This window comes from Pseudomonas sp. RIT409 (assembly GCF_003052515.2).
Taxonomy (GTDB): Bacteria; Pseudomonadota; Gammaproteobacteria; order Pseudomonadales; family Pseudomonadaceae; genus Aquipseudomonas.
The window spans coordinates 173,015-288,357 of record NZ_QARE02000003.1; the positions used below are offsets into that span (position 1 = coordinate 173,015).

At 58.2% G+C, this 115,343-nt stretch carries 108 protein-coding genes and 5 pseudogenes (2 of these 113 running past the window's edge); 44 read left to right on the plus strand and 69 right to left on the minus strand.

Annotated features, from left to right (window positions below):
• Positions 1-246: the start of a hypothetical protein gene (locus tag DBP26_RS05315; RefSeq protein WP_146749641.1), read on the minus strand. The gene continues 849 nt to the left of window position 1, outside the view; 246 of the gene's 1,095 nt are visible here — the first part of the coding sequence; it begins with the start codon at positions 244-246; the stop codon falls past the left edge of the window.
• Between the two features lie 619 nt (positions 247-865).
• Here DBP26_RS05315 and DBP26_RS05325 point away from each other — a divergent pair.
• Positions 866-2,353 carry a methyl-accepting chemotaxis protein gene (locus DBP26_RS05325; protein WP_256600665.1) on the plus strand — a complete coding sequence of 496 codons (1,488 nt, stop codon included), beginning with the start codon at positions 866-868 and terminating at the stop codon, positions 2,351-2,353.
• Positions 2,354-2,609: 256 nt separating this feature from the next.
• On the opposite strand, the gene DBP26_RS05330 is transcribed toward DBP26_RS05325, so the two are convergent.
• The 4 genes from DBP26_RS05330 to DBP26_RS05345 form a co-directional block, all read right to left on the minus strand.
• The gene (locus DBP26_RS05330; RefSeq protein ID WP_108236617.1) at positions 2,610-3,299 is read right to left on the minus strand and encodes a GntR family transcriptional regulator; all 690 of its coding nucleotides are present in this window, start codon (positions 3,297-3,299) and stop codon (positions 2,610-2,612) included.
• A gap of 152 nt (positions 3,300-3,451) precedes the next feature.
• Positions 3,452-4,735 carry an aspartate aminotransferase family protein gene (locus tag DBP26_RS05335; protein ID WP_108236616.1) on the minus strand — a complete coding sequence of 428 codons (1,284 nt, stop codon included), beginning with the start codon at positions 4,733-4,735 and terminating at the stop codon, positions 3,452-3,454.
• Positions 4,725-5,735: a transketolase C-terminal domain-containing protein gene (locus tag DBP26_RS05340; protein WP_108236615.1), complete on the minus strand. Its 1,011-nt coding sequence runs from the start codon at positions 5,733-5,735 to the stop codon at positions 4,725-4,727. The genes DBP26_RS05335 and DBP26_RS05340 overlap by 11 nt, the downstream gene beginning before the upstream one ends.
• Entirely contained in the window at positions 5,732-6,616 is an 885-nt protein-coding gene (locus tag DBP26_RS05345; protein WP_108236614.1) for a transketolase, read from the minus strand. Before DBP26_RS05345 ends, DBP26_RS05340 begins: the two co-directional genes overlap by 4 nt.
• 187 nt (positions 6,617-6,803) lie before the next feature.
• Between DBP26_RS05345 and DBP26_RS05350 the strand changes: the two genes are divergently transcribed.
• The 6 genes from DBP26_RS05350 to DBP26_RS05375 all read left to right on the plus strand — a co-directional run bounded on the left by DBP26_RS05350 (position 6,804) and on the right by DBP26_RS05375 (position 13,463).
• A complete protein-coding gene (locus DBP26_RS05350) occupies positions 6,804-8,195 on the plus strand; it encodes an aminotransferase (RefSeq protein ID WP_256600663.1) in 1,392 nt (463 codons plus the stop codon).
• Positions 8,195-9,301, plus strand: coding sequence for an ABC transporter ATP-binding protein (locus DBP26_RS05355; RefSeq protein ID WP_108236613.1), 1,107 nt, complete (start codon positions 8,195-8,197; stop codon positions 9,299-9,301). Before DBP26_RS05350 ends, DBP26_RS05355 begins: the two co-directional genes overlap by 1 nt.
• Positions 9,302-9,451: 150 nt before the next feature.
• Entirely contained in the window at positions 9,452-10,504 is a 1,053-nt protein-coding gene (locus tag DBP26_RS05360; protein WP_108236612.1) for an ABC transporter substrate-binding protein, read from the plus strand.
• Between the two features lie 71 nt (positions 10,505-10,575).
• Positions 10,576-11,829 (plus strand): ABC transporter permease, encoded by a 1,254-nt coding sequence (locus tag DBP26_RS05365; protein ID WP_108236611.1) that lies wholly within the window; start codon positions 10,576-10,578, stop codon positions 11,827-11,829.
• 13 nt (positions 11,830-11,842) lie between these two features.
• On the plus strand, positions 11,843-12,661 hold the full coding sequence (locus tag DBP26_RS05370; RefSeq protein WP_108236610.1) for an ABC transporter permease: 819 nt from the start codon (positions 11,843-11,845) through the stop codon (positions 12,659-12,661).
• 70 nt (positions 12,662-12,731) lie between these two features.
• Entirely contained in the window at positions 12,732-13,463 is a 732-nt protein-coding gene (locus DBP26_RS05375; protein WP_108236609.1) for an SDR family oxidoreductase, read from the plus strand.
• Between the two features lie 29 nt (positions 13,464-13,492).
• Here the strand turns inward: DBP26_RS05375 and DBP26_RS05380 are convergent, their stop codons facing one another.
• The 3 genes from DBP26_RS05380 to DBP26_RS05390 form a co-directional block, all read right to left on the minus strand.
• Positions 13,493-14,698 (minus strand): MFS transporter, encoded by a 1,206-nt coding sequence (locus tag DBP26_RS05380; RefSeq protein WP_108236608.1) that lies wholly within the window; start codon positions 14,696-14,698, stop codon positions 13,493-13,495.
• A 229-nt stretch (positions 14,699-14,927) separates the two neighbouring features.
• Positions 14,928-15,416: a nuclear transport factor 2 family protein gene (locus DBP26_RS05385; RefSeq protein WP_108236607.1), complete on the minus strand. Its 489-nt coding sequence runs from the start codon at positions 15,414-15,416 to the stop codon at positions 14,928-14,930.
• A gap of 59 nt (positions 15,417-15,475) precedes the next feature.
• Positions 15,476-16,234, minus strand: coding sequence for an SDR family oxidoreductase (locus DBP26_RS05390; RefSeq protein ID WP_108236606.1), 759 nt, complete (start codon positions 16,232-16,234; stop codon positions 15,476-15,478).
• Positions 16,235-16,429: 195 nt separating this feature from the next.
• On the opposite strand from DBP26_RS05390, the gene DBP26_RS05395 reads away from it, so the two are divergent.
• Together DBP26_RS05395 and DBP26_RS05400 are read left to right on the plus strand one after the other, a co-directional pair.
• Positions 16,430-17,029: a TetR/AcrR family transcriptional regulator gene (locus DBP26_RS05395; RefSeq protein WP_108236605.1), complete on the plus strand. Its 600-nt coding sequence runs from the start codon at positions 16,430-16,432 to the stop codon at positions 17,027-17,029.
• A 52-nt stretch (positions 17,030-17,081) separates the two neighbouring features.
• Entirely contained in the window at positions 17,082-18,521 is a 1,440-nt protein-coding gene (locus DBP26_RS05400; protein WP_256600657.1) for an MFS transporter, read from the plus strand.
• Positions 18,522-18,565: 44 nt separating this feature from the next.
• Here the strand turns inward: DBP26_RS05400 and DBP26_RS05405 are convergent, their stop codons facing one another.
• From DBP26_RS05405 to DBP26_RS05415, 4 genes and pseudogenes are all read right to left on the minus strand, one after another.
• On the minus strand, positions 18,566-19,417 hold the full coding sequence (locus DBP26_RS05405; RefSeq protein ID WP_108236604.1) for a LysR family transcriptional regulator: 852 nt from the start codon (positions 19,415-19,417) through the stop codon (positions 18,566-18,568).
• Between the two features lie 204 nt (positions 19,418-19,621).
• A pseudogene (locus DBP26_RS05410) lies at positions 19,622-21,248 on the minus strand (methyl-accepting chemotaxis protein).
• A gap of 208 nt (positions 21,249-21,456) precedes the next feature.
• On the minus strand, positions 21,457-21,810 hold the full coding sequence (locus DBP26_RS27235; RefSeq protein WP_256604719.1) for an OprD family outer membrane porin: 354 nt from the start codon (positions 21,808-21,810) through the stop codon (positions 21,457-21,459).
• On the minus strand, positions 21,708-22,823 hold the full coding sequence (locus DBP26_RS05415; RefSeq protein ID WP_256604718.1) for an OprD family outer membrane porin: 1,116 nt from the start codon (positions 22,821-22,823) through the stop codon (positions 21,708-21,710). The genes DBP26_RS27235 and DBP26_RS05415 overlap by 103 nt, the downstream gene beginning before the upstream one ends.
• A gap of 162 nt (positions 22,824-22,985) precedes the next feature.
• Between DBP26_RS05415 and DBP26_RS05420 the strand changes: the two genes are divergently transcribed.
• Entirely contained in the window at positions 22,986-23,804 is an 819-nt protein-coding gene (locus tag DBP26_RS05420) for an AraC family transcriptional regulator (protein ID WP_256604720.1), read from the plus strand.
• 58 nt (positions 23,805-23,862) lie between these two features.
• Here DBP26_RS05420 and DBP26_RS05425 read toward each other — a convergent pair whose 3' ends face one another.
• The 8 genes from DBP26_RS05425 to DBP26_RS05460 form a co-directional block, all read right to left on the minus strand.
• A complete protein-coding gene (locus DBP26_RS05425; RefSeq protein WP_108236603.1) occupies positions 23,863-24,801 on the minus strand; it encodes an AraC family transcriptional regulator in 939 nt (312 codons plus the stop codon).
• A 2-nt stretch (positions 24,802-24,803) separates the two neighbouring features.
• Complete coding sequence (locus DBP26_RS05430; RefSeq protein WP_108236602.1) at positions 24,804-25,658, minus strand: oxidoreductase; 855 nt, start codon at positions 25,656-25,658, stop codon at positions 24,804-24,806.
• Positions 25,659-25,776: 118 nt separating this feature from the next.
• Positions 25,777-26,952, minus strand: coding sequence for an MFS transporter (locus DBP26_RS05435; RefSeq protein WP_108236601.1), 1,176 nt, complete (start codon positions 26,950-26,952; stop codon positions 25,777-25,779).
• A gap of 152 nt (positions 26,953-27,104) precedes the next feature.
• On the minus strand, positions 27,105-28,004 hold the full coding sequence (locus DBP26_RS05440; RefSeq protein WP_256600653.1) for a LysR substrate-binding domain-containing protein: 900 nt from the start codon (positions 28,002-28,004) through the stop codon (positions 27,105-27,107).
• A gap of 36 nt (positions 28,005-28,040) precedes the next feature.
• Positions 28,041-29,366, minus strand: a complete 1,326-nt coding sequence (locus tag DBP26_RS05445; RefSeq protein WP_108236600.1) for an MFS transporter — start codon at positions 29,364-29,366, stop codon at positions 28,041-28,043.
• Positions 29,367-29,423: 57 nt separating this feature from the next.
• Entirely contained in the window at positions 29,424-30,215 is a 792-nt protein-coding gene (locus DBP26_RS05450) for an enoyl-CoA hydratase-related protein (protein WP_108236599.1), read from the minus strand.
• A 29-nt stretch (positions 30,216-30,244) separates the two neighbouring features.
• Entirely contained in the window at positions 30,245-31,021 is a 777-nt protein-coding gene (locus DBP26_RS05455; RefSeq protein ID WP_108236598.1) for an enoyl-CoA hydratase-related protein, read from the minus strand.
• Complete coding sequence (locus DBP26_RS05460; RefSeq protein ID WP_108236764.1) at positions 31,018-32,229, minus strand: CoA transferase; 1,212 nt, start codon at positions 32,227-32,229, stop codon at positions 31,018-31,020. Before DBP26_RS05460 ends, DBP26_RS05455 begins: the two co-directional genes overlap by 4 nt.
• Before the next feature lie 306 nt (positions 32,230-32,535).
• Between DBP26_RS05460 and DBP26_RS05465 the strand changes: the two genes are divergently transcribed.
• Positions 32,536-33,741, plus strand: coding sequence for an MFS transporter (locus DBP26_RS05465; RefSeq protein WP_158541399.1), 1,206 nt, complete (start codon positions 32,536-32,538; stop codon positions 33,739-33,741).
• 160 nt (positions 33,742-33,901) lie between these two features.
• Here DBP26_RS05465 and DBP26_RS05470 read toward each other — a convergent pair whose 3' ends face one another.
• The gene (locus DBP26_RS05470) at positions 33,902-35,158 is read right to left on the minus strand and encodes an OprD family porin (protein WP_108236596.1); all 1,257 of its coding nucleotides are present in this window, start codon (positions 35,156-35,158) and stop codon (positions 33,902-33,904) included.
• Between the two features lie 317 nt (positions 35,159-35,475).
• Here DBP26_RS05470 and DBP26_RS05475 point away from each other — a divergent pair, with 317 nt between their 5' ends.
• Positions 35,476-36,855 carry an NAD-dependent succinate-semialdehyde dehydrogenase gene (locus DBP26_RS05475; protein ID WP_108236595.1) on the plus strand — a complete coding sequence of 460 codons (1,380 nt, stop codon included), beginning with the start codon at positions 35,476-35,478 and terminating at the stop codon, positions 36,853-36,855.
• An 83-nt stretch (positions 36,856-36,938) separates the two neighbouring features.
• On the opposite strand, the gene DBP26_RS26835 is transcribed toward DBP26_RS05475, so the two are convergent.
• The 5 genes from DBP26_RS26835 to DBP26_RS05495 all read right to left on the minus strand — a co-directional run bounded on the left by DBP26_RS26835 (position 36,939) and on the right by DBP26_RS05495 (position 40,067).
• Entirely contained in the window at positions 36,939-37,424 is a 486-nt protein-coding gene (locus DBP26_RS26835; protein ID WP_146749640.1) for a hypothetical protein, read from the minus strand.
• A gap of 40 nt (positions 37,425-37,464) precedes the next feature.
• On the minus strand, positions 37,465-38,001 hold the full coding sequence (locus tag DBP26_RS05480; RefSeq protein ID WP_108236594.1) for a nuclear transport factor 2 family protein: 537 nt from the start codon (positions 37,999-38,001) through the stop codon (positions 37,465-37,467).
• Between the two features lie 98 nt (positions 38,002-38,099).
• On the minus strand, positions 38,100-38,678 hold the full coding sequence (locus DBP26_RS05485; protein ID WP_218565094.1) for a DUF308 domain-containing protein: 579 nt from the start codon (positions 38,676-38,678) through the stop codon (positions 38,100-38,102).
• 31 nt (positions 38,679-38,709) lie between these two features.
• Positions 38,710-39,372, minus strand: coding sequence for a flagellar hook capping FlgD N-terminal domain-containing protein (locus tag DBP26_RS05490; protein WP_108236592.1), 663 nt, complete (start codon positions 39,370-39,372; stop codon positions 38,710-38,712).
• Between the two features lie 110 nt (positions 39,373-39,482).
• Positions 39,483-40,067 (minus strand): TetR/AcrR family transcriptional regulator, encoded by a 585-nt coding sequence (locus tag DBP26_RS05495; protein WP_108236591.1) that lies wholly within the window; start codon positions 40,065-40,067, stop codon positions 39,483-39,485.
• 318 nt (positions 40,068-40,385) lie between these two features.
• Here DBP26_RS05495 and DBP26_RS05500 point away from each other — a divergent pair, with 318 nt between their 5' ends.
• The 6 genes from DBP26_RS05500 (at position 40,386) to DBP26_RS05520 (ending at position 44,277) form a co-directional block, all read left to right on the plus strand.
• The gene (locus tag DBP26_RS05500; RefSeq protein WP_108236590.1) at positions 40,386-40,721 is read left to right on the plus strand and encodes a chorismate mutase; all 336 of its coding nucleotides are present in this window, start codon (positions 40,386-40,388) and stop codon (positions 40,719-40,721) included.
• Positions 40,722-40,809: 88 nt separating this feature from the next.
• Entirely contained in the window at positions 40,810-41,412 is a 603-nt protein-coding gene (locus tag DBP26_RS05505; RefSeq protein ID WP_108236589.1) for a chorismate mutase, read from the plus strand.
• A 31-nt stretch (positions 41,413-41,443) separates the two neighbouring features.
• Positions 41,444-42,106, plus strand: a complete 663-nt coding sequence (locus tag DBP26_RS05510) for a hypothetical protein (protein WP_108236588.1) — start codon at positions 41,444-41,446, stop codon at positions 42,104-42,106.
• A 369-nt stretch (positions 42,107-42,475) separates the two neighbouring features.
• Entirely contained in the window at positions 42,476-42,838 is a 363-nt protein-coding gene (locus tag DBP26_RS27030) for a hypothetical protein (protein WP_177411006.1), read from the plus strand.
• Positions 42,768-43,508: an SDR family oxidoreductase gene (gene bdcA, locus DBP26_RS05515; protein ID WP_108236587.1), complete on the plus strand. Its 741-nt coding sequence runs from the start codon at positions 42,768-42,770 to the stop codon at positions 43,506-43,508. Before DBP26_RS27030 ends, bdcA begins: the two co-directional genes overlap by 71 nt.
• Before the next feature lie 376 nt (positions 43,509-43,884).
• On the plus strand, positions 43,885-44,277 hold the full coding sequence (locus DBP26_RS05520) for a RidA family protein (protein WP_108236586.1): 393 nt from the start codon (positions 43,885-43,887) through the stop codon (positions 44,275-44,277).
• Between the two features lie 635 nt (positions 44,278-44,912).
• Here the strand turns inward: DBP26_RS05520 and DBP26_RS05525 are convergent.
• Genes DBP26_RS05525 through DBP26_RS26845 form a run of 6 tightly spaced genes read right to left on the minus strand, consistent with a single transcriptional unit; the run spans position 44,913 to position 50,535 of the window.
• A complete protein-coding gene (locus tag DBP26_RS05525) occupies positions 44,913-45,383 on the minus strand; it encodes a DNA-binding protein (protein ID WP_108236585.1) in 471 nt (156 codons plus the stop codon).
• 3 nt (positions 45,384-45,386) lie between these two features.
• Positions 45,387-45,581 (minus strand): hypothetical protein, encoded by a 195-nt coding sequence (locus DBP26_RS05530; RefSeq protein WP_146749639.1) that lies wholly within the window; start codon positions 45,579-45,581, stop codon positions 45,387-45,389.
• 17 nt (positions 45,582-45,598) lie between these two features.
• Positions 45,599-46,906 (minus strand): hypothetical protein, encoded by a 1,308-nt coding sequence (locus DBP26_RS26840; RefSeq protein ID WP_146749638.1) that lies wholly within the window; start codon positions 46,904-46,906, stop codon positions 45,599-45,601.
• Positions 46,903-47,865 (minus strand): hypothetical protein, encoded by a 963-nt coding sequence (locus tag DBP26_RS05540; protein WP_108236582.1) that lies wholly within the window; start codon positions 47,863-47,865, stop codon positions 46,903-46,905. The genes DBP26_RS26840 and DBP26_RS05540 overlap by 4 nt, the downstream gene beginning before the upstream one ends.
• A complete protein-coding gene (locus tag DBP26_RS05545; protein WP_108236581.1) occupies positions 47,852-49,888 on the minus strand; it encodes a hypothetical protein in 2,037 nt (678 codons plus the stop codon). Before DBP26_RS05545 ends, DBP26_RS05540 begins: the two co-directional genes overlap by 14 nt.
• A complete protein-coding gene (locus DBP26_RS26845; protein ID WP_146749637.1) occupies positions 49,885-50,535 on the minus strand; it encodes a hypothetical protein in 651 nt (216 codons plus the stop codon). Before DBP26_RS26845 ends, DBP26_RS05545 begins: the two co-directional genes overlap by 4 nt.
• Before the next feature lie 784 nt (positions 50,536-51,319).
• Between DBP26_RS26845 and DBP26_RS05550 the strand changes: the two genes are divergently transcribed.
• Positions 51,320-52,732, plus strand: a complete 1,413-nt coding sequence (locus DBP26_RS05550; protein ID WP_108236580.1) for a sugar porter family MFS transporter — start codon at positions 51,320-51,322, stop codon at positions 52,730-52,732.
• Between the two features lie 119 nt (positions 52,733-52,851).
• Here DBP26_RS05550 and DBP26_RS05555 read toward each other — a convergent pair whose 3' ends face one another.
• The 12 genes from DBP26_RS05555 to DBP26_RS05610 form a co-directional block, all read right to left on the minus strand.
• Positions 52,852-53,592 carry an SDR family oxidoreductase gene (locus DBP26_RS05555; protein WP_158541398.1) on the minus strand — a complete coding sequence of 247 codons (741 nt, stop codon included), beginning with the start codon at positions 53,590-53,592 and terminating at the stop codon, positions 52,852-52,854.
• A gap of 23 nt (positions 53,593-53,615) precedes the next feature.
• Positions 53,616-54,746 (minus strand): FAD-dependent oxidoreductase, encoded by a 1,131-nt coding sequence (locus tag DBP26_RS05560; RefSeq protein ID WP_108236578.1) that lies wholly within the window; start codon positions 54,744-54,746, stop codon positions 53,616-53,618.
• Between the two features lie 22 nt (positions 54,747-54,768).
• Positions 54,769-55,896, minus strand: a complete 1,128-nt coding sequence (locus tag DBP26_RS05565) for an NADH:flavin oxidoreductase/NADH oxidase (protein WP_108236577.1) — start codon at positions 55,894-55,896, stop codon at positions 54,769-54,771.
• Between the two features lie 14 nt (positions 55,897-55,910).
• Positions 55,911-56,843, minus strand: a complete 933-nt coding sequence (locus DBP26_RS05570) for a dihydrodipicolinate synthase family protein (RefSeq protein ID WP_108236576.1) — start codon at positions 56,841-56,843, stop codon at positions 55,911-55,913.
• 168 nt (positions 56,844-57,011) lie between these two features.
• Positions 57,012-58,721 (minus strand): FAD-dependent oxidoreductase, encoded by a 1,710-nt coding sequence (locus DBP26_RS05575; RefSeq protein ID WP_108236575.1) that lies wholly within the window; start codon positions 58,719-58,721, stop codon positions 57,012-57,014.
• Positions 58,722-58,751: 30 nt separating this feature from the next.
• Complete coding sequence (locus DBP26_RS05580; RefSeq protein WP_256600640.1) at positions 58,752-59,426, minus strand: amino acid ABC transporter ATP-binding protein; 675 nt, start codon at positions 59,424-59,426, stop codon at positions 58,752-58,754.
• Positions 59,410-60,156 (minus strand): amino acid ABC transporter permease, encoded by a 747-nt coding sequence (locus tag DBP26_RS05585; RefSeq protein ID WP_108236573.1) that lies wholly within the window; start codon positions 60,154-60,156, stop codon positions 59,410-59,412. The genes DBP26_RS05580 and DBP26_RS05585 overlap by 17 nt, the downstream gene beginning before the upstream one ends.
• The gene (locus tag DBP26_RS05590) at positions 60,156-60,830 is read right to left on the minus strand and encodes an amino acid ABC transporter permease (RefSeq protein WP_108236572.1); all 675 of its coding nucleotides are present in this window, start codon (positions 60,828-60,830) and stop codon (positions 60,156-60,158) included. Before DBP26_RS05590 ends, DBP26_RS05585 begins: the two co-directional genes overlap by 1 nt.
• A 66-nt stretch (positions 60,831-60,896) precedes the next feature.
• The gene (locus DBP26_RS05595) at positions 60,897-61,703 is read right to left on the minus strand and encodes a transporter substrate-binding domain-containing protein (protein WP_158541397.1); all 807 of its coding nucleotides are present in this window, start codon (positions 61,701-61,703) and stop codon (positions 60,897-60,899) included.
• Between the two features lie 139 nt (positions 61,704-61,842).
• Complete coding sequence (locus DBP26_RS05600; RefSeq protein WP_108236570.1) at positions 61,843-62,610, minus strand: SDR family oxidoreductase; 768 nt, start codon at positions 62,608-62,610, stop codon at positions 61,843-61,845.
• A gap of 384 nt (positions 62,611-62,994) precedes the next feature.
• Positions 62,995-63,789 (minus strand): IclR family transcriptional regulator C-terminal domain-containing protein, encoded by a 795-nt coding sequence (locus tag DBP26_RS05605; RefSeq protein WP_108236569.1) that lies wholly within the window; start codon positions 63,787-63,789, stop codon positions 62,995-62,997.
• Between the two features lie 62 nt (positions 63,790-63,851).
• The gene (locus DBP26_RS05610; RefSeq protein ID WP_305888006.1) at positions 63,852-65,306 is read right to left on the minus strand and encodes an NAD-dependent succinate-semialdehyde dehydrogenase; all 1,455 of its coding nucleotides are present in this window, start codon (positions 65,304-65,306) and stop codon (positions 63,852-63,854) included.
• Between the two features lie 116 nt (positions 65,307-65,422).
• On the opposite strand from DBP26_RS05610, the gene DBP26_RS05615 reads away from it, so the two are divergent.
• Entirely contained in the window at positions 65,423-66,826 is a 1,404-nt protein-coding gene (locus DBP26_RS05615; RefSeq protein WP_108236567.1) for an aminotransferase, read from the plus strand.
• 44 nt (positions 66,827-66,870) lie between these two features.
• On the opposite strand, the gene gcvPB is transcribed toward DBP26_RS05615, so the two are convergent.
• The gene (gcvPB, locus tag DBP26_RS05620; protein WP_108236566.1) at positions 66,871-68,409 is read right to left on the minus strand and encodes an aminomethyl-transferring glycine dehydrogenase subunit GcvPB; all 1,539 of its coding nucleotides are present in this window, start codon (positions 68,407-68,409) and stop codon (positions 66,871-66,873) included.
• The gene (gene gcvPA, locus DBP26_RS05625; protein WP_108236565.1) at positions 68,402-69,811 is read right to left on the minus strand and encodes an aminomethyl-transferring glycine dehydrogenase subunit GcvPA; all 1,410 of its coding nucleotides are present in this window, start codon (positions 69,809-69,811) and stop codon (positions 68,402-68,404) included. Before gcvPA ends, gcvPB begins: the two co-directional genes overlap by 8 nt.
• Positions 69,812-69,922: 111 nt before the next feature.
• Between gcvPA and DBP26_RS05630 the strand changes: the two genes are divergently transcribed.
• The 3 genes and pseudogenes from DBP26_RS05630 to DBP26_RS05640 form a co-directional block, all read left to right on the plus strand.
• Positions 69,923-71,029, plus strand: coding sequence for an ATP-NAD kinase family protein (locus DBP26_RS05630; protein ID WP_158541396.1), 1,107 nt, complete (start codon positions 69,923-69,925; stop codon positions 71,027-71,029).
• A 27-nt stretch (positions 71,030-71,056) separates the two neighbouring features.
• Entirely contained in the window at positions 71,057-72,007 is a 951-nt protein-coding gene (locus DBP26_RS05635) for a 3-hydroxyacyl-CoA dehydrogenase (protein ID WP_108236563.1), read from the plus strand.
• A 20-nt stretch (positions 72,008-72,027) separates the two neighbouring features.
• Positions 72,028-72,147, plus strand: a pseudogene (locus DBP26_RS05640) (OprD family outer membrane porin); the annotation flags it as partial.
• A 398-nt stretch (positions 72,148-72,545) separates the two neighbouring features.
• On the opposite strand, the gene DBP26_RS05645 reads toward DBP26_RS05640, so the two are convergent.
• Positions 72,546-73,346 (minus strand): SDR family oxidoreductase, encoded by an 801-nt coding sequence (locus DBP26_RS05645; protein ID WP_108236562.1) that lies wholly within the window; start codon positions 73,344-73,346, stop codon positions 72,546-72,548.
• Positions 73,347-73,349: 3 nt separating this feature from the next.
• Positions 73,350-73,898, minus strand: coding sequence for a carboxymuconolactone decarboxylase family protein (locus DBP26_RS05650; RefSeq protein WP_256600634.1), 549 nt, complete (start codon positions 73,896-73,898; stop codon positions 73,350-73,352).
• Between the two features lie 198 nt (positions 73,899-74,096).
• Between DBP26_RS05650 and DBP26_RS05655 the strand changes: the two genes are divergently transcribed.
• The 6 genes and pseudogenes from DBP26_RS05655 to DBP26_RS05680 all read left to right on the plus strand — a co-directional run.
• A complete protein-coding gene (locus DBP26_RS05655; protein WP_256600632.1) occupies positions 74,097-75,056 on the plus strand; it encodes a LysR family transcriptional regulator in 960 nt (319 codons plus the stop codon).
• Between the two features lie 239 nt (positions 75,057-75,295).
• Positions 75,296-76,186, plus strand: a complete 891-nt coding sequence (locus tag DBP26_RS05660; RefSeq protein ID WP_108236561.1) for an NAD(P)-dependent oxidoreductase — start codon at positions 75,296-75,298, stop codon at positions 76,184-76,186.
• Entirely contained in the window at positions 76,183-77,670 is a 1,488-nt protein-coding gene (locus DBP26_RS05665) for an NAD-dependent succinate-semialdehyde dehydrogenase (RefSeq protein WP_256600631.1), read from the plus strand. The genes DBP26_RS05660 and DBP26_RS05665 overlap by 4 nt, the downstream gene beginning before the upstream one ends.
• Positions 77,671-77,740: 70 nt before the next feature.
• Complete coding sequence (locus DBP26_RS05670) at positions 77,741-79,063, plus strand: MFS transporter (RefSeq protein ID WP_108236559.1); 1,323 nt, start codon at positions 77,741-77,743, stop codon at positions 79,061-79,063.
• 73 nt (positions 79,064-79,136) lie between these two features.
• Positions 79,137-80,198, plus strand: coding sequence for an amidohydrolase family protein (locus DBP26_RS05675; RefSeq protein ID WP_256600628.1), 1,062 nt, complete (start codon positions 79,137-79,139; stop codon positions 80,196-80,198).
• A 142-nt stretch (positions 80,199-80,340) separates the two neighbouring features.
• Positions 80,341-80,571, plus strand: a pseudogene (locus tag DBP26_RS05680) (OprD family outer membrane porin); the annotation flags it as partial.
• 52 nt (positions 80,572-80,623) lie between these two features.
• On the opposite strand, the gene DBP26_RS05685 reads toward DBP26_RS05680, so the two are convergent.
• Positions 80,624-81,118: a nuclear transport factor 2 family protein gene (locus DBP26_RS05685; protein ID WP_108236557.1), complete on the minus strand. Its 495-nt coding sequence runs from the start codon at positions 81,116-81,118 to the stop codon at positions 80,624-80,626.
• A 55-nt stretch (positions 81,119-81,173) separates the two neighbouring features.
• Positions 81,174-81,932, minus strand: a complete 759-nt coding sequence (locus DBP26_RS05690) for an SDR family oxidoreductase (protein WP_108236556.1) — start codon at positions 81,930-81,932, stop codon at positions 81,174-81,176.
• A 195-nt stretch (positions 81,933-82,127) separates the two neighbouring features.
• Here DBP26_RS05690 and DBP26_RS05695 point away from each other — a divergent pair, with 195 nt between their 5' ends.
• Positions 82,128-82,727 carry a TetR/AcrR family transcriptional regulator gene (locus DBP26_RS05695; protein WP_218565093.1) on the plus strand — a complete coding sequence of 200 codons (600 nt, stop codon included), beginning with the start codon at positions 82,128-82,130 and terminating at the stop codon, positions 82,725-82,727.
• A gap of 53 nt (positions 82,728-82,780) precedes the next feature.
• Positions 82,781-84,220 carry an MFS transporter gene (locus DBP26_RS05700; RefSeq protein WP_218565092.1) on the plus strand — a complete coding sequence of 480 codons (1,440 nt, stop codon included), beginning with the start codon at positions 82,781-82,783 and terminating at the stop codon, positions 84,218-84,220.
• A 44-nt stretch (positions 84,221-84,264) separates the two neighbouring features.
• Here the strand turns inward: DBP26_RS05700 and DBP26_RS05705 are convergent, their stop codons facing one another.
• From DBP26_RS05705 to DBP26_RS05725, 5 genes are all read right to left on the minus strand, one after another.
• Complete coding sequence (locus DBP26_RS05705) at positions 84,265-85,116, minus strand: LysR family transcriptional regulator (protein ID WP_108236555.1); 852 nt, start codon at positions 85,114-85,116, stop codon at positions 84,265-84,267.
• Between the two features lie 200 nt (positions 85,117-85,316).
• Complete coding sequence (locus tag DBP26_RS05710; protein WP_108236554.1) at positions 85,317-86,423, minus strand: Gfo/Idh/MocA family oxidoreductase; 1,107 nt, start codon at positions 86,421-86,423, stop codon at positions 85,317-85,319.
• Between the two features lie 156 nt (positions 86,424-86,579).
• Complete coding sequence (gene codB, locus DBP26_RS05715) at positions 86,580-87,845, minus strand: cytosine permease (protein WP_108236553.1); 1,266 nt, start codon at positions 87,843-87,845, stop codon at positions 86,580-86,582.
• 260 nt (positions 87,846-88,105) lie between these two features.
• The gene (locus DBP26_RS05720; RefSeq protein WP_158541395.1) at positions 88,106-89,710 is read right to left on the minus strand and encodes a GGDEF domain-containing protein; all 1,605 of its coding nucleotides are present in this window, start codon (positions 89,708-89,710) and stop codon (positions 88,106-88,108) included.
• 331 nt (positions 89,711-90,041) lie between these two features.
• The gene (locus DBP26_RS05725; protein WP_256600622.1) at positions 90,042-90,482 is read right to left on the minus strand and encodes a TolC family protein; all 441 of its coding nucleotides are present in this window, start codon (positions 90,480-90,482) and stop codon (positions 90,042-90,044) included.
• 73 nt (positions 90,483-90,555) lie between these two features.
• Here DBP26_RS05725 and DBP26_RS05730 point away from each other — a divergent pair, with 73 nt between their 5' ends.
• The 4 genes from DBP26_RS05730 to DBP26_RS05745 all read left to right on the plus strand — a co-directional run bounded on the left by DBP26_RS05730 (position 90,556) and on the right by DBP26_RS05745 (position 93,871).
• Positions 90,556-91,137: a TetR/AcrR family transcriptional regulator gene (locus DBP26_RS05730; RefSeq protein WP_108236551.1), complete on the plus strand. Its 582-nt coding sequence runs from the start codon at positions 90,556-90,558 to the stop codon at positions 91,135-91,137.
• 96 nt (positions 91,138-91,233) lie between these two features.
• Positions 91,234-92,139: a transcriptional regulator GcvA gene (gene gcvA / locus DBP26_RS05735; RefSeq protein WP_108236550.1), complete on the plus strand. Its 906-nt coding sequence runs from the start codon at positions 91,234-91,236 to the stop codon at positions 92,137-92,139.
• A gap of 82 nt (positions 92,140-92,221) precedes the next feature.
• Positions 92,222-93,049: a DMT family transporter gene (locus DBP26_RS05740; protein WP_108236549.1), complete on the plus strand. Its 828-nt coding sequence runs from the start codon at positions 92,222-92,224 to the stop codon at positions 93,047-93,049.
• A 60-nt stretch (positions 93,050-93,109) separates the two neighbouring features.
• Complete coding sequence (locus tag DBP26_RS05745) at positions 93,110-93,871, plus strand: glucose 1-dehydrogenase (protein ID WP_108236548.1); 762 nt, start codon at positions 93,110-93,112, stop codon at positions 93,869-93,871.
• A gap of 127 nt (positions 93,872-93,998) precedes the next feature.
• Here DBP26_RS05745 and DBP26_RS05750 read toward each other — a convergent pair.
• The 3 genes and pseudogenes from DBP26_RS05750 to DBP26_RS27240 form a co-directional block, all read right to left on the minus strand.
• Positions 93,999-94,181, minus strand: a pseudogene (locus tag DBP26_RS05750) (ABC transporter substrate-binding protein); the annotation flags it as partial.
• 64 nt (positions 94,182-94,245) lie between these two features.
• A pseudogene (locus tag DBP26_RS05755) lies at positions 94,246-95,018 on the minus strand (ABC transporter ATP-binding protein); the annotation flags it as partial.
• Complete coding sequence (locus DBP26_RS27240; RefSeq protein WP_256600737.1) at positions 95,015-95,137, minus strand: hypothetical protein; 123 nt, start codon at positions 95,135-95,137, stop codon at positions 95,015-95,017. The pseudogene DBP26_RS05755 and the gene DBP26_RS27240, both read right to left, overlap by 4 nt.
• A gap of 350 nt (positions 95,138-95,487) precedes the next feature.
• Between DBP26_RS27240 and DBP26_RS05760 the strand changes: the two genes are divergently transcribed.
• Positions 95,488-96,243, plus strand: a complete 756-nt coding sequence (locus DBP26_RS05760) for an alpha/beta hydrolase (RefSeq protein ID WP_218565091.1) — start codon at positions 95,488-95,490, stop codon at positions 96,241-96,243.
• A 185-nt stretch (positions 96,244-96,428) separates the two neighbouring features.
• Here the strand turns inward: DBP26_RS05760 and DBP26_RS27045 are convergent, their stop codons facing one another.
• A complete protein-coding gene (locus DBP26_RS27045) occupies positions 96,429-97,085 on the minus strand; it encodes a LysR family transcriptional regulator (protein ID WP_256600620.1) in 657 nt (218 codons plus the stop codon).
• A 138-nt stretch (positions 97,086-97,223) separates the two neighbouring features.
• On the opposite strand from DBP26_RS27045, the gene DBP26_RS05770 reads away from it, so the two are divergent.
• The 3 genes from DBP26_RS05770 to DBP26_RS05780 all read left to right on the plus strand — a co-directional run bounded on the left by DBP26_RS05770 (position 97,224) and on the right by DBP26_RS05780 (position 101,235).
• A complete protein-coding gene (locus DBP26_RS05770; protein WP_108236546.1) occupies positions 97,224-98,528 on the plus strand; it encodes an integrase in 1,305 nt (434 codons plus the stop codon).
• Between the two features lie 155 nt (positions 98,529-98,683).
• Entirely contained in the window at positions 98,684-100,060 is a 1,377-nt protein-coding gene (locus DBP26_RS05775) for a cystathionine beta-synthase (protein WP_108236545.1), read from the plus strand.
• Entirely contained in the window at positions 100,057-101,235 is a 1,179-nt protein-coding gene (locus DBP26_RS05780) for a cystathionine gamma-synthase (RefSeq protein ID WP_108236544.1), read from the plus strand. Before DBP26_RS05775 ends, DBP26_RS05780 begins: the two co-directional genes overlap by 4 nt.
• A 219-nt stretch (positions 101,236-101,454) precedes the next feature.
• Here the strand turns inward: DBP26_RS05780 and DBP26_RS05785 are convergent, their stop codons facing one another.
• From DBP26_RS05785 to DBP26_RS05810, 6 genes are all read right to left on the minus strand, one after another.
• Positions 101,455-102,003, minus strand: coding sequence for a cupin domain-containing protein (locus DBP26_RS05785; RefSeq protein ID WP_108236543.1), 549 nt, complete (start codon positions 102,001-102,003; stop codon positions 101,455-101,457).
• Positions 102,004-102,406: 403 nt separating this feature from the next.
• Entirely contained in the window at positions 102,407-103,147 is a 741-nt protein-coding gene (locus DBP26_RS05790) for an amino acid ABC transporter ATP-binding protein (RefSeq protein WP_108236542.1), read from the minus strand.
• Entirely contained in the window at positions 103,144-104,646 is a 1,503-nt protein-coding gene (gene argH, locus DBP26_RS05795; RefSeq protein WP_108236541.1) for an argininosuccinate lyase, read from the minus strand. The genes DBP26_RS05790 and argH overlap by 4 nt, the downstream gene beginning before the upstream one ends.
• Before the next feature lie 11 nt (positions 104,647-104,657).
• Positions 104,658-105,335, minus strand: a complete 678-nt coding sequence (locus DBP26_RS05800; protein ID WP_108236540.1) for an amino acid ABC transporter permease — start codon at positions 105,333-105,335, stop codon at positions 104,658-104,660.
• A gap of 8 nt (positions 105,336-105,343) precedes the next feature.
• Positions 105,344-106,006 (minus strand): amino acid ABC transporter permease, encoded by a 663-nt coding sequence (locus DBP26_RS05805; protein ID WP_108236539.1) that lies wholly within the window; start codon positions 106,004-106,006, stop codon positions 105,344-105,346.
• A 12-nt stretch (positions 106,007-106,018) separates the two neighbouring features.
• Entirely contained in the window at positions 106,019-106,864 is an 846-nt protein-coding gene (locus tag DBP26_RS05810; protein ID WP_108236538.1) for a transporter substrate-binding domain-containing protein, read from the minus strand.
• Positions 106,865-107,076: 212 nt separating this feature from the next.
• Between DBP26_RS05810 and DBP26_RS05815 the strand changes: the two genes are divergently transcribed.
• Positions 107,077-107,982 (plus strand): LysR substrate-binding domain-containing protein, encoded by a 906-nt coding sequence (locus tag DBP26_RS05815; RefSeq protein WP_108236537.1) that lies wholly within the window; start codon positions 107,077-107,079, stop codon positions 107,980-107,982.
• Between the two features lie 27 nt (positions 107,983-108,009).
• Here DBP26_RS05815 and DBP26_RS05820 read toward each other — a convergent pair whose 3' ends face one another.
• Positions 108,010-109,131, minus strand: a complete 1,122-nt coding sequence (locus DBP26_RS05820; protein WP_256600616.1) for a DUF1615 domain-containing protein — start codon at positions 109,129-109,131, stop codon at positions 108,010-108,012.
• Positions 109,132-109,386: 255 nt separating this feature from the next.
• Between DBP26_RS05820 and DBP26_RS05825 the strand changes: the two genes are divergently transcribed.
• The 3 genes from DBP26_RS05825 (at position 109,387) to DBP26_RS05835 (ending at position 112,238) form a co-directional block, all read left to right on the plus strand.
• Positions 109,387-110,031 (plus strand): HAD-IA family hydrolase, encoded by a 645-nt coding sequence (locus tag DBP26_RS05825; protein ID WP_108236536.1) that lies wholly within the window; start codon positions 109,387-109,389, stop codon positions 110,029-110,031.
• Positions 110,032-110,157: 126 nt separating this feature from the next.
• Positions 110,158-111,378: a putative DNA modification/repair radical SAM protein gene (locus DBP26_RS05830; RefSeq protein ID WP_108236535.1), complete on the plus strand. Its 1,221-nt coding sequence runs from the start codon at positions 110,158-110,160 to the stop codon at positions 111,376-111,378.
• The gene (locus tag DBP26_RS05835; RefSeq protein ID WP_108236534.1) at positions 111,375-112,238 is read left to right on the plus strand and encodes a TIGR03915 family putative DNA repair protein; all 864 of its coding nucleotides are present in this window, start codon (positions 111,375-111,377) and stop codon (positions 112,236-112,238) included. Before DBP26_RS05830 ends, DBP26_RS05835 begins: the two co-directional genes overlap by 4 nt.
• A 13-nt stretch (positions 112,239-112,251) precedes the next feature.
• Here the strand turns inward: DBP26_RS05835 and DBP26_RS05840 are convergent, their stop codons facing one another.
• The 3 genes from DBP26_RS05840 to DBP26_RS05850 all read right to left on the minus strand — a co-directional run bounded on the left by DBP26_RS05840 (position 112,252) and on the right by DBP26_RS05850 (position 114,676).
• Positions 112,252-113,292 (minus strand): dienelactone hydrolase, encoded by a 1,041-nt coding sequence (locus tag DBP26_RS05840; RefSeq protein WP_108236533.1) that lies wholly within the window; start codon positions 113,290-113,292, stop codon positions 112,252-112,254.
• 409 nt (positions 113,293-113,701) lie between these two features.
• Positions 113,702-114,307, minus strand: a complete 606-nt coding sequence (locus DBP26_RS05845; protein WP_108236532.1) for an FMN-dependent NADH-azoreductase — start codon at positions 114,305-114,307, stop codon at positions 113,702-113,704.
• 213 nt (positions 114,308-114,520) lie between these two features.
• Positions 114,521-114,676 carry a DUF2256 domain-containing protein gene (locus tag DBP26_RS05850; protein WP_108236531.1) on the minus strand — a complete coding sequence of 52 codons (156 nt, stop codon included), beginning with the start codon at positions 114,674-114,676 and terminating at the stop codon, positions 114,521-114,523.
• Between the two features lie 87 nt (positions 114,677-114,763).
• Here DBP26_RS05850 and DBP26_RS05855 point away from each other — a divergent pair, with 87 nt between their 5' ends.
• Positions 114,764-115,343, plus strand: the 5' portion of a protein-coding gene (locus DBP26_RS05855) for a LysR substrate-binding domain-containing protein (protein ID WP_108236757.1). Its footprint extends 380 nt past the window's final position; the window shows 580 of its 960 coding nt (coding positions 1-580); its start codon is at positions 114,764-114,766; its stop codon lies beyond the right edge, outside the window.

Here is a 115,343-nt window from a genome sequence, read left to right on the forward strand (position 1 = left end):
CATTCTGGCAAAATATACCATTTCCGGTGTAAGCGTAGGTTTACCCACGGAGAAATCCACAATGCATTTCCAGGCATTAGTGTCGAGATAGATGAGCCTAAACGCCTTGGCACGTGCGGCCCGTTCCTTTCGCTGAGTCCGCACGTGATCATGCAGACTGACATTCGACTGGCCTTCATACAGATCTATAAGCTGCTGTATGCGTTCAACAGCTTTGTTTGCTAGCGAGTCTAGAACTTCCGACATGATCATTCAAATCCATGAAATAATTATCGTGCATTTTATTTCAGCCGTCGCACCCACTTGGCTACCCCATCGCACAACAACGGTAGCCAATGAGATCGGTGATCGAGCTGACAGGTATTGTTGAGGAAGGAACACACGACGTCATCCACCAATTTGGCATGAATGCCCTATCGTCCTACGCTCACGGCAAGCAGCAAAGCATCGAGTTCCTACCGACCCATACCTTTCTACCATAAGCGTGTGATTCCTAATACTCACGCACTTACCAACGTCTACCGGCCTCCACTGCATTCCTTTTATTTCTGAATTGTCCTAGTGACCTCCCTGACAAGATAGGTGCCTTCGAGAGGTACGATTCTGTCGATGACTAGCAAGCTAAGGCCCGGCGTTGAGCCGAGCCTCGCCCTCGGGATGAGCTCAGTTCAGACGTGCATTTTTGGCATGGTTGGGGGTGCGACTTCTCACAAGAACCACTCGCAGCGTTTCACCAACCGCTGCTGGCGAGCGATTACTGGAAACACTGAAGCCTGCCCTAGCTGATATCACTGCCCAGCTTGAGAGCTTGACTGATGTACGTGATAAGCCTGCCGGCTCTATCCGGATTACCACAGCAGATCATGTGGCTGAGACCATCTTGTGGCCTGCCCTTAATCGATGGCTGCCAAAATACCCAGACATTGAAGTAGAGATCACCGTCGATAATGGCTTCGTGGACATCGTCGCCGAGCGCTTCGACGCAGGTATCCGGCTGGGCGAAAACTTGGACAAGGACATGATCGCTGTTCCGATCGGGCCGATGGAGCGCTGCGTCATCGTAGGCTCGCCTTCGTATCAGGCCAAACACCCCGTGCCTACTCACCCGGATCAGCTCGTCAACCACCTGTGTATCAATCGCCGTTTCCCCAGCCTGAACGGTAAATCTGCCTGGCACTTTGAAAAGGACGGCCAACCGACACAGGTTCGGGTGTCGGGGCAGGTAGCGTTTAATCGGCCAGAGATGATCTTGGAGGCCGCCGTGGCGGGATTCGGGTGGCGTGCCTTCTGGACTCTCAAGTCATCCACCAAGTCAAAGCGGGACGCTTGGTCAGGGTGCTCGACGATCCTCTTAAATGTGCTGTTGCGGCCACTGAATCGCATGGGTGAGGCCATGCACGACATGGCTGCGGGGCACGGAGACTTGACCCAGCGTCTGAATATACAAAGTCAGGACGAGTTCGGATATCTCGGTGAGGGCTTCAATCTTTTTGTCAAGCGGATCCACATCTCCATGCAAGAGGTCGCATCTGCTACTACTGCACTGAATGACGTAGCCATGCTGGTTGTCAGCGCTTCAAACTCATCGATGATCAACTGCGACCAACAAGCCGATCGGAGTACCAGTGTCGCAACCTCGACCAATCAGTTAGGGGCCACTGCCAACGATATCGCGCAGAGCGCGGCCCGTACGGCGAGCTATTCAAACAAGGCACGGGAGCTGTCGTTTGAATCCTTGGCCGTGGTAGAGCAGAATCTTGATTCGATGCACCTCCTGTCGGCACGGATTAGCAGCGCCAGTCAAAAAATAGAATCACTCAACAGCAAAACAGAGAATATCGGCCAGATTCTTGAGGTCATCACGGATATCTCTCGGCAAACTAACCTTCTGGCTCTCAATGCGGCCATCGAGGCAGCACGGGCTGGCGATGCGGGACGTGGATTCGCAGTCGTGGCCGACGAGGTACGAAATCTCTCCCTCCGTACACAGGACTCGGCAAGCCAAGTGCAACAAATCATTGAAGCACTTCAAGCCGAAGCACAAGAGGCCGTGGAAATCATGATCCAGGGTCAAAGTAAGAGCGAGGACAGTGTGAAGATAGCCGTGCAAACCGCTAGCGCATTAAAGAATGTCGCAACTCACATCGGAGAAATTGACGCGATGAACCAATCTGTTGCCGCGGCGACAGAAGAACAGAGTTCGGTGGTGCACTCTATAAATGCCGAAATCTCACAGACGAGTATTCTGAACCAACAAGGTCTGCACAATTTACAAACGACATTACAAGCTTGCACCGACCTTGAGCACCAAGCGGTAAAGTTGAAGCAGTTGGTTGCCAATTTCCAGATCTGAGCCCAGTCGGGCGTTAAATTGAACGTGGGACCGCCAGTTGAGACACTACACGCCGGAAGCACATTCAACCGAGCTTATGAAGACAACGAAGCCCTCTGATCACCACTCCCGCCGCTGGCGCGCATACCTTAGCTAGTGCTAAGGCGTGCGCGGTGCTCGCTCTATGTGCTTGAGTTGGGTCGGTCACCTGCAGATGACTCAGCCAATCGCTTCGCCCGATGGTGATCAATGTAAGGTGTAAACAGTTTTCCACTCGTTAACGGCCGTTGGCGATTTCAGCCAGGCCTTCGGCGTCATCAATAAACTTCAGAATGCTGACGCCCCCTCGCACAATGTCATCGGCAACTGCCTTGCGAGCTTTAGATGGCTTTCGGTCGCGCAAGGCGTCCAGCAGCACCAAATGCTCGTCGGCTCCCACATATGAATTATGCCCGTAGGTATAGAACAGGTTCAGAATCGGCCCCATGGAGACCCACAGACTTTCAATCTGCGCAGTGAGCATGTCGAGGCCAGATAGCCGATAGAGCGTGAAGTGAAATTCACGATTGTGATGCATCGCCGCAAGCGCATCGTTATTTCTGTCGGCAGTTTCGAACAATTCATGCAGTTTCTTGAGCTGCTCGATATCTGAATCAGTAACGTGCTGGGTGGCCAGCTCTGCGGCAAGCCCCTCTAGCGCAATGCGGATAGTGCGCACCTCCAAGTAGCGCGCGCGCGTCAGTGCGGGAACGGTCGCAAATCGGCCAGAGCGCAGCTCAAGCCCACGTTCGCTAACCAACCGTAAACAAGCCTCACGCACCGGGGTGACGCTGGTACCCAATCGTTCGGCAAGCTCTTGCATGATGAGGCGCTCGCCGGGCTTGAAGTTACCGGCAATCAACCCCTCGCGAAGGGATGAATAGGCCCGAGCCGAGAGATTGCCCTGTTCCAGGGGTTGAATCTGCACAATTGACTCCTGATAGTTTCAACGAAGCGCGGGAATACGAGATTGGACTCCGCGCTCCATTCGATAAGACCCACTTATAACATGTAAACAGGCAAATTCTGCCACATCTTCAACGAAAGCAACCGACACGGAGATCCTGCGCAAACCATCAATCAAATCAGGGCTTTAAGCACGCCCTCAATGACGTCAAGGGAGTCATCGAGTATCTCCCGAGTGTGCGCGGTCGACATGTACAGACGCTTGAGCTGCATCGGCTGGAAGATGTGACGGTTTTCGATCAGGCGCTGACGAAATATCACGTCGCGCGCATCGTCATTGCGCAACAGATCGGTGTATTGATGGTACGGCCCTTCGAAGAAATACAGCAGCCAGGCCGACCCGTAACCGGCGCTTTGAGCCGGGATGCCCAGGCGCTGAACGATGGCGTTCAGTTGCGCGCGCATGTAGTCGCCCAACTCAAACAGCTTCTCGTACGTGCCGGGGCGCGCCAGTTCTTCGAGGGTGGCCTGCACCGCCGCCAAGGTCGAAGGCGTGCCATTGCAGGTGCCCCCCATGAAAACGCCCTTGGGACCGGTCAAACCGATCAAGTACATCAGCTCACGCTTCCCAGCAATGAAACCCACGGGATAGCCGGACGAGGCAGCCTTCCCGAACGTGGCCAAATCCGGCGTAACGCCGACGATCGACTGATAGCCACCCAGCGCGTGCCTGAAACCGGTGATCACCTCATCGAAGATCAGCACCACGCCATGGTCGCGTGTCAGACTGCGCAGGTCTTTAAGAAAAGCGTCTGTCGCCGCCACCGCACCCATGTTATGCGCGATAGGTTCGACGATAATGGCCGCCACGTCCCCCGGATGCGCTTTGAGGTACTGCTCGACCGCATCGGCATCGTTGTACGGAAGGACGGCGGTGTATTCGGCGGCAGCATGGAGGATGCCGTCGGACATCGGATCGAACTGACCAATCCGGTCTCTGGCGGTCTGGCCGTTCATGGCGACGTAATCGTGCCACCCATGGTACCCACCCTGGAATTTGATGATCCGTTTGCGCCCCGTGGCCGCACGGGCAAGCCGCAGCGCGTGATAGGTCGCCTCCGAGCCGCTGTTGCAGAACGCAATCTGCTCGGCGCAGGGGATGTAACCGACCAGCGCCTCGGCCACTTCGACTTCCAGGTTAGTGATGCCTGCCCCCATCAAGTCGATGCGCTGCGCGACCTCGAAGACTCGATCACGGATTGCCGGGTGCCCGTGGCCCAGAACATGGGCGCCAAATCCACAGTGAAAGTCCGTATGGCGATGACCGTCGGCGTCGTAGAGATACGCCCCTTCTGCGCGCACAAACGCATAGGGTTGTCCAAGCTTTCGGCTAGGACTCAAATGACCACCCGGCAGGACTTTTTCGGCACGGGCATACCACGCTTGATTAGCCGACATGGCGCTGCTCCTTGCCAGAAACGTTGGCCAACGCGTCGCGGGTGACCGCTTCGATCCCCGCCGCGTCCAGCCGGTAATGCCGATAGAGATGCGTAGGCGGCGCGATGAGGCCGTACTCGTCATAAATGCCATGGCGAACCAACCGAACGCCGGCGCCCTCATCGGCCAGCACTTCGGCCACCGCGCCCCCAAGCCCGCCAAGGACGTTGTGTTCTTCAACGGTGATCAGCAGGTTGGTCCCGGCGGCAGCGTTCAGGATCGCCTCGCGATCAATGGGCTTGAGGGTGTGCATGTCGATCACGCCAACGGCAAGACTGCTTTCGGTCAGTGCTTTGGCGGCTTCCAGTGTCGGGTGCAGCATGCTGCCCGTGGCAATCAGCGTCACGTCGCGACCCACAGCATGCACGACGGCCTTGCCATATTCGAAGGTGACGTCATCCTGGTAAACAGCCGGTTCCTGCCCTCGTCCGATGCGGAAATAAATCGGTTGAGGATGGTGAATCGAGGCACGAATGGCTGCGGCCAGTTGTGGACCGTCTGCCGGAGCAACTACCGTGAGATCGGCGATGCTGCGCATTATCGCGATGTCTTCAGTGGCGTGGTGCGAGGTGCCATAAAAGCCGAGGCTGATGCCTGTGTGGTGGCCGATCAGGCGTACCGGCAAGGCCGAATAGGCCACGTCCATACGGATCTGCTCACAGCATAACAACGCGAGAAATGATGCGAAGGTGGCCACGAACGGCATGGTCCCGGTGGTGGCGATGCCGGCCGCAGCACTGACCATATTCTGCTCGGAGATGCCGAACTGAATGAATAGATCGGGGTGTTTCTCAGCGAAGCGGTTCAGTCCGTTGGAGTACTGCAAGTCGGCTGTGCCGACGGCGATAGGATGGCCGTCAGCGACCAGATCCAGCAACCCTTCCGATAGGTAATCCAGCCCAGGGTTGATCGCGTTCAACTGGCGGTACTGCCAGCTTTTCGGGTTGAGTGGCGCGCTCATTGAACACCTCCATTGGCTTTGATTTCTTCGATGACCAGCACTTCGTCTTCCGGCGCAAGCCAGCCCAGATGCCAGCCGGGTTCGGTTTGCATGTACTCCACACCCTTGCCCTTGGCGGTCAGGGCGATCACGCAGACCGGCCGTTCCCGCGCAGGCTCCGCCTTCAACTCCCGGAACAACGTCGCCACAGCGGCCACGTCATGGCCGTCCACTTCCCGAACGTCCCACCCGAAGGCTCGCCACTTGTCCGCCAGCGGTTCGATACCCACCACATCATCGACCTTGCCGTCGAGCTGATAGCCGTTGCGATCAACGATGGCGATCAGGTTGCCGGTCTTCTGATGCGCTGCCGCCAATGCCGCTTCCCAGACCTGCCCTTCTTGCATCTCGCCATCACCCAGCAGCACGTAGACGTCGAATGCATTGCCCCGCAAACGCCCGCCCAGCGCCATGCCCAGACCGCCCGACAGTGCGTGCCCAATGGATCCTGAACTGAAATCCACTCCCGGCACTTTGCGCATGTCCGGGTGATCGCCCAGTGGGCTGCCCAAGCGTGTGTAGTCATCCAGCCAGGCCTTGTCGAAGAAATCCCAGTCGGCCAACAGCGGATAGAGGCCGACGGCCGCGTGGCCCTTGCCCATCAGAAAACGGTCGCGTCCAGGCCACTTCGGCTCGCCGCGTTTGAGGCGCATAGCGTCGTAGTACAGCGCGGAAAAAATCTCCGCACAGGAAAACACCGAGGTGTAGTGGCCGACCTTGGCGATGGAAATCAGCCGCACCGTCTCAAGGCGCACGAACATTGCGCGCTCTTTCAGACGAGCGATTTGCTCGGGCGTCAACGGCGTTACGGGATCACGAACCGGGAGATTTGCAGCGGGCATGAGGGCACTCCTGAGTGGGTTGATCGAGGCCTGATGCGGCCTTCTACTTACAACCTATAAGTTATATTTTGTAGAATCAACCACCGGTGAGCTTTTTTATTTTTTCGCGCCGAGGGCTTGCATGACATAAGCTTCAGTGCCAATCATATAAGTTATAAGTGATCAGTAATGCTCAACGAGGCTTTTCATGATGCAGCAAACGACCCTTCCCCTAACCGAACTGGCCCGCACGGACGTGCGCTTCCATCTGCATTCGCAGACCAATCTGCGGGCGCATCAACAACACGGCCCGCTGGTGATCGAGCGAGGGTCAGGGATTTACGTGACTGACGAACACGGCCGCGACTACATCGAAGGTATGTCGGGGTTGTGGTGCGCAGGGCTTGGATTTTCCAATCCTCGGCTGGTGCAGGCGGCGCAACGCCAGATGGCCGTGCTGCCCTACTACCACACGTTCAACCACCGGGTGCCGAACGTGGTCGCACAATTGGCCGAACGCATCGCCAGTCTCGTGCCGCTCGAACAACCGAAGATTTTCTTTGCCTGCTCAGGATCGGAAGCCAACGATTCCATGATCAAGCTCGCCTGGGCGTACCATCGGACTCGCGGCAATGGCAGCAAGCGCAAGGTCATTGCTCATCAGAAAGGCTTCCACGGTTCGACGGTGATGGGCGCCAACCTGTCGGGGTTGCCGAACATGCACGCGGCTTTCGGCTTGCCGCTGGAAAACAGCGTCCTGCACGTGCAGTGCCCGCACTTCTACCGCTACGGCACTGAGGGCGAAAGTGAGGCGCAGTTCACCGAGCGCCTGTTGCGGGAACTGGAGCGACGCATCGAAACGGAAGGCGCCGACACCATCGCCGCGTTCATCTCGGAACCGGTGATGGGTGCCGGTGGCGTGATTGTCCCTCCTGCGGGCTACTTCGCAGGCGTTCAGGCGCTGCTGAAGAAGCACGACATTCTATTCCTGGCCGACGAAATCATCTGCGGGTTTGGCCGCACCGGTCGCTGGTTCGGTCATCAGACCCTAGGCTTTTCGCCGGACATGATGGCGTGCGCCAAGAGCCTGTCATCGGGTTATCAACCCATCTCGTGCGTGGTGGTCGCGGGGAATGTCTATCAGACCATTGAAGAGCAGAGTCAGCAATTGGGTGGTTTCGGCCACGGCTTTACCTACTCGGGCCATCCAGTGGCCGCCGCAGTGGCACTAGAAACCCTGACCATCTACCAGGAAATGCGTTTGCCTGAACGCACCGAGGAGCTGGGCCGCCTGCTGCATCAGCAACTGGAACCGCTGCTGGCACACCCGCTAATCGGCGAACTGCGCGGCATCGGCCTGGTAGCCGGGCTGGAACTGGTCGCGGACAAAACGACCCGTGCGTCCTTTCCGGCGCACATCGGCATCGGCGCCCAAGTCGAGCGGGCGGCCCGCGAACAAGGCCTGATCGTACGCAACATGGGGGACTCCATCGCCCTAGCGCCGCCCTTCATAATCACCGCCGACGAGATAGCCGAGCTTGTCGCCCGCCTGGCGCGTGCACTGGATGTCGTCGCTGTGGCCAACGGGCTGTCACTGTGATGAACGCCAAAGCCGCTGTCCCTCAAACCACCCTGCCCTTGATCGAATTCAACGGAGTTCAGAAAAGCTATGACGGTAAGACGCTGGTCATCAAGGATCTGAATCTGGGCATCAGCCGGGGCGAATTCCTGACCCTGCTCGGCGCTTCGGGCTCCGGCAAAACCACAACGCTGATGATGCTCGCCGGTTTCGAAACTCCGACCCGGGGCGAGATTCTCATGGGTGGCACACCGATCCAGAAAAAACCGGCTCATCAGCGAGGCATGGGCATGGTGTTCCAGAACTACGCGCTGTTCCCGCACATGAGTGTCGAGGAAAACCTCGCCTACCCCCTGAAAATGCGCGGCCTCAATCGCACAGATCTACAGGCCAAGGTCAAGCGCGCCATCGACATGGTGCAGCTGCATGGCATGCAGCAACGGCGCATCACCGAGCTTTCCGGTGGCCAGCAGCAGCGCGTGGCCCTGGCCAGGGCGATGGTCTTTGAGCCGGAAATCATCTTGATGGACGAGCCCTTGGGCGCACTGGACAAAAACCTGCGCGAGCACATGCAGTACGAGATCAAGCAACTGCACAAATCTCTGGGCGTGACCATCGTCTACGTCACCCACGACCAGAGCGAGGCGCTGACGATGTCGGATCGGGTTGCCGTGTTCCATCAAGGCGACATCGCCCAGATCGGCTCGACCACGGCGCTCTACGAGCACCCGGAAAACGCCTACGTCGCCAACTTCATCGGCGAGAACAACGTGTTAATCGGCGCCGCCCGGCATCGCGACGAACAAACCTGTGAAGTAATCCTAGAAAACGGGCTACAGGTCACAGGCTCCGCCAGAGCCCTCAAGGGCCTGCGACCTGAACGGGTCGAACTGGTCATCCGCCCTGAGAACATTCGCTTGGGTCCGATGGCAAGCATGCCTTGGCAGGCGACGGTGGCCGATACAGTCTACCTGGGCGACCACCTGCGGGTGCATCTGCGCCTGAGCAACCAGCAAGCGCTGATTGTGAAAGTGCCCAACAACGCCCTCTTCAAACAACTGCGACCCGGCCAGATGACCGGCTTTGACTGGAGTACCGACGACGCCCATCTATTCGAATTGAGCTGATCCACCGCTACACCGATAACGATAAGTCTCGACAACAATAACGATCCGAGAGGCAACCATGCACACCATCCCTGACACCGTTTAGTTCGTCACTGCCCGTTTGTGAGCCTTGTCTTCCATTTACATCCTCAAACAGCAGGAGGGACAAACATGTCCTCTATATTCCGTCGCACCGCACTGGTCTGTTCGATTTGCGCCGCCACCTTATTCACCAGCCACGCCGTACAGGCCCGAGACCTGACCGCCGTCGGCTTCGGTGGCGCCACTCAGGAAGCGTTCGATAAGGCCTACTTCAAACCTTATGCAGCACAGAGCGGCAAACCCGTTGTGCAAGACACGTACGACGGCGGCATCGCCAAACAGAAAGCCATGGTCCAGGCCGGCAACCCTACGTGGGACGTGGTGCAGATGGACGAAAACGAAATGGCCCTGGCCTGCGAGCAAGGGCTGTTGGAACCCTTGGACCACAGCAAGCTGAGCAACGCCGCCGACATCCCCACGGACAAATTCGCGCCGTGCGGCGTCGGCGCAATTGTCTGGTCGGAAGTCATGACCTACGACAGTAAAAAGTTCGCCAGCGACGGCCCCAAAACCTGGGCCGATTTCTGGAACGTCAAGAAATGGCCAGGCAAGCGTGGCCTGCGCAAACAAGCGCGCATGACCCTGGAAATCGCCCTCATGGCGGACGGCGTCAAACCTGCCGATGTCTACACGGTACTGTCGACCAAGGCCGGGCAGGATCGCGCCTTCGCAAAGCTCGACGAGATCAAACCCTACATCCAATGGTGGGAAACCGGCGCACAACCCCTTGAATGGCTGTCGTCAGGCAGCGTTGCGGTCACGGCCGCCTATAACGGTCGGATCGCCATCGCCAATCAGCAAGGCGGACACTTCCCCCTGATCTGGAACCAGCAGCTCTACAGCATGGATTACTGGACGATCATCAAGGGCACGCCAAACCTCGCAGACAGCTACGCCCTGCTCGACTACATGGTCAGCCCCAAAGCCCAGATCGCCTTCGCTCAAGCGATCCCCTACGGCATCGTCAACGCCAAAGCCCAGGCTGCACTGGACAAGCAGACGCTGAGCAATCTGCCCACAGCCCCCGCGAACCTGGAAAACGCCCTGTTGCTCGACACGCCGTTCTGGGTCAACTACGAGGAAGACCTGATGGCGCGCTTCACCAATTGGGCGGCGAAGTAAGCCCGTCCTTTGCTTGAATGGCGGCTTCGTTCAACCGAAGCCGCTGCCTTCGAATTCCGAGGTCAGTCGATATGTCCGCCCCTGCGCTGGAATCACTTGCAAGCGCCCACCTGAAATCGAGTCGACAAAAGCGGCTCGTCTCAGTGGCGTTGCTGTTGCCCCTGTTGATCTACACCGCCATCTTCTTCGTTCTCCCCATCGGCATGATGCTGTATCGCGCGGTCAGCAATCCGGAGCTGGTGCAAGCTTTCCCCCGCACCGTTCAGGCACTGGAACAACAAACGCGCAGCGAGAGTTCCAGCCTGCCGAGTGATGCCGTGTTCGAGGCCATCGAACAGGACTTCATGCACGTCGAAAATCTGGGTGTCATAGGTGAAGCCGCACGGCGTATGAACTACGAAAACAGCGGCTACCGCTTCCTCATCACCGCCACCGCTCGCCGCTACAAGTGGCCCGCCAATCAGCAACCGGTCAGCGGTGAATCACCCCGCGCGCGTCTAACTGCCATCGACCCTCGCTGGTCTACGCCTGAGCTATGGGAAGCGTTTGAGCGCGCATCACCGGCCTACACCTCCTATTACCTGCTCACCGCCCTGGACCTAGAGCGTACTACGCAGGGTATCCAGCGCGTCGCCCCAGACAAACGCGTATATCTGGACCTCACCTTTAAAACGTTGAAGATCGCGTTTGTCGTTTCGGTCCTATGTCTGCTGCTGGGTTTTCCTTTCGCCGTCCTGTTGGTTAAGGCGTCCCGACCGTTTCAGATGCTGCTGCTCCTGGCGGTGATGCTGCCCTTCTGGACGTCCCTGCTGGCCCGGACCACCGCCTGGATCGTGGTGCTACAGGAGAAAGGCATCGTCAATACGCTGCTGCTGAAACTGGGACTGATCAACCAACCGCTGCCTATGATCTTCGATGCGCTGGGGGTTTACATCGTGATGGTGCACATCCTGCTGCCCTTCACTGTGCTGCCGCTTTACAGCGTGATGAAAGGTATTCCGGCCCACTACATGCGCGCGTCGGGATCGCTAGGCGCGCATCCGATTCGCGGGTTCTTGCACGTCTACTTGCCAATGACTCTCACTGGCATCGGTTCCGGTACGCTGCTGACCTTCATCGTCGCGGCCGGCTACTACGTCACCCCTACCCTGGTCGGTAGTGCACGGGAACAGATGCTCGGTTATTTCATCGCCTTCTACACCAAAACCACCGTCAACTGGGGCATGGCTTCGGCCCTCGGACTGGTGCTGATTCTCTGCGTCATGGCGATCTATCTGGTCGCTGCACGATTGGTTGGCATCCGCCAGATCGCCGGCCTCAAGTAAACGGGAACCTGCCATGAACCATTTCACCTTGTGTTTCATCAGCCGCAATCTGCTGCGTCTGTTTGGCATCGTCATGATCGTCTTCATGATCATGCCCTTGCTGGCTGTGGTGCCGATCTCGTTCAGCAGCGGCACCTTTCTGTCCTATCCGTTGCCAGGGTTATCCCTGCGTTGGTACGAGAAGGTTTTCAGCGCCGGCCCCTGGCTCCAAGCCTTGCGCAACAGCTTGCTGGTGGGCTGCGCTTCGACACTGCTGGCGACCTTGCTAGGCACCCTGACGGCACTGGCATTCGCCCGGCGCAACTTGCCAGGGGCAACCAGCGTGTTGGCGCTGTTGATTTCACCGATGATCATCCCGCCAGTGATTTCCGGCTTGGGCATGTATTTTCTGTTCGGCCAATTGGGGCTGACAGGCACCCTGACCGGGATGATTCTGGCCCACACCGTATTGGCGACACCGTTCGTCCTGATCAACGTCGCTGCCAGCCTGCAGGGTCTGGACATGAGCCTGCTGAAGGCCGCGGCAATGTCGGGGGCATCGCCACTGCGTGCGTTCATCAATATCGCACTGCCGATCATTGCACCCGGCGTCATCTCCGGGGCGCTGTTTGCCTTCATGACATCGTTCGATGAAATCGTCGTCGTGCTGTTTATCGGCGGCCCCGGCCAGCGCACCCTGCCCCGGCAGATGTTCGACGGCATTCGTGACACCATCGATCCGTCGATAGTCGCAATGTCATCGTTCCTGCTGGTGGTAGGTCTCGCAGGACTCTTGACCACGACGTGGCTCTCATTACGTTCAAGCAAAAACTCGACTCAATCAGGCGCATGAGATTCAGCTTCATACCTTCTTTGCAGTGAAAAGTCCGACATGAGTCGGCCATACCATCAGGAGCAACACCATGTACATCGTCACAGGCGGTACCCAGGGCATTGGCGCCGCAACCGTGGAAAAACTCGCCAGCCTCGGCCACCCGGTACTATTCACCGGACGGGATGAGACAGCAGGCACCCGATTGGCAGCCAGCCTGACCAACTGCACTTTCGTCGCGGGCGACGTATCAAATGAAGACGATTGCCGCCACGTGGTGGCGACAGCTACGCGATTGGGCGATGGTAAACTCGCTGGGCTGGTCAACAATGCTGGGATGTCCGGTCGCAAAGTGTTTACCGAGACGACTCAGCAAGAGTGGGACATGGTGTTCGCCGTCAATACGCGCTCTGTATTTTTCTACACCAAGCACGCATTGCCGGGGCTGATCGCGGGCCGCGGCGCAGTAGTGAACGTATCCTCCATCGCGGGTAAAACAGGAGAGCAAGGACTCGCCACCTACTGCGCCAGTAAAGCCGCGCTCCTCGGCCTGACCCAGGCTCTTGCGTTGGAATACGGTGGGCAGGTTCGTTTCAACGCGGTTTGCCCCGGTCAGATCGCCACACGCATGATGGACAAGATCATCAATGATGAAGCTCGGTTGGCAGCTCTGACCGCGCGAATACCCGAGGGACGCCTGGCTTCGGCTTCGGAAGTCGCGGATGCCATTTGCTGGCTACTGTCGCCGGGAGCCAGCTATATCAACGGCACAACTCTCACCATCGACGGAGGAGAGACCGCCGGATTACTCACTCCCAAGTAAAGACTAGATGGCGCCGTGGTGCTGGTGTGTCAATGACCCACCACGGCCGTTCCGCCGCTGCGCTGGCCGCTAGGAAAACCATGAACCCGGGCCCGCAATGCGATGATCAGACTGAGCAAAAGCAATACCGGCAGCACGCTTGGGAAAACACTGGCACCCCATTGCTCAAGTAATATGCCACCCATCAGTCCTCCACCGGCAATAGCACCGTTCCAGACCACTACGTTCATGGACAGCGCTACATCGGCGCCGTCACCTGCAGTGTCCGCGAGGGCAGTTTGCAGAAGCGTCGCTGCCCCGCCGAAGGTAAGGCCCCATATAAAGACGCCCGTATAGATGGCCAGGGTGGAGTTTGAGAACACACCCAGGAAGATTGACACTGCGGCGAAGGTCGAGAGACTGATCAGGACCATGCCCCGTAGATGACGGTCAACCAGTCGTCCCGTAAGGCAGATCCCCGCCAAAGCTGCCACACCAAAGTCGAACAGCACCAGGTCAACCTGCCCCGTCAAACCAGCTTTGGAAACAAAGGGTGCGATATAGGTGTAAAGAATGTTGTGAGCTAGCATCCAGGTGAAAACCACGCCCAACACCGAACGTACACCCGGAGTCAGGAAAACCTCTCGTAACGCCATGCGCTGCGAGGATGATTGACCCGGATAATCCGGGACCTTGATCAATACCCAGGCGATTAATATCAAGGTCAATCCAGACATCACAGCAAAGGCCATGCGCCAGCCCACAAGCCCACCCAGCCACGTCCCGATTGGCACACCCAGCGATAATGCGATAGGCGTACCGACCATCGCCACCGCCAACGCCCGCCCCTGCATGTGCGGCGCAACCATCCGTCGCGCATAGCCTGCGATCAGGCTCCAGGCCAACCCTGCAGAAACCCCGGCAAAAAAGCGTGCAGCCAGTGTTAGCCAGTAATGGGAAGACAGCGCTGTTATCGAATTGAATAATAAAAAGCCGAGAATCGTCAGCAGCAAAACAGTTCTGCGGCGCCAGCTTTGCGTAGCAATAGTCAATGGAATTGCAGCCACCAATGACCCTAGCGCATAAACTGTCACCATCTGCCCTGCAAGTGATAGAGACACTCCCAACCCTTGACCCATTTGCGGCAGCAGTCCTGCTGGCAGTGTCTCGGTCACGATGCAGATGAAACCGGTCATCGCCAGAGCGAGTAATGCCCCCAGCGGAATCTTTGTACCACTTCTTGCGTTAGAAGCCATGGGCCACCTCACTAATATACTGGTCGGTATATATAGTTATTCGCGGGCATGGGGTCAACGCTTTTTGTATCGACCGGTACTAATATCGCCATAAACAAACGATCGTGCCGGTTTCTCTGAATTGCGTACTGCTACTGCCGCGAGCAATGTGCATGCGCTTAGCGGTTGAAGCCCCCTTCATGGAAGGGAGCGGGAGGCGTGCCGCCGAAGTTAAACCGGCGAATCAATCTTATTCAGCAGATGGCTCTTCTCGTCCAAAGCGCTCATTACCCGCAATGGGCACCCAATCTTTCAACGGCGTCAGATAATGCAGTTCGAAATATCTCGATTTGAACGCCCACTTCCCTGAACGTCGTTCGAACGTGTCGTGATACAGCCCACTGACCTGCACAGGGCCTTTCTCGATGTCGTAGAACACGCAGTCCGCGGCGACGGTTCCGGCGGCGCTGTCGCCGTCGATCTGGATCATCGAATTGGTCATCCAGTGGTGCATATGTGGCATCTGCCGCCAACTGTTTTCAGCCATCAGCAAAATTTCATCACGACTTGAGGCGTTCCCGAAACCCGGCAAATCAAGGGTCGAATCGGCGTGCCAAATGCTCTGCAAAAGCGCTCTGTCCAATCGATCAAAGGCATTTGCATAAGCGGAAATGAGGGTGTCGATCGCCGCACGGCTTTCCAGTGCGTCGAGCCGATCGACCAGATGTTCGATGTTCATGACGTTGTCCTGTTGGGAGCAACCCCACTGCGAGAGGTTGCCCGGAATTGGGTGGGTCTTCAGATTTGCGACAGACCGCCGTCGACCATCAACTCGACACCATTGACATACCGCGCATCGTCGGACGCCAGGAACAGAGCCGACGAGGCAATCTCTTCAGGTTCGGCCATGTAACCCAGCGGCGTGATCTGCTCAACGTATTTGCGCAGATCGGCAATCTGGCTTTCGCTCATCCCCAGGCCGTTATCCTGGATCGGGGTGCGGGTGAAGCCGGGGCTGACCACATTCGCGCGGATCTTGCGACCTTTGAGTTCATTGGCCCAAGTTCGCGCGAATGACCGCACCGCGGCCTTAGAAGCGTTGTAGAGGCTCAACCCTTCCAGACCATTGCTGGAGCAGATCGAGGCGGTCAAAACAATCGCAGAACCGTCTTTCATCAACGGAAGCAGCGTCTGAACAGTGAAGAAGACACCCTTCACGTTAATGTCGAACATTGTGTAGTAAGCCGCCTCGCTGGTCTCGCCCACTGGATTTTTCTCGCAGATGCCAGCGTTCGCGAACACCGCATCCACGTGATCGCCGTTGGCTTTAATTACCGTTTTGAGTTCATCAAGGTCCGCTTGGCGAGATACGTCAGAAACCACCGCCACAGCCTTGTCGCCCAGTTTGGTGACTGCTGCTTCCAATGTGCCCGCAGAACGGCCGGTGATGTAAACACGGCTCGCACCCTCAGCAATCAGTCCCTGCGCAATGGCAAAGCCGATGCCGGTCGACCCGCCTGTGACAACGGCGATCTGATCAGTGAATTTTCCTGGCATGTCTAACTCCTCAAGCGTTGGTTAGGTGGATCAACTGGAACCACAGTGAGCCATTGTGGGAGTCATTCAGCGCGAGCGGCACTGCCACAAATGCACGCAGGGCGTACATTTTTGTGAGGCGTAAAAGCTCAAAAATTACTCTAGATTGGAACCGATTGGTTCACGGTATGAACCGACACTCAGGAGCTCCGACCAATGAATCATGCAGCCGGCCCCGGGCGCCCACGGCAATTTGAATTGGAGGACGCCGCCCGCAATGCCATGAACGTGTTTTGGGATCGTGGGTACGAGGGCGCATCGTTGCCCGACTTGATCGAAGGCACCGGATTGTCCCGAGGCAGTTTGTACAAAGCTTTTGGCGACAAGAAGGGACTGCTATTGGCCGCCATCGATGTTTATTCCGCCCAAGCCTTGAAAGTGACCGCAGACATCCTGTCGCAACCTGGTACTGCCAGGCACGCAATTCAGGAATCCATGCTGCGCCACGCGCGCTCCTCTTCAGGCGAGGAAGGCCGACGAGGCTGCCTGCTGGTCGCAGTGGCGAATGAACTGGTTGCGCAGGACCTCGAGGTTGGGCAACGAATCGCTCGCATGCTCCACCGCACTCGACAGTTGTACGCCAGCGCGATCATTCGCGGACAGGCTGCCGGGGAGTTCGCGGAGGGCGATGAACAGGAAATGGCCCATTTTTTGGTCTGTCAGATAGAGGGCATGCGGGTACTCGGAAAGACCGGTGCTCGAGAGGCGGACATGACCGCACTTGTCGAACGCAGCATGCGTCTGCTCAACAGCTAATCAATCACTCAACCCATTTGGAACCAAACGGTTTCTTAAAGGAACCCTCTTCATGTCTCTTACCATGACTCAAAACGCAGATATCACACATGATCCCAAGCGCTGGTTCATGTTCGTCATCTTGTTGGTTGGCGCATTTCTGCCGCCTCTGGATTTCTTCATCGTTAACGTCGCTCTACCCTCCATCCAGGGTGATTTGGGAACAGGCTCTTCCGCCGAACAGTTGGTGATCTCATCTTATGCAACGCTTTACGCCGTCACCCTGATTACCGGCGGGCGATTGGGCGACCTCTTTGGGCGCGGGCGCATGTTCTTCCTGGGGCTGGTAGGATTCGCAGCGGCTTCGTTGCTTTGTGGACTCGCCACGTCACCTTGGATGCTGATTGCTGGTCGTGCCTTGCAAGGCATCACTGCAGCGGTGATGGCGCCTCAGGCTCTTGCTTCAGTGCAAGCGATTTTCCCCGAAACCGAGAAGCCGCTGGCGTTGAGCATTTATGGCGCGGTGTTTGGACTGGCCTCAGTGATCGGGCAGGCGCTGGGCGGCATTCTCATTTCCCTCAATGTGATGGGAATGGGGTGGCGAGCGATCTTTCTGGTTAACTTGCCCGTTGCATTGCTGGTCGTGGTGTTCGGTATTCCCGTGTTCAAGGAAACTCGTGCGGCACACGCAAGCAAGCTGGACCTCTGCGGCACAGGCTTGTCGATACTGACACTGGGCGCTCTGATCGTACCTTTGATTGAAGGCCGCGAAGCCGGCTGGCCGCTGTGGGCTTGGCTGTCGCTCGCTGCGGTTCCCGTTTTGGGCTGGCTGTTCTGGCAATACGAAATCCGTTTGCATCGCGCGGGAGGGACACCCCTGCTTAACCCCGCCGCGTTGAAGGCGCCAGGCTTGGGTAGAGCGCTGTCGGTTGCGCTGTGCTTTTACGCAATCGGCGTGTTCTTCCTGTTGTTCTCGATTTATCTGCAGGGCGCTCTGCATGCAACCCCGCTCCATGCGGGCCTGATCTTTTTGCCTTTTGGCGCCGGCTTTCTATTGGGTCCGCTGTCGACTGGGCAGTTCAAACGCCTCTTCGGCGCTTACGTCAATCCTGTAGGCATGACGCTGGAGGTTATCGGCTTCCTGGCGCTCGCATTGCTGGTCTCGGCGACGTCCGCTGACGTCGCTCCGTCCGCCTCACTGCTGGCCGTCATTCTGTTTGTGATCGGATTTGGACAAGGCTTGGCCCTGCCGACGTTGATGCGGATGGTCACGGGGAGAGTTGCTCCGGCTTACTCGGGCATGATCGCGGGTATCACCAGCGCGTCCTTGCAGATCAGCACATCGCTAAGCGTTGCGGTGATTGGTGGGGTCTTCTACACCTTGCTAGGGACAAATACGGACCCCGAAACGATAACGCACGCTTTCCGGGTTTCCGTCCTCTGCATCGCCGCGTTCCTGGCTCTGGGCGCCGGATTGAGCTTTAGCCTCCTGCGCCAGCCATCCGCCACGTAATCCTGCTAGACGATGCGTGCGCTCCCGCAGGCATCCACGCATCGTCAGTCGGACCCGATCATGCTCGATGCCAAATCAGCGAGCGCCCGCAACCTGTCCATTTGGCGCATGTCTTGGTGATATCCCATCCAGATATCTCGACCCGGTGGCGGCTCGTCCGGGTCAAGCAGTTGGAGACCCGGCGTTCGATCCCCCAGCGGACGCGGCATGACCGCCACACCGAGACCGCTTGCACACATCTGGGCCTGCACCGTGCGGCTACTGCTGGTGAATACTGTGCGAGCCAGCGGATATCGCTGCTGCAGCCAGTGCACATCTGGATAGTGTGCTTGGGCAATGTTCATCAATATCAGCCCAAGGCCTTCGCCGTCGGGTTTTGGTGCGGCACTTCCAGCGCTTGTGTAAAGGCCATAGGGCATGGTGGTCAGCTTGCGGTGCACAATATCGGGCTCTGTGAACGGCACGATACGAAAGGCAATATCTGCATCTCGCCGCGCCAAATCGAACAACCGATGGCCGGGTATAACCTCGGGCGCTATCAGCGGATAGCGTCGAGCCAGCTCACAAAATACTGGCGTCAGCACATAACCGGCGAACCACTCTGCGCAGGAAATACGTAACAGCCCCTCAGGCTGATCGCTGTCACCCGCCAGACGACGTTCGATCGACATCGCACTCTGTTCCATCTCCTCCGCCAGACCGAGAATACGTTCACCCGTGTCAGTGAGCACCAACCCTGCAGCAGTGCGCAAAAACAGGGGCTGACCACTTGTCTGTTCAAGCACCTGCAAGCGACGTCCTACGGTCGGATGGCTGACACCCAAGTGCTTTGCAGCCGCGCCTAATGAGCCGCTGCGGGCAATCGCCAGAAACACCCGCATATCACCCCAGTCCATTGCCCTTCCCCGTACAAATATGATCAGTGAGGTTGCAGCATTGACGCTTACCAGGCAATCCCCAGTTCACGCACTGAGGTGTTCATGGCTGGATGTAATGTGCGGGGTGACGCAGGATGGGAAGAGCTCCAAGGTGGTCTCGTCTTCATCGGCCATTCGCAAAGGGCCGTCTGATTGGAAAGGCTCGATCACGCGTCAGCGGGGTTAGACTTCGAAGCGGTCTACAAGCTTGCTAAGGCCGACCGCAAGGTTCGCCATTTCGCGTGTGGCGATCGCGGTCTGGCCGGCGCCCGTAGAGCTTTGCGCCGACAAGTCACGAATGCTTCCGAGGTTTCTATCCACTTCTCGAGCCACCAAAGTCTGCTCTTCGGTGGCTGCAGCGATCACAGCATTCCGCTCATCAATCTCCCGAGCCACTTGCGCAATTTGCCGCAAGGACGCCTCTGCACTCTGCGCCACTGCGATAGATTCACCCGCCATCTGAGTGCTTATGTGCATAGCGGCTGCCGCCTGCACCGAATCATTTTGGATCGCGACAATCATCTGCTCGATTTCTTCAGTCGACTGCTGGGTACGATGAGCGAGCGCTCGCACTTCGTCGGCCACTACAGCGAAGCCTCGCCCCTGGTCACCGGCTCGGGCCGCCTCGATTGCGGCATTCAATGCGAGCAGATTGGTCTGCTCTGCGACCGCACGAATAACGTCCACGACGCGACTAATATCCTGGGCCCGGCTTGAGAGGAGTTGCACCTGCTGCCCGCTTTCCGTTACGTGACTCGCCAGCCCCTTGATAGCATTCAGGGTAGAGGCAACGTTTTCTATCCCTGCGTTGCTCAGGTTTTGGGAGAGCCTGGAGGCATTGGAGGCTGCTTCCGCGCTTCGAGCAACCTCCTCCACCGCAGCACTCATCTGTGCGACAGCGGCTGCCGCCTGGTTCACTTCGTCATTCTGACGCACCAGATCCTTGCTGGTGTCACTGGTCACCGCGCTCATTTCCTCTGATACCGAAGCAAGTTGGGCAGACGCCCCAGAAATGTGAATTATCGTTGCCCGAAGATTGTCTTGCATCGTCTTCAACGCCTGCAGCAACCTCCCCGCTTCGTCCTGCCCACTGACCTTGATCTCCTCAGCGAGATTGGCATCCGCTATACGCTCCGCTACTTCAAGAGCTTGCGCGATAGGCCAGGTAATACTGCGGGTCAGAAGGGTTGCTAACCCGATCGTCAGTAAAACAATGACCATCAGTAGTGCCGTGATCAGCCCCATGCCATGTTCGAAAACATCAGACGCTACGCTACCGGCCTCTTTGGCGCCGGTATCACTTTCGGCGGCGAGGCGATTGATTTCCCCTTCAAGCTTGTCTGCCAAAGGACGTAAATGCGCGTCGATGAAAGCGATCGCGGCCGCATCATCCCCTGCCTGCACCAACGACTCGAACGTACCTAGTTGTGTTGCATATTTCGCCGCGCTTGCGCTGACCGCTCCATACAAATCCCTTTCTGTCTCAGTGACCACAAGGGGGGCGTAGTTTTTCACTGCATCGAGAAATTCACTCCTATATCCACCAAAGGCGATGACGGTCTTTTTTCTTGAATCAGGATCAAGTGAGGTGACCGATTTCCTGCTTTCAAGGCGCAATCTGAGCGCACCTGATTTCATATGTCCTGTCTGCCGTACGCTGGCCATCCATTTTTTTTCCGACCTGCTGCTCAGCGTCATAGAGCTTGCCCATCTGAATGACGGCGAAAATTCCCAGCCCAAATACCAGTAAAATCACAACCGCAAAAAATAGCGCCGCACGAGCGGCGACATTCACTGATCTCAAGTTCATTTTTGTTCCAGAATCATTGGTCATACAAAGTGAGTGAGGCGGCAGTTGAAAAGGTAAAGAGCAGGCAGGAGTAACCAGACTCAGTTGCCAATGCGCATGCTCGAGCAATGCCCCGTCGCTGCGGGTCGGCTCTATGCCTATGGCAACGCAGCCTGACATTTTTCTTATTGATAACGGCGTCCCTACACCGCCCAGCATCGCGGCAATTTCAGAAGCTGATGCCGTAAGTCAGTATCAAGCGATTCTCATCAACACTATCGGCATACGTGGAGCGGTTGGTGCTGTTGCGCCAGCGCACCCCAAAGTTCTTGAGTGGCCCGCTTTGATCCACGTAACTGATATCTGTGGAGCGTTCCCACTCCTTCCCATCTTGACCTGCTGCACGCAGCAGGCGCCCCTTGCGGGTTGTAAGGTTCTCCGGATCTACCTGATCGCCCGTCACGTATCGGACGTTGAACTTCAATCCCGGAATGCCCAGCGCGGCAAAATCGTAGTCATACCGAAAATGCCAAACACGCTCGTTTTGGGCCGCGAAGATGCTCGCCATCTGCTCGCTGAACAGGTAGGTACCCGTTCCGCCCAAGTAAATATAGGCAGTGTCCCCATGACCTTCTGATAGCCGCCACTGAAGATATGACCGGCAATCTGGTAGCCAAAATTAGTACTGACCACCCGGTTGTCGACCTTACCTATAATCTCTTGCCCCGCCTGCCGCGCCTGGAAATAACGCAAGTCGGTAAATGCCTTGCCCGGCCCTACAGGAACGTCAGAGGTCAGCCCAAGAAAATGCCGGGTATAAAAGTCCTTCAGCTCACTGGCATGCGCACTGACCTTCAGGTTGGGCAGCACCTTGTAGTCCACGCCCCCATAGGTGTAGCTGTCACTGGTTTCGGGGTGGTCGGACGTGGTCAGCGGGTCCATTCCAGATGAGTCACGCAGCTTCGTCTTGTCGATCTTGCCAAAGTGAAAGGTGAAATCTTTGATGTCTTTGGAGGTAATCTGCGCGCCATTGAAGTACTGATCGAACAGCCGAGTGTTGTTAGAAAGAAGCAGCGGTAGCCCCGGATTCAAAGCACCCACTCGTAGCTCCGTTTCGCGAAACTTCGCCTTCGCCGTCACGAGTAAGGTGGAGAAGTCATCGCTAGCATCATGTTCCCCACGGGGCAATATTCCGGTTCCAGCGCGCGCGGGGCTTGAGTCGAGCTTGACGCCTAGCAGTCCTACCGCATCCAGACCGAATCCGACAACGCCTGGTGTATATCCGGACCTAAGGTTGAGCTGGAAGCCCTGCGCCCATTCTGCACGTCTGGATTGAGACGGGAAGCCATCGCGAAAATCCCGACTGAAGTAGAAGTTCTTTAAATCCAGTTGACCTTTGCCGTCGCTAAAAAATCGACATTGGCTACCGGCGTGATCATCACTGCTGTTATCAGCAGAGTCGTACGAACGGGCAGACAAGGTTTTTTTATCATTAGAATCACCCTTCTCGTTGTAGATCTTATTGTTTTGGTGTTGCGGCGTTGCTGAGCGCCGAAATCGGGCGCGTATCGCCTGGTCGACCGGGTTTGACGTCACTCCTTATTTTTAAGGCGGTCCGCGGCGGTGCTGCTGATACAGCCCCTGAACTCGACACTTCCCGATCCATGAGGGCCAGCGCGCAGTGCGGGAACGACAAGCCAGTTCCATCACGGCTGCCGCTTCAGATTTTGTCGGCGCTATGACTGTTGTGAAAAAATACTGGCTAAAATTCGCCTGACCGGAGACCACGTTTATTCCGTTACGATTGAGGGCAACGAAGTCCTGACGATGGATGAGAAAAGCGCTCATGTCTGCATCTTGCGATCAGGCGCGCTCCACATCCGTGACGGCAGCGAACCACAGATCACGATGCAGCAAGGCGACGTTCTGCTACTACCGCATTCGCCCCGCACTCTGAAAGTGGCCGCAGGGCCTGATCGCACGGAGGTGGTGATATGTCGCTTCTGGTTTGATGCCAGCAGCTTCGAAGCGATGGTGTTTGCCCTTCCCTCAACAATACTGATCCCCAGAGAGGAAGCCGCGGCCTGGTCTGAAGGGATTCTTCATTTCATGCTGCTCGAAACAGGCAATACGCACCCAGGTGGCGCACTCATGGTTTCGCGCCTCATTGACTTGGTGGTCATTCGCATCCTGCGAACCTGGGTACATCAAAAAGCGGCCTCCGGCTGGCTCAAAGCACTCTCCGATCCCAGAATCGCGCGCGCTCTCAAAGCCATCCATGAAACACCCGGCCGACAGTGGAGCATCAACACACTGGCCGAGATGGCTGGCATGTCCAGATCCAACTTCTGCGAACGCTTCAACACCCTTGTGAGTCGCCCACCCCTCCGCTATCAGAACGAATGGCGCTTATCACTGGCCAAGAGCATGTTGCTGCAAGGGCACAGCCGCGTCGGAGAAGTCGGGTACGCGGTGGGATATGAATCCGAAGCCGCCTTCAGCCGCGCGTACAAATCTTTCTTCGGTTGCTCGCCACGAGACGACAACGCTCGAGCTCTGGAGGAAGAGCGTCAGTGACATTACACCCGTTCTCACATGCAATATTTATGGCCGACTCGCCTCGCCTGCCCCTGCATCAGTGCGATGACACAAAAACAGAGGGAGTGTTCGAGTCAGGCAGCGCATAGGTCGCCTTCATCCATGCAATCTCGGCATGGGGCGTACGCCCGAAGAAACGCTTGAACTCGCGGCTGAATTGCGACGGGCTTTCATAACCTACATCAAACGCCGCAGCGGCCGCCGAGATGTCATTGCGCAGCATCAGCAGGCGTGCCTGATGCAGCCGCGTCGACTTGAGGTATTGCATGGGCGAGGAGTCTGTGACGTTCCTGAAGTGCAGGTGGAAATTGGGCACACTCATGCTCGCTTCCTGCGCCAGGGCTTCGACGTTCAATTGCTCCTGGTAGCAACTGTGAATCTTGCGGATGGCGCGGGTTACCTTACCGAAATGCCCTTGTCGGCTGAGAGCGGCACGCATGGATCCGCCCTGCTCGCCGGCAATGATGCGGTAGTAGATTTCACGCACCAACGCGGGGCCAAGAATCTTTGCCTCCACCGGGTGGCTCATCGCTTCGAGAAAACGCAACGTAGACTCGCGCAAGCCTTCATCCATGGGCGAGGAATACATCCCTCGGGGTTGCGCGTAAGTCGGGCCGAATGTTTCATCGATCTCCAGCATCAGTTCGCCTGCCAGCTTGAAATCCAGCCGCATGTAAACCGCGAACATCGGCTCCTCTTCGCTGGCATCGGTTTCCATCGTGAACGGCACGGGCACCGACACCACAAGGCAATGCTGAGCGTCGTAGATGTAAACATCATCGCCCAGAAAACCGCGTTTTCGACCTTGGCACAGGATCACGATACCGGGCTCATATAGCACCGGCGTGCGATTCAACGGTCGATTCGAACGCAGAAATCTTATGTCATCCAGCGGGCTCAAATTGTAGCCCTCGAGCGGTGCCAACTGCTCCATCAGCTTCACCATGCGTTGAGTGCGCACCTCACAGGACGTCATGTTCAATCCCCTTGTTCGACACGCTCACTGTCCGTCGAACGAGTGAGCGCTTCCCATTGTTCGATATCCTTGAGTGACTGCTCCAGCTTGCCACGCACCAGATCCAGAGCATCGCTGCCCAGCAGCAGATGCGCGGGCGGCTGGTGGCTGGCGATCAAGTTCAGCATGGCCTGCGCAGCTTTACGCGGGTGTCCGAGCTGCTTGCCGCTTTTTTCTTCACGGGCTTGTCGTACTGGATCGAAGCTGGCGTCGTAATCAGCGATGCTGCGGGGCGTACGCTGCATCGAGCGACCCGCCCAATCGGTACGGAAGGAGCCGGGCGCCACTGCCGTGACAAAAATATTGAAAGGCGCGAGCTCCTTGCTGAGGGTATCCGAAATGCCCTCCAACGCGAACTTGCTCCCACAATAATAAGCAATACCCGGCATGGTGATCGTTCCGCCCATGGACGTGATATTGATGATATGACCACTGCGGCGCTGTCGAAAATACGGAACGAACGCCTTGGTGACAGCGACAGCACCGAACACATTAACGTCAAACTGACGACGCATGTCCTCCAGCGGCGACTCTTCGAAAATACCTTCGTGACCATAGCCCGCGTTGTTAACCAGAACATCCACCGGGCCGTGAACAGTCTGCACCTGGGCAATGACGCTCTCGATGCGCTCGAAATCGGTGACATCCAGGATGACACCATGAGCACGGTCAGATGACAGAGACTCGAAAGCCTGCAGGGCTTCCTGATTCCGGACAGTACCAATCACCCGGTGCCTGGCTGCCAGTGCTTCGGCGGCAAGTGCTTTACCAAAGCCGCTACTGATGCCCGTGATAAACAAGGTTTTAAGGTCACTCATGACAAAATCCTCTTGATTGATAAGTGCCCATGTTAACCAGCCCCTGGCAACTGCCCCATGCTGGTTCATCTGCAACTCTTGCCTATTCCTATCAATACCGATAGAAAACCGCTGTCCGTCAGCGCACTCTGGCGAAGGTCGCACTGCACAGACCTCCTGCGATTGCCAACACGCCGCCAGCCACCGCCATGCCGGGCCATCCGTAGTGCTGCGCAGCGGCTGCGCCAAGGGATGAGCCCAAAGCCCCGCCGACGAAATACACCATCATGAACACGGTATTCAGACGGCTGACTGCGTCTGGCTGCAATGCCAGCACACGCGTCTGATGCGCAAGTTGATTGGCACGATTGCCCAGATCGATGAACGTAGCGGCCACAAGCACCAGCGGCACTATCGCCATCTGCCCGGCAAACTCCAGAGCGACGAATGCAGCCATTACCAGTCCCGCGCCGAGACAGGACAGCGTTAGACTGTACCGTCGGGTCAACCGGCCCAGCGTCGAGGCGCAAGCAATGCCGACCACCGCCGACAAACCCATCAAACCCGATTGCAATGTGCTGAACCCGTAAGGCGGCTGTGCCAGTAGACCAGCCATTGAGCCCCAAAAAACGTTCAAAGCGCCGAACAGCAAGCCACCGCAGAGCGCCGAGCGCCAGAGCGGCGGATAACGTCGCATCAGTTGCCACAACGAACGCAGCAACGCCCCGTAGGGCAATGCACTGGAAACTTCGCTACGAGGCATACGCGTGGCAATCGCCAGCAATACGAGCAGATCGAGTGCTGCCGCGACAGAGAACATGCCACGCCAGCCCAACCAGTGTCCCAACGCTCCACTCACCGTTCGCGCGAGCAGTCCGCCAGCGGACAAACCGCTGACCATCAAACCCAGCACACGTCCACGGTGCTCCGCCTCGACCCACGCCATCGCGCCGGGGATTATGATCTGTGCACTGATCGCCGTTACACCGATCGCCACACTGCAGAACAGAGCCGCGCCGAAACTGCCGGTGCTTGCACACAGCAACAGACTGGCAATATTACCTGCCAGCAACGACATGATCAGATGCCGTCGTTGCACGCGATCACCCAAAGGCACAAACAACAACAAGCCCAGGGCGTACCCCAGTTGTGTGGCCGTCGCCACTTGACCCGTGTGCGCACTGGAGACCGCAAAGCTCTCGCCTATCAGCGGCAGCATGGCCTGGTTGTAATAGGCCGTGGCCACCGAGAGGCCGCAGCAAATGGATAAAATGACAGAATCAAGCGCAGTCAGCGCCGGCCTAGCTGATGCCATGACGAACTCCCCGATGAGATACCCGCCACGGTAGTCAAGAAGGCGATATCTACCTACGCCTAAAAGCATCAGGGTCTTGCTCAATGCTCTCACTGATCACGATGCAGGTGATCAGAATGCTGCTGATCCTCGCACCAGATCTCTGTCATACATCAATCGACGCGCTGAGCCAGCCATTGTCGAAACGTGATGAGCGCGGCCGACTCCGGTTTATGCAGCGGCCACGCGAAGTAATAGGAGAAGCTGTGCCGATCGACTACCAACTCGAAGGGCATGCGCAGCGATCCTGTCTCAAGGTCTCTGCTCACGAGCGATTTCTGTGCAATGGCGACGCCATGACCCTCTATCGCCGCCTGATAAGACAGCAGTGACGTTTCATAGCGCATACCACGATAAGGATTGACCTGAGTTGCGCCGGCTTCACGCAACCACAGCGCCCAATCGTCCAGCCGTGCCAAGGAATGCAGCAGCACCTGGTCAACCAACTGCTCCGGCGAATCAAGATCGGCATTGAAGCCAGCACCGACCACCGGCACCAATTCGTTTCGTGTCAGTATCTGCGTGCCGATACCCGGCCAGTCGCCACCACCCAACTGAATGCCGCCATCGAGGTCTTCATGTTCGAAATCCAGCGCGGCCGGTGAAGTGGTCAACTGCACGTCGATCGCAGGATGTGTAATGTGGAAGCCCGCCAGACGTGGAATCAGCCAACGCACGGCGAAAGTTGCAGGGGCGCGAATCTTGAGTAACTGGCGCCGTGACGAGCCGCCAACAATCGCGTTGGTCGACTCGCGCAAGGCGTTGAACAGCGGCACGATGTCCTTCAGATACCGCTCTCCCGCAGGCGTCAGCTCCAGACCGGTCGGCATACGTCTGAATAGCTGCACCGACAGATAATCCTCCAAAGCTTTGATCTGCCGACTCACTGCAGCCGGGGTGACCGAAAGTTCGTCGGCAGCGCGGGTGACGCTGAGCGACCGACCCGTGGCCTCAAACGCCTTGAGCGGATTGAGCGGCGGCAGTGGCCGGGAGTTCGTGGCGTGGGTGTTCACGGAAAACCTCCAGGCAGCAGCCGCCAATAACGGAACTTATTGATTCTCGGAACTGCGCTTGCGGTCAAGGCTTACACCCCACACCGCCGCCACCAGAATACACGGCAGCAGGGAAGCCATCGAGTACAGGATGCCCGCCAGCGGGTTGCCGCTCCAGTTCACCAGCGCCAGGCTGATCATCGGCAAGAATCCACCGAAGAGGATGTTACCGATCTGTTGCGACAGCCCGAACCCGGTAGTTCGGCTCTGCGGTGGAAAACTGTCGGCGATGAACGCTGGCAGCGGTGCCATGACCATCGCCGTTAATGCCGCAAGCAGCGTGATACAAGCGATGACCACCGGCCATGACTGGGTTTTCACCGCGTCGATGATCTGCGCAAAGCATGGGTACGCCACAATCGCCCACAGCACCATGCCAATCAGCATGACCCAGGCACGGCCGTACCGGTCACTGACAGCACCGAACAAGGGGTAAAGCGGCGCGGCGATAAGAATCGCGACGCCAACGCACATATTGGCCTGGAACACCGGCACGGACAGCACGTTCTGCAGGAAATACAGCATGAAGATAATCGAGGTGTAGAGGGTTACCGAGGTCCCCCCCTGCGCACCGAACACCGCAACCAGAAGGTTTTTCCATGAGCTGCGACTGGTCAATGTGTCAGCCAGCGGTGAGCGAGATACGGTCCCTTTCTCCTTGAGTGTCTGGAACACTGGCGTTTCTTCCATCCCCAGGCGGATGTAGGTGGCCACGAAAACGATCGGTGCCGAGACAAGAAAAGGCACCCGCCAGCCCCAGGCAGAGAAGTCGGCAGGTGTGAGGTAAACGTTCAGCAGTGACACAACCAGAAGTGCCAACAGCAGGCCCAGACTGGCGGTACTCTGCAGGAAGCTCGTAAACAGGCCGCGCCGCTCACGTGGCGCATGCTCCATGACATACACCGCCGCAGACCCGTACTCGCCACCCAGCGCAATGCCTTGGACGATGCGCAACAGTAGCAGACAGATCGGAGCAAACAGTCCGGCTGACGCATAGGTAGGTAAGCATCCCATCAACACGGTAGAAACGCCCATCAGAATCAGTGTCATGACGAACGCCCGCTTACGACCGATACGGTCTGACATAGGGCTGAAAATAAGCGTGCCCAACGGGCGTGCAAGGTAAGCCACGCCAAAGGTGCCTGCTGTGAGAATCGACGAAACGAAAGGATCGAACTCCGGCAGAAACAGCGCTTTCAAGGTGCTGCCCAACGCGACGTACACCAAGAAGTCGTAGTATTCGAGCATGGTGCCAAAGCTGGCGGTGCCTACCACGCGCGACATGCTTGGCCGATGGGATGAGGTGGTTGCGGCGATGTCCATTGTCATGGTCCTCTTATTGTTATAGGTCTACAGCGAGCGATCAGTAGCGCACTGGCGCTACTGAGATGAAGCGAGAAACGCGGAAACGGCGGCTTTGTGTTCAGCTCCGCAAAGAAGAATGGCCTGCACCGCCCCTGCGGATTCCAGCGCCTGCGACAGGTCACTGCTGGCGGCTTGACGCACCAGACGCTTGGCCAGACGCAAAGCCTTGGGAGGCGCAGAGGCGATTTTTCCGGCAAGATCATCAACTGTGCCGTCGAGCGACTGAGCGTCCACAGCGTGATTGATCAAGCCCATTTGCAAAGCTTCTTCGGCGCTGTGGAACTGGCTCGTGAGCGTCATCTCCATCGCTTTTGCCAATCCAACGGCGCGCGTCAGGAACCACGCCCCGCCGATGCCCGAGATCAGTCCCAGGCGCAGAAAGCTCTCGGCCAAACGCGCACCTTTAACCGCGACACGCAGGTCACACATCATCGCCAGATCCAACCCGGCGCCGATGGCAGACCCATTGATCGCCGCGATCACCGGCACTTCGATGGCCTGCATGGCCAAGGTGATGCGATGCAGGTAGCGGCGCAGACTTTCAAGTACATCCTCCGTTGCGCCCTGCATCAGGTCTTCACCCTTTTGCATGTCCTTTACATTGCCACCGGTGCAGAAATGTCGACCGCTGCCCCGCAGGACGACGCAGTGAACATTGGAACGCGCATTGATGCTCTCCAGCGCCTCGGCCAGCGCAACGCACATCGGCGTCGAAAGCGCGTTACCGGTTTCACCGCTGTTGAGGGTCAGGTGCAGGACGGCACCCCGTTGTTCGATCAGAACCAGATCAGGTGTTGCTGAACTCATGGCAGGCACACTCTTATTAAGTAGTCTTGTTATCGATGGCTGAAGAACGGAGCGCGGCGTTCCAGGAATGCCTCACAACCCTCGCGTTGGTCATCCAGCGCAAAGCAGGCGTGGAAAGCACTGCGCTCATACGTCAACCCTTCTTCCAGAGAGGTTTCCCAGGCACGCGCCGTGGCCGCTTTGACGGCCAGCAACACGGGCAATGAATGACGCGCGATGGACTGCGCGATCGACATTGCGACATCCACCACTTCAGCGTCGACCACAACTCTCGAAACCAGGCCGCAAGCCAGCGCTTGGGCAGCCGTGATCGGCTCGCCGGTCAGGTTCATTTCCATCGCCAGGGACTTGCCGACCGCGCGCGGCAGTCGCTGGGTCCCCCCCGCACCAGGCACCAGCCCGAGCTTGATTTCCGGCTGACCGAACAGGGCGTTTTCACCGGCGACGACGATGTCGCAGATCATGGCCAGCTCGCAGCCTCCACCGAACGCATAGCCTCGCACAGCAGCCACGACGGGCTTGCGCAGCCTGCTAACCACTTGCCATTCGACCGCCAGGTAGTTTTCGACGATGGCACGGGTATAGGTCATCTCGGCCATCGCCTGAATATCGGCGCCGGCAGCGAACGCGCGCGAAGAACCGCTCAGGACGATCGCGCGGGTTTCAACATCGTCATCCAATGACTGAAGCACCCTTCCCAACTCCGTCATCAGTTCGCTGGTCAATGGATTGAGGGTATTGGGACTGGTCAACGTGACCAGTGCAACGGCGCCCTGACGTTGCAATGTGACGATTGTGTCGCTCATGCCACCGACTCCTGAGACAAACGAATACCTATGACGCCTGCTGCCCCGAACGCATCTATCTGTTGTTCGCTGTAACCAAGCGCGATGAGAATTTCGGCGGTGTGTTCACCGACCGCCGGGGGTGGTTTGCGGGGCGATTCCGGATGACTGTTGATGGCGAAACCCGGCATGCGCAACAGCCCTGCCTGATCGTGATCCAGTTCGACTTGCACGCCGCTTTGACGGTAGTGGTCCGTGTCGATCAACTCGTGGTAGTTGGCAACGGGGGCGCACAGAATGTCCTGCGCCTCCAGCAGCGGTAGCCAGTCCTCCGACGTTCTCTGAACCAATCGCTGTTCGAGGAATTCGCGCAACTGCGCTCGATGCTCGACCCTAGATGGGTTATCGACAAACCGCGGATCCTGGGCGAGCTCAGGCATCTCCAGGAGTGTGCATAGCGCGAGCCAGCGCGCCGGGTGGTAGGCGGCCACCATGATCCACCCGTTCGCAGTCTTGTAGGCTTCGTTCGGAGCGGCGTAAGGCGCCGCGCTGCCTGTTTTTTCCGGGGCCTGTCCCGTCGCCAGGAAACTGCTCATCGACAGGTGCTGCAACATCAAGGTGCAGTTGTACAAACTCACATCCAGATGTTCACCTTGTCCCTGGTGCTTAAGGCCATTTAACGAAGCAAGAATCGAGATTGCCGCCAGGTATGCGGTCACCATATCGGCGATGGGAATAGGCACTTTCGAGGGGCTGGACTGAGGATCGCCGAGCATGCTCATCAACCCGGTCACGGCCTGAATGATGCCATCGACACCGGGACGCTGGTGCCAGGGTCCTTTTTGCCCGTAGGCAGAAATCGAGCAATACACCACGTCAGGATTGACAGACTTTACCGCGTCGTAATCCAGCCCTAGCTTGGCCATGACGCCGGGTCGAAAGCTTTCGATCACCACATCGGCATCACGCATCAATTCAAGCGCAATCCCGCGCCCCTGCTCCGTTTTCAGATCCAGAGCAATGCCACGCTTATTGCGGTTCACACTCAGCGACGTGACGCTTTGGCGCTGCTGCCAGGGCGGGCCGATAGCGCGACCCAGCTCACCGTCCAGCGGCTCTACCTTGATCACATCTGCGCCCATATCGCCGAGTAGCATGCCGCAGACCGGCCCCGCCACGATGTGCGAAAAGTCTACGACTCTTATGTTCTTCAAGCTGTCGGTCAACATCATCAACACCCTATGCGCACTCAGACGTGCCTTTTTGTAATGGGTTGAGCATAGGGACGGCCGGGGCACGGCCGCTATCGACTTTATAGGCGGGACCAATTGAGTTTTTGTTAACAACGCTGTCTGGCATGGCCCTCTGGGCCAGAGGAAAAGCAGAGCCTGGAGATATTCAGTTCGCCAGACATGTACGGCTCGAGCTCCGCTAGACGGAACGAGAGAATCGGGCAAGCAAAGCCGACGTTTTGGCAATCAAGGATGAGCGACGCCGATGCACAGTGTCTGGATGACAAACATCAGGAGGGGGTCATGCACAGCACGCTTGCCGACCAAGCGACAATTGAGAAATCAGCAATGCTTTCCTCGAGGCTGATGTGGTTTATGTCGACCTGCGCAGGTATCGGCATCGCCAATCTGTATTACAACCAGCCACTGCTGGCACTGATACGAAACACGTTTAAAGTCACCGAGCGCGAAATCGGCTGGGTTCCGACGCTGACGCAGATCGGCTACGCCCTGGGCATGATGTTTCTGATCCCGCTAGGAGACATGTTTGAACGCAAAAGGCTGATCGTCCTGTTCAGCGCCTTGGGGGCGGTGACAGCACTGGGCACAGCACTGGCGCCTTCATTGTACGTGTTGCTGCCAGCAAGCTTCCTGTATGGGCTGACCACCATGACTCCCCAATTACTGGTGCCTCTGGCTATTCATCTTTCAGGGAACGAGCAGAGAGGTCGGGTCGTCGGCGTGATGATCAGCGGCATTCTGATGGGAATTCTGGTGGCACGCGTCATCTCGGGATTTTTGGGTGACTGGTTCGGCTGGCGTGCAATGTTCACCGTCGCAGCCGCCCTGATGACGCTGACCACCCTAGTGATGTATTGGGCCCTGCCCGGCACACAACCGACCTACCACGGCAGCTATGTTGGATTGCTGAAAAGTGTGGTACAGCTCTTTCGCACTCAGCCTGTGTTGCGAGAATCCTGTCTGTTTGGCGCAATGCTGTTCGGCTCATTCATGGCGTTCTGGTCGAGTCTCATTTACTTGTTTCGCAGCCCCACGCTCAACCTGGGTCCTAGAGAGGTTGGGCTGTACGCTTTGATCGGTGCAGTGGCCGCGCTTTTCAGTCCTCCCATCGGCGCCTTGACAGAGCGCATCAGGCCCCGTCGCGTGACTGGTGCAATGATCGGAATCGCCCTAGCGTCCTACGGCATTATCTATCTTGGGCAATACAACCTGCTGCTACTGGCCATCGGCGTATTGATCATGGATCTGGGAGTCCAACTGGGGCATGTTGCCAATCAACGCAGAGTCTTCGGCCTGGTACCCGATGGGCAGAGCCGGGTGCAAACGGTGTACATGTTCTGTTTCTTTATTGGCGCAGGCGCAGGTTCTGCAGCAGGGAGCTGGGCGTGGACCCAGTTCCAATGGGAGGGTGTGTGCTCGGTGGCAGCCTTGATGCTTGGGGTCGCAGCCTTGCGCTGGCTTGCACCCGATCCCGCTCAACGCAGCTGATCGCGATAGTTGCACCACCGTACTGCTCATCAAGGCTCGTCAGAGTTAATCGGCGAGTCTTTAATGAACGGCCAGTGCCTCCCTGTGGAAACGGACCCGAGCGCTAGAGCGCCGCGTATCAAGCTGAACCAGGAGGCACTTGGCGAGAATCGCCTGCGACTTAGAAGAGCGCCAACGTATAGGTCAGAATCAAACGGTTCTCGTCGACGTCACGGGAGAAGTTGTTACGCGCCATCCCGTTGCGCCAACGCACACCCAGGTTTTTCAATAGGCCACTTTGCACGACATACTGCATCTCGAAATCCCGCTCCCACTCATCGCCCTCCCCGCCACTTTTCAGGCTGATGTTATCGCCACTGGCATACAGCGCGCGAAATGTTAGACCGGGAATGCCCAGCCTTGCGAAGTCAAAGTCATAGCGCAGTTGCCACGACCGTTCTTCAGGCTCGTCGAAGTCGTTGATCAACACGAAGTTCGGCAGGTAGATGTCGGTCCCGTTCACGTACGGTACGGAAGTGTCGCCACCGTTGTGCACGTACGCGAATGTGAGCGCGTGACTCAAAAGGCTGTAGGTGAAGGCACCGCTCAGAGAGCGACTGTCCACCTTGCCGCCCTTGCCTGAACCTGCTTCATCGCTGACAAAATAGCGGATATCGCTTTTTAACTTGGCTTCGCCCAATTGCGCGGTGTGGACCAGACCGAAATATTGTTGTCGGTAGATGTCCTCAAGCACAGCGTTTTGGTAGGTCAGCGCGAGATTGGGCGCCACCTTGTATGTCCCCCCTCCCATGGTGAAGTGGTCGGACTCAACGGTGCCGCGGAAGCGACCGTTTTTGTTGAACAGCGCCAAGTCCTCGGCAGCGGCCTGTGCACGATCGGTTTCACGATCAAAGCGCACTCCGGTCAGTGCCAGTGATTTGATCTCATTGGAATCGAGTGTGACCCCCTGAAAGACCTGAGGCAGCATTCGCCCGTTATTGCCCACCAGCGTGGGCTGCACCGGCTGAAATCCGTTGCCGAATTTGAGCTCGGTGTTCGACACTTTAACCTTGCCCATCACCCCGCCTTTGGAGAATTCGCCAGGCGCACGACCGTCGTTGTGAACAGGCAACAAACCCGAGTTGATACGATCCGGGCTGGAGTCTAACTTCAGGCCCAACATGCCGATGGCATCGACACCGAAACCGACCCAACCTTGGGTATAGCCAGAGCGGTAATCGATCAGAAAGCTTTGCCCCCACTCATCCCGCTTGCTTTGTCCCGGCCCGTCACGAAAATCACGGTTGAAATAGAAGTTCTTGGCAATGAATGTCGCTCGGCTGTCCTCGAAAAAACCTTCCGCCAAAACCATCGTCGACATTGTTGACAACACCAGAACAGCACCCGTACTGCGGATCATTTTTTTCTTGTTTTTCATGACGTCTCCAACGCTGCTCACAGGCACGACGACAAGCGTCGGCGCTGAGCCAGCCGGTTTTTATAATTATGAAAGAGAGCTTGGTACTCAGAGATTGGACCTCTGCGCGGCGAGCATGAAAGAACGATCACACAGCTGCCATCGACTTTCTCTCAGGTAGGGGTTGAGTTTTTATCAACGGCGACGGGCTGGTATTGGCGGTTATTGGATTAGGCAAGGAATGAAGATGAAACGGCATTCGCAGCTATACGGGTTAACCGTAACGTGGGCACTCAGCTTTTGCGCTGAATCAATATTCAACGATTGGAGATCAGCCCATGTTAGTCGTTTACAACCCTGCCGATGGCAGCGAAGTTGGCCGTGTTGAAAAAAGCGATGCCGCGGCAGTCAGTGCAGCCATTGATCGCACCTGCGCCGCATTCCCTGAGTGGTCCGGCAAACTGGCCAAGGAACGCAGCGACATCCTGCGCCGTTGGTTTGAAAGCGTCAGAGCGGACAAAGAAGCATTCGCCGAACTTATGTCGAAAGAAAACGGCAAGTGTCTTTCCGAGGCCCGCGGTGAAATCGATTATGGTCTGGGCTTTATCGAGTGGTACGCAGAAGAAGCCAAGCGCGTTTATGGCGACACCATCCCTACCCACGACAAGAACGCTTCGGTGGTCGTGACCAAGGAACCGGTCGGTCCGGTCGCCGCTATCACGCCCTGGAACTTCCCGTTCATGATGATCACCCGTAAGGTCGCCACCGCTCTGGCGGCTGGATGCACCATGATCATCAAGCCGGCCGAAGATACGCCACTGACCGCATTCAAACTGCTGGAGCATGCCCGCAAGGCCGGCATCCCTGAAGGTGTTCTGGAGATGGTGGTGGGTGATCCCAAGCAGATTGGTGAACTCATTACCTCTGACCCGCGCATCCACAAGGTGTCGTTCACTGGCTCCACCAATGTGGGCAAGCTGCTGGCGGCCCAATGCGCACAAACCATCAAAAAAATGACCATGGAGCTGGGCGGTAACGCACCTTTCATCGTCTTTGACGACGCCAATATCGAAGAAGCTGTCAAAGGGCTGGTCGGCGCGAAGCTGCGTAACTCGGGCCAGGTGTGCATCTCGCCGAACCGGATTTTCGTGCAGGACACCATCATCGATGCGTTCCTGGAAAAAGTGAAAGCAGCGGTGACTGCGATCGACGTGGATCAAGGCCTGCGCGAGGACTTTGTGGTAGGTCCTATGATCAACAAGACCGGCTTCGAAAAGGTCGCCTCACTGGTTGAGCAGGCCAAGGCTGCAGGTGCGAAGGTACTGCTGGGTGGCAAGCCTCACGCCAAAGGTGGACTGTTTTACGAACCCACCATTCTGACCGGTCTCACTGACGATTCGCCGCTGGCTGAAAACGAGATCTTTGGTCCTGTGTTTGCCGTCTACTCCTTCTCCACCGAAGAAGAAGTCATCAAGCGCGCCAATCAGACCGAGTTCGGCCTGGTTGCGTATGCCTACACCAGCGCTCTGGGCCGTTCGCTGCGTCTGTCCCGCAAACTTGAGGCCGGGATGGTCATCCTGAACTCGGGCTCTGTGGGCACAGTTTCGATTCCGTTCGGCGGTATCAAGCAGTCTGGCTATGGCCGCGAAGGTAGCTATTATGGCATCGAAGAATACGTGCACGTTAAGTACGTATTGATGGCGGGCGCTCAGCTGTAACTTTCACCCAGAACACGGGGGAGGCCACGACCCTTCCCCGTCTTTCGACTGCTACGCTCCACTCCCCGGTACTCTTTCGGCAATTACTCCATCAGCACGGACAATACGTAGTTCTGTTTGTTAACGACGGTTCGAGTCAAAGTCGCATGGCCATCGCCGACTGGCAGACTGATCGGCGCAGCTTTCAGAATCGCTTCGTCAAAAGCGTGAGGAATGGAAAGGCCAAGCGCGCGCACTGACAGACGTTTCGTGGCTCTGATCAGTTCTCTGCGCGCCGAGTCTTCATCCGAAGGCAGGACTACATTTAGGATCAGTTTTACACGATGGGGTACGCCTTCGTTCCCTTCAGCGGAAAACGAAATAGTATTGCCATCGACTCGATCTGATTTGATCGGTCTCGCACCACTGCTGCAACCTTCTTGACCATCCTGGCGAACAACCCACTCATTAGCGCGGAGTTGCGTGTCGTTCAAGGAAGTACACAGTTGTGCCGCTGACTGCGGTCGTAAATCTGCCAGGCAGTTGAACGAACACCAAAGTCCTGCAACACCCACAACGATGCGTAACATCTTGTTTGTTCTCCGTATGTCGACAGGCTTGCGCCCGCAGTCACATAAAGCCATACAGGTCATTCAGACCCGATTGCAGTAAACGCCGCTGTTCTTCCGATCCATCCACGGGAAGAAGCGTGCGCCGTAAAATCTTCCATTGGCCCTCAAAACACCGCAGATCCCAACGGTTAATCAGCGTGCGATGAATTCGATATCCGTTCGAAGAACCATGGTTTGGTAACGTTCGAAGTGTGCCTTCATGATCCAAATGGACAATCATCAGGTATGACGTCACGACGGCTTCGTCCCCCCTCAGGTCGATCAACGGCAGACCGGCAAAATGCGCAAGACCATCCTGAATGGCAGCCTCATGTTCAGGCCGCAGAATGAAGCTAGCTATTTCTTGAGCACCCATTGCCCCGTCCAGACCTGAGCCTCGATCAAAAACACCCTCTTCGTGATACACGGACCGTGTGTATTGGGCATGTCCCGTGTCGGCGCTAGGTGGGTGCGAAGCGATGAGCTGGTAGATAGCCAACTTGGCTTCGATGATTGCCAGCCGCTTTTCGAGATAATCTGAATCTGTTGATTGCATGCCTCACCTTTGAATACATTAAACGCTGAGCTTCCGGCCCGCACAGCGGGTAGGTAACAACACTGATCGCTCCTACTAAATCCGTTCGTTGTTCAAGATTACTGACGCGCCTGAGAGACGACGAGCCAGATGCCTGATACCAGGAAATAGAAAGCACCAAACGCCGCATAAGGCACGATGTCGCTGACGCCGTAGAAACCTCCCGACATGGCTTGCCTCAGGAAGAAGATTCCTGCCATTGCGGATTGGGCGCCACTCATGATCATCAGCCACTGAGCGCCATATTTCTTGCGACGCCTAACAGCGGTCGCGATTTGAAGAAAACCGGACCCGATAGCCCATATTCCGAAAACAGCCAGCATAGAATTCGTACTAACTGACAGTGCAACGGCGATGCCAATCGTTGCCACCAGACTCAAAATTGCATTCATGGACAGGACAGGATTACAGTTCATCCCACCATGTCGGTAGGCATCCAAAAAACTCGCTGCAGCGTCCCATGCGGGATAGAAAATGATTAATGCTGCAGCAGCAAAAGGGAGTATCGAGCCGGTGGTGACCGCGGCCCCTACCCATATGAAAGAAACTGCAGCACGGATGAAATAGTAAAAAACGAGCCACTCACCCTTTACATCACACATAGGGGCGCTTAGTGCATCGAAGGTTCTAGTCTTCATGTCTATCACCAAATTGGCAAAACAATCGAGATCAACGTGCGGTCTGGTCGGCTCCTGACTTGAGGTCTATTACGTCGTGTTGAGCAAATGTCCCAACTGGCGTCTCTAGCCCTATGTCCGATGTTCCCGGGCCACGGATACCGGTCACGGTTGTCCATACAGCAACCTGTGGTGGTGTTCCTGAGCCGACCGCGGCCGTTAGGGTTAGAGGCCCTTTCACTGCAGTGCCATTTACTTTCCCATCCCACACAAAACTCAGGATGCCCGCTGCAGCGTTTTCATGGTGCTCGGTATGAACAACGACCCCGTTTTCGTCGGTGAAAGTGAGGTCCAGCGTCGCCGGGGTTTCGAGCAGTAGTTCGCCGGCATAGCTACCGTCCGCACGTGGAGTTGCATGAGATGAAGGCACCAACGCAGAACGCCCAAGCCATGACGCAGGATCGTAAGTTGATCCCTTTCCTAACAACTGCCTGAGCAAACCACTGATTTCCTGAAGCGTGGATGCCTGAGTCAGGGCCGCAAGCTGTTGCACGGTATCTCCAGGATCCGTCGGCGATAGCGGGTCTTGATGCTGCAACTGCGTTGTTAGCAGTTTCAAAAATGCCTGACTGTCGAGAGCCGGGATGCGACTGCCAACGTTAGCTGAGCCAGCAGGCTGGCTTGTTGGGTTAATCAACAAATTGGTCTCAAGCATCGCATCACTCTCTTTTATGGTTAGGCTAGTCGGCGAAATATTGAGTATGCGTACCTACTAGAAGGTAGAGATCTAAACCCAAAAAAACGGCCAACACGTGGCCGCCTGGATTAGTTCGTTACAACAATTCTGTTTAGCATTGGCTGAGTGATCGCACCGAACATTTCAGGATCACCGTACGCGCGGGCAGAAAGCATGGCGCCGTGAACGGTAGCCATGAATGTCTCAGCTTCTGCACAAGCATCGTTTGAGAATGAAAGGCAACCTTGCTTGTCCCCTCTCTCGAAGACAGATGTCAGCCACGCCGAAAGCGCCCGAAAATGGGCCCTGACCTCGGTAACAATTTCTTGGGGCAACACGGGTATTTGCGTTGCAAGAAGTGCACACACGCAGTACCCCTTTGTGGCATCGCCGATGCAGCCCTGCCAATACCCTATATAAGCCCCGAGTTGGTCATTCGGACTCGGACACATGCGCTCGAGATGGGCGATGCCGGATTCAGCCTCTTGGCGATATTGGGTCACTAAGGTTCTCACCAAATCCACCTTGGTAGGAAAATGATGGTGGATGCTGGCTTTGCGAATACCCACGAATTCCGAGATGTCCGCGTAGCTAAAGCCACTGTAGCCGCCTGCGATGATAAGCGAGCGAGCACAGTTCAGGATTTCGTAAAAAGTGTTGGAGTGATTGGTCATGAGTGAAACCTACCTTCTAGTAGGCCACGCGTCAAGTCGCAGCACGTTTCCCGCCTAACCTGATTACCTTCAATCGGGTGGGAGCCCAGGGTAAGCAATCAAAGTTAATTGCAATGCGGCCTACCTTCTAGTAGGTTTTTCATGTGCTTACGGTTGAGTGCACCTTTCCATGGCTCGCCTCCCCCACTTGGCGGATACCAGATTGTGCAGACTCAGGAACTTTCTCACGACTCGCTCAACGAGTATCGAGCATGCAATTAAAGACGGCCTTCGAGGCCGTTCATAGGCCTCGAAATCAAGCCGTACGGAGGACTTCTCATGAATGCAGACATCAGTACCCAACTTTCGACGTTCCGGCAGACGATCGACAACATCGATGCAGCCCTGATCCATATGCTCGCGGAACGCTTCCGTTGCACCGACCAGGTTGGCGAACTCAAAGCAGAATATGATTTACCCGCAGTTGATAAAGAGCGTGAACAGCGACAGTTCAAGCGGCTCAAAAACCTTGCCGAGGATGCCAATCTTGATCCTGTCTTCGTAGAAAAATTAATGGAATTCGTTATCAGCGAAGTTGTGCAACGTCACCGCGAGATCGCAATGTCTAGGAAGGGGGAAGCCCCCACACAAGCTGCGATTCCCGGTGTTCCGTGATCAGCAAAAGCAAGGCCCGCCCTTGCCAGAAATACAGAGCGTTCACCGTCAAATATGCGGCCATCATTCGCCCGCCCCTACCTAATCGATGCTCAGAGATATTCACCTTATGTTGAGAATTATGATTAGAACAGCGCTTCTTTCCCTGGCATTTACTGGAATGAGCGCGATGGCAAAGTCACCCGCAGATCAACACAGTACTGCTCCAATCTCATTGAAGCCGCTCTTGAGCTTGATCAACGAGCGGCTCGAAATCGCCGACGCGGTCGCACTTACAAAATGGGACAGCGGACAGCCGGTTCAGGATAGCGACAGAGAGGCCACGGTAATCGTCGATGCGCAGCAGCAAGCTGAGGGCTATGCGATTACCAAAAAGGATGCAGCGCAGTTCATGGCCGCTCAGATCGAGGCGAACAAACTTGTCCAATACGGTTTGCTTGCGATGTGGCACGCGGATGGAAAAGCCCCCGCTACGCAGCGCCCGGACTTGACGAGTCAAATTCGTCCTCGGCTGGACAAACTTCAGATGGCATTGCTCCAGCAGTACGCGAAATTCAGCCCTCAGCGAACGGATCCGGCCTGCCATGCCTGGCTGAGCCAAGCAATACCACTGTTGGCTGCCGACGGCTTGCACGAAATGGCGCTGATCCGAGCGACAGGTGAACTGTGCGCCCCGCTTGTACAGCATTGATGACCACTATCCCTTCAAAAAGGAAAAGTAGATGCACTGGCCGACAATCAACGAAATTCGTATGTTCACGCCACTCCCTGCTGGCTATATCTGGGATTTTCTGAGGCAGGACGAGATCGATATCGCGGTAGATTTTTTCAAATCTTGGTTTCCTTCAATCTCCGTAGGCATGGGTAGCTCGTTTTTAGATCGAGCTTTTTACAACGAAAAAGTCATGGGGGCTGATCGCAGTGCCACGCCCATACTTGCCTTGGTCGTTCGCTATGGTGATGAAGTCGTCGCGATCGCGACATGGGAAAAAGTCGACGGCGCAGATGTCATTTCCGGCCGGGTTGGGGCAGTGGCGAAACCTCATCGTCAATCCAATCTGGCTGTAGCAGCCCAAGACCTTGGCGAGAAAATGGGTATACGCATGGGCGCAGGTTTGATCTACGGCATGGCAACCACCAGAACGCCCTACATGCAGCAAGCCTTAGAGCGGGCGGGTTACACGGCGGTAGGTATTATGCCGGGTTTTGATCGTGAAGAAATCGAACCAGGCACCTTCCTACGTATCTACGAGGTCATTTATACCAAACAGCTCTCCCCCGCAGAGGACTTCCTGATGCCTTCAAAGCAAAACTTTACCCCTGCCGTAGCCAGACTCTACGCAGAAATTTTCAAAGATGGCGCTGTGCATTTAGGCGCGCATTGACAATTCATCTCATTGCGAGACACGGTCCAACTTGCTAGAGCTCACCGACCATATTCGGTAACCGTGGGCTTTTTACTTACCGCTCGGAGAGGCGTCTAAATCCCAAACATCGTCAGGCCCAGGCATCATACGTCGATTCCATGCCTACCCTTCACGGTTACCTCTGCTTCACAAAAAACGTTTTAGAAATAGTCAGTTTGGCTGAGCCTTGACTACACCCCATCGGATACCCAGGAGCAGCAAAAGCCACTATCGATGACGTTGCCTTATTTGCCGCTGGCGCTCGACTATATGACCTGATCGTTGACGGAGGGGCGCCACCCGTGTTTACACCTTGGGTAGCGCACTTTCTGAGCTGGACGTTCGAGTTTGGCCACGCCAAAAAAGCTACTAGGCGGTACTGCTTCCCGGGTTGTGATTGACCAAAACAACTCATTTTTGATTACATACGTATTGATCGGTATCGAAACCAAGAATCTAACCGAAACCCAAAAAGCTGCTGATTGCAACACCTTCATCGCGAGGATCACAGCTTCATATCCTATGAACAGCGAAGCGCTGGCCACGCTGGTGGCTGCTTACGAGATTCGAGACCGGGCTAACCAGTCGGAAAGCGATCTGCGGGGACGGCCAAAATTGGTCTCGACCGAGATGCACACTAATGAAACTAAAATCGGAGTGCGCAGCATTGACAACCAAATCTGTAAAGAAAGCCTTGATCTTAGGTGGTAGCCGAGGCATTGGCGCCGCTATCGTCCGGCGCCTCGCCAGCGAGGGAATGCACGTAACCTTTACTTACGCCGTATCAGAAGATCGCGCCAGGGCACTTGCCAAAGAGATCAGTGGGGAGGCTATCAGGTTGGACAGCAGTGATCGAGATGGGCTGATCACCATGATCGATCAACTCGGCGCAATTGACGTGCTTGTCGTGAATGCCGGTGTCGCAGTAGCCGGCGATCCGCTTGCAATGGATCCCAATGAAGTCGATCGATTGTTCAGTATCAATATCAACGCTCCCTATCATGCCGCCATCACCGCCGCACGACAGATGAACCGTGGCGGTCGAATTGTCTTCATTGGCTCTACCAATGCCGATCGATCGCCAATGGCCGGCCTCGCCGCCTACGGGGCCAGCAAAGCTGCTATCAAAGGAATGGTGAAAGGCCTTGCCCGTGACTTCGGTGATCGCCAAATCACCGTCAACGTCGTTCAGCCTGGCCCCACAGATACTGACATGAACCCCGCTGACGGTGAGATGAAAGACTTGATGCACAGCTTCATGGCAATCAAGCGACATGCTCATGATAGCGAGGTGGCTGGGCTAGTTGCTTGGCTCGTTGGCCAAGAAGCAGCGATGGTGTCCGGAGCAGCGTTAACAATCGATGGAGGGTTTTCGGCCTAAGAACTTTTCAGCCAGGAAGTCATAGCCCATTGATCTCCAACATCTGCCTAGTATTCTGTTTCGAAAACCGGTGTTGCACTCAAAGAGGCACCGGTTCTAGAAAACACATCTGGAAAAGAGCGGCGCCATATCTGGAGATTGGCGTACAACGGTGTAATTGTAAGTTAAGTTCTGGGTGGCTCGTGCTCTACAGCTCTACTTTTCAAAAAGCCTTATCTTCTGGAGCGCGAGGAATAACGGTGCACCACAAGCGTGGTTCGGCAAGAACCCATTACTCAATTCCGGATTCTGATTGATTATGGCGAACGCTCCAACTGAGCGCCGCGATCATACCTAGTTTAGAGTTAAAATATTTTAATATTAAAGGCATTACAATATGACCAATCGTCAAATCATTATTCCAGATGACATGAGACTGCTCTACGAACGTGCTGGTTATGCGCCGGGTGTGAAGGTAGGAAGAACTCTCTACTGCGCAGGCCAAGTGGGCAGGACTCCAGAATTATCTGTTATCGAGGATCCTGAGCAGCAGTTTTTGGCAGCATGGAACAATCTTCGGCTCGTCCTGGAAGCCGGCGGCTGTAAATTTGAAGATGTCGTGGAAATAACGACTTATCACGTTGATATGCATATCCACATGCCAGTGTTTAGACGCGTGAAGGATGAGGTTTTTCCTAGGGGTACGTGTGCTTGGACATGTATAGGAGTGAGTGAGCTTGCTCGGCCCGGACTCCTCGTGGAGATCAAGTGCGTCGCGGTGGAGAGATAAAGATTGTGGCAGTGACCTGAAGATAGGAATCATCAGCTCGATGCCTAACCATACGGCAGTGTTTTCAATACTCCCGCCGCCTCCGCGGCATGGCCCGATCGCGAACATTGTTAAACCAGGCGTCCAGACCATGACTACTTTACCGCAATGGTAAGTCGTTATTGATTACGTATGATAAATGAAGTTTATCCGACTTTATTTGTTGATAACTGCTGATGTACTACATTGAACGTAATGAACAAAGATAGTGAATCAAGAACAAAAATTAACGCCCCACTGAAATTGAATGGGCTCACGAAACGCGCCCAACGGCTGCACACGCGTTCATTTACTAGTATGTCGAGGTCGGTTGCAAATGCGCTTCTGTCTTGCCTTGGCCAACAGTCCAATAACCGCCCTCCAATCCATCTTCGATCACCTGGCGTGACCACTCAACAACGGCGAATGACCCCACCTACTGCCAGCGGAAATCGGCACAGTATTAGTCACGGTCAAGGTAAAAAACAAAACACGTGCCCTCGTCTTCAGCAAGTATGTCTCCGGTTAGAAGTGCTGGGCAAATGGCAGTAAGTGAACTGATGGTCAAGCCTAAGCGTACCTACCGAGCACATTCTCCACCGAAGAACGCGGTACCATTAGGGAGTATTAGTGTAGGCCTCTAGCGCAATCAACCTACTGGCCAGACGATCCCTTTCGTGCTGCAGATCATCTATTTTTAATAAATCAATCTTTATTTGTTCTCGAGCCGCCTCCAATAGCGTAGCAGCCTTCACAAACAGAGCTTGCGAGCTTTCTGAAACTTCACTAAACGCCGCAAGAACTGCTCCAATCTCGTTGAGGACCTCGGCGGTTGCTGCATTACGTTTTGCCTCCATGCCACCGAGTAAAATATCTGTGTGGGGTATAGTTTTATACCCACTCATGCGTTCAGTTGAGTCTTCTAAATTTGGAGAAGAATTAAGCTCTGACATAAATTTATGGATTGTAGTTTGCGAGCCGAACCCAATATATTCGCGCACTGCACGCATAGAAGGGTAGATATCTGCAGCTCGCAGTTGCCGAATGGCAGTAGCAACATCACCGCGACTGACTTTCGAACGAGTCATGACTCAATTCTCGACTGTCGAGGGACTTACGTCGCTTTCGCACATAGCTTCAGAAAGCCCCTGAACACGTCCCAACGTAAACGCGTGTATTAACGCAACCGTCGGAGTGATACCGAACTCCCGCAGCACCTCGATAGCCGCTCTAACATCATCCTTGCTCAGGCTCAGAATTTTAATGTCAACTTCTTCTTTATTCATGGTTTTAGCCTCTAGCACTAGAGATTGATTACCACAGACTTCAGTGTTTCTTCTTTTCGCGAAATTTCGAAAACCCCATCTTGGCCACGTTTCAGCCTAAGAGACTGGTCGTTATTTATTACATTCAACTTCATGCATCGACGGAGCGCGTAGGGCGTATAGCCAACAAAATCAATGCATCGACCAGTACCTGTAATAGATCTCATAGCAAGTCCATAAAACATGCCTTCAAATGCAGACATCCTAAGCTTGACAGCATAGCCTTGGTCAAGATATAGCGCAATGTGAAACATTAGTTTTGCAGCGTAGATTCTGAACAGCCGAGGGGGGATCTTAACAAGCCCAAAAAGCATTGCTTCTAAAGAGGTTACATAACCGAACCCCATCTGATTAACGCACCCTATTGGCTGATACCGAAAGCTCAAAAAACCCAATCGTAGACGTACAAAAAAATATACTAAACTCATTAGACATGCTTCAACTTCCGATACCACACCAGTCCAGTATCCAAGCGTTGTCTCACATGCGAAAAGACAGGATTCATGACCTGTAAGAAATATCTTTGCCCATGAATCGCAGGTGTCAATCCATGCTTGCTCGGGATAGGATAGGTTGGACATATCCCAAGACACAAAACGAACGAAAACATTGGAAACAACTGGCTTGAGCACGGGCCATCCTATAGAGCTAACTAGTGCATATAGTACCGGATCCGCCTCGTAATCGCTGCAGCCGTCAATCATACGATGCAGTGTAGAACCGCCTATTGCATTTGCGACCACATTATCATACCAAACTTGGTATTTTTTCCCAAACTTATATAAACTGATTCGTATTTGAGGGTCATTCCTTACTCGTGCCTGAATTGTGAGAGGTGCTAGACAGAATCCGCATTCTTCGCAAGGTATTGTAAACAGCCACTCTCGCATAAGATTTTTTTTGCAGGTCGTGCAGAGTCGACAAAGCTCCAATGAATGATACAAGCAATATTTGACTGCTGGCAGGCAATTGAAAACCGAATGATAGCCAAGCTTAATACATTCAGGGCAATATTTAATTTCACAATCTAGAGCAAACGCACTACGCTTAAACTCTCCTGGAAAATTTCGCTTTGATGAGCGATTCCTCGAAGCAGGAAAAAAAGCCATACAAAAATTTGACGCGTACATGCAATTGCGCAAGTCCATACCCAAGGATTGGCGCTGGCAATGCTTGTACACTGCATTAGGTGCTACTCTATTGAAGCGTGCAATGTTGATAACCAGTCCAAAGATGGATTCATATGGGTAGGCTCCATTCCTGAAAAATGCTAAAATCTTACTCATTGGGTGTAACCATTTTCTGCACAGAACTCATGCAAATTTGACTTTCTCACCACTTCATCAAAGACATGCGGTGGCAGCGTTATTTTATCAGCATCCAGCGTCACCAAGTACCTTATAAGATAACGCAATGACAAAAAAACGTGCTCGAGAGGCACATTGTTTTTATAACCGCCTGCAGTCGCTGAATTCAAAGATTTCCAAAGATCACGACTGTAGCTCTCAAGTCGAAATCCGTTAGCAAATGCAGCAGGCAAGAATCCGGCTGTATAGCTGATCTGAGAACCTGTAGGATACTCTGAATCACGATCGTAAGCTCGAAGTATGGTCTCTAGATCAGACACATTGGTGCAACCCTTGAAAAGTATCAGCCTACTCATAAACCGTGCTATCAACTGAGCACTGTCTATTTTTCCTGTAGGAACTGTTTTTAGGTCGTCACGTTGTCTTTTAACACTGTTCATACCGAAGGACAACACGGTCATTGTCACACCCTTACGCTCCAGGCGGTTGAACATATCAGAGAGAAGAGACATGTCATACACCCTAAGCTTCTGAAACTCATCGATCAAAAGCACCCAATGGTTACATGAGCGTTCAATGCACCGGAAAAGTATGGTATCGATTAAAGCCGTAAGTTTCGAGACAGCGAGCATTTTTGAAGCAAAAGGCAACCCTTCTTCTGTGGCAATCTGCTCGATGATATTATTCGTATGACTTCCCTCTTTTTTCATTACTTCAATCTGTGTAATATAGGCTCTCGGCATGAAACCGCTAAGTTTTCGTTTAATAGCAATAATGCATCGAGTCTTCCCTACCCTGCTCATTCCGTAAAATATAAGACCTGTTTGGCGCATAAATATTGCATCCAGCGCTTCATTGCTAGCTTCAGCGATAGCGTCGGTCTGAACAGTGAAGCTCTTGCTGAACACCGGATGGCTATCCAAGTCATTCATCTTCATCTATAATCCCCCCTCCCCGCTGCTGCACGCTCGGATCAAGAGTAGCTAAATCCAAAAAGTTCAAATTAAAGTCCTCTATGGGAGTATGCGAATAATCATTGATGTTAGTTCCGGTGAGCTGCTTATGGCTATCAATTTCCTTGAGCTCTTGAATAGTTGGAAGCTCAGCCTTCGCGCCAAGATTATCACTCACACCCTCCCACAATGGCTCGGTTTGCGGTGCACGGCTGCAGTCCAACTCATCCATCAATCTATACAACTCCAACCGATCTTTTTTTCCGCTCTTATCAACCAGAGAATTGAAATACGATAGTACAATATCGTCTTTGCGCACGACCTCAAATGTTCGTGCATAGAACGCCTGATTAATGGCTTTTCGCGTAGCTCGGCTATGTGGCGTATTTCGCCAGTATCCCAAAACGGTCAAAGTCCCAATTCCTTCCCCGCTAGGAAGAAATGCCTCTACGGTTCGCATGTCCTTTGGATTGACTTTGATCATCAGTTTGGTACCAATCAAACCTAACGAGTTCGCAAGAAATGGGGACGTATACCTAGCCTTATCCAGAGTAATATGTGGCGCAATCCCCCCTTCAGCGCTCCCCCTAACAATACAATACTCGACATCATGCAGCAACTTTGCTTGTTCAACCACATTGCTTGATGCTTTCGGCAGTATAAATCGCTGTTTCTTATTTTCAATTAACGCTCGCAAATACTCAGCCGGACTAAGAGAGAAAGTTCCTCCTTGTTTCGGGGTGATATTGTAATTCGCCAGCCAGACGTCTAGTGCATCTTCGGCCCCCTTTACTGATACATTATATTTTTCAGCACTTTGCTCAGGGTTTTCTGCACGGCCATTTCTTGGATTACTTCCAGTTGTCGACGGAATTCGATGCATAAATTGGTGAGCGATTTGCTTGAATGTATTTTCCATAATAGAGCGCCTTTCAGGACGCCCAAGTTGGCCATAATTACTAGAAAACCCTAATAATTTCGCGAGCTTCGTTTTTATTTTTTCTGCATGGTGCGCCATAGCATTATCGAAATACACTGAAGTGAAAATTGCGTACTTCGCCTCAGGAACCACATAAGCTAACATCCCGCTGCCAGGGGGATAACACAAATAACTTTTGGGTTCCCAGTTCCCAAGAAATGCATCAGTTATCAACCTTTCTATGTCTCTGGCGCTAACCTCACTACTAAAAACAAACTGGGAGTTTAGTACTCCTTGGCTTGTAGTATCAATTATACCTAACAACCAGAACCTACTCACAACTCGACTTACGGAGACCCCTGGGACTGGCTCAGTTTCTATCACACACATTTTATCAATCTTATAAGCATCCAATTGGATTATATCGTACGGCATTGATGCTAACACCAAACCCTCGACACCGGTCCCTAAAGTAGCATGTGTCGCGCCTTCTAACCCCAAGCTTTTCGCGGCAACTGAAAATTCGGAGCATATAATTTCATTTGTGTATTTTTCGATTGAACGCAGGCCTAATCCGGCTTTATTAAAAGGCCAAGAAGTACTTGGAGCACCAGCCTCAGCTAATAGAGAGCGGAATTTAGCAGCCATGAACCTGCGATCGAATCGGACACCCTTGAACTTCCTATGAAATTCTGTCACAAATTTCTCATATTTAATTTTTACTTCAGGATAGTTCTCCAGGGTTTTTGTTAGCACCCCGCTCAGTCCGCCTTGTTGCTGGGTATGAGTATCGGCAAATTCTTTTGTTCTCTCATAGGGTTTTATCCTAAATTGGGGCAGCAACGCACGATCCCCGAATAAAATTCCATTCGCATCGAGTGATAGGAATCGTTTTATCATACGACTTTGGTCACTAGGGGGAATTCCGGTGGATAGATAAACCTCCTTCGAAGTTTGGCCCTGGTACACCTGCATAACTGCTTCGAGCCGTAGCATATAGACTTTTCTATCTGTAGCTTCTAAGGCGTGCGGCTCTATGTAGAGATGCTCCTCAACATTGAGCAGTCTAAGCTCCGTTCTTAGATTCATTTATACACCCACTCAGACAGCTCACAGAAGAAATCAGGTGCCAGTTCAACGGTTAACTCTCCAAGTGCAAACAGCTCAGCTACTGCCTTATGGATCAGAGATGTTTCCACATCAGAAAAATGTGTGTAAAAATCGACCAAGTGACCACTGCCTCGTTTCTTTGCATATGCCCTAAAACAACCCAAGTGATAAAATGTGGAGTAATCGTTATCACCAATTGCAAGGCATGACACGACTCTAAGAAGCGGAAAGACTTTATACTTTAGCGGGACAACATCCTCCAAAGTCACAACTCTTACATCAGCCCCATATTCTCGAGCAGCAATGGAAGCATCTCGAAATCTGCTGTCTCCGCCGTAGTCACTATTGTTAAATAATAGATCCCAACCCTGCCCATTGGAGCTCGATGTCTCAGCATTCAGGTATAATTTGTGAGGTTTTGGATGGGCGACGACCCTACCAGGGGGCCGTATTTCGAATCCCTTGATAGCAGGTTCAAATTCTAGGAAAAGCAACCAATAACACAACTCAAAATCGTTAATAATTTGAATCCGCTGCTTCTTTTTATAGCTATAGACTTCCCAAAGGTTTCCAAAATGGAGTCCACGATTTGTAAAATACGAAGTTCTTGATTTTGAGACGCCCATAAACCCACCGATCCGATGTGAGGAAAGATAGGTCCATTTTGGTCTCTTAGCTGGCGCTATGCGCCGTGTGGAATGGCCTATTTGGAGCATAGGCTCGCTCAATCTTAGCGCCAATTGAATATAACTATCAGGATGAACGATCACACTGCGAACTGACTATCAATAGAACTTTTTTCAAGACTCCCGCACGTGGATTTGTTGCGGTAATGTCAGAATAGAATATCAAATGAGTTTCATATGCTTTAGTTCGATTTACCATTTTCACTCTTTGGAAAGAAATTTCCTAGCGTTCATTGCCTAGCGCGCATCACATGTTGCCAAAGATTCAAAATTCCCCCCGCTGCATGCGGCCAATTCCAGTGGTTGCCCTTACATTATCAACGACTTGCTAAGGTTGTTGTTTTTTGAACTGTTGTTCGGTGTCCTGGTCGGTTTTACACAAAACCCCGTTTCTCCGGAAATCAGTTATTCGCAGCCCCATCCTCATGCCTCTCGTCGTTTCACTAACTCCGTTTTCAGTCACCTCCATTCAAAACGTCTTGCGGACTGGCCAGTATCGCCAGCCCTCGGTTGTAGTCGTGATCCATAGTTCCGCCGTCTGCGTTGACGTAAGCGTAACCCCTGGTCACGCATGCTTGGCCCAAACCTCAGCGATTGCGACATTTCACCAAGAATCTAATGAACCGATTCAGCAATGCCTAGGTCAACACCGCAACGGCACCATCACGGCTCAATTACATCAGGAGCGTTTCGCACTTTTGATGGACGACTGGAAGGATCTCGCATGAACACAGCTGAAGTCTCTTCGGGTACTCAACTCAAACCCCAAACTTACATGGCCGTTGTGGCCACTGTCGCAGCGATCGCCGGCGGCCTTTATGGCTACGACACTGGGATCATCTCGGGTGCACTGCCCCAGATCGCCAACGAGTTTCAACTCGACTACCGCGCTCAGGAATGGGTGACCGCCGCCATTCTGCTGGGCGCTGTGATTGGAGCAATCTGCTCTACCCGCCTTTCCGCCAGTCGTGGCCGACGGACGACCATCGTGATTGTCGCCGCCATCTACTGTATTGGCGTGGTAGGTGCAGCGCTTTCACCCAACGCCTGGTGCCTGGCAGTCGCTCGACTGGTGCTGGGATTCGCTGTAGGCGGATCCACGCAAATCGTTCCGACCTACATCGCTGAACTCGCGCCCTCGGACAAACGTGGGCGGCTCGTCACCTACTTCAATGTGTCTATCGGAATCGGCATCCTGCTGGCTGCAATCGTCGGTGTTGCCGGACAGAATCTTTTTGATTGGCGATGGATGGTGGGTATCGCAATCGTCCCCTCCCTTGTATTGCTGCTTGGGATGAGCAAGCTGCCGGGCAGTCCCCGCTGGCTGGTAGAAAATGACCGTCGCCAGGACGCCGCCCAGGCGCTGTCGTTGGTACGCGAAACACGCCGAGAGGTACGAGAGGAGATTGCTGACATTCAGGAGGTAGTCGAGAAACGCGAGAAGCTTCCCACCGTTGGTTGGCCAGCGGTCAAGGAGCGCTGGGTGCGCCCTTCGCTTGTCGCTGGGCTCGGGATTGCCGCGTTTACGCAGTTAAGCGGTATCGAGATGATGATCTATTACACCCCCACCTTTCTCAAGAATGCAGGCTTTGGTGCATCAGCTGCGCTCTGGTCGGCCCTGGGTGTCGCTGTCACCTACCTCATCATGACCTTCATTGGCAAAACGGTGGTCGACCACACCGGCCGCAGAACCCTAAGTTTGGCCATGATTCCTGGTGCGGTTTTGAGCTTGCTGGTGCTGGGTGCAGTGCTGCACTACAACCTCGCTGGTGATAGCCAGGCATGGTGGATTGTCGGGTGCCTGATCGTCTTCATGATTTTTAACTCTGGTGGCATTCAGGTCATTGGTTGGCTGACCGGGTCGGAGATCTACCCGACGGCCATTCGCGACCAAGCAATTGGCCTGCACGCTGCCGTCCTTTGGGGATCGAATCTGCTCCTGACAGGTACTGCGCTGACGATGACCCAATGGCTGGGCGTCGGAGGTGCGATGTGGGTGTATGCGGGGCTAAACGCGCTCGCTTGGGTATTTATCTATTTCTTGGTACCGGAGACCGGGGGACGCACCTTGGAAGACATCGAGCGCAGCTTGCATGCAGGAACGTTTCTGCCTGCTTCATCTGCAAAGCACCTCTGACCACCTATGTGTTGTCGACGATGCGCTTGAACTGTTTAGCCTCCCGTACCCAGCATGCTGCCCCTCGCCTCGCCCGGGAGCAGGAGCAGTTTGTGCAGAAGATGAATTCCGAACTCAGCTCAAATGCACTCAATCCCGGCATCGACTGGCAGGACTGTGCCCGTGATGCCACTTGAGGCCGACGAGCACAGGAAAAACGCAGCATCAGCGACCTCCTCCACCTTGACGAGACGTCGCAAGGCATTGCCTTCGGCCATCGACTGCAACGCGTTTTCTTCTGCCTCTGCGCTATAGCCACTGCGGGCCGACACTCGGGCGCGCAACGCTGATGTGGCGACGGGGCCCGGGGCGATGGCATTGACCCGCACGCCATGGGGGCCAAGGTCTCGTGCGGCGGCGCGCATGATGCCGAGTACCGCGTGTTTGGAGGCGCTGTAGGCCATCTGCTGGCCATGGGCAAATCGACCATTGACCGAGGACATCACTAACGCCACACCTTGACTGGCTTTCAATGCTGCCGCACTCGCCGACAGGGTAAAGGCGACGCCGCGCACATTGATCGCTTGCGCCCTCTCCCACTCGTCTATTTGAAGCTCGGACGTACTGCGCCATGGGGGCACCCAGCCTGCGTTGGCGATGCAAATGTCGAGTCGGCCGCTTTGCGTCACGATCCGTTGCACGGCCCGCTGCAGATCTCCCACCTGGGTGACGTCGCAGCCGATGAAGTCTGGGGACTCGTTTATGCCGTCTCTTGGCAGGTCAACGCAATACACGCGTGCGCCCGCTTGACGGAAACGTTCGACGAACGCCAGTCCCAAGCCGCCAGCGCCGCCGGTAATCAGAACCACTTTGTCGCGCATGGAGACCTCCGAGGCGTCGTTTGTCATTGGCACAGAAACGGCCGGTAATCGATGTCCAGCGGCACGGGTTTGTCCTGCACCAGACTGGCGATGATGCGGGCAATGATCGGTCCGGCAGTGAACCCCATCCACGGAAAGAAATTCATGAAGAAGCCCGGCGAGCCTGGCACCTCACCCAGGATCGGGCGCCAGTCGTCAGTGCCGTTCACCACCGCGGCCCAGGTCCGGATGACTCGCAGGGGGCCAAGGGCCGGTACGGTTTGCAGCGCCAGGGCCATGTTTTGTGCGAGAGAATCCGGGTCGGTGACCGGATGTCCGCGCCCGTGCCAGCGCGCCGGCCACCCGCCGCCAATCAGCACTGAGCCTATGGCGTTCTGTTTGAGGGTCAGTTTTTCCCCGGCCGAGTACACCAGGTGCGGGATCAACGGCCCGGTCTGTTCAGTGACGGCCACCTGAATGGCGAAGCCCTGCACGTCGGTATGGATGCCGAGCATGGCGGCGATGCGTCCGGCGTCAGCGCCCGCGGCATTCACGACGCGCCTGGCGATCAGCACCTCATTTGCCAGGCTGATGCGGTAGTTGTGTTGACCACGTTCGACCCCGACCACTTCGCAATGACGACGGAATGTCGCGCCAAGACGCTTTGCGGCCTCAGCGTAGGCCAGGGTCGCTTTCAATGGACTGGCCTTGCCCTCGATCGGACAAAATGCCCCGCCGAGTACCCGGTCCGACAGGTAAGGCGCCAATTCGCGCACGCCGCGCTGATCGAGCACATTGACCTCCAGCCCCTGACTGCGCTCCAGGCGCGCCTTGGATTCGATTTCGCGCAGTTGCTGATCGGTCGTGCCGACCAGCAAACCGCCCTTGGTCGACACCTCAAGATCGACCCCCAACTCGTCCGGCAACGCGTGCCACAGGTCGATAGAGCGGGCCATCAACGCGATGCTCGGCGCGAAACGCTCAGCCCACGCAGCCCCCTTGTTCACAAAGGGATCGTGGGGGATCTGGGCATGCAGACTGCCCGCATTCGAACCGGATGCCTGGGTGTTCAGCTCGCTGCGTTCGAGCACCAGGACGTCCACGCCGTCCTTGGCCAGGTAATAAGCCGTGGCGCACCCCGCCAGCCCTCCACCGATGACAATCACATCGGCCATGGAAAAGTCCCCGGATCGTCACTCATGCGGTCTTCCCCTGTGCACGCGCCTGACGACGCGCGAGAAAAAAACCGTGGGACTGCGGCAGCAATTCATGGGCATCCGTCACTTCCAGCGCCAAGGCGGCGTGATAGGCAAAGCTCGGATCATCCAGCAATGCGCGCCCCAACGCCACCAGATCCGCAGCACCACTGGCGATGACGTCATTGGCCTGCTGCGCCTCGGTAATGAGTCCGACAGCCATGGTCGGGACCTGGGCTTCTGCGCGGATTCGCGCTGCATAAGGCACCTGATGCCCTGGGGTCGCCAGTGTCGCGGAACGTGCCACCGGCCCCAGAATCCCACCGGCCGAACAGTCCACCAGGTCGACCCCCTGCTCAGCCAACGACTGCGCGAGACGCACCGTATCGTCGAGGGTGATGCCGCCCTCGCCGTCGTCGACGCAGGAAGCGCGATACCACACCGGTGTATGGGCAGGTATCGCCTCGCGCACGGCGCGCACGACCTCCAGGGCCAGCCGCGCGCGGCCGGCGAAATCGCCGCCGTAAGCATCGTTTCGTCGGTTGGCCAGCGGTGAAAAGAACTCGTGGATCAGGTAGCCATGGGCGCCGTGGATCTCAACGAAGTCCAGCCCCGCTTGCACGGCGCGGCGTGCGGCCTCGGCGAACGCCGCAACCACCTGCTCGATGTCCTCGGGACTCGCCGCTTCGGGTGTCGGCCAGCCCGAGGTGTGTGCCAGCGCTGAAGGGGCCAGCGTAGGCCAGGCCGGTGTCGGGTCATCGGCGGTCAAGGGGCCGCTGCCGAGCCAGGGCACCGCCGAGCTGGCCTTGCGCCCGGCATGACCGAGTTGCACGCCTACGGGTATGCCGTGCTGGTGGTACAGCTCAGCGAGCCGCCGCATGCCGGGAATCTGGTCATCGCGCCAGAGGCCCAGACAGCCGGGGCTGATGCGTCCATCGCGCAGCACCGCCGTGGCCTCAAGCATCGCGCCGCCGATCCCGCCCAGTGCAAACCGGGCGTGATGGGCGTAATGCCAGTCATTCACCTGCCCTTCTTCGGCCTGGTATTGGCACATCGGCGACACGATCAGACGATTGCGAAAGCTCACACCTCGGCAGTCGAACGGCGTAAACAACGGGGGTCGGTTCATGCCGGTTCCTCGTCTTATTTCGCTTGAGTGGCAACGTAGCTGTTGAGGTCGTCAAGGATGCTGACAATCCGCGCGCGGCGGTCGATCCCTTCCTGACCCAAGTCGGCGAACTGCGTCAGCGGCGCGCGCACGTCCCCCACCGGGTAGCCTTGCGACGCAGCCAGCGCCTTGGAATAGCACTGGTGGCCATAGGTCGGATGGCCTTCGGCAATGATGTGATCGAAGCTGCTGATCATCGCCTGGATTTTGCTCGCTTCCTGCAGCTTGCCTTCCACCAGCGCCTCCCACATCCGGGTCGAAGCACGGGGAATGTAGTTGGCGTAAGGGTTGACGTAGCCCACGGCACCCAGCAGGAAACTCTCCACAGGGCGCTCGCCTGCGAACACATTCATCACGCCTTGCGTGCCCTCGACGATGTCGTAGATACGACCGACATCCATACTGGCCTCTTTGATATACCGCACGTTGTCAAAGGCTTTGGTCATGCGGGCCACCAGCGCGGCGGACATGTCGACGTTGGTGGTCACCGGGTTGTTGTAGAGCATGATCGGCAGCGAAGTGGCCTCCGACACCGCCCGGTAGTAATTGAAGATTTCGTCTTCGGTCGGGGTGTAGTAATACGGCGGCGCAATCATGAAACCATCGGCGCCCAACGCCTCGGCCTCGCGGGTGTAGCGCACGGCATTGGGGGTGTAGGCGTTCATCGTGCCGACCAGCACGTCGATGCGGCCGTTGACCAGCTTGACCGTGGTTTCGATGTACTGCGTCCGCTCGTCATCGGAGATGGTCAGGAACTCGCCGGTGGTGCCGAGAATGATGATGCCTGGCGAGCCCGACTCGATTTGCCATTCGATGAACGCGGCCAGCGCTTTGTAATCGATCTGGCTGCCATCGGGGGTGAAGGGCGTCACAGTAACGCCGTAGCTGCCGCGAAATTCCTTACTCATGCTTGACTCCAACTGTCGTACGATTGTGCGCGGACGCGGTATGCATCCACTATTTTTGTGTCACGAATGACGCTTTCCAGGTCCAATTCGGCCCGAATCGTCTTATTCGAAGCGGCCGAATCCCGACACCTGCAAAGCGATGTCACTCAGGCGAACACGCGTTCGCGTTTAAGTGATTTCAGTCTTTTCCAATGCGCCAGCGAGCTCCGCGATCGTCACAGGCTTGACCGGCAGTCGAGGGGCGAACCCAGACAGCTCCGAGCGTTGTGCCCCTGTCAGGGCGCAGACCTGCTCGTCCAGCGATGCCGCGCAATAACGGCCCTGGCAGCGCCCCATGCCGATTCGCGTGTGGCGCTTGATCGCACCGACGGTGCTGATCCCGTCGTCCAACGCCTGCTTCAGCGTCGCGAAACTGACTTCCTCGCACCGACAAATCAGGCGCTGCGCATCAGCCGTCGCGTCGATGACAGGGGGCCGAGCGTCTGCCTGGTACAGCGTCCATAACGCCTTCTGAAACGCCCGCTGGCGCTTGAGCTCGGCGTCTGCGGCTTCAGCACTTTCACGCAATTCGTCACAAGGCTGATAGCCGCATTGGCTGGCCGCGTTCAAGCCCACCAAGTGCCCTTCCGCCAAGGCGGCCTTGGCTCCGCCGATCCCTGTGCAATCACCCAAGGCAAACACCCCGGCGATGTCCGTTTCGCCTTGTGCGTTGCGCCGGGTCACCAATTGCCGACGTGCCGCGTCGTAATCGTGGCTGCAGCCCAAGGCGCGCAGCAATTCATTGGCCGGTTCGAACCCATAGCCGAGGCATACGCAATCGACCTCGAAACGTTCCGGGAATGCATTGCCGTCTCCATCACACACGCTCACCTGCAACGTTTCGCCGTGGGCCTCGATGCCCGCCACCCTCGCCCGATGGATCATCCGACCGGCGCTGCGTGCCAACGCCCAACGATAACGCAGACCGTCCAGCACCAAGCCCGGCACTGACGTCGTCATGCGTAGCAGACTGGACAGTGACGACACCCCGGGTGCCTTAGCAGCTTCCACCACCGCCACCACCGTTGCTCCCCCTGCACGCAGCTCGGCCGCCAATTGCAGATTGAGCGGGCCGTTCCCGGCGATGAGCACGCGGCGCCCTGGCAAACGTCGCGCAGTGCGCCAAAGTGTTTGCGCAGCGCCGGTGGTCATCACTCCCGGTAGCGTCCAGCCCGGTACGTGCCAGGCACGCTCGTAAGCACCTGTGGCGATGATGGTCGTCCGCGGTTTCCAGCGCTGAGTGTGGCCGTTGATGGCCACCCCGTACTCGCCGGGCTCGAATGCACCCCAGACCAGCGCGTCGCCGATCATTTCCACGCCCGCCTCCCGCACGCGAGCAATCAACTCAGCGCCCTGCCGATGCTGTCGGTCCGGGGGCTGGATGCCAGGGCCACTGACGCTCAGTTGCTTGTAATACTGGCCGCCGGCCAAGCTGCGCTCGTCCAGCACCACCACCGTTGCACCCGCCTGTCGCGCGCTCAGTGCGGCTGACAAGCCACCCGGCCCGGCACCAATGACCAGCACATCGGGGGCGCGTACCTCCATGGGTTCGATCGAAACGGCCTGCGCGACGTCCAGTGGCAAGGCAGCCTCGCCGACACTCCGTCGAACGCTGATCGGCGCCACGACTTTAGTCATGCAGGCACGCTGGTTCGGGCGCCCGTCGATCTCCACCAGACATTCCTGACACACGCCCATGCCACAGAAGATCCCGCGGCAGGCGCCGTTGCGCGTCTCACGGAAATGCTTCACGCCCCCCGCAATCAACGCAGCGGCCAGCGACTCCCCTGCCCGTGCGGTGTATTCCGTGCCTTCGAAGGTGACTGCAATGTTTGTCATGCCGCTTCTTCTCTGCCTTCGATCAACATCTCAATGCCGCAGGATCTTGCCCACGAACTCCCGGGTGCGCGCTTCGACCGGCGCCTCGAAAATCTGCTGCGGCGTCCCGATTTCCACCACCTGCCCCTTATCCATCATCACGATGCGCGTGGAGACCTCACGCACGAACGACATCTCGTGAGAGACCAGCAACATGGTGATGCCCTCCTTCGCCAGCCCGCGCACCGTGTCGAGCACTTCGTTGACCAGCTCCGGATCCAGAGCCGCCGTGACTTCGTCCAGCAACAGGATCTGCGGACGCAAGGCCAGCGCCCGCGCAATCGCGACACGCTGTTGTTGGCCGCCGGACAACTCGTCCGGATACGCATGGTATTTCTCCCCAAGGCCCACCTTGTTCAGCAAGGCCTTGGCCTCCACCTCGACTTCGGCGCGAGGGCGCTTCTTGATCTTGGTCGGTGCGACGGTCACGTTGCGCAGCACGTCCATGTTCTGGAACAGGTTGTATTGCTGGAAGACAATGGCCATTTTGTCGCGGGCGGCGCGCAGGCTGCTTTTCGAAACATAGTCCAGCGGCTCTTCGTCGATCAGCACTTGCCCGGCCGTGGGCGGCAGCAAGCCCATCAGTACGCGCAGCAACGTGCTTTTACCGGAGCCGGACGGCCCGATCAGGCTGATGACTTCGCCGCGATCAACCGACAAGCTCACGTTTTGCAGGACCGGAATGTGCGCGTACGCGCTCGACAGATTTACGACGTTGAGGTGAGCCAAGACGTTTCTCCAGATAAGCGCCAAATTTACTGAGCGGATAAGACAGAGCGAAATACGCAGCGAGGACGACCCCGTACACCAGGAAGGGCGAGAAGCCACGGTTCATCAGCACCTTGCCGGTGAACGTCAGCTCGACGACACCCATCTGCGACGCCAGCGAGGTGTCCTTGATGAACATCACCATGAAGGCGAAGGCTGGCGGCAGAATGACCTTCCACGACTGCGGCAGCAGCACCATGAACAGCGTGCGGCTGAAACCGAAATTCATCACTTGGGCCGCCTCAAGCTGCTGCCGAGGCACCGACTCGAGCCCCGCCCGGATGATCTCCGAAAGGAACGCGGTGGCCACCAGGCAGATGGAGGCCGTGGCGATGGTCGACAGCGAAATGTTCGAGCCCAGGCCTTGGGAGGCGTACATGACGATGAACAGGATGACCAGAAACGGGATGCGCCGGAACACTTCGACATACACCGTCACGGCCAGTCGCAACAGCATCAGCCACTGACTGGTGGTGCTGCGGATCACGGTGATAACGAAGCCGCAAAGGGCGCCCACGGTGCAGCCGATCACGGTCATCATCAACGTGCGCCCCATGGCTTCAAGGACGAAGACCAGGGTGTACCAGGTGAAGAAGCGTGGGGCTTGGGAAATGATCAGATCGAGCATCAGAACACCTTGATTTTTGCGCGGAACAGGTGACGGCCAACCAGCCCCAGAGCGATCGACGCCACGAAGGTCAATGCCACATAGATCGCCGCCACGACCGAGAAGGTTTCAATGGTGCGCAGGTTGGCGGTCGAGATGTTGATCGCTCGACCGGTCAATTCCTCGACCCCGAAGATCGCGCCGATGGAACTGCCCAGCACCAGCCAGACGAAGAAGTTGCACAGTGGCGCATAGATGGTCTTGGCGATGTGCGGCAGGATGACGTAGCGCACGGTCTGCAATCCGGACATCCCCAGGGTGACGGCGGTTTCGATTTCCGCTTTGCGCACCGACTCGACGCCAGAGCGCAGAATGTCCGTCAGGTAGGCACCCGAATTGAGCGTCAGGCCGATCAATACGGCGGTCATCGGTTCCAGCACGATGCCGACATCGGGCAAGGCATAGAACAGGAAGAAAATCTGCACCAGCGCCGGGGTATTGGTGAACAGCGTGATGTACATGCTGACCAGGCCGCGCAGCAGGCGTCCCCCATGCATTTTTGCCATGGCACCGGCCAGGCCGATGGCCGAGCCGAGCCAGAACGATACGAAGGCGATTTCCAGGGTGAACAGTGCGCCCTTCAATAGGTAGGGCAGGTTCTGGATCACGTTCGAGAATTGAAAGGTGTAGTCCACAAGGCTAATCCGTCTTTTTTGCCGTCCCCGGTGCAGCCTTTCGGGTGCACGGGGGCGCTGCGAGGGTTAGAAGTACGGGGTGACGGGCACTGGCGAGAGCATCGGTGCGCCGTATGCTTTCTGCCAGGTGGCATTGATGAAGCCACTGCTGTGCATTTCGTACAGCACCACGTTCAGGTAATCCTTGAGGCCGGTGCTGTTTTTCGCCACGCCAATGCAGTCATACCCGACGGAAATTGGGTCTTTCAGCACGCGCCATTTCACGTCTGGGTAGTTCTTGGTGAAGCTCATGAAGAAGTCGATGTTCTCGACGATGGCGTCGCCACGGCCCTGGGCTACTGCGCGCACGGTGTCTGCGATGGTCTCGACCAACAAAACGTTGGCCTTGGGCAGCTCTTTCTTCAGGTAATCGACGGACCAATTGCCGCGCATGTTGACCAGTTTCACGTCAGGGCTGTCGAGCTGCTTCCAGTTATCGGCCTTGAGTTTGTCGGTGGTCAGCACTGCCATGGATTCGGTGTGCAGCGGCACGGTGAAATCGATCAGCTTGGCGCGCTCGGAGTTACGCGTCAGCGCGCCGAGGGAAATATCGATCCGGTCCGACTGCAGGAACGGCACACGCTGCGCACTCTCGGTGGGGACGAATTCGACTTTGACGTTGAGATTGCGGGCAATTTCATTGGCCGTGTCGATGTCGAAACCGACCATTTCGTTCTGGTCGTTGTACGAACTCATCGGCGGAAAATTCGGGTTGACCCCGACCCTCAGGGTGCCGCTCTGGATGATCGCATCCAGACTGCGCGCCTGCACGGCGCCGGCGGTCGCTGCCGCCACAACAGCCAGCGAGAGAATGACAGCTTTCAATTTCAGCATGTGAAACTCCTGATTGGTATGACAAGCGACACCAGCACATGCTGGCATCTCAATGTCTGACGTCGCCGCAAGTATGTCAATCAATTTATGCGCTATACGAACAAATTACGTCATAGCGCACACATTTACGCCAGCTCGTTTAACGCACGTAACTTGCACCGTTTACATCCAACGTGGCGCCACTGAGGTGCCTGGATCGCCCGCTGGCCAGGAAGGCAACCAGCGCGGCGATATCGCCCGGTGGTACCCATTCGCCCATGGCCAACTGCGCCGTGACGCCCTCCTCGCCCCCTTGCGTCAGGGCAAACGACTCGGACATCTGTGTGCGCACAACGCCGGGAGCCACGATGTAGGCGAGAATCCCCTCTTTGGCGTAGGCCCGAGCCACTGTTTGGGTCATCGAGCGCACAGCAGCTTTGGAAGCGGCATAGGCGATCGTGTCCGGGTTGGTTACGCCACGCTGCGCCGCCCAACTGGAAATGGTGATGAGGATGCCCCCGCCATTGGCCTGGAAATGCTTCACCGCGCGCCGGATCAGGCGCGCAGGTGCGAGCACATTCACGCCCAGGGTTTCATCCCAAACGCGGTCCCACGTTTCGTCATCACTCGCAAAACCGCCGTTCCAGCGCATGATCGCGGCATTGTTCACGAATCCGTCGATACGGCCTTGCCAGGCTTGGGCTTGATCCCAGAGCTGCTCCACAGCAGCCAGATCATGAAGATCGGCCTGCAAAAAAAGCTTGTCTGCGTCTACCACGCCGGCCAGCGCCTGTTCGGCACCCTCGCGGTCTGCACCGTAATGGGCGATGACTCGCGCGCCCGCTTCGCCCAAGGCGGTGGCAATCGCGGCACCAATCCCTTTGGAAGCACCCGTGACAAGCAACGTCTTACCTTTCAGGTCAAACATTCAAGACTCCATGCAAAGTCCGCTGCATTGATCAAGCCAATGCGCGGGCTAACGTCGTCAGATCGCTTGAGCGATCCTTGAAATGAAAGTGAGGTGACGCGCCGAGCGAACTGGCTGGCGTCGAGACAGTGCCCAAAGGGCAAAAGGGACCGCAGGCCAAATGCGCTGCGTGGGACGTGCGTGAAGTGCTGCGTGCATCAGTGAAACCCCATCGTTTGCTATTTTCGTTGTTTTCGATGTGGAGCCTAAGGTATCGCACAATTGTGCGCATTGCAAACTATTGTGCGCGGTTTTTCGCGCTTTCTCTCTTCGCTTCGGGAAAACGCGGGCGAAAAAAAACGCGCCTAATTCGCTGATTGAGGCGCGTCTTTAATATTTGAAGCGTCAGCCTTGAAGGGCTTGGGTAATGTTCTTCGACGCTTCGAGCAGTTCGCTCAGGATTCGTGTGCTCATGTCTTGGAGGGTCACGCGGTCCGTCGGGCAAGGGACGTTAAGGGCTGCGACCACGCGCCCGTCCCGATCGCGGACAGGCACCGAAATCGAGCGCAGGCTTATTTCCAGTTCCTGATCGACGATCGACCAACCTCTGAGCCGGGTTTCATTGATCAATTCTCGCAGCTTCACCTTGGAGGTCACGGTGTGCTGAGTGAACTTGGTCAACGTGGCCTTATCGAGGTATTCCTGCAACTCTGATTCAGGCAGCGCGGCGAGCAACACCCGCCCTGTGGACACGCTATGAGCGGGCGAACGGCTGCCGATTGAGATGCTGATGTTGACGACGCGCGTGGAGTTGGCACGCGCCACATAAATCACCGAGTCACCATCGAGCACTGCTGCGAAGCAGGACTCCTGGAGACGATCGGACAGGGCGCTCATGATGGGCTGTGCAACGTCCCAGATGTTCATTGAGGACAGCGCGGAAAAGCCGATTTCGAGAATCTTGGGTTTGAGGCTGAAGTATTTGCCATCGCTCTCGGCGTACCCCTCACGCACTAGCGTGAGAAGGAAACGCCGAGCGGTTGCCCGACTCATGCCACTGGCCTCTGCCACCTCGCTCAGCGTTCGCCTCGGCGTGTGACGGGTGAAGGTCTTGATGACTTCGAGGCCGCGCGCGAAAGAACCCACATAATCGCGATCACGGTTTTCAAGGTCGTCGATGGAAGATTCTGAATCGAGCATTTTTTGACACCATGGTTAGAAAATTCTGTGCGACGAGCGCACAGATGTTTGGGCGGAATATATCAGTTCACCTGGGCGACGCATACGTATTTTAGCTCGGTGAATTCTTCGATGGCGTGATGGGAGCCTTCGCGGCCAATGCCCGAAGACTTCACGCCGCCGAATGGCGCACCTTCATATGACGTTGCACCGGTGTTCACGCCGACGATCCCAACTTCCAACGCCTCACTCACTCGCCATACCCGCGCGTTGTCTCGGGTAAAGAAGTACGCGGCCAAGCCAAACTCGGTATCGTTGGCGGCGGCGACGACTTCGGCCTCCGTTTCAAAGCGGAACACGGGCGCCACCGGGCCGAAGGTTTCTTCCACGGCGATGCGCATGTCAGCGGTCACATCAGCCAGCACGGTCGGCTCGTAAAACGTCTGTCCGAGGGCGTGCCGACGGCCACCGGTGACGACGCGCGCACCCAGGGCCAGCGCGTCATCAATGTGCTCCTGAACTTTGAGCACCGCGGCTTCATCGATCAACGGCCCCTGTTGAACGCCCGGTGTCTGACCATCCCCGACCTTGAGGGCAGCGACAGCCGCAGCGAAACGCTCGACGAAACGATCATGAATGGCGCTTTGCACGTAAATGCGGTTCGCGCAAACGCACGTCTGGCCCATGTTGCGAAATTTAGAGGCCATGGCGCCCTCCACAGCGACGTCGATGTCCGCATCATCGAATATGATCAGCGGCGCGTTGCCACCCAGTTCCAACGCTACTTTCTTGATCGTTCCTGCCGCTTTGGCCATCAGTGAACGCCCGACTTCCGTGGACCCCGTAAAGGTCACTTTACGCACCAGCGGATGAGTGGAAAGTTCATCACCCACCTCCCCGGCCGCCCCCGTGACCACGCTGAATACCCCGGCAGGCAACCCGGCGCGCTGGCCGAGTTCGGCCAATGCCAGCGCTGAAAAAGGCGTGGCACTGGCCGGCTTCAGCACCATGCTGCAGCCAGCGGCAATAGCTGGGCCTGCCTTGCGGGGAATCATTGCCATCGGGAAATTCCACGGGGTGATCGCCGCGCAAACGCCGATAGGCTGACGCAGCACCAGCAGGCGCTGGCCGGGTTGAGCGGCGGGCAGCACTTCGCCGTAAACGCGCTTGGCTTCCTCGGCAAACCATTCAAAAAATGCTGCGCCGTAAAGGATCTCGCCTTTCGCTTCGGCCAGCGGCTTGCCCTGCTCGGCGGTGAGGATCAGCGCCAGATCATCAGCATTTTCCACGATCAGGTCGTACCAGCGCTTGACCACTTTCGCCCGATCGCCAGCCGAACGCGCGGCCCACAATTTGTAAGCCTTCTCTGCGCCCTCCACGGCCTCGACAGTTTCTTTGCGGCCAGCCTTGGGCACCCTTCCTACCGGCTCGCCGGTACTGGGATTGACCACGTCGATCCAGCTGCAACCCTCGGGTACAGACCATTCGCCGTTAACGAAGATCGCCTGCTTGAGCAATGAAGGGTCTTTCAGATTCAGCATGTTTTGTTTCCTCGATGCGGATTGATGGTGCTACATTGATGTTCGCGCTTCGCCCATATCAACGCACTGCGCACAAATTATCAACTGGAAACACGCACGATTCAGGAGCCACCATGGATTCACTGACGCCATTGACCGATCTGCACGACTTGGACCGACGCTATGCATTGCACCCTTTCACGGCACTGGCCGAGCACGAGCGCAACGGTCCGCTGGTGATGACCAAGGGTGAGGGGGTTTGGCTGGAGGACACCACCGGACGCCGTTACATCGATTCCATGGCAGGCCTGTGGTGTGTGAATGTGGGCTATGGCCGCAGGGAGATTGCGGACACGCTGCACGCTCAGGCCCTGCGCCTGCCCTACTACCACTCGTTCTCCTCGATGGCCACTGACACCCCGATCCTGCTGGCGGAAAAGCTGATCAAGATGGCCCCGGTGCCGATGTCAAAAGTGTTCTTCGGCAATTCGGGCTCCGATGCCAACGACACTCAGGTCAAACTGGTCTGGTATTACAACAACGCCCGCGGGCTGCCGCAGAAAAAGAAAATCATCGCGCGTCAGCGGGGCTACCACGGCGTGACAGTGGTCGCAGCCGGGCTGACAGGGCTGCCGGGCATGCACGCCGGCTTCGACCTGCCGCTTCCATTCGTTCGCCACACCACCGCGCCGCACCGTCTGTGGCAGGCCGAGCCCGGACAAAGCGACGCTGCATTCGTCGCGCGGCTGGCCGCTGATCTGGAAAACCTCATCCTCGCCGAAGGGCCCGATACCGTCGCCGCCATGATCATGGAGCCGGTGATGGGCGCAGGCGGCGTGATCGTGCCGCCTGCCGGTTACTACGCGGCCATCCAGGCCGTCCTCGATAAATATGACGTGCTGCTCATTGCCGATGAAGTCATCTGCGGTTTTGGTCGGCTGGGCACCCAATTCGGCAGCGAAAAAATGGGCATGCGCCCAGACTTGATGACCGTCGCGAAAGGCATCACCTCCGCCTACGTACCGTTGTCGGCGTGCATCGTGTCCGAGAAGATCTGGCAAGGCCTGCTTCAAGGGGGCGAGCGGTATGGCGCATTCGCTCATGGCTACACCTACAGCGCTCACCCGCTGGCAGCCGCCGTCGCGTTGACCAATCTGCAGATCATCGAAGATGAAAATCTGGTGGCTCAGGCCGGCGCGCGGGGCGACGTCATGCACCGTTTGCTACGCGAAACCTTTGCCGACCATCCCGCCGTGGGCGAGATTCGCGGCGTCGGCTTGATGGGTGCAGTGGAATTCGTGGCCGCACGCGATCCAGCGACTCCCTTTGACCCAGCGCTGAAAGTCGCGCCGCGCATTGCCAAGGCGGCTCTTCAAGAGGGCTTGATCACCCGAGCGCTGCCGCAGGGTGATTCGATCTCCTTCTCCCCGCCGTTCGTTATCAGTGAGGATGAAATCGCCGAGATGGTGGCCCGTGCACGCCGCGCCGTGGACAACGTGTTCACTCAGTTACACGCGGAAGGTCACTGGAAAGGCTGATCCCCTCTAGGACCGCCGACGCACCGTGCGTCGGCGGTTTCGCTTTACTGTGGTTTGAGGTGCTTGCGGGTGTACGCACGCCAAGTCGTGGCCCACTGCGCCGGATCTTCAAGCGGCCCGGTATTCAGCCGTCCGATCACGTGGTTGTGCGGTGCCGTTCGCACAAGCTGCGGATCGTCATAGGCTTCCTGACAAACCTTGGCCAATACCGCAATCCAGTAATCGATGTCTTCCTTCGACCACATCTCTCCGGCTTCCGGGGTGAAGGGCTGCGGAATGATCCAGGGTTCATGGGCGAGCCAGAACGCATCGACGCCGTAGTCGACCATGCGATTCTGCACGTCATACGCGCTGACGCCGGTTTCCCGCTCCAGCACTTCGAGGCTGTACCGTGTCATTTCCAGGCGCCACGTCGTGAGATGCGGATGGGAGCATGTCACCCCGCGAATCTGAGCCAGCTTGCGTCCCATGTAGTTGTTGGCCAGCACTGACAGATCAGAGGCCTCGGCAATCCCGTCGGCCCCCATGGCGCGCACCCAGGCATAGGCTTTGATCATCTGCGGCAAATTGCCGAGAAACTCGCGAACCCGACCGATGCCGCTGTCGCTGCCCGGCTGCAAGCGAAACGCCCCATCCTCTTGCGTCAGCAACGGGCCAGGCAGATAGGGAATCAGCGCCTCGCTGCATCCGTAGGCGCCAACCGCAGGCCCGCCGCCGCCCTTGGGCGCACCGAAGGTCTTGTGCAACATGAACATGCAGGCGTCGAATCCCAGATCCCGCGCCCGAATCTTGCTCATCACCCCGTTGAAGTTGGCGTGGTCGTAGAAGCACAAGCCCCCCGCCGCTTTCACCACTTTCACCCACTCGGCAATGTCCGGGTTGTAGATACCCATGTCGTCAGGGTTGTTGATCATCAGCGCGGCGGTGCGCGGCGACACGGCCGCCTTCAGGGCCTCGAGGGACGGATAACCGTTGGCTTCCAGCGGCAATGTGATGATCTTGAACCCCGCCGTCGCCGCCGTTGCAGGGTTGCAAGGGTGAGACTGGATCGAGGTGATGATCTCGTCCCGCGTGTCGAGCTCGCCGCGTGCCGCGTGGTAGGCCCGGGTCACGCAGACATGAAGAAAGGCAGCATCCGCTCCACCGGCCGCCTGGAATACAAAGCGGTCCATGCCCGACAACGCCCTCAGGTTCAGATCCAGGTCGTGCATGATCTGCAGCGAGCCCTGCAACGTCGTATCCGGTTGACGGGGGTGCAACTGGGCGACCTCATCGCGGGCAGTGATCGCTTCGTTGACCCGTGCGTTGTATTTCATGGTGCACGTACCGAACAGTGAGATCCCCATCATGCCCAGCGTTTGCTGCGACAGATGCAAGTAATGACGCAACACATCCGGCTCGGACATCTCCGGCAACTCCGGTGCCACGGTGCGGCGCATGGCCGTTGGAATCGCACTCAGCTCCCCCGGCACCCGCGCGGCGGGAAACACCACGCCACGGCGCCCTGGTCGAGAGAGCGTCATCACCACCGGCTCATCCCAAACCGCCCCTTGATAACGCCGCAAAGTCACCGATTCAGTCATGTGTGAGTACCTCATGAAGGGCTTTGACCAGACGCTCGATATCGTCGTCCTGATGTAATTCAGTCACGCAATACAACGCGCATTGTCCGAGTCCCGGAAATTCCTGGCTCAAGTCATGCCCGCCAAAAATGCCTCTGGCCAGCAAACCCTGATTGATGGCCCCCACGCTCAGGCCGCTGGCGCTGAAATCGACCACGAACTCTTTGAAGAAGTTGTCTCCATGCCGGACGGAGACGCCCGGCAATTCGCTCAACCGACGGGCCGCGAGGTGTGCCTGAGCGAAGATCAATTCGCCGACATCGACGAACCCCTGAGGCCCCATCAACGACATGTAGACCGCGTTGGCGATGGCCCACAAGTAAACGGAGTTACCGGTCCAGTCTTTGCCATTTTCCCGCAGGCCATAGGAGGACTGTTCTGCGAGCGAAAGGCCAAAACCGATCTCCCCCGGGCGCACTGTGGTGGTCGCGCTGATCAACAGCGTGGGGTATTCGCGGGCGTAACGCTCCTCGTCACGAGTGGCGATGAAGCCGCCAAGGCCACCTCCGCCATACATGGGAATGCCCAGGGTTTGGATGGTGCCGACAACGATGTCCGCACCGTACGCGGGCGGCGGCGCCAGGATGCCCAGCGATAACGGGTCTACACCCACCACGAACTCTGCGCCAGCCGCGTGGGCCAATTCACCGATACGCGTCGCACCGCCATCGATCAATCCGAAATAGTCAGGGGTTTCCAGGTACACCGCGGACACGTGGCTGCCCAGTTTGCGTTCGAGGTCTTGCAGGTCCATGGCGCCGGTGACGGGATCGGCGGCGACGAATTCCATCGTCAGTTCGTTGGCCATGTCGGGCTCGCAATAGTTGCGAATCACCGCCAGCCGCTCGGGATCGATAACCTGAGGCAGCAACACCGTGTTGCGCTGATTCAGACGCGAGGCCATGCGCAACGCATGCCCGGCCGCGCAGCCCCAGCTGTACACCGGCAGGCCTACGTATTCGCACCCCACCAGCTCGCCCAACTGACTGCTGAATTCGAACCAGGCCTGACAACGCCCCTGGTCCGAAGAGGGGGTGCCCCATACTGAAGTCAGAAATTCACTGCGGCCCGCGATCTCACTGCAAATCGCCGGCACATGATGCTGCCAGCAACCGCCGCCCAAAAAGCTCAGGGTGTTGCCGCAGTGTCGATTGCGGCCGAGGGTTTCGCGCAGGTGCCGGCTAAGGGACATTTCCGACCGCAGGGCGCCCATAAGTTCGGGCATTTCCTTCAAACGATGAGCATCGGGGATTTGTTCGAAAAGCGCTTCGATATGGTCGACGCCTAGAAAATCAAGCATCTCCTGCTTGATATCCGGCAGCGCGTTGGCCATGAACGGGTGTGCTGAGCTGGGTTGACTCATTTCGCCTCCAGACGCAATATGGTTTTAACGCGAACTTAAGTTTGCAATGCGCACAATCTACGTCGCATCGCAGATGCCCGCAACTGCTCAATGGTCTCAAGGCTCATATCGATGACGTTCAAGGTTGGCCTGCTCATCAACCCCTACGCCGGGCTCGGCGGGACAGCCGGTCTAAAGGGCAGCGACGGGGCCGCTATCGTCGAAATGGCCTTGGCGCGAGGCGCCCAGCCGCAAGCCCAAGCGCGCTGCATACGCGCGTTGAAGCGCATCGTGGGGAGCAACGTGGAGGTGTATACCGTGGCCGACGCGTTGGGCGAGCGTGCGTGCCGCGCGGCAGGGGTGAATGCACGGGTGGTCGCGACACCGCCGACAGTGAGCACCGCGCGGGATACCGTCGAAGCCTGCCACGCACTGCTGGCAGAGGGCATCGATCTGTTGCTGTTCGGCGGCGGAGACGGTACGGCACGGGACGTGATGGCCGCGTCGGGCTCTGCTCCTGCCCTGCTGCTCGGCATTCCATGCGGCGTGAAGATGTATTCCGGGGTGTTCGCCCGCACCCCCGAACACGCCGGAGACCTCGTCCGACAGTGCGCCGAGGGGCCTGTAGCGATCCATGAAGCCGAAGTGCTCGATATCGATGAGCAGGCCACCCGCAGCGACCGGATCAGCACCCGGCTCTACGGTTATGCCAGGGTACCGGCACACTCGCGGCACATGCAGAGCGCCAAAGCGGGAAGCACCAACCCTGATCGTGCCGTAGCCGACGCGGCCCAACTGTTCGCCAGCCAAATGCTCGCCGACCACCTCTATTTCCTGGGGCCTGGCCGAACGGTTCAGGCATTGGCCGGGCAGCTCGATGGCGACGGCACATTGCTGGGTGTGGATGCTTACTTGGGACATAAGCTGGTCTGCCGTGATGCCAGCGAGCGTGAGCTGTTGGCGCTTGCCGCGCAGCATCCGGTGCATCTCGTCGTCAGCCTGACTGGCGGTCAAGGGTGCCTGTTCGGTCGCGGCAATCAGCAAATCAGCGCGGCCGTCCTTGCACGGGTCGACCCCGCCAACCTCCACGTGCTGGCAAGCGCCGCAAAAATCGCCCAGCTACCTGATGGCCAATTGTTCGTCGACACCGGAGACCCGGAAATCGACGTTCGTTACAGCGGCTTCACCCGCGTGCACACAGCACCGGGTCGTAGCGTCATGTTGCGCGTGACGCATTGAAATAAGTTCTATAAAAACGGAGAGTTCATGCACACATCCCCTCAGATCGTGGCCGTCATCGGCGCTGGCAGCATCGGCGTTGCGTTCGCTATCGTGTTTGCGCGTGCCGGATGGCGCGTGCGCCTGCAAGACCCCGACCCTCAAAGGCTGCAACTGTCCCGGCAAGAGATCGCCAGTAAATGTACGGAGCTGTTCAACTACGGGCTGATCGAGGAGACGCCCGAGGTCCTCAATGGGCGGGTCACGCTGTGCAGCGATGTGGCCAACGCGGTGGCTGACGTCAGCCTCGTCCAGGAATGCGCCCCGGAGCGCCTTGACCTCAAGGTCGAGCTGTTTCAACAACTGGACCGCCTGGCGCCCCCCACTGCGGTGCTCGCCAGCTCGTCGTCGGCGCTGACAGCGTCGAGCTTCGCTGAAGCATTGCCCGGTCGTGGTCGATGCCTGGTGGCGCACCCCGGCAACCCGCCGTACCTGCTGCCGGTGATCGAAATCGTTCCGGCACCGTTCACCGAAACTCACTATTTTGAATGCGCTCTGGCGCTTTACGCCGAAGCGGGGCTCACCCCCGTGCGCTTGCAAAAAGAGATCGAAGGCTTTGTGTTCAACCGCCTTCAGGGTGCATTGCTTCGAGAGGCTTACTGCCTGGTGCGTGATGGCATCAGCAGCGTGGCTGATATCGACAAAGTGGTGAGTCACGGTCTTGGCTTGCGCTGGGCCTTCATGGGGCCATTCGAAACAGTGGACCTCAATACCCGCGGCGGTATTGCTTCACATGCCGTAAAAATGGGGCCCGCCTATGCACGCATGGGCGCTCAACGGGGGCAGCAAGATCCTTGGACGGCGGATCTGGTCGCCACTGTCGAAACCCAACGTCGGGCGTTAGTCCCGCTCGAAGACTGGGAGTCGCGGGTCGCTTGGCGTGATCGAGCGCTCATGGAACGCGCAAGGGATGAGATGAAAAGAAGAACAAGCGAGTGACCGCTTAGGTTGTTCGTCGCGGCCCTCTCAAATCTCTCACCCTCCGCTGGCGTAACTCCACCCTGCGTAGGAATTACGGCAGCAACAGCAGCTTCGACGAGAACCGCCTGGTCATTCAATACCCCATTTCGCTTCTGTAACCCAAGCCTTCGCTGATTCCGGCAGCAGCCCTGCTGGCAACGCCTCAGTCGATCAGGCTTGCTCGGGAGAAGGCTGTTGCCGCCCGAAGCCCTCGTTGCCCGCAATGGGGGCCCAGTTTCTCGAGGCCCTACCCGATCACGCAAATGGATCTGTCCCGCAAAGGAGCGTCCATCAACATCGCGGACAGTCTGCCGGCATCGACTGCCATACGGTTCTGGAAGTCAGCCATCCATGGCAGGATGGCTGGTGAATTCGCAGGTTTGGAAGCCAGTGACACAAATCCTGCTCACGACCAAACTCCAGTCAACAGCCGTGATATCTCCTGCACGGGCGGATACCATGTGGTGTGCGGCTGAGCATGCCCGCCGATCCGCTTTAATCTTTGCTCAGACCTCGACTAATCACATCGCACAGTCATCCCACCATCCACCACAATCTCGGCGCCCGTGACAAACCGGGCTTCATCAGAGGCCAAATACAACGCAGCGTTGGCGGTGTCGCGACCGTCTCCCATGAACCCCAAAGGAATTCGGGCAAGTCGCTGCTCCAAAAGCGCCTCGACGTTGCCATCGGCCCGCTGACCGGCCAGCCGAGCGCCGACCATTGGCGTGTGTAGCTGACCAGGGACAACAGTATTGACCCGTATCCCTTTACTGGCATATTCCGCCGCGACCACTTTGGACAGTTGAATGATGCCTGCCTTGGCTGCCGCGTAGGCGACCTGCGCAGCACCACTCCAGCGAAGCCCGGAGGTCGAAGAAGTGTTGACGATTGCTCCTCCCCCCTGGGCTTCCATGACGGGCAACACATACTTGCACGTAAGGAACACGCTCTTGAGATTCAATGCGAGCTGCGCATCCCAGGTGGCTTCGTCCAGGACGACGGGCCCACCTGCAGACGACCCCCCGACATTGTTCACCAGAATGTCGACACGGCCGTAGCGTTTCACACACTCTGCAACCATGGCTTCGACTGATTTTCCCGACGTCACGTCGCAAGTCATCGAAGTGACTTCACCTTGGTCCTGGCTGATGAGTTCGAGGGTTTCTTGCATCGTGTCCACCGAACGGTCGACAGCAAACACCTTCGCCCCTTCTTGAGCAAAGCGAACCGCCACGGCTCGGCCGTTTCCCCAGCCGCTGGCCACACACCCTGCGCCAGTAACGATCGCTACTTTTCCTGCCAGCCGCTTATTCATAAGTCACTCAAGTTCTCTTTTATGTTCGGACGGTGGATTGATTTCAAAGGTATTGAGGGTCATCGAAATCAACGTGTAATAGCCAACCAACCCGACCAGGTCGATAACAGCCCCCTGTCCGAGTACGTCAACTGTCTCGCGGTACAGAGACTTAGGCACATGCTTGAGCGATTGCAGTGCGCTGACAAACGCATGAACGGCTCGCTCATCTGAATGTTCGAATGCCGGCAATGAATGGCAACGGATGGCTTCCAAGGTCGCCTCAGCGACCCCGGCTTCGAGGGCAATGGGTTTGTGCGCGTACCACTCATATTCAGAGGACCAAAACCGGGCAACGGTCAGGATGGCCAGCTCCGAAAGTTTGGGGGACAGTAGCGTGTCGTAGCGGCAGTAGGCGCCAAGCGCTTGTGCGGTCTGCGCCAGTTCGGGCCGATGGAGCCAGACGGCTAACGGGCCACGGACCCCTCCCCTGGGGCCATTCGAGATGGCGTTATAGACGTTGCGTTGATCAGGCGTCATGAACGACACATCCAAAGGGTTCACTCGAGTCACGCATTCACCTCTTTCTCACCCGGAAGGCGGTGTTGTTTTTGTAGAGGACCAACATCGCCCGAAAGAGCGTCATTGACAAACACCTTATTGAGATAGAAACCTATACTCCTACGTTATACCTCGCGTCAGATGCTCCCACTCGAGGCATGGCGATACTGCCAGTGCGTCACCTAGGTATCGCTCGCACATTCCATCTTTTTGGGGGATACGGTTATCGATATACGAGAACTGCGCTCATTCATTCACATCGCCCGGCTGGGAAGCTTTAGCCGTGCGGCCATCGATCTGCATATCGCCCAGCCTGCACTGAGTCGCCAAGTGGCGAAATTGGAAGAGGAAATAGGCGAGAGCCTGTTCGTACGGCATGGCCGCGGGGTGCGTCTGACCAGCGCCGGCGCGTCACTGCTCGAACGCGCAGAAATGATTGTCAATCTGGTGGCGCAGACAGGCGAGCACGTTCGAGCGTCCAAGGACAACCTGACCGGGCATTTGGCACTGGGATTGCCGCCAGCCGTAGGCATATGGGTAGCCCCTGCCATCGTGGAGGCTTTCAAAAATGCCTGGCCGGCTGTAGGGCTGCATATCCGGGAGGGCTTGAGCAGTTCGCTTCAGGAATGGGTACTTGACCGCAGAGTGGACATCGCGGTGGTCTACAACCAACCACCCTTGGATGCATTGCATATCGCGCCATTGAACAGTGAGCCGATGGTGCTCATTTCAGCCTCAGGTGATGCACACTTTAGTGAGATTGGTCGCGAGAGTTTGACGTTTCGGGAAGTCGCGGACTTACCGCTGATCGCCCCAGCCTTTCCGCACGCAGACCGCCGGGTACTTGAACAGGCTGCTGCGCAGCATGGGGCGCACCTGCACGTCGCGCTGGAAGTCGACAGCGTCAGTCTGACCAAAGAGCTCGTCGCCGCAGGGCATGGCTATGCCGTCATTACGCAAACGGCCGTGCAACGCGAAATCGACGACGGCAAGCTACGAGCAATCGCTATCGAGCGCCCCCCGATACGCTCGGTCGTTTCCATCGTGACGCTGCGCGAGCAGCAACCCTCCCGATTGGTCCAGGCAGCGTCCGAGATCATCACCCACAGCATGCGCAGTCTGGTCACAGAAGGTGCGTGGTATGGCTACACCACTTGGCTAGGTGAGTGAGCGGTCCCACCCTATACACCGCCTGCCCCGTCCAGGTCCTGAAAAGTAGTCCGATATGGCTACCATCCTAGCTATACCGCTAGAGCATGGCTTGGCATAGAAAATCGGTCTTTGCCAAGGTCCCCGTCTTCCCCCACATTTTCCCAAAGCGTTTTGACTTGCCGACCAGGCTCAACGCTTGGCTTGGGCATGACAATTTCAATAAGCAGCCTGTTCAACGTTAATGCGGGGTACACAGTGTGAAAATCGGGTTTATTGGCCTGGGCCGAATGGGTTTTGCCTTGGCTTCCAATCTCTTGAAAAACGGCGTCAACCTGACGGTTTTTGACATCCAGGCCGACCCTGTCGGAAAGCTTGTCGAACGAGGTGCAAAGACCGTAGCGGACCCGGCCATCCTGGCGAGTGAGGCCGATGTGGTGTTTACCATGCTCCCCGGCCCGAAACAGTCGCGGGAAGTGCTGTTGGGCGAGGCCGGTATCCTGGCTGCCATGAACCGGGATGCGACTCTGGTGGAGCTCAGTACCATCGACACCGATACGGTCGATGAAATTCACCGCGCCGCCACCGCACGCGGCATCCGTTTTGCCGACGCCCCCGTCGGTCGATTGGCAACGAGCGCAGACAGGGGAGAGTCACTGTTCATGCTCGGCGCTTCAGCGGTTGATCATGACGCACTCAAGCCCCTGCTGCTCAAGATGGGCTCAACGGTGCAACATTGCGGCGAGGCCGGCGCGGGCACCCGCATGAAGCTGATTAACAACTTGATGGTGCTCTCCTACTGCCAATTGAATTCCGAAGCGCTGGTCCTTTCGAAGGCCCTCGGAATGGATACCCGCAAGGTCTACGACCTGTTGACCGGCACCACAGCGGTGAATGGGCAGTTGAAGGAAAAATGGCCGACTAAAGTGCTCGGCGGCGATCTGTCGCCTGGGTTCGATATCGCGCTGGGCTTCAAGGACCTCACGCTGGCGTGCCAAGCAGCGCAATCCTCGGGCGTATCGCTCCCGATAGGAAATCTGGTGCGCGGAATGTTCCAGTTGGCCCGCAACGCTGGGTACGACGGTAAAGACACGTCGTCGATGACCGAATTCTGGGCCATCGCAAATGGCATTGAGCCTTTACGTATTTGATCCCCTCCCCGTTTTTTCAAGTCGAACAAACACAACAACTGACGAGAAACGCCATGGACTATTCCCAATACATTGCCGGCAAGTTCTGCACCGGTACGGCAAACGCCGCGATTACCGTCATCAACCCAGCCACCGGCAACGTGCTGGGCAGCTACCCGCAAGCTTCAGACACTGATGTGAAACGCGCCATCGCGGCTGCCGCCGCTGCATTCAAAACGTGGCGCGATACCTCCGCGCTTGAGCGCTCGAATATGCTTCGCCGCAGCGCTGCGTTGATGCGCCAGCGTAGTGACGAAATCGCAAAACACATCTCGCTTGAGCTCGGGAAGCCTTTCAGCGAGGCCAAGAAAGAAGTCGTAGTCGCCGCGGAAATGTTCGAATGGTCTGCCGAAGAAGCCCGCAGGCTTTACGGTCGTGTGATTCCGGCCCGCACCCCCGGCGTGACCCAAACCGTAGTGCTCGAGCCCTGTGGTGTCGTGGCCGCCTTTGCCGGATGGAACGCGCCGGCCATCACCCCTTCGCGCAAGATTGCGGGTGCACTCGCCGCCGGCTGTACCGTCGTGTTGAAGCCCTCGGAGGAAACCCCCGGCGTCGCACTGATGATCGCCCAGGCGACCGCGGATGCCGGTATCCCGGCGGGTGTGATCAATATGGTGTTTGGTGATCCGGCCCGGATCGCAGATATTCTTTGCACCGCTCCCGAAATTGCATCGATCAGTTTCACGGGTGCAACCACTGTCGGAAAAGAAATTGGCGGCAAAGCCGGTGCCTTACTCAAGCGCACCACCCTCGAGCTGGGAGGCCACGCGCCGGTGATCATCTGCGATGACGTGAATGTCGCCAACGTCGCAGCGAGCGCCGCCGCTGCCAAATTCCGCAATGCCGGACAGGTCTGTATTTCGCCTACGCGTTTTTTGGTGCAACGGCCCATCTTTGATGAGTTCGTGGATGCGTTCACCCGCGCGGCACGTGCATTCAAAGTGGGCGACCCATTCGATGCGGATACCCAGATGGGACCCTTGAAAAATGAACGTCGTCGCAGTGCGGTCGAGCGTCTGATAGAGGATGCACGCTTACGAGGATTACGCATCGCCGCCGGCGGCGAACGCCTGCCAGGCAATGGCTACTATTTCCAACCCACTGTGATCATTGAGCCACAGATGGACGCGGACGTCGCCAACATAGAGCCGTTCGGCCCTGTGGCGTTGATCAGCCCATTCGACAAATTGGACGAGGCGATTATCGAGGCCAACCGTCTCCCGTTCGGGCTCGCAGCGTATGCGTTCACCAACAACCTCGCTGCAGCAGGGAAGCTGTCGCACATGCTTCAGAGCGGCGCGATCTGCATCAATGAATGGCTGGCGTCACTGCCTGAAACCCCGTTCGGGGGGTACAAAGACAGCGGCTTGGGCTCCGAGGGCGGCATCGAAGGATTACGAGAATTCCTTAGGGTCAAGTCTGTCCGGCAGAGCCAAGCCAGTTGAACACGTAGAACACGCATGGCCTGTTCCCATTCAGGCCACGCCCTCTTACTGCCGTAGCGAGCACAAGAATATGAACAATATCGGTAATGCAGCCATGGCGGACACGCCCCCCACGTCCGCAGTCCACGACACTCGCTCGATCCGCAAGGTCGTCTGGGCCGGAGCAATCGGCACGCTGATCGAGTATTACGACTACACCGCTTACGCCTTCTTGGCCACGACCCTAGCTGCCTTGTTCTTCCCGGCGGACGAGCCGCTCGCCCTGCTTTACACCTTCGCGGTGTTCGGCGTCGCATTCGTGGTCAGACCCATAGGCGGCATCCTGTTAGGCGCATTGGCAGACAAAGTCGGTCGCAAGCCTGCGCTACTGGTGTCTGTGGTGGGCATGGTGGGTGCCACGGCCTGCATCGGGCTTTTACCCACTTATGCTGCAGCAGGTATAGCCGCACCTGTGCTGCTGTGTTTGTTGCGTTGCATTCAAGGCATGGCCGCCGGCGGAGAAATGGGCGGGGCCGTTACTTATGTGGCCGAAGTGGCGCCTGACGCGAAGCGAGCGGCGTTGACAAGCACCACGCAAATCGGCTGCCTGGTGGGGACCATGGGGGGTGCAATCGCGGTTGCGCTTTTGAACATGCTAATGACCCATGAACAACTGTTGGACTGGGGCTGGCGCCTGCCATTTCTGATCTCAGCGCCTATGGGCATCATTGCGCTGATGATCCGGCACAAAATGGAGGAGACTCCAGACTTCGTGAAGCTCGAGCGGCAAAACAAGGTCAAGAAAGCCCCTACCCTGATCCTGCTGCGCCGCTACCCCGGTCCGCTGTTGGCGATTGCCTGCATCGGTTCGTGCGCGATGGCAGGCTACTACCTGCCCTTTACGTACTTGGTCACCTATTTTCAACAGCAGGGCATTATGACGGCGCAGATGGCGGGTTGGTCTGCCACCCTTTCAATGACGGTTGCTGCTCTAGCCATTTATCCGTTCGGATTGCTCAGCGATAAAATAGGTCGACGGCCAATGCTGATCGGCGTAACGCTGTGCTTCATGGTGTTTACCTATCCGCTTTTTTTGGCAATGAAGCTATCTGTGAGCGCGGCCATGGCGTCGCAAGTCGCACTTGGGCTGCTTGAGGCGGCCTACTTGTCCACCAACTACACCCTGTATTGCGAGCTACTGCCAACCAGTGTTCGCACCAGCGGCATCAACCTTGGCATCAGCATCGCGGCGATTGCCGCCGGCGGATCAGCCCCTTACATCGCCACTTGGCTGATGACGTATACCGGTTCGCCGACCTCCCCCGCCTGGATCCTGATCATCGCAGGACTGATCTCTTTCCTGGTGCTGCTGCGCCTCAAGGAAACAGCGGGACGCCCCTTGGCGATCGAATAACCGCCAAGCCTTTTTACCGAGATGAGTGCGACGGTGGATACCGTCATGCCTAAGCAGTTTTTCGAGGACAGACATGAATATGCCAACCACTACCCACACGCAAGACGACCTGCTGCCCATGCTGAAGGCACCGCGCTTGAACCCTGATTGGTATGCTGACAGCCCCGAAACCATTCTGGATCCGGGGCGCCGCATTATCGATGCCCATTTCCATTTCACGGATCACTGGGCGGGGTACGGGCTGAACGAGCAACTCGCCGACGTTGAAGCGGGTCACCGCGTCGAAGCTACCGTCTTCATTCAGTGTGGCTGGAACTACCGGGCTACCGGGCCAGAACCACTGAAGCCTGTCGGCGAAACGGAAGCCGTGACCCGAATCGCCGAACAGGCCCTCGCCCAGGGCGCGCGTGCCGAGATCGCCGCTGCAATTGTGGGTCATGCGGACCTCACGATGGGAGCGGCAGTCGAAGATGTGCTCGTGGCGCATCAAGAAGCGGCCAACGGGCGTTTTCGAGGCATCCGGTGTGCTGCCGCCAGAAGCGAAGCTTTCCGTTTCGGTGTATTGCCACGCCCTGAGCGCCAGCTTTTTGCCGACCCTAATTTCCGTCGCGGATTACAGCAATTGGCGAAGCATGAATTAGCCTTCGATGCATGGATTTACCATACCCAGATCCAAGAAGTGGTAGACCTCGCAAGGGCTGTTCCGGAGGTGCCCATCGTGCTCGATCATTTGGGCGGCATCCTGGGTGTGTTTGAACACGCACAACGCCGCCGCGAGGTATTCGCTGAGTGGCAACGCTCAGTGAGGCAACTCGCTGACTGCCCCAATGTGTTCGTGAAAATCGGTGGCTATGCGATCGCTATTTCTGGTTACCATTTCGAGCAATATCTCACACCACCGTCTTCGCAATTGCTCGCTGAACTGTGGCGACCGACTGCCGAGTTTGTGATTGAGACCTTTGGCGCTGAACGCTGCATGTTCGAAAGTAATTTTCCGGTTGATCGTGCTGCCGGGCACTACGCCACGGTATGGAACGCATTCAAGCTGATTGCTCAGTCAGCGAGCGAGAGCGAAAAAGAGCGATTGTTCTCGGGCACAGCCGCACAGGTCTACCGCATCTCGCTGAAAACCTGAAAAGCTGTCATCAACGTGAGGGTTCACCTGCCTAGCCAGCCCGGGATGCGAAGAACCTGTTGCCGGTGTCAACCCCTGGCCTTGCTCGGTTGCCCCCATGCGGTGGCTCAAGCCTTGGCATTGGAGACGCTTTTAGAAAACGGGGCTCACCATGATGAACCGGTTTATCAAGGGGACAAACGTACACACCACCACGATCAAAGATGGGGAAGACCGAGGTCGGGAATCGGAACTGGCGTATGTTTTTCAAAGCGGCCCTCTCAAATCTCTAACCCTCCGCTGGCGTAACTCCACCCTGCGTAGGAACTACGGCAGCAACAGCAGCTTCGACGAGAACCGCCTGATCATTCAATACCCCATTTCGCTTCTGTAACCCAAGCCTTCGCTCATTCTGGCAGCAGCTCAGCTGGCAACGCCTCAGTCGATCAGCCTTGCTCGGGAGAAGGCTGTTGCCGCCCGAAGCCCTCGTTGCCCGCAATGGGGGCCCAGTCTTTCAAGGGGGTCAGGTAATGGAGTTCGAAATACCTCGACTTGAACGCCCACTGCCCTGACCGTCGTTCGAACGTGTCGTGATACAGCCCACTGACTTGCACGGGGCCTTTCTCGATGTCGTAGAACACACAGTCCGCGGCCACGGTGCCGGCAGCGCTGTCACCGTCGATCTTGATCAGCGGGTTGCTCATCCAGTGGTGCATATGGGGCATCTGTCGCCAGCTGTTTTCAGCCATCAGCAGAATGTCATCGCGGCTGGCGGCGTTTCCGAAACCCGGCAGATCAAGGGTCGAATCGGCGTGCCAGATGCTCTGCAAAAGTGCTCTGTCCAAGCGATCGAAAGCGTTCGCATAGGAGGAAATAAGGGTGTCGATAGCCGCACGGCTTTCCAATGCGTCCAGCCGAGCGATCAATTGTTCGATGTTCATAACGTTGTCCAGTCAGGAGCGCCCCCTACAAAGGGGCAGCGGGGCATGAGGAACTTCAGATTTGCGACAGGCCGCCGTCGACCATCAGCTCGACGCCGTTGACGTAACGCGCATCGTCGGACGCCAGGAACAGCGCAGACGAAGCGATTTCTTCCGGCTCGGCCATGTAGCCTAGCGGCGTGATCTGCTCGACGTATTTGCGCAACTCGGCGATCTCGCTTTCACTCATCCCAAGGCCGTTGTCCTGGATCGGGGTGCGGGTGAAGCCGGGGCTGACCACATTCGCGCGGATCTTGCGGCCTTTGAGTTCGTTGGCCCACGTGCGTGCGAAAGACCGCACGGCGGCTTTGGATGCGTTGTACAGGCTCAACCCTTCCAGACCGTTGCTTGAGCAGATCGAGGCTGTCAGGACAATCGCGGAGCCGTTCTTCATCAGCGGCAGCAGTGTCTGAACGGTAAAGAAGACGCCCTTCACGTTGATGTCGAACAGGGTGTAGTAGGCGGCCTCGGTGGTCTCGCCCACCGGATTTTTTTCGCAGATACCGGCGTTGGCAAACACCGCGTCCACCTGATCGCCATTCGCCTTGATCACCGCCTTGAGTTCATCAAGGTCAGCCTGGCGGGAAACGTCGGAAATCACCGCCACTGCCTTCTCACCCAATTTTTCGACCGCAGCCTCCAGCGTGCCGGCCGAACGTCCAGTGATGTATACGCGTTTAGCACCTTGCTCGATCAGCCCCTGTGCGATGGCAAATCCGATGCCGGTGGATGCGCCTGTGACGACTGCAATCCGATCAGTGAATGTTCCTGCCATGTCTGACTCCTCAAGTGTTGGCTGGGTGGATCGACTGGAACCACTGTGAGCCATTGTGGAAGTCATTCAGCGTGATGGGCACTGCCACAAATGCACGCGGGGCGTACATTTTTGTGAGGCGTAAACGCGGAAAAATTCTTTTAGATTGGAACCGATCGGTTCTCGGCCTGAACCGACACTCAGGAGTTCCGATCGATGACTCATGCACCCGGACCCGGGCGTCCACGACAGTTCGAATTGGAGGATGCCGCCCGCCATGCCATGAACGTGTTCTGGGATCGCGGCTATGAAGGCGCCTCGTTGCCCGACCTGATCGAAGGCACCGGGTTGTCCCGGGGAAGTTTGTACAAAGCCTTCGGCGACAAGAAAGGCATCCTCCTGGCAGCCCTCGATATCTATTGCGCACAAGCCTTGAAAATGACTGCCGACATCCTTTCCCAGCCCGGCACCGCGAGGCAAGCGATCCACGAGTCCATGCTGCGCCATGCCCGCTCTTCTGCCGGTGAGGAAGGACGACGCGGATGCATGCTGGTTGCCGTAGCCAATGAACTGATCGCGCAGGAACCCGAGGTCAGGCAGCGGATCGCCCGCATGCTCGACCGCACTCAGCAGCTCTACGCTAGCGCGATCATTCGTGGCCAGGCGGCTGGGGAATTCGGCGAAGGCGATGAGCAGGAAATCGCGCATTTTCTGGTCTGCCAGATCGAGGGCATGCGGGTACTCGGAAAGACCGGGGCACGTGAGGCGCAAATGACCGCGTTGGTCGAGCGCAGCATGCATCTGCTTGACAGCTAATCGACCCATCCACCCCATCCGGAACCGAATGGTTTCTTAAAGGAACCCTCTTTATGTCTCTTACCCTGACTCAAAACGTAGACATCACACACGATCCCAAGCGTTGGTTCATGTTCGTAATCCTGTTGGTTGGGGCGTTTCTCCCGCCTCTGGATTTCTTCATCGTGAACGTTGCCCTCCCCTCCATTCAGAAAGATTTGGGGACCGGTTCTTCCGCCGAACAACTGGTGATCTCTTCTTACGCGACGCTCTACGCCGTCACCCTGATCACAGGCGGGCGGCTGGGTGATCTTTACGGTCGCGGGCGCATGTTTTTCCTGGGACTGGTGGGGTTCGCGGCGGCATCGCTGCTCTGCGGACTGGCGACATCGCCGTGGATGTTGATTGCCGGTCGCGCGCTGCAAGGCATTACCGCAGCGGTCATGGCGCCTCAAGCACTCGCCTCGGTGCAGGCGATTTTTCCAGAAGCTGAAAAACCGCGGGCGCTGAGCATCTATGGCGCCGTATTCGGGCTGGCATCGGTGATAGGTCAGGCGCTGGGCGGCATTCTGATTTCTCTCAACGTCATGGGAATGGGGTGGCGAGCGATCTTTCTGGTTAACCTGCCCATTGCGTTGTTGGTCGTGGTGTTCGGGATTCCCGTATTCAAGGAAACCCGCGCGGCGCACGCGAGCAAGCTGGACCTCTGCGGCACTGGGCTGTCGATCCTGACGCTGGGTGCTCTGATCGTCCCCTTGATCGAAGGCCGCGAAGCTGGCTGGCCGCTGTGGGCGTGGCTGTCGCTGGCTGCAGCCCCCGTTCTGGCCTGGCTGTTCTGGCAATACGAAATCCGTCTGCACCGCGCCGGTGGTACACCTCTGCTCAATCCTACCGCGCTGAAGGCGCCTGGCCTGGGCCGAGCACTGCTGGTCGCTCTGTGCTTCTATGCGATCGGCGTGTTCTTCCTGTTGTTCTCGATTTATCTGCAGGGCGCTCTGCACGCCACACCGCTTCACGCTGGTCTGATCTTTCTGCCTTTTGGGGCGGGCTTTCTGCTGGGGCCTTTGTCGACCGGCCCGTTCAAGCGTCTTTTTGGCGCTTACGTCAATCCTGTGGGCATGGCACTGGAAGTCATCGGATTCCTGGCGCTGGCCTGGCTTGTCTCCACAGTACCGACTGACGTCGCTCCGTCTGTCTCACTGCTGGCGGTCATTCTTTTCGTCATCGGATTTGGACAAGGCCTGGCCCTGCCGACGTTGATGCGGATGGTCACAGGAAGGGTTGCTCCAGCCTACTCGGGCATGATCGCGGGGATCACCAGCGCGACCTTGCAGATCAGTACGTCGCTGAGCGTGGCAGTGATTGGCGGGGTCTTCTATACGCTGTCAGGGATGAATACGGACCCCGAGACGATCACCCACGCTTTCCGCGTTTCCGTTCTCTGCATCGCCGCGTTCCTGGCGTTGGGCGCCGGCTTGAGCTTCAGCCTGCTGCGCCAGCCGTCGGCCACATAACCCCGCTAGCGGGTGCGTACGATCCCTCAGGCATCGACGCCTCGTCAGTCGGACCCGATCATGCTGGAGGCCAGGTCCGCGAGCGCGCGCAGCCTGTCCATCTGGCGCAGGTCCTGGTGATAGCCCATCCAGATGTCGCGACCCGGCGGCGGCTCGTCCGGGTCCAGCAGTTGCAGGCCTGGCGTTCGGTCGCCGAGCGGGCGCGGCAGGACCGCCAGTCCGAGGCCGTTCGCACACATCTGGGCCTGCACCGTGCGGCTGCTGCTGGTGAATACGGTGCGGGCCAGAGGATAGCGCTGCTGCAGCCAATGCACATCGGGATAGTGGGATTGGGCGATATTCATCAATAACAGCCCTGCGCCCTCGCCATCGGGCTTTGGCGCGGGACTGGCGGCGCTGGCGTAAAGCCCGTAACGCATGGTGGTCAGCTTGCGGTGCACGATGTCGGGTTCGGTAAAAGGCACGATGCGAAAGGCAATGTCTGCGTCACGCCGCGCCAGATCGAAGAGTCGATGGCCAGGTATCACCTCGGGCGCGATCAGCGGATACCGTCGAGCCAATTCACGAAACACCGGCGTCAGCACATACCCGGCGAACCACTCCGCACATGAGATTCGCAACAGCCCTTCAGGCTGATCGCTGTCACCGGCAAGACGACGCTCGATCGACAGTGCACTCTGCTCCATCTCCTCCGCCAGACCGAGAATCCGTTCGCCGGTGTCCGTGAGCACCAGCCCTTGGACCGTGCGTAGAAACAAGGGCTGGCCACTGGTCTGTTCAAGCACCTGCAAGCGACGGCCTACCGTGGGGTGACTGACCCCCAACTGCTTCGCAGCAGCGCCTAACGATCCGCTGCGAGCAATCGCCAGAAAGACCCGCATATCGCTCCAGTCCATTGCCCCACCCCGTGCAGAAAAGAACGACGAGGTTGCAGCATTGACACGCCCGTAGCAATCCCCCAGCGGACGTATGAATCGTACCGGTCAGCTCAGCAGCATGACGGGTGACTGGGGAGTTACTGAAAGACGTGGGGATCTGGACGCCTTGATCGGGCCGTGCCGACGCGCGCCATTCCTCACGCGTCGGCCGTGCTCGATCACTCCGTTGGCGATTCGGTGTTGATGTAAGGCGGCACCTCGGCCAACGCGAACGTTCGCTGTTGTGTCCTGAGCGGCGGGCGTCTTTGCGCCAAGGGCTCGAGCGTTTGCGCCAGTCCAGTCTCGAGCGCACGCTGTATCGCCATGATCACCCGAACGTCCCGCCAGCCCTCCTCGCCGTCTGGCTCGGGCGTCTGGTCATTGAGGATGCAGTCGGAAAAATAGGCGGTCTCGCCAGCAAACTGATCAACGACGGGGTTGACGTGTTCGGTCGTCTCGCCGTTGAGGGTCGCTCGGTAACGGATGGCCACGCCTTCCCCGTACCCGAAGCAGGGCGATGCCTCGATTTCGCCCTGAGTACCGAGCAACTGGAAGCGCTCGGTGTCTGGCAGCGTGTAACTCACGGTGAAGTGAGCCAGCCGCTCTTCCGGGAAGCGCAGCGAGACGGTCACCGTGTCCCAAGACTCCAGAGGTGATCCTGGCGTTTTTGCACCCAACGCCATCACCTCGATCGGCTCGGCGTTGAACAGTTTGCGCACCATGTTCAGTGGGTAAGGCCCCATGTCCGCAACGGGACCCGCAGCGAAACCGTTTTGGTTGCGATGGTTGCTGGCCTTGACGGTTTGGGCGAATGTCGACGTGAACACGCGCGGGTCACCGAACTCCCCTTTCTGCACACGCTCGATCATCTCGAGCGTTCCAGGCTCACAATGCAACCGGTACGCGACCATGAGCTTGGCGCCTGTTCGTTCTGCGACGTCCGCCATCTCACGGCACTCGGCTTGCGTGACAGCCATGGGCTTTTCCAGAAGCACATGGATGCCTGCATGAAGCGCGGGAATCACATACTGGGTGTGCAAAAAATTCGGCGTCGCAACGTACACGGCGTCAATTTCCCCGGAGGCCAACAGCTTGGGGTACTCCTCGTACGAGTAGGACTTCAGACCATAGACCGAGGCCAAATCCTGCGCTTTGACCGGATCCCCCGTGACCAGGGCGGTCATCACCGAGTTGTCCGTCTGGCCTACACCCGGCATGAAGGCCCCTTGAGAAATTGACCCGCCTGCTACCACCGCGTACCGAATCTTTCCATCTGAGCTAGGCATCCTCTTCTCCTGTCGAGTATCAATTGCTCACACAGGAAGTGGGCAAGCCAAGCTCGGCAAGGTTCCATCTTTGTGGCCGTTCCAATGCTCAACCGCCTGGGCGCACGGTCAGCTCGTCAAGGCCTGAAAGCTTCAGGACCTCCTCCACCATCAGGCTCACTGTTCACCCTGAACGCTGGTCACCGCCGTGTCCCGAGCCCCCATGCGCAGCAGCCCGATGTAGCACACCGCGGCAACCGCGATCCCCACCAGCGGCGCGATCCAGGGTGAGCAGTACGCGACGATGGCGCCGACGGCATAGGCAATCAAGCCTTTGGCGTTGTAGCGTGGCAATGTGGCGTTGGCCAGCAGGGGGTAACTGCCGCGATGGCGATACCAGAAGTCAGCCATGATGACGCCGCCCACGGGAGGGATGATCGAACCGAGCAGGACGAGAAAAGGAATGAGCATTTCGTACATGCCGCCGATCGCCAGAATGACGCCCACACCCGCCGCGATCAAGGTCATCGTGCGGCGTCTTTCGCTTCGCACTAGATGGCAGGCAGCGGCCGCCACGTTGTAGATCGTCGGCCCCTGGATCGTCCACAGGTTCAGACACAGCATGACCACGGCCGCGAATGACAAGCCCTGGAGCATCATCACCTCAACGATGTCGGCCTGCTGATAGACGACTGCGCACCAGGCGCCTGCCACGACCATCAAGCCATTGCCCAGCAGAAAACTGACGACGCTGGCAATGATCGCCACGCGCCCAGTGCGGGAAAGCCGCGTCCAGTTGGTGGCCTGCGTCGCGCCACTGGCGAACGTGCCGAACACCATGGTCACCGCAGCGGAAAAGGTCATGGTCTCGTGCGGAATCACCGCCGAGAGGCCTTTGAACCCGCCGATGTCGTGCGTGGCGATGTACATCGAAATGATCAACAAGATGAACATCAGGGGCACCGAGAGGCGCGAAAGGATGTCCAGGCCTTTGTAACCGACGATGGCGGTGATGCTGAAACCAAAGCCGAACAGAATCATCAGCGGGAGCGTCAGGCCCTCGGCCAGCCCGAGCATCTTCACCAGCACGATGGCGACGGTGGCCGTGCCCCAGGCATACCAGCCCAGTTCGGCAAACCCCAGCAGAAAGTCCGAGAGCCGGCTTCCCGCTTCCCCGAAACAGAAGCGCCCCATCAACACCGTGTTCAGCCCACTGCGCGACGCGATGAACGCCAGTGCGGCAGCGTAGATCGCGAGCAGGGTGTTCCCGATCGTGGCAATCCACAGCATGTCCGTAAATGAAAAGGCCATGCCCAACTTGCCACCTGCAAACATGGTCCCGGTAAAGAACGTGAAACTGAACAGCACCATGGAAATGGATAACAGCCCCTTTCGCGCGGACGGTGGGGCTTCACTTAAGGGAAAATCGCCGGATGAGCTCATGTACCTGCTCCTGTTCAAGTGCGTTTGATTGAGTGATCGCGCGCTCAAGGAGAGCAAATAGCAGGCCCGTTTCAGACGGCCTGAAAACGGCGGTATCGGACTCTTTATTCCGTCGAGGATGTGCTGGCCGCACTGGGTTGAGGCGTTGCGCACTGTTTGAGGACAAGCCCTCTGATCGAGACGGCACCGGAAACAAGGAGGAAAAGGCTGAGGCAAGGTTGTAGCGGTCAGGGACGCGAGGCCATGGACGAAAGACCGATTCAGGCCCGTGCCGCGGTACTGGCCTTGGTTTCGAACATGGCGGTGTCGGCCTTGAAAATCAGATCGTCGAGGCCCTCACCCGCTTCCGGATACCACGCCACGCCCAGGCTGGCGCTGACCTTGATCAGGCTGTTGTTCCAGGTCATCGGTTCGGCGACGGCCGTGCAGATGTCCTGGGTGATGCGCTGGATTTCACTGCGCGCATGGGCCCCCTCAAGCAGCACGACGAATTCATCACCCCCTACCCGCGCGGCGATATCGGAGGGACGAATACTGGATTTGATCGCCTCGGCGGCGTGGATGAGAATCGCATCGCCCGCCTGATGGCCGAAACAGTCGTTGACTTGCTTGAAGTGGTTCAAGTCGATGTAACACAGCGCGAGGTGCGCGCCACGCCGCTTTGCAGCGAGCAGCTTCTCAGTGGCGAAGGGAATGAAACTATTGCGATTCGGCAAGCCCGTCAGGCTGTCATAGAAAGCCAGTTTGTGGACTTCCTGTTCGGCGAGTTTGCGTCGCTTGATCTCGTTGCGCAGTTGGCGCTGCACGTTCAGGAGAATCAAGGTGAACGTCAGTGCGATTCCACAGCCGATACTGACCAGGACGATGGTCTTGCGCAGGCGCTCGACGAGTTGAGGCGGACTGGGGTCGTAGATGAAGTTCTCCAGGCCGTCGATCGAGGTGACCATGCCCAGGTCGAGAAAGGTTTCTGCCATTCGCTGCCAGCGGCCTGGGTTCATATGGCCGATCTCAATCAGGTCGGACAGCACCAGCGGCCGCATGGCCTGGGCCTCGTACTGCAAGTGCGCACGGCTTTTCTTGACCGAATACTGGTTGATCAGCAGGTCGATGATTTGCTCGGGGTTGTCCATTGCGTAGCGCCAGCCCCGCAGGGTGGCGCGCCGGAACGCTTCAACCCGTTGTGGATGTTCGTCGATCTCGGCCTGGCTGGTGAACAGGATGTCGCTGTAGAAATCGATCCCGTAGGTGACGGGAGAGATCACGTTGTAGTCCACGCCGCGCTGCTGAAGGTAGAAAGGTTCGTTGGTCAGGTACGAATTGAAGGCCGTCACCTTTCCGTTGGCCAGGTCCTCGATCTGGTAACTGCTGGGTAGCAGGTTGAGTTTGTCGAGGGGTATCCCCTCACTGCGGAACATTGCCAGGAAGTCGGCGTCGGTCTGCTCACCCATCAGCATCACAGGCTTGCCGATGAGATCGTGCACCGTGCGAACCTGCTGGTCCGTGCGCGCCAGCAGAACGGAGGGCGAGTGTTGAAAAATCACCGCCAGCGCGACCAAAGGCTTTCCATGCAGGCGCGCATACAGCAGTTCGCTGTTGGCTTCGCCGTACTGGGCACGCCCGGAAAGCACTTCTTCGACCGGTGTGACGCTGGGGCCGCCTTCGTGCAGGCGCACCTCCAGCCCTTCCTCGCGGTAATACCCCTGCGCAATGGCAGCGTAGTACCCGGCGAACTGGAACTGGTGTTTCCATCGCAGTTGTACATCGATAGTGTGGGCGGAGCTCTCACGCTGTGTGACGGAGCTGGCCCACGCCGCCTGCGCCCAGAGCAGCACGATACTCAATAACAGAGGCAACCGAACCGACATGAACCTCTCCTGCGGGCCTGGCATGTGAAAACAGCCACGGAGGCTGGGCATCGTGACTGTCTATGCGTCACGCTGAACGTTCGGCGAACCAAGCGGGGAGCGGCATTGTGGCATCACCGATGCAGCGCCAGCAATCGCGAACCTGACAACAGCGACGTACGCAAAGGTTTTACCGGCTCATGGACTGCGTCAGCGCGATGCAGGGGGCATGCCAGCGACGAAATGAATCGCTGGGCACGTACAGGAAGGGAGTTTCAGCGCCCGCGAACGGGCGCGACGCTCTTTTGCAGGCCGCACGCGTCGTCGGTCGATGACTCGCGCGGTGATAGGGTCAATTCGCCGCCTGAACGCTCGCCCCGTCCCAGCCGCCGCCGATCGAGCGATACAGCGACACGACAGCGCGGGTCGAATCGCTTTGCGTGCTGCTCAGGCTGTCCCGGGCGACCAGCAGCTCACGATTGGCGTCCAGCACATCGGTGAGGGTGATGGCCCCTGATTTATAGGCCCGCTCGGACAGATCCCGAGCCCGGGTCAGTGCCACGACCTCGTCGGCGAGCTCCTTGCGGCGCTCTTCGGTCTGCGCCACCGTTACCAGGGCATTTTCGACGTCTTCGCAGCCTCTGAGCACCGATTGCCGGTAGCGCGCCAGCGCCTCGGCGTGCTCGCCTTTCGCGTTGGCAACCTCGGCGTCGATCTTGCCGAAGTCGAACAACCGCCAGCGAACCAGACCGCCGATAGAAGGCTGGAAGGCCTGCGAGGTGAACAAACGCATCTGCGCAGCGCTTCCAGGCACCCGGCCCGGCGAGGCGGCTATAATTCGCATCGCCCCGCAGCGCGAGAACATTATGAAAGTCACGAAAGAACGACGAGAGCTGAACAAGGAAAAGATCCTGACGGCAGCGTCCCGTCTCTACCGCGAACATGGAATAGAAGGTATCGGGATCGGCGAACTCTCCAAATCCGTGGGGCTTACCCACGGCGGGTTCTACCGGCAATTTCCCCAAGGCAAGGACCAACTGGTCGCCGAAGCCATCCAACGCACATTCGATGAATACTGTGAATTTTGGAGCACCCTGACATCAGCGAGTGAGGTGGTGCACAGCTACGTCAACCATGAACACTGCCAGAGCAAGCATGACGCCTGCCCTATCCCAACGCTGGCGGCCGATGTCGCCCGGGTAGGCGGCGCGCCCCGTGAGGCCTATACCCGCGGCGTCAAACGCATGGTCGAGCTGCTCATGGCGAAAAAAGGCGACCTGGTTGAAGGCACCTCGGAAAAGCAAGCGATGCAGATGCTGGCTTCGGCGGCGGGTGCCATGATCATCGCGCGGGCTTCCAGTTGTCCCGAGTTGGCTGAAAAGTTCATGGCTGCCGTGCTGGAACAGTGGGACGCGCCGTCACCCGCGCCGGAGGTAATTCGAGACTGACGCGCGCGGATTGATCACGAACGCTGTGGGGAGGGGATCGTCTATGATGAGCAGACATTCATACCGGGCGCCCTTGCCCTCCGTCGGAAACCCGCCATGCGCTATCTGCCACCGACCGCCAGCCTGCGTGCATTCGAGGTCGCTACGCGGCACGCCACCTTCACCTCGGCGTCCGAGGAATTGCATATCACCCAAAGCGCCGTCAGCCATCAACTCAAGCACCTCGAGAGCCTCTGGGGCTTGAAATTGTTCGAGCGTGGCAAGGCGCTGACCCTGACCCCGGCGGGCGCGGCCCTTGCGCCCATCGTGAGGGAGTTTTTCATGAACCTGGAGGCCACCCTCGCCGATCTGCGCGAGCAGAAAGGCAGGGTCAGGCTCAAGGTCAGCACCACCTATTCCTACGCACTGAAGTGGCTGTTGCCACGATTGCCGAGCCTGGCCCAGCAACACCCCGACATCCTGGTGACGCTGGACACCACTGATGAGGCGATCAAGTTTTCGCGCACCGACCCGGACGTCGCAATCCGCCTCGGGCCAGGTCATTACCCGAACCTGTTCTCCGAGTTCCTGTTTCGCGAGCACATCTTTCCGGTGGCCAGCCCCGATCTGCTCAAGCGCTTTGGCCAGCCCCGGCAGCCGGCTGAACTGCTGCGCTACCCGCTGTTGACCCGCGATGGCGCCGACCTGGTGCCCAAATGGGAGGTGTGGTTCCAGCACGTCGGGCTGAGCGTTTCATCCCTTCAGGAAAGTGTCCGGTTCGCCGACACCAACATGACGGTGGAGGCGGCCTTGCTGGGGCAAGGCGTGGCGCTGGTTCGCAGTGGCCATGTGGAGGCGCAGATTGCCGATGGCAGCCTGGTTAGGTTGTTCGACGTGCCATTCCCCTCCCCGGTCGCTTACTACTTCGTCTGCCCGAAAGGTATTGAAGCTCAGCCTCATATCGTCAGCTTCCGTCAATGGTTGAGCGAACAATCGGCCGAGGCCCAACGTGCATACGGGTAACGAATCGAGCATGAGCTTTTGTTCATGATCGGATGAAGAGACTTCGCTGTCATGGCGCTGGATCATCGGCCTAACATGGCCCATGCCTATTCATATTATCTCCCTTGTCCTGTTCGCCGCCGTGCTGCACGCCAGCTGGAATGCCCTGCTCCGTGCAGTCGGTGACCGGCTTTGGTCAATGACCATCATGTGCGTGGCGGTGGCCGGTGCCAGCGTCCTCGGCGCGTTATTCATGGCGGCGCCTGCGGCAGCGAGCTGGCCGTATGCGGTTCTATCGGCCGTGCTGCACGTCGGGTACAACCTGTTTCTGGTGCGCAGCTACCGCTTGGGTGATCTGGGTCAAACCTATCCCGTCGCACGGGGGTGCTCGCCCATTCTGATCACCCTAGGCGCGGCGTTGTTCGCCGGGGAGCATGTCGAGGCGAGCGCCTTGATGGGGATCGGTCTGATTTCGGCAGGCATCATCGCACTGGCCCTGAGCAAGGGCCGTCTCGCCGTTCCCGGCCTGCCTTACGCGGTCGGAACGGGTGTGTTCATCGCGGCTTACAGCGTGACCGACGGCATCGGCGCGCGTCTGTCGGGGGCTCCGATGGCGTACACCTTGTGGATGTGCGCGCTGTGGGGGGTGATGATGCCGGCGGTCTACATTGGCCTGCGAGGCGTCCGCAGCCTGGTGACGCCTCGTCCGGGCTTCCTCATCGCCATCGCCGGCGGCCTGGTGTCGCTTCTGGCGTACAGCACCATCATCTATGCCATGTCCTGGGCGCCCATGGGCGCGGTGTCGGCGCTGCGCGAAACCAGCGTGGTGTTTGCCGCATTGATTGGCTATTTCTTCCTGGGAGAAAGCTTGACCGTCAGGAAACTGCTGGCCTGCGCTGTCATCGCCCTGGGCACCATCGTCATGGGCTGACCGCCTGGCGCAGGCGGTCGCCCGACTTGAAAGCTATTTCATCGCATGAGGGTTCACACCATGGACACTGCTTCACAAGCCCCTTTGATTCTGATCACCGGCGGCAGCCGCGGCGTCGGTGCCGCCACCGCGCGCCTGGCGGCCGCCCAGGGTTACGACGTGGTCATCAGCTTCGTGGCCGATGAGCCCGCCGCCGCAAGCGTCGTGGCTGATGTGCAAGCGATGGGCCGCCGTGCGCTGGCCGTGCGTGCAGACAGCGCCGACCCCGAGCAGGTCGCGCAGTTGTTCGCGACGATCGATCAACAGTTCGGACGCCTGGATGTGTTGGTGAATAACGCGGCGGTGTTGGCGCGCCAGTCGCGCGTGGAAGACCTGAGCCCCGAACGGATGCAGCGCATCTTCGCCGTCAATGCCATCGGCCCCATGCTGTGTGCACAACAGGCGATCAAGCGCATGTCGTATCGGCATCAAGGCCGAGGCGGTTCAGTGGTCAATGTTTCCTCGGCTTCCGCGCGGCTGGGGAGCCCGAACGAATACGTCGACTACGCGGCCTCCAAGGGTGCACTGGAAACCTTCACCATCGGCCTGGCCAAGGAAGTGGCACGCGAGGGGATTCGCGTCAACGGCCTGCGCCCCGGGCACATCTACACCGACATGCATGCCAGCGGTGGCGAGCCCGGACGCGTGGATCGCATCAAGGACACCATTCCCATGGGCCGTGGCGGGCAGCCCGAAGAGGTGGCACGGGCGATCTTGTGGCTGGCCAGCCCTGAGGCGTCGTTCACCACCGGAACCTTCCTGGACGTGACCGGCGGCAAGTGAGCGATGCGCCGGTTGGCGTTCACGCCCCCGGGAACACCGGCTCGCCCAGATTGAGCATCAGACGGTTGGCCCATGCGAAAATGGAAATGGCGTGTATCAGGTCGAGGATCTGCCCATCGTCCAGACCCTTGCGCACGCGCACGTCATGCAGCGGGTTTTCGGCCAGCGGCTTGCCAGCGTTGTCACGGATGAATTCGTTCGGCCCCTCGCGGAAGCTTGGCTGAATGATCAGCGCGCGCAGCCACTGATAGGCAAAGACGTTGACGTTGGGCGTCTTGCGCAGACGCTCGACGTCGGTCGGCGAGACCTTGGCCTGCACCGATTCCAACGTGCGTGTGCCACCGGCGTAGGACGCCACGCTGCCCGGCACATTAAGGGTGCTGGGGGCGGTCGAGCACCGCGTCCACCGGACCTTGCTCGACGATACGTCCGGCGTACATCACTGCCACATCATCTGCCAGGCCCGCGACGACCGACAGGTCGTGGGTAATCCAGATCAGCGAAGTGCCTCGCTCGCGTACCAGTTTCTGCACTTCGCTGAGGATTTGCGCCTGGATGGTCACGTCCAGTGCCGTGGTGGGCTCGTCGGCGATGATCAAATCCGGCGAGTGCAACAAGGCGATGGCGATCGCCACACGCTGGCGCATCCCGCCCGACAGCTGATGAGGATAGGCGCGCAGACGTTCCTCCGGGCTCGGAATGCCCATCGCCGCCAGGGTCCGAGCAGCGAGCTGCCGAGCCTCGCGCTTGTTCAACGCCCGTGCGCACGCACGGCTTCGATCATTTGCGTGTCAACCCTCAGCACCGGGTTGAGGGTCATCATCGGGTCCTGGAAGATCATGGCGATGCGGTTGCCCTGCAGCTCACGCAATTGGGCCGGTGCAAGGCCAATGAGGTCGCGGCCCTTGAACAGCACTTGCCCGTCGCTGATGCGCCCGGGCGCATCCACCAACCCCAGGATCGAAAATCCGGTCACCGACTTGCCCGAACCGGACTCCCCCACCAGCCCCAGCACGCGGCCGGGCTGCACGCGCAGCGATACGTCACGCACGGCCGGCAGCAGGCCAGCGCGGGTATGAAAGGTGGTGCACAGGTTGCGCACCTCGAGGGTCGGCGGCGTCACGTTCGAGGATTCCAACAGGCTCATCGCTGCAACCTCGGGTTCAGAACGTCGCGCAGCCGGTCACCGACCAGGTTGATCGCGACGATGGTGATCAGCAATGCCAGCCTCGGCAAGAGGCTGATCCAGAACTCGCTGTTGAGCATGTCTTACCACCATCCGTTTATCGGGGTTAGATTCGGGATAGTTGCGAATGACCACATGACCATCGGCGTTAACTTTAAGCCCATAAAAAGTCAGGAATTTCTAGTTCCGATTGTCGCTCCCATTTCGTCGAGCGTGGGCTGTCTCGGCGCTGCCGATGGGACATTTCGGGCAGATTCTTTTAGTGGGTGAAGGAATAGTTCGATTTGGCAAGCGTCATAGGTGGGTATGCTGAAATTCAGCAGCCATGCGTATATCGATCGCCATCTGCAGGTGATCGACATGATTATTTCAAGCGGCTGACTTTGTCTCCGCGACCCTTATTCAACCTGCCCAAATGGTGGAGAAATTTATGTTTAAGAAGCTTGCTGTTTCCCTAAGTTGCATCGTTGCTGCGCTGTGCGCGAGTGGTGCGGTCTATGCCAAACCGGTGAACAACATTGTGTTGGTTCATGGTGCGTACGCCGACGGCTCTGGTTGGAAAGCCGTCAGCGATATCCTCACCAAGGACGGGTATCAAGTCAGTATTGTTCAGGAGCCAGAGACTTCGCTCGAGGACGATGCCGCGGCAACTCGACGCATAATCGCTCTTCAAGATGGCCCAGTCATTCTTGTTGGCCATAGTTATGGCGGTATTGTAATTAGCGATGCGGGTAATGATCAGAAGGTGCAGGGTTTGGTTTATGTCGCTGCCCTGATGCCGGATGCAGGCGAATCTATTCCTAGTTTGGTCAAAAGCAAACCATTGGCAACCAACAATGTTATCCCGATTGGTAATGGCTTTCAGATCCTGAATCCTAAGTCTTTTGCTCAGGACTTCGCAGCCGATCTGCCGCCAGAGCAAGCAGCGTTTATGGCAAAGTCTCAGGTTCCGATTGCTGCCAAAGCGCTTAACACATCCATCACACAGGCAGCATGGCATAGCAAGCCCAGCTGGTATGCTGTTGCAACAGAGGACCACAAAATCAATCCCGATTTGGAGCGATATATGGCCGCCCGAGCGGGGAGCAAAACCGTAGAGATAAAGGGTAGCCACGCGGTCTACGTCTCCCAGCCCCAAGCAGTGGCTAAGCTCATCGAAGAAGCGGCGAACGGTAGCAGCAAATAGTTTCGCGTGTAATTCGAAAGCCTGCTGTGCGCTGAGTACTCAGTGCGCAGCATCCAGATCACTGCAGAAAGATGAGCCGATGAAGCAGATGACCGTTGCCGATGCTTTACGCCGGCAAGCGCAAAACCGTTGGCGATCAGCAGGCCCAGTGAAGGCTCGGTGACCGGCACGCTAAGGCCGAGGAACTAGAGCGTCGCCTCGAGTGTGATCGCCCGGGCAATCTCCGATGATTGCCACCTCCAGCACGGGCATCGGCTGATCGACCACGGGAATGTCTGTTCGGCCAGGACTGCCAGCGAGAGCACCTCGTGGCGATCCAAGGCCGAGTCCGCCGGCAGCACTGCCACGCAAGGCGCCTCGCCGATCCAGTGGATATCGAGGCCACGGTGCTCGAGTGGCAGGCTCACGGCACCCAGGTCCATGGTTTTGCAAAGCACGGCCTGCACCACGTTTTCCGGCGACATGCTCTGCAGTTGGATCTGCTGCGGATGCAGGGTCGCCGGCAAGCGTGCCAGGGCGGCGGGCAACAAACCGGCAGCCAGCGCCGAGATGGCCACCAGCTTGATGTGATGATTTTCCTCTTGAGTGATCGATTGCGCCCGCTGGCGGATGTTGCGGATGCCCAGCAAGGCGCTTTCGACCTCGCCGTACATCATGAACGCCTTCTGTGTCGGCGTGACCTTCGGGCCGCTGCGTTCGAACAGGGCAAACTCCAGCTCTTGCTCGAGTTCCTGAATCACCCGCGTCACCGAGGGCTGGGATCGACCCAGCATCTTTCCCGCCGCCGTCACACTGCCGGCCGACATCACGGCCGCAAAGGCTTCCAGTTGACGCAGATCCATACGCTCGCCTGACACATGTCAAATCGAATGACGGAGCGTAAAGCACCCGGCACAGCGGCGAAAGTCTAAACCGCGCCTTGCGTGTCGCGTCCGCGCGCGAGAACATGGGCGCCCTGTTCTCGCTCTGCCTCCGGCCCCATGCCCGCGCCTTCCCATCCGCATCCGCTGTTTGAAACCTATGCCCGCTTCGGCGAACTCAACTTCAGTTCGCTCAAAGCAGAACTGCCCGCCATCACCGATTACCTGGCGGCGTTTCCCCCCGACCAGCAGGCCGTCGAAGGCTATCGCGCCGTGCGCAGCTTCTTGAAGTCATACGCTGGCAACGAATCGACCTTCAACGCCTACCGCACCCACGTCGAGCGCTTGCTGCTGTGGACGATGATCAAGGCGCGCATCCCCTTGCTCGAACTGCGCCGTACCCACGCCGAGGATTTTCTGGAGTTCTGTCTCGCGCCGGATCCGGCGTGGGTCGGCCCGGTGGTCAAATCCCGTTTCAACCGGATCGGTGCGCGCAAGAAGACTGCCACCGACACCTATGTGCTCAACCCTCAATGGCGGCCATTCAGCCAGTCTGCGTCCAAGGAAGAGCGCAAACGGGCCAAAGAAGAGAACCGCGCGCTGATCCAGGAACACTACAAGCCCGCTCAGGGGTCCATCGCGCAGATTTTCGCGGTGTGTGGCAGCTTCTTTCAGCACGCCATCGATGAGGGCTTCTGCGAGCACAACCCTTTCCGCGCGGTCAAGCAGAAAAGCAAGTACAAACAACGCACCACCGGCGATCAGGACACGCGCATCCTGACTTCACTGCAATGGGATTTCGTGCTCGAGACAGCTGAGCAAATGGCCGCTCAAGACCCTGTACACGAACGGACGCTGTTCATCGTGGCGACTATCTTCGCCATGTATCTGCGCGTGTCGGACCTGGTGGGCCGGGACAACTGGACCCCGACCATGGGCGACCTGCGCCAGGATGGCGCGGGGAATTGGTGGTACCACGTGGTCGGCAAAGGCAACAAGGCCGGGAAGATCAGCGTACGGGACGACTACGTCGAGCACTACCTCAAGCGCTGGCGCGTGCACCAGGGGCTGTCGCCGTTGCCGGGGTTCCGGGAGGCCACGCCATTGATCGCCACCCATCGCGGTCGGGCCGGCCTGTCTGACCGGCACATTCGGGTGTTGCTGCAGGCGGTGTTCGACCGCGCACTGGAACGCATGCTCGCCGAAGGCTGGTCGGACGAAGACGTGAGCCGGTTGCGCGCGGCATCGCTGCACTGGCTGCGCCACACGTCGGCCACCTTCGATGCGCCGCACCGCGACATGAAGGACCTTCAGGTCGACCTGCGCCACAACAGCCTCAGCACCACGCAGAACGTGTACTACAACTCGGAAGATGAAAAACGCGCCTACTCGATCAAGCGCCTGCCCATGAAAGAACGCACCTGAGGCCTGTCGGAAAGTCTAGCGGGTCGCGAGGCCATGGTCGGTGTTGCGCCCCCTGCCCCGCTGCGACGTGTTTCGCCGCTTACGTGCACCCTCGCGGTGCACATTCTGATCGCGGTGCTGTCCATCCTGTATCTCTCAGTGCGTGAGGTCTTGTCATGTCAGCCATTTCCCGCCCCGCCGTCCTCGAATTGATCGGCAACACGCCTCTGGTTCGCGTCAGCCGGATCGATACGGGCCTGTGCACCCTGTTTCTCAAGCTCGAATCCCAGAACCCTGGCGGATCGATCAAGGACCGTGTGGGCCTGGCGATGATCGACGCTGCGGAGCGCGACGGTCGTCTCAAATCCGGCGGCACCATCGTTGAAGCGACAGCGGGCAATACCGGCCTCGGCCTGGCACTGGTCGGCCGTGCCAAGGGTTACCGCGTGGTGCTGGTGGTGCCGGACAAGATGTCCACGGAAAAGGTGCTGCACCTCAAGGCCATGGGGGCCGAAGTCCACATCACTCGGTCCGATGTCGGCAAAGGCCATCCTGAGTATTATCAGGACGTCGCTGCCCGGCTGGCGAAGGACATTCCAGACGCATTTTTTGCCGACCAGTTCAACAACCCGGCCAACCCCCTGGCGCACGAAACCAGCACCGCGCCGGAGATCTGGGCACAGACCCAGCATGACCTGGACGCCATTGTCGTTGGGGTCGGCTCCGCAGGCACGCTCACCGGGCTGACGCGTTTCTTCAAACGCGTGCAACCGGACCTGGAAATGGTACTCGCCGATCCCGAGGGCTCGGTGGTGGCGGAATACAGCCGCAGCCGGACGCTGCCCACCCCCGGCTCCTGGGCCGTGGAGGGCATCGGCGAAGACTTCATCCCCTCCTTCACCGACCTGTCCAGGGTGGGGCATGCCTACTCCATCAGCGATGAGGACAGCTTCGAACACGCCCGGCAATTGCTGCGCAGCGAAGGCATTCTGGGAGGCTCCTCCACCGGAACCCTGCTGGCGGCCGCCTTGCGCTACTGTCGCGAACAGACCACGCCGAAGCGGGTGGTCAGCTTCGTCTGTGACACCGGCACGCGCTATTTGTCGAAGGTCTACAATGACCAATGGATGACCGACCAAGGCTTGCTGCAGCGCAGGAAATACGGCGACTTGCGCGATTTGATCGCCCGCCGCTTCGAGGATGGGCGGGTCATCAGCGTCGGGCCGGACGATACCCTGCTCACCGCCTTTCAGCGCATGCGCCTGGCAGACGTCTCGCAATTGCCGGTACTGGTCGATGGGCAGCGGCTGGCCGGGGTGATCGATGAATCCGATATCCTGCTCGGCATGCATCAGGACCCGGCACACTTCCGCACGGCCGTGGCGGATGCGATGACCGACAAGCTGGAAACCCTGCCGCCCGAGGCGAGCCTGGCCCGTCTTCAGGACATTCTGGACCGGGGCCTGGTGGCCATTGTCGCCGACGCCACTGGCTTTCACGGCCTGATTACCCGGGTCGACTTGCTCAACCACCTGCGGAGATCCCTCCCATGACTCAGCACGACGATACTCATCCGTCCCATGGCTTCGCCACGCGGGTCATCCATGCGGGCCAGACGCCGGACCCGACGACCGGCGCATTGATGCCGCCGATCTACGCCAACTCCACTTACCTGCAAGACAGCCCGGGTGTTCACAAGGGTTTCGATTACGGGCGTTCCCACAACCCCACCCGATTCGCGCTCGAGCGCTGCGTCGCCGACCTGGAGGGCGGCACTCAAGCATTTGCCTTTGCGTCGGGGCTGGCAGCCATTTCATCGGTGCTCGAATTGCTGGACGCCGGCGCCCATGTGCTGTCCGGTGATGACCTCTACGGCGGCACGTTCCGCCTCTTTGACAAAGTCCGCAAACGCAGCGCCGGCCATCGCTTCAGCTTCGTCGACATGACGGACCTCGGCGCATTCGAGGCGGGCCTTCAGGACGATACCCGGATGATCTGGGTCGAAACGCCGAGCAATCCGCTGCTGCGTCTTACCGACCTGGCCGCCATCGCACGGATATGCCGTGACCGGGACATCCTCTGCGTCGCCGACAACACCTTCGCCAGCCCGTGGATTCAGAATCCTTTGGCCCTGGGCTTCGACATTGTCGTGCACTCCACCACCAAGTACCTCAACGGCCATTCGGACGTCATCGGCGGCATTGCGGTGGTTGGAGAAAACCCGGAACTCGCGGAGCGGCTGGGCTTCCTGCAGAACTCGGTCGGTTCGATCGCCGGTCCTTTCGACGCGTTTCTGACAGTGCGCGGGGTGAAAACCCTGGCGCTGCGCATGGAACGGCATTGCAGCAACGCGTTGGCCATCGCGCAGTGGTTGGAACGCCAACCTCAGGTGGCGAAGGTCTACTACCCCGGCCTGCCCTCGCACCCTCAGCACGCCTTGGCGTCTCGGCAGATGCGCGGGTTTGGCGGGATGATTTCCCTGGATCTGAACACTGACCTGGCCGGCACCCGACGTTTTCTGGAACGTGTCGAACTGTTTGCCCTCGCCGAAAGCCTCGGCGGTGTCGAAAGCCTGATCGAACACCCGGCGATCATGACCCATGCCAGCATTCCGCCGGAAAACCGCGCAAGGTTGGGCATCGGCGATTCGCTGGTGAGGTTGTCGGTGGGCATCGAAGACGTCGGCGACCTGCGGGCGGATTTGGCTCAGGCGCTGGAGGCGGTCTGATGGGATGGTTCCCGGCAAGGGGCTAGCCGCTATTGTTTCGCGATACGCAACACTGTCTTGCCGAAACAGAGGTGGCCGAGATTCAGATAGGTTGCTAACGTTTTACTTGTCAAATCCGCCGATTTGATGGATGTCCCTTCAAGCCGCGACCCCGTCCGAGATAACGGGCTTGCGGCTTTTTTATTGCCCGCACGCCCATGGCGCACGCAGCGCCTTCGGTCAGAAGTTAGCCGGTGTGTTGGCGCTGATGATTTCCGCTTCGTCCTGACCGATGTTACGGAAGCTGTGGGGCAAGGTCGTCGGGAAGTAGTAGCCATCACCCGGATTGAGGATGCTGATCTGGCCGTCCACCGTCAGCTCGATGGTGCCACGGGTGACCAGCCCGCACTCCTCGCCCTGGGCATGCACGATGGGCTCATCGCCGGAACTGGCACCGGGTGCATATTGCTCGCGCAACATACGCATCTGACGACCGGGCAGCGAGGCGCCGATCAGCAGCATGCGCAATCCGTCACGCCCCAGGTCTGGTTGTTCCCCGGCCCGGAATATGTGTCGCTGATCCTGAGGCGGCTGATCGAAGGAAAAGAAGTCAGCCAAGGTCATGGGAAACCCTTCCAGCAATTTTTTCAGCGAACTGACCGAGGGGCTGACGCGATTCAATTCGATCAGAGAAATGGTGCCATTGGCGACACCGCTGCGCCTGGCCAGCTCCCGCTGGGACATCTTGTAACTTTCCCGCACTAGCTTGAGTCGTGACCCCGTATCCATGACTGCCCTTTGTGAAATGAGGGATCGAGGGCGTTGACGCAGGCCGCATGCTGCGTGCGCCGCCGTCCTCGGTTTGAGTAGCGGTGATTAGAGCACGTTTGTGCGCACTCACCTATACGGCCAGGCGACACATCGGCACGGCACCGCGCGGGCGCGTCACTGGGCGATACGCCTTCCTCGCGAAAACACGTTAGCCCGCCGAACACCCCTTCCCGAAGGCCGGTCGTGGTTCGAACCAATGACCGTTCGTCGCTCATTTTTAAATAGGAATCAGTTATAAATGGGTTTTCACAAACCTTTCACGTCTCAGGGTTCAGTCTGTACCTACTCCTTTTGATCCTCTTTAAGCCCGTCTTCCCCAGCGGGCTTTTTTCTGCCTGGCGTCCGGGCCTCAGTCTCTTGGTCAATGCAGCACACTCTGCAAGAACTGCCGAGTGCGAGGATGCTCCGGAGCACCGAAAACCTTGGCCGGTGGCCCCATTTCGACGATCTTGCCGCCGTCGAAGAACACCACCCGGTCCGCCACCTCCCTGGCAAACCCCATCTCGTGGGTGACCACGACCATGGTCATGCCTTCGGCGGCCAGCCCTTTCATCACACTCAGCACCTCGCCCACGGTTTCCGGGTCAAGGGCCGAGGTTGGCTCATCGAACAGCAACAGGCGCGGCTTCATTGCCAGTGCACGGACGATCGCCACCCGCTGTTGTTGCCCGCCCGAGAGTTCGCTGGGATATCCGTCGGCCTTGTGTTTGAGCCCCACGCGGTCAAGCAGGGCCAGTGCGGCGGCTCGAGCGTCGGCCTTGCTGACCCCCTTGACCTTGACCGGGGCGAGAATCATGTTGGCCATTACCGTCAGGTGCGGGAACAGCGTGTAGTCCTGAAATACCATGCCGATGTCTTCGCGCAATCGCGCCATGGCCTTGCGGTCGTCGGCCCGTACCGACTCCCCGCCGCCGACCACTACGCTGCCCGCCGATGGCTCCTCCAGGCTGTTCAGGCAGCGGATGAACGTCGATTTTCCCGAGCCGCTGGGGCCGATGATCACCACGACTTCGCCTTGTGCCACGTCAAGGTCGACACCCTTGACGACCTCCACGGACCCAAAGTGCTTGTGCAGGCCGCGCACCGTCAGCATCTTGTTCATAGGCCGGCCTGCGCGCGGGTGGCCGCCTGGAGTTTTTCCTGGGCAGCGGTCAGACGGTCACGCCTGGCCTGATTGGCCTGACGCTCTTGCTGCAAGCGCGCATTGGCCCGGGCCAGGCTCGGACGCAACGAAGACAGCGCTGGCCCCCCCGCCGAGGCGCGGGACTGCACGTTGGCGGTCGGGTCCAGGCACTCCCGCACTTTGTCGGTAGCCAGATTCAGGGCATGGCCCACCTGGTCACGGGCGCAGACGTCGATCATTTCACTGTCGATACGGTGGGCCGGCAAGCCGGCGTCCATTGCCATGCGCACGGCGGCACCGACGATATGGTGCGCTTCGCGGAACGACAGATCGGCCTCACGCACGATCAGGTCCGCCAGCCCCGTGGCGGTCGAGAAGTCCTCCCCCGCTCGCTGCTTGGCCAATGCCACATTGGGCGTTGCGGTCCGCAGGACCAGCTCGAGCAGCTTCAGGCAGCGCAGGCTCTCCTCAGCCGCCTCCCAGAACCCGCGAGTACTCTCCCGGTTGCCATCGCCCGTGTGGGAGAAATTGCTGCCTTTGACGGTGACGCTGGCGGCCATCAACAGCCCGACGATATGCCCGGTGCGCCCCTTGAGGTACTCCAGCACGGTGGGGTTTTTCTTCTGCGGCATGATGCTGGAGGTCGCGGCCACGCTGTCCGGGAAATCGATCAGGCCGAACTCATGGGTGCTCCACACGAAGTAGTCCTGCGCCACGCGGCTCCAGAACACCGAGAGCAGGCTCAGGTGCGACAGGCTTTCGAGGATGAAATCCCGCGAGCCGACGGCGTCCAGCGCGTTGTCCAGGTAGCCGTCGAAGCCTAGCAACTCGGCCGTGCGCGCCCGGTCCACATCGAAGGGCGTACCGGCGAATGCCGCCGCACCCAGCGGGCTCTGGTTCATCGTCTCCAGGGTCTGGGTCAGGCGTTTACAATCCCGCTCCAGCGCTTGCTCGACCGCCGACAGGTAATAGCCGTAGGTGATGGGCTGCGCGGGCTGCAAATGGGTATAGCCGGGCATCACCACCTCGGCGAAGACTTCGGCATTGTTCAGCGCGGTCTGCCGCGTCTGGATCAGCACGTCGATCAACGCCAGCAGCACGTCCCGGCAACGCAGCCGATCGAGGGTGGCGAGAATGTCATTGCGGCTGCGACCGGTGTGCAGGCGCCCGCCGACGTCAGCGCCGATCTGCTCGATCAGGTGCGCTTCGTAATTGAAATAGGCGTCCTCGCGGGAGGGGTCGAGTGTCACCACGCCAGGGCCGGCGGCCTCCATGTCGAGGACCCCCTTGGCCAGCGCCGTGGCGTGTTCGTGGCGGATAAGACCCTGCTCGGCGAGCATCACGATGTGCGCCTTGTTGACGTTGCCCAGGTTGAGGAAGCCATCGGCGAACCCCTCCAGCCGCGGTCGGTAGATGTACTCGTTGACTTCGGGCGCGGTGGTTTCTTTCAAGCGACGACTGACTTTGGATGCTTGCATGATCATATCCTTTAACGAGTGGTGCGCATCGCCGGGCGACCCAGGCGACGTTCGAGATAACGGCTGAGCCAACTCAGCAATGAGCAGATGACGAAGTACACCAGCAGCACCGCGCCGTAGACAGCGAACGCGGGGCTGACGCCGGTCATGACGGTGGAGCGCTCGACGATGATCTGGCCAACCTTGAGGAACTCGCTCACGCCCACCAGCGCGCCCAGCGAGGTGGCCTGCACCAGCATCGTCAGCAGCCCGGTGTAGGCCGGTAGAATCGCCTTCATCGACTGCGGCGCGATGACATGCCAATAGATCTGCCACGGGCGCAGGCCAAGGGTCCATGCGCTCTTCCATTGGTGCCGGTTGACCGACTCCAGGCCGCCTCGGACGATCTCGATGCCATTGGCGCTGCCCCACAGCGTCAACCCAGTGACCACAGCCGCGAACGGGCTCAGGTCGAGGCCTAGCATCGGCGCACCGAAAAAGATGAAGAACACGTTGACGATCAGCGGGATCGAGCGGAACAGCTCGACGTAGCCATGTATCGTCCACCACAGCACCCGGTTCTTGAGGGTGGCGAGCACTCCGAATACCGTCGAGATCAGCGTGGTGAATAACAGGATCACCAGCGCCAGGCGGAGCGTCATCCACAAGCCCTTGAGCACGAAGCCCCAGTTTTCGATCAGAAAATTCATCGAAGGCCTCAGTGCCGGAATGGCCGTTGCAAGTGAGCCGACAGGCGCCCGGTCAGCAAAGACAGGATCGCCACCAGAAGCAGGTACATCGCACAGATCGCACTGAACATTTCGATGGCGCGAAAATCCGTGGCAATGCGGTCAACCGCCACGAAGGTGAGCTCGGCCAAGCCTATCGCTTGCAGATAGGACGAGTTTTTCAGCAGTGAAATGGACGTATTGAGCACCGCTGGCAGGCTGGTTCGGACGGCAATGGGCAAGGCCACCAGATAGAAGTACTGATGGGTTTTCAGGCTCAAGGCCATACTCGCCTCACGCATCTTGTGCTCCACCGTCGACAGGCCGCCGCGCATGTTTTCCACTTGGTAAGCCCCCGCCCACAGGGATAGACACAGCACACCCGACCAGAACAGCGACAGCTCCAAGCCGATCGCGGGCAGGCCGTAGAAAATGAAAAACAGTTGCACCAGAATCGGCGTGTTGCGGATCAGCTCGACGTACAGCACCACCATCTGAGCGAGCCCGGGAATGCGGAAGGCGCGGGCCGCGCCTCCCAGAATCCCGATCAGCAGCGAGAAGGCGATGGCCAGCAGCGAGACCTTCAGCGTCATCAGCACGCCATCGAGCAAGGCTGGCCATTGCGCCACCAGGTAGTTGAAATCGAAATCCATGACGACGCCCGATCAGAGTTTTTCTTCAGGCTTGGCCTGTTCGAAGACGCTCAGGTAGTAGCTCTGAATGTTCTGCGGGACGTACTGTTGAACCCAGCCCCGAAAGAGTTTCTCTTCGTGCATTCTGGCGACCGCGGCGCTGAGGTAATCGCGCCAAGCCTCATCGTTCTTGCGCACCCCGATCGCGGCATCGGATATCTGGAACGGTTCATTGAGCAGGCGCGCGTCGCCATCGTTGGCAGCGACGACCACCAGCGTGGCGGCGTCGTGGGTGTAGGCGTCGGCCCGCCCCTGCCGGAACGTCTGCAGCGCATCGGCCGCACTGTTCATGCGCAGGGTTTTGACGCCCGGCATATGGTCCTCGAACCACTTGGCCTGAACCGAGCCTTTGAGCGTCGCCAGGGTTTTGCCGTCGAGGTCCTTGATCGAGTGAATCGGGCTGTCTTTCTTCACCACCACATCGCTGGCGCCCCAGCGATACGGCGTGGTGAAGTCAATGACCCGCTGACGTTCAGGGGTAACGCCTAGCGTCGCAATGAGAAAATCGACTTTGCGACCGAGCAGTTGCGGTACACGGTTTTCAGCGGTCACGCAGGTAAAGGTCACTTTGTCCTTGGAGCCCAGCGCCCACAGCGCGATCTGCCTGGACATTTCCACTTCCACACCGGCGAACTCGCCGTTGCCGTTCTGGAAGCCATAAGGCGGCTGGTCACACCGTACACCGGCGCGCAGCTGACCGGCTTCTTTGACCTCATCAGGCACCGGCGGCAGTTCGGTCGCCTGGACCTGAGCCAGCCCCGCCAGCGAAACCCATGAAACAGCCACGACACGAACGAGAAATTTTGACGCAAACGACATATTGCCTCCTGGTTGGCTAGTCGCGCGGCGCCATGGAAAGGCGTCGAGCGACGATTTCAAGGGCAGACTTAATACGCACCATGCAGCGCATCGGCGCTGGGGCATCGCGTCCATCTGCGCGGACTGTCGATGTCGAAAACAGTTATAAAGCCTCTGGATCATGCCAACAAATGACAATACATTGGTCATCCATACCAAATTGATATGCCCCCATGAACTTCAAACAAGTGGAAGCCTTCCGCGCCGTGATGCTGAGTGGTTCGATGACCGCCGCTGCCGAGTCGCTGCACACTTCGCAACCCAACATCAGTCGGCTCATCGCACAGCTGGAACGCGGCAGCGGGTTCAAGCTGTTCGAACGCGTGGGAGGACGCCTGCTGCCCACGGACGAAGGCGCAGCGTTATTTGCTGATGTGGAACGGGCCTTCATCGGGCTGCAAAGCCTCGAGAGGTCGGCGCAGAACATCCGCCGGGGCGGTACCGGTCAACTGCGGATCGCGGCGGTGCCGTCTTTGTCATTGACGCTATTGCCGGAGGTGATCCGACGATTTCGTGAGGAAAACCCGGACGCCGCCATCTCGATTCACACCAATGATTCGCCGATGGTCGCCCACTGGGCCGCCTCGCAGTTCTGCCATGTGGGGCTTGCGTCTTATGTAGGGGACGATATGCCAGGCGTGCGTACGCGCAAAATCTGCGATGTACCGGGGGTGTGCGTCTTTCCCAAGGGGCATCGGCTGGCGGCACTGACGACCGTCAGACCCGAAGACGTCTACGGTGAGGAGTTCATTTCCCTGTCGCAAAACGACGGTGCCCGCGCCCGGGTGGACCGTGTGTTCGCCGATGAGAAGGAATACCGCAAGCTGAACCTGGAAACGCCCTATGCGGCGACAGTGTGTTCATTGGTGGCGCTGGGGCTGGGCGTGAGCATCGTCAGCCCAATGGTCGCGCGGGAGTACCTGCACTTAGGTGTCGAGACCCGACCGTTCGAGCCGCAGATTCGCTTTTCAACCTATTTGCTGCTGCCCGAAGATCGACCGCAAAGCCTGCTCAGCCAGCGTTTCAGCGTGTTGATCGAGCACATGCTCACCGAGGCAAGCAAGGCGTGGGAGGTGTGATGGCGTTTTTCACCCGCGGGGCGTTCGTCACTTCAATCGGCCAGAGGCACGGCCCATGCAGCGCACACGGCGCTCTTCGACACGCTGCGCGAACCTGGCGGTCGTCAGCTTGCGAGTGATTTTCGGGCTCTCCAGCACAATGCCCGGCAGAATCGCCCGAGGCAGCGGTTTGCCCGCGGCTTTGTCGGCCAGCGCGAAGACCTGGCGATAGAGGTCTGTGTTTTCGAAGTCGGCCGTATCGCCCTTCTCCAACGCACTGCGAATGGTGGTGTTGCGCATGCCCAACTGGGCGTGCAGGCTGCGCACGGCCAGTTCCGTCTGCCCGAGGGATGGGCCGAAGCCATAGCTGATCAGGTCGCCGTCCAAGGCCAGGCGCTTACCGGAAAGCCGGGCCACGGCACTTTGAAACGCCGCGTTGCGGCTGGCGTACCATCCGGCGTTGAAGTCCGCGAACCGGTAGATCGGTCTGTCATAACTCACCGGGTACCCCAGCAAGTGCGCGATGCCGAAATACATCCCACCGCGGCGCGAGAACACCTCGTGGCGGATGGAACCCTCCACCGGGTACGGATAGTCCCGCGCCTGGCGCTCGGCGAATTCGATGCTCACTTGCATGGGCCCGGCGGTGTGCATCGGGTTGAAGGTGCCGAACAATGTCTTGCCCAGCGGCACCATGCCAATGAAATCCTCAAAGATGGCGCTCAAATCCTTTTCCGTGCGCGCTGCGGCGAGGCGCTCGTTATAGGTTTTGCCGGTGGGAGAGCGGATGTCCAGCGCGCTGCGGACGAGCAAGTTGGGAATGTGCGCCTTGCCCGCACGACGGTCGATTTCAGCCCGGGCGATACCCCCCATTCCCGGCACCGCAGGATCGACCTGAAAATTGGATTCCTGCTCGGTCACCGCCACCACCGAACACAGGTGTTCAACGCTCGGCGCAATGCCCTGGGACTCGAACGCCGTATAGATGTCGGTCGCCCAGCCCTGGCGATCGGCTACGGACGGCGGCAGAAGTCGCACGATCTCGCTGCGCACCAGATCCGGTGGCGGTGGTAGCGTCTGCTGTCGGGGCGTGCTGCAAGCGGCGAGCAGCGTCATCAGCGTCAGGCCGGTCAGCGTGCGGATGAGGCTGGGACAGAGGTTCGAAAGCATAAGAACTCGACATTCAAAGTGTGCAATGGCGTGTTGGACCACAGCGACACGCCAGTGACTCATCGCTCAGCCCAGTCTGCTGTCGATCGCGCGGCGCAACCTCGTTGTCCCTGAAACCCGGCCGATCGCTGGGCCTGCCACCTCTCAAGCCCAGTCGAATCCACTCGACCGCAGGTCGGTCTGCGCCCTCTCCCGCCAACTTTTCGGGATAATGCCGGTCCAACCGCCCCGAACACGAGCACGGGAGAATCCTGTTTGAACATCGCTGGCGTCATATTCGACTGCGACGGCACCCTGGTGGACAGCGAACGACTGGCCGCCGGATTGTTGCGCGATATCCTGCAAGAACACCAGGTCACGTTGACCGTCGATGAGGTACTGGCGCGTTTCCGCGGGGTGCAGTTCGCGCTGTGCATGGAGGGCTTGTGTCGGGATTATCCCGGATTGCCGAACATCGAAATCGTCAACAGCTTCCGCGCGCGCACGCTGCCGTTGCTGCAGGAAAAGCTGGAAGAGATGCCGGGCGCCGTCGAGTTCGTGCGCGGGCTATCCCTGCCCAAGTGCGTGGCATCGAACGGCCCGCGCAGCAAGATCGAAACCTGCCTGAGCACCGTCGGCCTGCTGGATGTGTTCCATGGCTTGATTGTCAGCGCGTATGAAGTGGAGGCCTGGAAACCTTCGCCGGTACTCATCGAGCATGCGGCGGACCTGCTGGGGCTCAAACCCGATGAATGCCTGCTGGTCGAAGACAGCATCCCCGGCGTTCAGGCTGGGCTGAGCGCAGGTGCGCAAGTCGCCGGCTACGGCGAGACGGACTTCTCCGAGTTCGTCGAGCATGCCAATTTCCATCCGGTGAAAACTTTCGGCGAGTTGAAAGTGCTGGTGCAGCGCATCAGTTGACGCGGGCATCGTCTCGCGTACAGCGAGCTCGTGTCATCGGACGTGCGGCAGGGTTTTCCAGGCCTCGCGCCTTGCCTGAGCAGATCGGACTCTATACTGTATATAAAAACAGTGAAGAGAGCGGTCATGCAGCTGATCGATAAGTTGAGCATCCTCGCCGACGCGGCCAAGTACGACGCGTCCTGCGCCAGCAGCGCCGCGCCCAAACGCAGTTCGGAAGGCAAATCCGGTATCGGCTCCAGCACCGGCATGGGCATCTGTCACAGCTATACGCCGGATGGCCGCTGCGTGTCGCTGCTGAAAATCCTGCTGACCAACTTCTGCCTGTATGACTGCCAATACTGCGTCAACCGCCGCTCCAGCGACGTGCCCCGCGCACGCTTCAGCCCGGAAGAGGTGGTGACCCTGACCCTCGATTTCTACCGCCGCAACTGCGTCAGCGGCCTGTTTCTCAGCTCCGGCATCATTCGCTCGGCGGACTACACCATGGAGCAACTGGTGCGGGTCGCGAAACTGCTGCGCGAGGAACATGAATTCCGCGGCTACATCCACCTCAAGACCATTCCTGAAGCCGATTCCGCCTTGATCGAGGAAGCCGGTCGCTACGCCGATCGCCTGAGCGTCAATATCGAGTTGCCTACCCAGGTCGGCTTGCAGACACTGGCGCCGGAAAAGGAAATGGGCTCGATCAAACAGGCCATGAAGACGATCCACACCGGCCAACAGACCGTGCTCAACGAGCCCAGGGCCCCACGGTTCACACCGGCCGGGCAGAGCACGCAGATGATCGTCGGCGCCGATGAAACCGATGACAGCACCCTGCTGCACACCGCCGAGTCGCTGTATGGCGATTACCGCCTCAAGCGTGTTTATTACTCGGCGTTCAGCCCGATTCCCAACAGCCCGAAAAGCGTGCCGCTCGCCGCCCCCCCTCTGCTGCGCGAACATCGTCTTTACCAGGCTGACTTTCTGCTGCGCGGCTATGGCTACAGCGCCAATGAAATTTTGCCGGGGCCGGGCCACCTGGCGCTGGACATCGACCCGAAACTGGCTTGGGCGCTGGAACACCGTGACGCCTTCCCGCTGGACCTCAACCGCGCCGAACCCGCAATGATCGCGCGCATCCCCGGCATCGGCATACGGACCACTCAACGCCTCGTGGAACTGCGGCGGCAGCGGCGGATTCGCTATGAAGACTTGACCCGGCTGCGCTGCGTGTTGTCGAAAGCCCGGCCTTTCATCATCACCAGCGACTACCATCCTCGGCAGGCAGAAAGCTCCAGCGTGCTGCTGCGCGAGCAACTGCGCGACAAGCCTCAACCCCAACAGATGGCGCTGTGGGCATGATCATTCTCGACTGCGACGACCTCTTCGAGACCTGGCGCCAGCAGGCCCGCTGGCTGTTAAGCCACCAGATCAACCCGGACCAGGTCACTTGGCGCGTGCCGGAAGACGCTGATCTGTTCTCCAGCGATCACGCTGTCCCGGACCAGATGGGCCCTTTTCAGGCCAAGGTGCCCTTGGCACTGCTGGAGCTGCTGCAAAATGCCGCCCAATACTGCGGAGAGCAGCGTTGGACGCTGTTGTACGAAGTGCTGTGGCGCGTGAGCCATGGTGATCGCACGGCCATGCTTGCGGGAGACAAGCTGGGCAGCGAATTGCATCGTCGCTTGAAACGGGTCAGCCGCGAGGCCCATCATCTGCATGCGTTTCTGCGCTTCATTGCCCTGCCCGCCGACCCCAATCCCAAAGACCTTTCGGTGAAAGCCGCCCTGCTGGACATGCAGACGCTCCCGGAATTCGTGGCCTGGCACGAACCGGCGCACGATATTTTGCGCACCGCAAGCGAGCACTTCATCGGTCGGCTGGGGCGCCACCGCTGGATGATCGCGACCCCCAATGACGGTGTGTTCTACGACGGGCAACAGCTCGTTCATAAACGCCGCTGCCCGGAAGCGTGGAAAGCGCTGGCGCGCAATGCCGATGACCCCCATGGCGAACTGTGGCTCACCTACTACAGCCACATCTTCAATCCCGCGCGGCTCAACCCCAAGGTCATGCAGGGCCATTTGCCGGCGCGGTTCTGGAAAAACCTGCCTGAAGGCCCATTGATCCCCGCGTTGATCAGCGAGGCGCGGACCGGCAAGCAGCGGGATGGCCAGGCCCGGCAGATTGCCGAGCGGCGAGGCAAGGTGATTCGCCGGTAGCGTCGAGGAGGTGCTATTGCTGATGCACAGCGGTCTGCATGCCCGCCGTGCTGATCGGGCCGCCCAGCGCGGAGCCAAAGAACTGCACCGCCTCGTTGCTCAGGGTGCGATGAATGTCTTCGCGATCCACCCCCGTGGCATCCGTGCACAGGCCCGGTGTCGTCGCGCGTTGCATGTCGTCACAGGGCGCCATGAACACGAAATGCCCGGCGCCAGCCAACAATTTGAAGTCTCTGACTTCGGGCAGCTTGCGCGCCAACGCTTCGGCGTTCTTGTCGATGGCCAACAATTCATCGCCATCGCCGCTGTACAACAGCACGGGCACATGCACGTCTGCCAGCGTGTGACGACCAAACATCAGCCCCAATGGCGCCATCAGCATCAGTGCGCCCACGCGCGGATCAGCCTGGGCATGCAGGTCATCACGGTCGGCCAGCAGCTCACCCTGAGTCTTGCAGGCATCGATGTCTTGGGGCCGCTGCATGCAGTAATTGCGCAAGCGCTGAAGGTCCGGTTGCGCCCCGGCGAGAATCAGCGCCGTCTCGCCACCGGCCGAATAGCCAATGACGCCGACGCGTCGAGCGCTGATATAGGGTGAAAGCATGGGATCGAGTAACGCCGCGCTGATGGCCTCGGAAACCTGCAACGGGCGGCCATACAGGTTGCTGAGGCTGCCCAGGCGGCTGTGATCCAGGTAATTGTCCCCGGGATGGAACACGGCGACGACGACGAAGCCGCGCCGTGCGAGGGACGTGGCGATGTCATGCTGAGCCAGTGGCGTGCCGGTGTTGCCATGGGACAGCATCAATAGCGGAAACCGGCCCATGGCGACCGTGGCATCTTCTGTCGCTTCGATGGGGTAGCCTTGAACGCGGGTGACCTTGTCCGGATCGGTAGAAGGGTAAAACGCATAGGCGTGCATGGGCCGGGAATCCAGCGGATCGATGAACGTCAGTTCGTGAAATCCCACATTCCAGTTCTGCCGTTCGCTGGCTTGCACTGAAAGCAGGCCGCTCAACAGGCTGATCACCACCATTGCACAAAGACGCATCATCGCAATGCCCCTCACCCTTCCGATCCTTGCCTGCTCACTCAGTCCCTGATGGCCTGAGCGCCTTGTAAACCGCTGCCTGTAGCCATCTGACACAGGCACGCAGATAACATTCACTGCGATTTACCAAAGGTCAGTGCACAAGACGGGCCAACCGCGAATACGGTGCGGGCCGTTACCCTCATTCCTTCGGTTACGGCGTTTTCGGCGACCACTTTACTGCCATCTCGGCAGGTTACTCGCAAAGAAACCGCAAAGGCTGTCCGGTGGCTGAACGCCGCTCGATCTGCGGGCGGAAAACGCGAAAGCCCCGCCGCCGGCAGGCACAGAGCCTTGGGCGGAGGGGCTTTCGAGCGTGTCACGCGCTGGGGTCGGGCCTGCCGACCCTCAACCTCAATGGCGGGGCGACAGGTCAGGCGAACAGGGTTTCAGCGATGTGCTTTTGCGCCGCGCTGATGGCGTTGGCGCGAGGTTCGTCACCGTAAGCCAGGCCATGGGCGAAGACGAACTGCAGGTCGGTCACGCCGATGAAGCCGAACAGCACTTTCAACAGGTCCTCATGGCCGACGCTGGTCGGCTGGCCCTGATGCAAGCCGCCAGCCGTCGAAACGATGATCACCTGCTTGCCTTTGCACAGGCCTTCGGGGCCTGCTTCGGTGTAGCGGAAGGTGCGCCCGGCCACGGTGATGCGGTCGATCCAGGCTTTCAACTGGCTTGGGATGGTGAAGTTGTACATGGGCGCGCCGATCACCACCACGTCCGAGGACAGGAATTCCTCAAGGGTGGCTTCGTTGGTTTGCACTTCCAACTGCTGGGCGGCGTCGCGGCCTTCGACCGGGGTGCCCGCCGCGGCCAGGGTCGCTGCGGAAAAGTGGCTCAACGCATCGCTGGCCAGATCGCGGTACACCACTTCGGTGCCCGGCTGCGTCGCTACGAACGACTGCACCACGCTGCGGCTCAACTGGCGCGACGCCGAGTGATCGCCAAGGATGCTGGAATCGATGTGCAAAAGTTTCATAAAAGGCCTCCCAAATGAGAATCGCGCGGGGCGATCAGATGGGAATCATCCTACCTTGCAATCCAATCCTTGATTAGTCAGCGAAAATGCGATGGTTCGTTCTACCAATAGAACAATCGTGGATTCAGAGGCACCGGTGGTGTTTCCCGCAAGCCGCAGCCATCGCGCAATGATGAGTGATGAAAGCAGCCCAACTGGCCCCGTGGACCGCCCTCAGCTGGCGTTGCCCGTTGACGAACCTTGCCTTGCGCGTCGGCATCGTTCAGAGCAATATTTCACGTCGTCCCAACACCGGGCCCACTTCTTGCGCCACGTAAACGGCAGGCCACAGACCTTGCACTGTTTGATCGGAAGGTCAGCCTTCTTCACGATGATGTCTCCTTGCACGTGCCCTGACTGGCTTGCGGTGGACCGGTGACTCAACCCGACGCTCATCGCAGCCGACGTGCGGTGATGATGTCACCCCCGCCCAACCGACGGAATCAAAAGCACGTGCCCACTGGCGACCCCAGAAACCTCAACGATTTGTTTTATTTTGCCAAAGTGGTCGAGGCTGGCGGCTTCGCAGCGGCCGGTCGCCTGCTCGGAATACCCAAGTCCAGGCTGTCCCGTCGTATCGCCGAACTGGAAGAACGTCTGGACACGCGGCTGATCCAGCGCACCACCCGCAAGCTGCAACTCACAACCCTGGGTGAACGTTATTTGCGGCACTGCCAGGCGATGCTGATCGAAGCGGATCTGGCCGATGAGATGGTGGCGAGCGCCGCCAGCGTGCCGAGAGGGCCCCTGCGCGTGAGCAGCCCGGTGGGGTTGACCAGCCAACTGCTGACCCCAGTGGTGCAAGCCTTCCTTCAGCAGTACCCGCAAGTGCAGTTGGACCTGTTGCTGGTCAACCGCCGCGTGGACCTGATCAATGAGGGCATCGATGTCGCGCTCAGGGTGCGCGAGGCCGACGACGAAGAACCCAACCTGATCACCCGGCGCCTGCGGGAAGCGCAGACCGAGGTGGTGGCCGCGCCCCATTTCGCCGCAGGGC

Coding starts and splice junctions, on each gene's coding strand:
- DBP26_RS05465 (WP_158541399.1), top strand. CDS start 32,536: ATGCACAGCACGCTTGCCGACCAAGCGACAATTGAGAAATCAGCAATG.
- DBP26_RS05405 (WP_108236604.1), bottom strand. CDS start 19,417: ATGGACTGGGGTGATATGCGGGTGTTTCTGGCGATTGCCCGCAGCGGC.
- gcvPA (WP_108236565.1), bottom strand. CDS start 69,811: ATGAGTCAACCCAGCTCAGCACACCCGTTCATGGCCAACGCGCTGCCG.
- DBP26_RS05385 (WP_108236607.1), bottom strand. CDS start 15,416: ATGAACATCGAACATCTGGTCGATCGGCTCGACGCACTGGAAAGCCGT.
- DBP26_RS05575 (WP_108236575.1), bottom strand. CDS start 58,721: ATGACAAACATTGCAGTCACCTTCGAAGGCACGGAATACACCGCACGG.
- DBP26_RS05530 (WP_146749639.1), bottom strand. CDS start 45,581: ATGAATAAAGAAGAAGTTGACATTAAAATTCTGAGCCTGAGCAAGGAT.
- DBP26_RS05495 (WP_108236591.1), bottom strand. CDS start 40,067: ATGACCAATCACTCCAACACTTTTTACGAAATCCTGAACTGTGCTCGC.
- DBP26_RS05770 (WP_108236546.1), top strand. CDS start 97,224: ATGCCCGCGCCTTCCCATCCGCATCCGCTGTTTGAAACCTATGCCCGC.
- DBP26_RS05520 (WP_108236586.1), top strand. CDS start 43,885: ATGACCAATCGTCAAATCATTATTCCAGATGACATGAGACTGCTCTAC.
- DBP26_RS05400 (WP_256600657.1), top strand. CDS start 17,082: ATGTCTCTTACCATGACTCAAAACGCAGATATCACACATGATCCCAAG.
- DBP26_RS05670 (WP_108236559.1), top strand. CDS start 77,741: ATGAACAATATCGGTAATGCAGCCATGGCGGACACGCCCCCCACGTCC.
- DBP26_RS05820 (WP_256600616.1), bottom strand. CDS start 109,131: ATGCTTTCGAACCTCTGTCCCAGCCTCATCCGCACGCTGACCGGCCTG.
- DBP26_RS05810 (WP_108236538.1), bottom strand. CDS start 106,864: ATGTCGTTTGCGTCAAAATTTCTCGTTCGTGTCGTGGCTGTTTCATGG.
- DBP26_RS05615 (WP_108236567.1), top strand. CDS start 65,423: ATGGATTCACTGACGCCATTGACCGATCTGCACGACTTGGACCGACGC.
- DBP26_RS26840 (WP_146749638.1), bottom strand. CDS start 46,906: ATGAGTAAGATTTTAGCATTTTTCAGGAATGGAGCCTACCCATATGAA.
- DBP26_RS05510 (WP_108236588.1), top strand. CDS start 41,444: ATGCACTGGCCGACAATCAACGAAATTCGTATGTTCACGCCACTCCCT.
- DBP26_RS05780 (WP_108236544.1), top strand. CDS start 100,057: ATGACTCAGCACGACGATACTCATCCGTCCCATGGCTTCGCCACGCGG.
- DBP26_RS05685 (WP_108236557.1), bottom strand. CDS start 81,118: ATGAACATCGAACAATTGATCGCTCGGCTGGACGCATTGGAAAGCCGT.
- DBP26_RS05740 (WP_108236549.1), top strand. CDS start 92,222: ATGCCTATTCATATTATCTCCCTTGTCCTGTTCGCCGCCGTGCTGCAC.
- DBP26_RS05335 (WP_108236616.1), bottom strand. CDS start 4,735: ATGTCGGCTAATCAAGCGTGGTATGCCCGTGCCGAAAAAGTCCTGCCG.
- DBP26_RS05430 (WP_108236602.1), bottom strand. CDS start 25,658: ATGAGTGACCTTAAAACCTTGTTTATCACGGGCATCAGTAGCGGCTTT.
- DBP26_RS05600 (WP_108236570.1), bottom strand. CDS start 62,610: ATGTTTGACCTGAAAGGTAAGACGTTGCTTGTCACGGGTGCTTCCAAA.
- DBP26_RS05505 (WP_108236589.1), top strand. CDS start 40,810: ATGCTCAGAGATATTCACCTTATGTTGAGAATTATGATTAGAACAGCG.
- bdcA (WP_108236587.1), top strand. CDS start 42,768: ATGAAACTAAAATCGGAGTGCGCAGCATTGACAACCAAATCTGTAAAG.
- DBP26_RS05790 (WP_108236542.1), bottom strand. CDS start 103,147: ATGAACAAGATGCTGACGGTGCGCGGCCTGCACAAGCACTTTGGGTCC.
- DBP26_RS05425 (WP_108236603.1), bottom strand. CDS start 24,801: ATGACGTCCTGTGAGGTGCGCACTCAACGCATGGTGAAGCTGATGGAG.
- DBP26_RS05375 (WP_108236609.1), top strand. CDS start 12,732: ATGTACATCGTCACAGGCGGTACCCAGGGCATTGGCGCCGCAACCGTG.
- DBP26_RS05485 (WP_218565094.1), bottom strand. CDS start 38,678: ATGAAGACTAGAACCTTCGATGCACTAAGCGCCCCTATGTGTGATGTA.
- DBP26_RS05545 (WP_108236581.1), bottom strand. CDS start 49,888: ATGAATCTAAGAACGGAGCTTAGACTGCTCAATGTTGAGGAGCATCTC.
- DBP26_RS05340 (WP_108236615.1), bottom strand. CDS start 5,735: ATGAGCGCGCCACTCAACCCGAAAAGCTGGCAGTACCGCCAGTTGAAC.
- DBP26_RS05380 (WP_108236608.1), bottom strand. CDS start 14,698: ATGGCTTCTAACGCAAGAAGTGGTACAAAGATTCCGCTGGGGGCATTA.
- DBP26_RS05540 (WP_108236582.1), bottom strand. CDS start 47,865: ATGAAGATGAATGACTTGGATAGCCATCCGGTGTTCAGCAAGAGCTTC.
- argH (WP_108236541.1), bottom strand. CDS start 104,646: ATGCAAGCATCCAAAGTCAGTCGTCGCTTGAAAGAAACCACCGCGCCC.
- DBP26_RS05445 (WP_108236600.1), bottom strand. CDS start 29,366: ATGGACATCGCCGCAACCACCTCATCCCATCGGCCAAGCATGTCGCGC.
- DBP26_RS05785 (WP_108236543.1), bottom strand. CDS start 102,003: ATGGATACGGGGTCACGACTCAAGCTAGTGCGGGAAAGTTACAAGATG.
- DBP26_RS05490 (WP_108236592.1), bottom strand. CDS start 39,372: ATGCTTGAGACCAATTTGTTGATTAACCCAACAAGCCAGCCTGCTGGC.
- DBP26_RS05710 (WP_108236554.1), bottom strand. CDS start 86,423: ATGCCTAGCTCAGATGGAAAGATTCGGTACGCGGTGGTAGCAGGCGGG.
- gcvPB (WP_108236566.1), bottom strand. CDS start 68,409: ATGACTGAATCGGTGACTTTGCGGCGTTATCAAGGGGCGGTTTGGGAT.
- DBP26_RS05350 (WP_256600663.1), top strand. CDS start 6,804: ATGATGCAGCAAACGACCCTTCCCCTAACCGAACTGGCCCGCACGGAC.
- DBP26_RS05835 (WP_108236534.1), top strand. CDS start 111,375: ATGATCATTCTCGACTGCGACGACCTCTTCGAGACCTGGCGCCAGCAG.
- DBP26_RS05370 (WP_108236610.1), top strand. CDS start 11,843: ATGAACCATTTCACCTTGTGTTTCATCAGCCGCAATCTGCTGCGTCTG.
- DBP26_RS05565 (WP_108236577.1), bottom strand. CDS start 55,896: ATGAACCGACCCCCGTTGTTTACGCCGTTCGACTGCCGAGGTGTGAGC.
- DBP26_RS05645 (WP_108236562.1), bottom strand. CDS start 73,346: ATGAATAAGCGGCTGGCAGGAAAAGTAGCGATCGTTACTGGCGCAGGG.
- DBP26_RS05560 (WP_108236578.1), bottom strand. CDS start 54,746: ATGGCCGATGTGATTGTCATCGGTGGAGGGCTGGCGGGGTGCGCCACG.
- DBP26_RS05460 (WP_108236764.1), bottom strand. CDS start 32,229: ATGTTGACCGACAGCTTGAAGAACATAAGAGTCGTAGACTTTTCGCAC.
- DBP26_RS05395 (WP_108236605.1), top strand. CDS start 16,430: ATGAATCATGCAGCCGGCCCCGGGCGCCCACGGCAATTTGAATTGGAG.
- DBP26_RS05585 (WP_108236573.1), bottom strand. CDS start 60,156: ATGCTCGATCTGATCATTTCCCAAGCCCCACGCTTCTTCACCTGGTAC.
- DBP26_RS05470 (WP_108236596.1), bottom strand. CDS start 35,158: ATGAAAAACAAGAAAAAAATGATCCGCAGTACGGGTGCTGTTCTGGTG.
- DBP26_RS05840 (WP_108236533.1), bottom strand. CDS start 113,292: ATGATGCGTCTTTGTGCAATGGTGGTGATCAGCCTGTTGAGCGGCCTG.
- gcvA (WP_108236550.1), top strand. CDS start 91,234: ATGCGCTATCTGCCACCGACCGCCAGCCTGCGTGCATTCGAGGTCGCT.
- DBP26_RS05355 (WP_108236613.1), top strand. CDS start 8,195: ATGAACGCCAAAGCCGCTGTCCCTCAAACCACCCTGCCCTTGATCGAA.
- DBP26_RS05555 (WP_158541398.1), bottom strand. CDS start 53,592: ATGCGCGACAAAGTGGTTCTGATTACCGGCGGCGCTGGCGGCTTGGGA.
- DBP26_RS05695 (WP_218565093.1), top strand. CDS start 82,128: ATGACTCATGCACCCGGACCCGGGCGTCCACGACAGTTCGAATTGGAG.
- DBP26_RS05705 (WP_108236555.1), bottom strand. CDS start 85,116: ATGGACTGGAGCGATATGCGGGTCTTTCTGGCGATTGCTCGCAGCGGA.
- DBP26_RS05345 (WP_108236614.1), bottom strand. CDS start 6,616: ATGCCCGCTGCAAATCTCCCGGTTCGTGATCCCGTAACGCCGTTGACG.
- DBP26_RS05700 (WP_218565092.1), top strand. CDS start 82,781: ATGTCTCTTACCCTGACTCAAAACGTAGACATCACACACGATCCCAAG.
- DBP26_RS05455 (WP_108236598.1), bottom strand. CDS start 31,021: ATGAGCGACACAATCGTCACATTGCAACGTCAGGGCGCCGTTGCACTG.
- DBP26_RS05635 (WP_108236563.1), top strand. CDS start 71,057: ATGCACACATCCCCTCAGATCGTGGCCGTCATCGGCGCTGGCAGCATC.
- DBP26_RS05690 (WP_108236556.1), bottom strand. CDS start 81,932: ATGGCAGGAACATTCACTGATCGGATTGCAGTCGTCACAGGCGCATCC.
- DBP26_RS05775 (WP_108236545.1), top strand. CDS start 98,684: ATGTCAGCCATTTCCCGCCCCGCCGTCCTCGAATTGATCGGCAACACG.
- DBP26_RS05435 (WP_108236601.1), bottom strand. CDS start 26,952: ATGGCATCAGCTAGGCCGGCGCTGACTGCGCTTGATTCTGTCATTTTA.
- DBP26_RS05815 (WP_108236537.1), top strand. CDS start 107,077: ATGAACTTCAAACAAGTGGAAGCCTTCCGCGCCGTGATGCTGAGTGGT.
- DBP26_RS05725 (WP_256600622.1), bottom strand. CDS start 90,482: ATGCGTTTGTTCACCTCGCAGGCCTTCCAGCCTTCTATCGGCGGTCTG.
- DBP26_RS05805 (WP_108236539.1), bottom strand. CDS start 106,006: ATGGATTTCGATTTCAACTACCTGGTGGCGCAATGGCCAGCCTTGCTC.
- DBP26_RS05550 (WP_108236580.1), top strand. CDS start 51,320: ATGAACACAGCTGAAGTCTCTTCGGGTACTCAACTCAAACCCCAAACT.
- DBP26_RS05605 (WP_108236569.1), bottom strand. CDS start 63,789: ATGCTCGATTCAGAATCTTCCATCGACGACCTTGAAAACCGTGATCGC.
- DBP26_RS05845 (WP_108236532.1), bottom strand. CDS start 114,307: ATGAAACTTTTGCACATCGATTCCAGCATCCTTGGCGATCACTCGGCG.
- DBP26_RS05450 (WP_108236599.1), bottom strand. CDS start 30,215: ATGAGTTCAGCAACACCTGATCTGGTTCTGATCGAACAACGGGGTGCC.
- DBP26_RS27240 (WP_256600737.1), bottom strand. CDS start 95,137: ATGCTCAACAGCGAGTTCTGGATCAGCCTCTTGCCGAGGCTGGCATTG.
- DBP26_RS05830 (WP_108236535.1), top strand. CDS start 110,158: ATGCAGCTGATCGATAAGTTGAGCATCCTCGCCGACGCGGCCAAGTAC.
- DBP26_RS05365 (WP_108236611.1), top strand. CDS start 10,576: ATGTCCGCCCCTGCGCTGGAATCACTTGCAAGCGCCCACCTGAAATCG.
- DBP26_RS05390 (WP_108236606.1), bottom strand. CDS start 16,234: ATGCCAGGAAAATTCACTGATCAGATCGCCGTTGTCACAGGCGGGTCG.
- DBP26_RS05360 (WP_108236612.1), top strand. CDS start 9,452: ATGTCCTCTATATTCCGTCGCACCGCACTGGTCTGTTCGATTTGCGCC.
- DBP26_RS05675 (WP_256600628.1), top strand. CDS start 79,137: ATGAATATGCCAACCACTACCCACACGCAAGACGACCTGCTGCCCATG.
- DBP26_RS27045 (WP_256600620.1), bottom strand. CDS start 97,085: ATGGATCTGCGTCAACTGGAAGCCTTTGCGGCCGTGATGTCGGCCGGC.
- DBP26_RS05570 (WP_108236576.1), bottom strand. CDS start 56,843: ATGAGTAAGGAATTTCGCGGCAGCTACGGCGTTACTGTGACGCCCTTC.
- DBP26_RS05630 (WP_158541396.1), top strand. CDS start 69,923: ATGACGTTCAAGGTTGGCCTGCTCATCAACCCCTACGCCGGGCTCGGC.
- DBP26_RS05745 (WP_108236548.1), top strand. CDS start 93,110: ATGGACACTGCTTCACAAGCCCCTTTGATTCTGATCACCGGCGGCAGC.
- DBP26_RS05760 (WP_218565091.1), top strand. CDS start 95,488: ATGTTTAAGAAGCTTGCTGTTTCCCTAAGTTGCATCGTTGCTGCGCTG.
- DBP26_RS05500 (WP_108236590.1), top strand. CDS start 40,386: ATGAATGCAGACATCAGTACCCAACTTTCGACGTTCCGGCAGACGATC.
- DBP26_RS05480 (WP_108236594.1), bottom strand. CDS start 38,001: ATGCAATCAACAGATTCAGATTATCTCGAAAAGCGGCTGGCAATCATC.
- DBP26_RS05730 (WP_108236551.1), top strand. CDS start 90,556: ATGAAAGTCACGAAAGAACGACGAGAGCTGAACAAGGAAAAGATCCTG.
- DBP26_RS05720 (WP_158541395.1), bottom strand. CDS start 89,710: ATGTCGGTTCGGTTGCCTCTGTTATTGAGTATCGTGCTGCTCTGGGCG.
- DBP26_RS26835 (WP_146749640.1), bottom strand. CDS start 37,424: ATGTTACGCATCGTTGTGGGTGTTGCAGGACTTTGGTGTTCGTTCAAC.
- DBP26_RS05595 (WP_158541397.1), bottom strand. CDS start 61,703: ATGCTGAAATTGAAAGCTGTCATTCTCTCGCTGGCTGTTGTGGCGGCA.
- DBP26_RS05475 (WP_108236595.1), top strand. CDS start 35,476: ATGTTAGTCGTTTACAACCCTGCCGATGGCAGCGAAGTTGGCCGTGTT.
- codB (WP_108236553.1), bottom strand. CDS start 87,845: ATGAGCTCATCCGGCGATTTTCCCTTAAGTGAAGCCCCACCGTCCGCG.
- DBP26_RS26845 (WP_146749637.1), bottom strand. CDS start 50,535: ATGGGCGTCTCAAAATCAAGAACTTCGTATTTTACAAATCGTGGACTC.
- DBP26_RS05525 (WP_108236585.1), bottom strand. CDS start 45,383: ATGACTCGTTCGAAAGTCAGTCGCGGTGATGTTGCTACTGCCATTCGG.
- DBP26_RS05800 (WP_108236540.1), bottom strand. CDS start 105,335: ATGAATTTTCTGATCGAAAACTGGGGCTTCGTGCTCAAGGGCTTGTGG.